At 70.2% G+C, this 115343-nt stretch carries 95 protein-coding genes and 8 pseudogenes (1 of these 103 running past the window's edge); 50 read left to right on the top strand and 53 right to left on the bottom strand.

Features of this window, described 5'->3' with window-relative positions; all coding sequences use genetic code 11:
* Positions 1-216, top strand: partial view of a helix-turn-helix transcriptional regulator gene (locus IEZ19_RS06415; protein WP_189310023.1) — the 3' end only. The gene continues 1026 nt to the left of window position 1, outside the view; 216 of the gene's 1242 nt are visible here — the last part of the coding sequence; its start codon lies beyond the left edge, outside the window; the stop codon is at positions 214-216.
* Between the two features lie 63 nt (positions 217-279).
* On the opposite strand, the gene cutA is transcribed toward IEZ19_RS06415, so the two are convergent.
* Positions 280-606, bottom strand: coding sequence for a divalent-cation tolerance protein CutA (cutA, locus tag IEZ19_RS06410; RefSeq protein ID WP_189310022.1), 327 nt, complete (start codon positions 604-606; stop codon positions 280-282).
* 1317 nt (positions 607-1923) lie between these two features.
* On the opposite strand from cutA, the gene IEZ19_RS06405 reads away from it, so the two are divergent.
* Positions 1924-2130: a helix-turn-helix domain-containing protein gene (locus tag IEZ19_RS06405; protein ID WP_189310021.1), complete on the top strand. Its 207-nt coding sequence runs from the start codon at positions 1924-1926 to the stop codon at positions 2128-2130.
* A gap of 61 nt (positions 2131-2191) precedes the next feature.
* Positions 2192-3280, top strand: a complete 1089-nt coding sequence (locus tag IEZ19_RS06400) for a tyrosine-type recombinase/integrase (RefSeq protein ID WP_189310020.1) — start codon at positions 2192-2194, stop codon at positions 3278-3280.
* Positions 3281-3865: 585 nt separating this feature from the next.
* On the opposite strand, the gene IEZ19_RS06395 is transcribed toward IEZ19_RS06400, so the two are convergent.
* The 4 genes from IEZ19_RS06395 to IEZ19_RS54370 form a co-directional block, all read right to left on the bottom strand.
* Positions 3866-6850 (bottom strand): RNaseH domain-containing protein, encoded by a 2985-nt coding sequence (locus IEZ19_RS06395; RefSeq protein ID WP_189310019.1) that lies wholly within the window; start codon positions 6848-6850, stop codon positions 3866-3868.
* Positions 6851-6941: 91 nt separating this feature from the next.
* Positions 6942-10241 (bottom strand): hypothetical protein, encoded by a 3300-nt coding sequence (locus IEZ19_RS06390; RefSeq protein ID WP_189310018.1) that lies wholly within the window; start codon positions 10239-10241, stop codon positions 6942-6944.
* Positions 10238-11488: a restriction endonuclease-related protein gene (locus IEZ19_RS06385; protein ID WP_189310312.1), complete on the bottom strand. Its 1251-nt coding sequence runs from the start codon at positions 11486-11488 to the stop codon at positions 10238-10240. Before IEZ19_RS06385 ends, IEZ19_RS06390 begins: the two co-directional genes overlap by 4 nt.
* 59 nt (positions 11489-11547) lie before the next feature.
* Entirely contained in the window at positions 11548-12774 is a 1227-nt protein-coding gene (locus IEZ19_RS54370) for a helix-turn-helix domain-containing protein (RefSeq protein WP_189310017.1), read from the bottom strand.
* A 545-nt stretch (positions 12775-13319) separates the two neighbouring features.
* Between IEZ19_RS54370 and IEZ19_RS06375 the strand changes: the two genes are divergently transcribed.
* Positions 13320-13499, top strand: a complete 180-nt coding sequence (locus IEZ19_RS06375; RefSeq protein ID WP_189310016.1) for a hypothetical protein — start codon at positions 13320-13322, stop codon at positions 13497-13499.
* Between the two features lie 48 nt (positions 13500-13547).
* Here the strand turns inward: IEZ19_RS06375 and IEZ19_RS06370 are convergent, their stop codons facing one another.
* Positions 13548-18980 carry a sacsin N-terminal ATP-binding-like domain-containing protein gene (locus tag IEZ19_RS06370; RefSeq protein ID WP_189310015.1) on the bottom strand — a complete coding sequence of 1811 codons (5433 nt, stop codon included), beginning with the start codon at positions 18978-18980 and terminating at the stop codon, positions 13548-13550.
* 409 nt (positions 18981-19389) lie between these two features.
* The gene (locus IEZ19_RS06365) at positions 19390-22644 is read right to left on the bottom strand and encodes a type I restriction-modification system subunit M (RefSeq protein WP_189310014.1); all 3255 of its coding nucleotides are present in this window, start codon (positions 22642-22644) and stop codon (positions 19390-19392) included.
* 957 nt (positions 22645-23601) lie between these two features.
* On the opposite strand from IEZ19_RS06365, the gene IEZ19_RS06360 reads away from it, so the two are divergent.
* The 3 genes and pseudogenes from IEZ19_RS06360 to IEZ19_RS06350 all read left to right on the top strand — a co-directional run.
* Complete coding sequence (locus tag IEZ19_RS06360; RefSeq protein WP_189310013.1) at positions 23602-23967, top strand: TraB/GumN family protein; 366 nt, start codon at positions 23602-23604, stop codon at positions 23965-23967.
* A complete protein-coding gene (locus tag IEZ19_RS06355) occupies positions 23964-24245 on the top strand; it encodes a hypothetical protein (protein ID WP_189310012.1) in 282 nt (93 codons plus the stop codon). Before IEZ19_RS06360 ends, IEZ19_RS06355 begins: the two co-directional genes overlap by 4 nt.
* Before the next feature lie 258 nt (positions 24246-24503).
* Positions 24504-25301: pseudogene (locus IEZ19_RS06350) on the top strand (ATP-binding protein); the annotation flags it as partial.
* Positions 25302-25567: 266 nt separating this feature from the next.
* Here IEZ19_RS06350 and IEZ19_RS06345 read toward each other — a convergent pair.
* Positions 25568-26263, bottom strand: coding sequence for a TetR/AcrR family transcriptional regulator (locus IEZ19_RS06345; protein ID WP_373296922.1), 696 nt, complete (start codon positions 26261-26263; stop codon positions 25568-25570).
* Between IEZ19_RS06345 and IEZ19_RS06340 the strand changes: the two genes are divergently transcribed.
* The gene (locus IEZ19_RS06340; protein ID WP_229840004.1) at positions 26256-26459 is read left to right on the top strand and encodes an NAD(P)H-binding protein; all 204 of its coding nucleotides are present in this window, start codon (positions 26256-26258) and stop codon (positions 26457-26459) included. The two genes, IEZ19_RS06345 and IEZ19_RS06340, sit on opposite strands and share 8 nt — an antisense overlap.
* A 31-nt stretch (positions 26460-26490) precedes the next feature.
* Positions 26491-27345, top strand: coding sequence for an SDR family oxidoreductase (locus IEZ19_RS06335; protein WP_189310009.1), 855 nt, complete (start codon positions 26491-26493; stop codon positions 27343-27345).
* 451 nt (positions 27346-27796) lie between these two features.
* Here the strand turns inward: IEZ19_RS06335 and IEZ19_RS06330 are convergent.
* The 5 genes and pseudogenes from IEZ19_RS06330 to IEZ19_RS06300 all read right to left on the bottom strand — a co-directional run.
* A pseudogene (locus IEZ19_RS06330) lies at positions 27797-28054 on the bottom strand (aldo/keto reductase); the annotation flags it as partial.
* Between the two features lie 548 nt (positions 28055-28602).
* Positions 28603-29019, bottom strand: coding sequence for a nuclear transport factor 2 family protein (locus tag IEZ19_RS06325; RefSeq protein ID WP_189310008.1), 417 nt, complete (start codon positions 29017-29019; stop codon positions 28603-28605).
* A 335-nt stretch (positions 29020-29354) separates the two neighbouring features.
* Positions 29355-29498, bottom strand: a pseudogene (locus IEZ19_RS06310) (SDR family NAD(P)-dependent oxidoreductase); the annotation flags it as partial.
* 92 nt (positions 29499-29590) lie between these two features.
* Positions 29591-30022, bottom strand: a complete 432-nt coding sequence (locus IEZ19_RS06305) for an Rrf2 family transcriptional regulator (protein WP_189310007.1) — start codon at positions 30020-30022, stop codon at positions 29591-29593.
* 297 nt (positions 30023-30319) lie between these two features.
* The gene (locus tag IEZ19_RS06300; protein WP_189310006.1) at positions 30320-30538 is read right to left on the bottom strand and encodes a hypothetical protein; all 219 of its coding nucleotides are present in this window, start codon (positions 30536-30538) and stop codon (positions 30320-30322) included.
* Between IEZ19_RS06300 and IEZ19_RS06295 the strand changes: the two genes are divergently transcribed.
* Positions 30528-31106, top strand: coding sequence for a hypothetical protein (locus tag IEZ19_RS06295; protein ID WP_189310005.1), 579 nt, complete (start codon positions 30528-30530; stop codon positions 31104-31106). The two genes, IEZ19_RS06300 and IEZ19_RS06295, sit on opposite strands and share 11 nt — an antisense overlap.
* 25 nt (positions 31107-31131) lie before the next feature.
* On the opposite strand, the pseudogene IEZ19_RS06290 reads toward IEZ19_RS06295, so the two are convergent.
* Positions 31132-31386, bottom strand: a pseudogene (locus IEZ19_RS06290) (transposase family protein); the annotation flags it as partial.
* On the opposite strand from IEZ19_RS06290, the pseudogene IEZ19_RS06285 reads away from it, so the two are divergent.
* The 14 genes and pseudogenes from IEZ19_RS06285 to IEZ19_RS06215 all read left to right on the top strand — a co-directional run.
* Positions 31381-31617: pseudogene (locus IEZ19_RS06285) on the top strand (transposase); the annotation flags it as partial. The pseudogenes IEZ19_RS06290 and IEZ19_RS06285 overlap by 6 nt on opposite strands.
* Before the next feature lie 158 nt (positions 31618-31775).
* Positions 31776-33233 carry an aldehyde dehydrogenase family protein gene (locus IEZ19_RS06280; protein WP_189310004.1) on the top strand — a complete coding sequence of 486 codons (1458 nt, stop codon included), beginning with the start codon at positions 31776-31778 and terminating at the stop codon, positions 33231-33233.
* Between the two features lie 149 nt (positions 33234-33382).
* Positions 33383-34051 carry a putative antibiotic biosynthesis monooxygenase gene (locus tag IEZ19_RS50460; protein ID WP_229840002.1) on the top strand — a complete coding sequence of 223 codons (669 nt, stop codon included), beginning with the start codon at positions 33383-33385 and terminating at the stop codon, positions 34049-34051.
* Positions 34048-35286 carry a low temperature requirement protein A gene (locus tag IEZ19_RS06265; RefSeq protein ID WP_189310002.1) on the top strand — a complete coding sequence of 413 codons (1239 nt, stop codon included), beginning with the start codon at positions 34048-34050 and terminating at the stop codon, positions 35284-35286. Before IEZ19_RS50460 ends, IEZ19_RS06265 begins: the two co-directional genes overlap by 4 nt.
* Before the next feature lie 998 nt (positions 35287-36284).
* Entirely contained in the window at positions 36285-39044 is a 2760-nt protein-coding gene (locus IEZ19_RS06260; protein WP_229840000.1) for an ATP-binding protein, read from the top strand.
* A gap of 160 nt (positions 39045-39204) precedes the next feature.
* Positions 39205-40029 carry an alpha/beta fold hydrolase gene (locus IEZ19_RS06255; protein ID WP_189310000.1) on the top strand — a complete coding sequence of 275 codons (825 nt, stop codon included), beginning with the start codon at positions 39205-39207 and terminating at the stop codon, positions 40027-40029.
* A gap of 68 nt (positions 40030-40097) precedes the next feature.
* Entirely contained in the window at positions 40098-40421 is a 324-nt protein-coding gene (locus IEZ19_RS06250) for a putative quinol monooxygenase (RefSeq protein ID WP_189309999.1), read from the top strand.
* A gap of 124 nt (positions 40422-40545) precedes the next feature.
* Entirely contained in the window at positions 40546-41238 is a 693-nt protein-coding gene (locus tag IEZ19_RS06245) for an SDR family NAD(P)-dependent oxidoreductase (RefSeq protein WP_189309998.1), read from the top strand.
* Positions 41239-41450: 212 nt separating this feature from the next.
* A complete protein-coding gene (locus IEZ19_RS06240) occupies positions 41451-42479 on the top strand; it encodes an SAM-dependent methyltransferase (protein WP_189309997.1) in 1029 nt (342 codons plus the stop codon).
* Positions 42480-42574: 95 nt separating this feature from the next.
* Entirely contained in the window at positions 42575-42697 is a 123-nt protein-coding gene (locus tag IEZ19_RS54125; protein ID WP_444545185.1) for a hypothetical protein, read from the top strand.
* 109 nt (positions 42698-42806) lie between these two features.
* Positions 42807-43100, top strand: a pseudogene (locus IEZ19_RS06230) (Dps family protein); the annotation flags it as partial.
* Positions 43101-43464: 364 nt separating this feature from the next.
* Entirely contained in the window at positions 43465-44070 is a 606-nt protein-coding gene (locus tag IEZ19_RS06225) for a TetR/AcrR family transcriptional regulator (RefSeq protein WP_189309995.1), read from the top strand.
* Positions 44067-45092, top strand: coding sequence for a DMT family transporter (locus tag IEZ19_RS06220; RefSeq protein WP_229839998.1), 1026 nt, complete (start codon positions 44067-44069; stop codon positions 45090-45092). The genes IEZ19_RS06225 and IEZ19_RS06220 overlap by 4 nt, the downstream gene beginning before the upstream one ends.
* 159 nt (positions 45093-45251) lie before the next feature.
* Positions 45252-45506 carry a hypothetical protein gene (locus IEZ19_RS06215; RefSeq protein ID WP_189310335.1) on the top strand — a complete coding sequence of 85 codons (255 nt, stop codon included), beginning with the start codon at positions 45252-45254 and terminating at the stop codon, positions 45504-45506.
* On the opposite strand, the pseudogene IEZ19_RS06210 reads toward IEZ19_RS06215, so the two are convergent.
* From IEZ19_RS06210 to IEZ19_RS06200, 3 genes and pseudogenes are all read right to left on the bottom strand, one after another.
* A pseudogene (locus IEZ19_RS06210) lies at positions 45473-45755 on the bottom strand (transposase); the annotation flags it as partial. The gene IEZ19_RS06215 and the pseudogene IEZ19_RS06210 sit on opposite strands and share 34 nt — an antisense overlap.
* A gap of 162 nt (positions 45756-45917) precedes the next feature.
* Positions 45918-46682 (bottom strand): SDR family oxidoreductase, encoded by a 765-nt coding sequence (locus IEZ19_RS06205; protein WP_229839996.1) that lies wholly within the window; start codon positions 46680-46682, stop codon positions 45918-45920.
* On the bottom strand, positions 46679-47557 hold the full coding sequence (locus IEZ19_RS06200; RefSeq protein WP_189309994.1) for an alpha/beta hydrolase: 879 nt from the start codon (positions 47555-47557) through the stop codon (positions 46679-46681). The genes IEZ19_RS06205 and IEZ19_RS06200 overlap by 4 nt, the downstream gene beginning before the upstream one ends.
* A gap of 103 nt (positions 47558-47660) precedes the next feature.
* Between IEZ19_RS06200 and IEZ19_RS06195 the strand changes: the two genes are divergently transcribed.
* Positions 47661-48605 carry a helix-turn-helix transcriptional regulator gene (locus IEZ19_RS06195; protein WP_189309993.1) on the top strand — a complete coding sequence of 315 codons (945 nt, stop codon included), beginning with the start codon at positions 47661-47663 and terminating at the stop codon, positions 48603-48605.
* 735 nt (positions 48606-49340) lie between these two features.
* Here the strand turns inward: IEZ19_RS06195 and IEZ19_RS06190 are convergent.
* A complete protein-coding gene (locus tag IEZ19_RS06190; RefSeq protein ID WP_189309992.1) occupies positions 49341-50417 on the bottom strand; it encodes an alpha/beta hydrolase in 1077 nt (358 codons plus the stop codon).
* Positions 50418-50543: 126 nt separating this feature from the next.
* Positions 50544-51509 (bottom strand): alpha/beta hydrolase, encoded by a 966-nt coding sequence (locus tag IEZ19_RS06185; protein ID WP_189309991.1) that lies wholly within the window; start codon positions 51507-51509, stop codon positions 50544-50546.
* Between the two features lie 204 nt (positions 51510-51713).
* Between IEZ19_RS06185 and IEZ19_RS06180 the strand changes: the two genes are divergently transcribed.
* On the top strand, positions 51714-52172 hold the full coding sequence (locus IEZ19_RS06180; protein WP_189309990.1) for a MarR family winged helix-turn-helix transcriptional regulator: 459 nt from the start codon (positions 51714-51716) through the stop codon (positions 52170-52172).
* Between the two features lie 676 nt (positions 52173-52848).
* Here IEZ19_RS06180 and IEZ19_RS06175 read toward each other — a convergent pair.
* Complete coding sequence (locus tag IEZ19_RS06175; RefSeq protein ID WP_189309989.1) at positions 52849-53631, bottom strand: transposase; 783 nt, start codon at positions 53629-53631, stop codon at positions 52849-52851.
* 15 nt (positions 53632-53646) lie between these two features.
* Between IEZ19_RS06175 and IEZ19_RS06170 the strand changes: the two genes are divergently transcribed.
* Entirely contained in the window at positions 53647-53784 is a 138-nt protein-coding gene (locus tag IEZ19_RS06170) for a hypothetical protein (RefSeq protein WP_189309988.1), read from the top strand.
* Positions 53781-54461: a phosphatase PAP2 family protein gene (locus IEZ19_RS06165; protein ID WP_189309987.1), complete on the top strand. Its 681-nt coding sequence runs from the start codon at positions 53781-53783 to the stop codon at positions 54459-54461. Before IEZ19_RS06170 ends, IEZ19_RS06165 begins: the two co-directional genes overlap by 4 nt.
* Before the next feature lie 7 nt (positions 54462-54468).
* On the opposite strand, the gene IEZ19_RS06160 is transcribed toward IEZ19_RS06165, so the two are convergent.
* From IEZ19_RS06160 to IEZ19_RS06060, 21 genes and pseudogenes are all read right to left on the bottom strand, one after another.
* Positions 54469-55803 carry a glutamate-1-semialdehyde 2,1-aminomutase gene (locus IEZ19_RS06160; protein WP_189309986.1) on the bottom strand — a complete coding sequence of 445 codons (1335 nt, stop codon included), beginning with the start codon at positions 55801-55803 and terminating at the stop codon, positions 54469-54471.
* Between the two features lie 19 nt (positions 55804-55822).
* Positions 55823-56362 (bottom strand): dTDP-4-dehydrorhamnose 3,5-epimerase family protein, encoded by a 540-nt coding sequence (locus IEZ19_RS06155; RefSeq protein WP_189309985.1) that lies wholly within the window; start codon positions 56360-56362, stop codon positions 55823-55825.
* Positions 56359-57591, bottom strand: a complete 1233-nt coding sequence (locus IEZ19_RS06150) for a polysaccharide pyruvyl transferase family protein (RefSeq protein ID WP_189309984.1) — start codon at positions 57589-57591, stop codon at positions 56359-56361. The genes IEZ19_RS06155 and IEZ19_RS06150 overlap by 4 nt, the downstream gene beginning before the upstream one ends.
* On the bottom strand, positions 57588-58535 hold the full coding sequence (locus tag IEZ19_RS06145) for a glycosyltransferase family 2 protein (protein ID WP_189309983.1): 948 nt from the start codon (positions 58533-58535) through the stop codon (positions 57588-57590). Before IEZ19_RS06145 ends, IEZ19_RS06150 begins: the two co-directional genes overlap by 4 nt.
* A complete protein-coding gene (locus tag IEZ19_RS06140) occupies positions 58532-59842 on the bottom strand; it encodes an MATE family efflux transporter (protein WP_189309982.1) in 1311 nt (436 codons plus the stop codon). The genes IEZ19_RS06145 and IEZ19_RS06140 overlap by 4 nt, the downstream gene beginning before the upstream one ends.
* 5 nt (positions 59843-59847) lie before the next feature.
* Positions 59848-61131 carry a DUF4910 domain-containing protein gene (locus tag IEZ19_RS06135; RefSeq protein WP_189309981.1) on the bottom strand — a complete coding sequence of 428 codons (1284 nt, stop codon included), beginning with the start codon at positions 61129-61131 and terminating at the stop codon, positions 59848-59850.
* Positions 61119-62144, bottom strand: a complete 1026-nt coding sequence (locus tag IEZ19_RS06130) for an NAD-dependent epimerase/dehydratase family protein (RefSeq protein ID WP_189309980.1) — start codon at positions 62142-62144, stop codon at positions 61119-61121. The genes IEZ19_RS06135 and IEZ19_RS06130 overlap by 13 nt, the downstream gene beginning before the upstream one ends.
* A 3-nt stretch (positions 62145-62147) precedes the next feature.
* Positions 62148-62795: a PIG-L deacetylase family protein gene (locus tag IEZ19_RS06125; protein WP_189309979.1), complete on the bottom strand. Its 648-nt coding sequence runs from the start codon at positions 62793-62795 to the stop codon at positions 62148-62150.
* Positions 62792-63622 carry a glycosyltransferase family protein gene (locus IEZ19_RS06120; protein ID WP_189309978.1) on the bottom strand — a complete coding sequence of 277 codons (831 nt, stop codon included), beginning with the start codon at positions 63620-63622 and terminating at the stop codon, positions 62792-62794. The genes IEZ19_RS06125 and IEZ19_RS06120 overlap by 4 nt, the downstream gene beginning before the upstream one ends.
* Positions 63619-64854 carry a class I SAM-dependent methyltransferase gene (locus tag IEZ19_RS06115; protein WP_189309977.1) on the bottom strand — a complete coding sequence of 412 codons (1236 nt, stop codon included), beginning with the start codon at positions 64852-64854 and terminating at the stop codon, positions 63619-63621. The genes IEZ19_RS06120 and IEZ19_RS06115 overlap by 4 nt, the downstream gene beginning before the upstream one ends.
* Positions 64851-66092, bottom strand: a complete 1242-nt coding sequence (locus tag IEZ19_RS06110; protein WP_189309976.1) for a glycosyltransferase — start codon at positions 66090-66092, stop codon at positions 64851-64853. The genes IEZ19_RS06115 and IEZ19_RS06110 overlap by 4 nt, the downstream gene beginning before the upstream one ends.
* A 2-nt stretch (positions 66093-66094) precedes the next feature.
* Complete coding sequence (locus IEZ19_RS06105) at positions 66095-67327, bottom strand: O-antigen ligase domain-containing protein (RefSeq protein ID WP_189309975.1); 1233 nt, start codon at positions 67325-67327, stop codon at positions 66095-66097.
* Between the two features lies 1 nt (position 67328).
* Positions 67329-68849: a right-handed parallel beta-helix repeat-containing protein gene (locus IEZ19_RS06100; RefSeq protein WP_189309974.1), complete on the bottom strand. Its 1521-nt coding sequence runs from the start codon at positions 68847-68849 to the stop codon at positions 67329-67331.
* A 13-nt stretch (positions 68850-68862) separates the two neighbouring features.
* Positions 68863-70806, bottom strand: coding sequence for a heparinase II/III family protein (locus IEZ19_RS06095; RefSeq protein WP_189309973.1), 1944 nt, complete (start codon positions 70804-70806; stop codon positions 68863-68865).
* On the bottom strand, positions 70803-72986 hold the full coding sequence (locus tag IEZ19_RS06090; RefSeq protein ID WP_189309972.1) for a bi-domain-containing oxidoreductase: 2184 nt from the start codon (positions 72984-72986) through the stop codon (positions 70803-70805). Before IEZ19_RS06090 ends, IEZ19_RS06095 begins: the two co-directional genes overlap by 4 nt.
* Positions 72987-73002: 16 nt before the next feature.
* Positions 73003-74937, bottom strand: a complete 1935-nt coding sequence (gene asnB / locus IEZ19_RS06085; RefSeq protein WP_189309971.1) for an asparagine synthase (glutamine-hydrolyzing) — start codon at positions 74935-74937, stop codon at positions 73003-73005.
* Positions 74938-74940: 3 nt separating this feature from the next.
* Complete coding sequence (locus tag IEZ19_RS06080) at positions 74941-76461, bottom strand: Wzz/FepE/Etk N-terminal domain-containing protein (RefSeq protein ID WP_189309970.1); 1521 nt, start codon at positions 76459-76461, stop codon at positions 74941-74943.
* Entirely contained in the window at positions 76458-77825 is a 1368-nt protein-coding gene (locus tag IEZ19_RS06075; protein WP_189309969.1) for a Wzz/FepE/Etk N-terminal domain-containing protein, read from the bottom strand. The genes IEZ19_RS06080 and IEZ19_RS06075 overlap by 4 nt, the downstream gene beginning before the upstream one ends.
* Positions 77822-79089 (bottom strand): annotated as a pseudogene (locus IEZ19_RS06070) (glycosyltransferase family 4 protein). Before IEZ19_RS06070 ends, IEZ19_RS06075 begins: the two are co-directional and overlap by 4 nt.
* Positions 79079-80398 (bottom strand): nucleotide sugar dehydrogenase, encoded by a 1320-nt coding sequence (locus tag IEZ19_RS06065; protein ID WP_189309967.1) that lies wholly within the window; start codon positions 80396-80398, stop codon positions 79079-79081. The pseudogene IEZ19_RS06070 and the gene IEZ19_RS06065 overlap by 11 nt, the downstream one beginning before the upstream one ends.
* Before the next feature lie 73 nt (positions 80399-80471).
* The gene (locus tag IEZ19_RS06060) at positions 80472-81950 is read right to left on the bottom strand and encodes a sugar transferase (protein WP_189309966.1); all 1479 of its coding nucleotides are present in this window, start codon (positions 81948-81950) and stop codon (positions 80472-80474) included.
* Positions 81951-82595: 645 nt separating this feature from the next.
* Here IEZ19_RS06060 and IEZ19_RS06055 point away from each other — a divergent pair.
* On the top strand, positions 82596-82820 hold the full coding sequence (locus tag IEZ19_RS06055) for a hypothetical protein (protein ID WP_189309965.1): 225 nt from the start codon (positions 82596-82598) through the stop codon (positions 82818-82820).
* A gap of 67 nt (positions 82821-82887) precedes the next feature.
* Here the strand turns inward: IEZ19_RS06055 and IEZ19_RS06050 are convergent, their stop codons facing one another.
* Genes IEZ19_RS06050 through paaI form a run of 3 tightly spaced genes read right to left on the bottom strand, consistent with a single transcriptional unit; the run spans position 82888 to position 85347 of the window.
* Positions 82888-83547 (bottom strand): TetR/AcrR family transcriptional regulator, encoded by a 660-nt coding sequence (locus IEZ19_RS06050; protein ID WP_189309964.1) that lies wholly within the window; start codon positions 83545-83547, stop codon positions 82888-82890.
* Between the two features lie 25 nt (positions 83548-83572).
* Complete coding sequence (gene paaK / locus IEZ19_RS06045; protein ID WP_189309963.1) at positions 83573-84919, bottom strand: phenylacetate--CoA ligase PaaK; 1347 nt, start codon at positions 84917-84919, stop codon at positions 83573-83575.
* On the bottom strand, positions 84916-85347 hold the full coding sequence (paaI, locus tag IEZ19_RS06040; protein WP_189309962.1) for a hydroxyphenylacetyl-CoA thioesterase PaaI: 432 nt from the start codon (positions 85345-85347) through the stop codon (positions 84916-84918). Before paaI ends, paaK begins: the two co-directional genes overlap by 4 nt.
* A 96-nt stretch (positions 85348-85443) precedes the next feature.
* Between paaI and paaN the strand changes: the two genes are divergently transcribed.
* From paaN to IEZ19_RS05985, 11 genes are all read left to right on the top strand, one after another.
* The gene (gene paaN, locus IEZ19_RS06035) at positions 85444-87153 is read left to right on the top strand and encodes a phenylacetic acid degradation protein PaaN (RefSeq protein ID WP_189309961.1); all 1710 of its coding nucleotides are present in this window, start codon (positions 85444-85446) and stop codon (positions 87151-87153) included.
* Positions 87153-88376 carry a thiolase family protein gene (locus tag IEZ19_RS06030; RefSeq protein WP_189309960.1) on the top strand — a complete coding sequence of 408 codons (1224 nt, stop codon included), beginning with the start codon at positions 87153-87155 and terminating at the stop codon, positions 88374-88376. Before paaN ends, IEZ19_RS06030 begins: the two co-directional genes overlap by 1 nt.
* Before the next feature lie 5 nt (positions 88377-88381).
* Positions 88382-89125: an enoyl-CoA hydratase/isomerase family protein gene (locus IEZ19_RS06025; RefSeq protein ID WP_189309959.1), complete on the top strand. Its 744-nt coding sequence runs from the start codon at positions 88382-88384 to the stop codon at positions 89123-89125.
* A complete protein-coding gene (locus tag IEZ19_RS06020; protein ID WP_373296921.1) occupies positions 89122-89985 on the top strand; it encodes a 3-hydroxyacyl-CoA dehydrogenase family protein in 864 nt (287 codons plus the stop codon). The genes IEZ19_RS06025 and IEZ19_RS06020 overlap by 4 nt, the downstream gene beginning before the upstream one ends.
* Positions 89976-90809, top strand: coding sequence for an enoyl-CoA hydratase/isomerase family protein (locus IEZ19_RS06015; RefSeq protein WP_189309958.1), 834 nt, complete (start codon positions 89976-89978; stop codon positions 90807-90809). Before IEZ19_RS06020 ends, IEZ19_RS06015 begins: the two co-directional genes overlap by 10 nt.
* 82 nt (positions 90810-90891) lie before the next feature.
* Entirely contained in the window at positions 90892-91881 is a 990-nt protein-coding gene (paaA, locus tag IEZ19_RS06010) for a 1,2-phenylacetyl-CoA epoxidase subunit PaaA (RefSeq protein ID WP_189309957.1), read from the top strand.
* Positions 91878-92171 carry a 1,2-phenylacetyl-CoA epoxidase subunit PaaB gene (gene paaB, locus IEZ19_RS06005; RefSeq protein ID WP_086725481.1) on the top strand — a complete coding sequence of 98 codons (294 nt, stop codon included), beginning with the start codon at positions 91878-91880 and terminating at the stop codon, positions 92169-92171. The genes paaA and paaB overlap by 4 nt, the downstream gene beginning before the upstream one ends.
* Positions 92172-92180: 9 nt before the next feature.
* Entirely contained in the window at positions 92181-93011 is an 831-nt protein-coding gene (gene paaC / locus IEZ19_RS06000) for a 1,2-phenylacetyl-CoA epoxidase subunit PaaC (protein ID WP_189309956.1), read from the top strand.
* Complete coding sequence (paaD, locus tag IEZ19_RS05995) at positions 93005-93520, top strand: 1,2-phenylacetyl-CoA epoxidase subunit PaaD (RefSeq protein ID WP_189309955.1); 516 nt, start codon at positions 93005-93007, stop codon at positions 93518-93520. The genes paaC and paaD overlap by 7 nt, the downstream gene beginning before the upstream one ends.
* Positions 93520-94638, top strand: coding sequence for a 1,2-phenylacetyl-CoA epoxidase subunit PaaE (paaE, locus tag IEZ19_RS05990; protein WP_189309954.1), 1119 nt, complete (start codon positions 93520-93522; stop codon positions 94636-94638). The genes paaD and paaE overlap by 1 nt, the downstream gene beginning before the upstream one ends.
* A 101-nt stretch (positions 94639-94739) precedes the next feature.
* Complete coding sequence (locus IEZ19_RS05985; protein WP_229839994.1) at positions 94740-95378, top strand: DsbA family protein; 639 nt, start codon at positions 94740-94742, stop codon at positions 95376-95378.
* A 13-nt stretch (positions 95379-95391) separates the two neighbouring features.
* Here the strand turns inward: IEZ19_RS05985 and IEZ19_RS52565 are convergent, their stop codons facing one another.
* On the bottom strand, positions 95392-95523 hold the full coding sequence (locus tag IEZ19_RS52565; protein ID WP_268248618.1) for a hypothetical protein: 132 nt from the start codon (positions 95521-95523) through the stop codon (positions 95392-95394).
* Positions 95486-96265: an FUSC family protein gene (locus IEZ19_RS05980; RefSeq protein WP_229839992.1), complete on the bottom strand. Its 780-nt coding sequence runs from the start codon at positions 96263-96265 to the stop codon at positions 95486-95488. The genes IEZ19_RS52565 and IEZ19_RS05980 overlap by 38 nt, the downstream gene beginning before the upstream one ends.
* A gap of 14 nt (positions 96266-96279) precedes the next feature.
* Here IEZ19_RS05980 and IEZ19_RS05975 point away from each other — a divergent pair, with 14 nt between their 5' ends.
* Entirely contained in the window at positions 96280-96912 is a 633-nt protein-coding gene (locus IEZ19_RS05975; protein ID WP_189309953.1) for a DUF1345 domain-containing protein, read from the top strand.
* Positions 96913-96930: 18 nt separating this feature from the next.
* Here IEZ19_RS05975 and IEZ19_RS05970 read toward each other — a convergent pair whose 3' ends face one another.
* On the bottom strand, positions 96931-98040 hold the full coding sequence (locus tag IEZ19_RS05970) for a molybdopterin-binding protein (protein ID WP_373296920.1): 1110 nt from the start codon (positions 98038-98040) through the stop codon (positions 96931-96933).
* Positions 98041-98405: 365 nt separating this feature from the next.
* Between IEZ19_RS05970 and IEZ19_RS05965 the strand changes: the two genes are divergently transcribed.
* Together IEZ19_RS05965 and fdhD are read left to right on the top strand one after the other, a co-directional pair.
* A complete protein-coding gene (locus IEZ19_RS05965) occupies positions 98406-100697 on the top strand; it encodes an FdhF/YdeP family oxidoreductase (RefSeq protein ID WP_189309951.1) in 2292 nt (763 codons plus the stop codon).
* 33 nt (positions 100698-100730) lie between these two features.
* The gene (gene fdhD, locus IEZ19_RS05960; protein ID WP_189309950.1) at positions 100731-101576 is read left to right on the top strand and encodes a formate dehydrogenase accessory sulfurtransferase FdhD; all 846 of its coding nucleotides are present in this window, start codon (positions 100731-100733) and stop codon (positions 101574-101576) included.
* On the opposite strand, the gene IEZ19_RS05955 is transcribed toward fdhD, so the two are convergent.
* The gene (locus IEZ19_RS05955) at positions 101528-102502 is read right to left on the bottom strand and encodes a LysR family transcriptional regulator (protein ID WP_189309949.1); all 975 of its coding nucleotides are present in this window, start codon (positions 102500-102502) and stop codon (positions 101528-101530) included. The two genes, fdhD and IEZ19_RS05955, sit on opposite strands and share 49 nt — an antisense overlap.
* Before the next feature lie 121 nt (positions 102503-102623).
* On the opposite strand from IEZ19_RS05955, the gene IEZ19_RS05950 reads away from it, so the two are divergent.
* The 4 genes from IEZ19_RS05950 to IEZ19_RS05935 all read left to right on the top strand — a co-directional run bounded on the left by IEZ19_RS05950 (position 102624) and on the right by IEZ19_RS05935 (position 107347).
* A complete protein-coding gene (locus IEZ19_RS05950; protein WP_189309948.1) occupies positions 102624-103613 on the top strand; it encodes a Dyp-type peroxidase in 990 nt (329 codons plus the stop codon).
* 14 nt (positions 103614-103627) lie between these two features.
* On the top strand, positions 103628-104440 hold the full coding sequence (locus IEZ19_RS05945; RefSeq protein WP_229840025.1) for a family 1 encapsulin nanocompartment shell protein: 813 nt from the start codon (positions 103628-103630) through the stop codon (positions 104438-104440).
* A gap of 103 nt (positions 104441-104543) precedes the next feature.
* Positions 104544-107072: an ATP-dependent Clp protease ATP-binding subunit gene (locus IEZ19_RS05940; RefSeq protein ID WP_189309946.1), complete on the top strand. Its 2529-nt coding sequence runs from the start codon at positions 104544-104546 to the stop codon at positions 107070-107072.
* Entirely contained in the window at positions 107069-107347 is a 279-nt protein-coding gene (locus tag IEZ19_RS05935) for a hypothetical protein (protein ID WP_189309945.1), read from the top strand. Before IEZ19_RS05940 ends, IEZ19_RS05935 begins: the two co-directional genes overlap by 4 nt.
* A 7-nt stretch (positions 107348-107354) precedes the next feature.
* Here IEZ19_RS05935 and IEZ19_RS05930 read toward each other — a convergent pair whose 3' ends face one another.
* Positions 107355-107813, bottom strand: a complete 459-nt coding sequence (locus IEZ19_RS05930; RefSeq protein ID WP_189309944.1) for a GreA/GreB family elongation factor — start codon at positions 107811-107813, stop codon at positions 107355-107357.
* A 158-nt stretch (positions 107814-107971) separates the two neighbouring features.
* On the opposite strand from IEZ19_RS05930, the gene IEZ19_RS53390 reads away from it, so the two are divergent.
* On the top strand, positions 107972-108049 hold the full coding sequence (locus IEZ19_RS53390; protein WP_373296929.1) for a 50S ribosomal protein bL37: 78 nt from the start codon (positions 107972-107974) through the stop codon (positions 108047-108049).
* A 323-nt stretch (positions 108050-108372) separates the two neighbouring features.
* On the opposite strand, the gene IEZ19_RS05925 is transcribed toward IEZ19_RS53390, so the two are convergent.
* The 4 genes from IEZ19_RS05925 to IEZ19_RS05910 form a co-directional block, all read right to left on the bottom strand.
* Positions 108373-110220: a phospholipase C gene (locus IEZ19_RS05925; protein ID WP_189309943.1), complete on the bottom strand. Its 1848-nt coding sequence runs from the start codon at positions 110218-110220 to the stop codon at positions 108373-108375.
* Between the two features lie 190 nt (positions 110221-110410).
* The gene (gene efeB / locus IEZ19_RS05920) at positions 110411-111736 is read right to left on the bottom strand and encodes an iron uptake transporter deferrochelatase/peroxidase subunit (protein ID WP_189309942.1); all 1326 of its coding nucleotides are present in this window, start codon (positions 111734-111736) and stop codon (positions 110411-110413) included.
* Positions 111733-112929, bottom strand: a complete 1197-nt coding sequence (locus tag IEZ19_RS05915) for an EfeM/EfeO family lipoprotein (protein WP_189309941.1) — start codon at positions 112927-112929, stop codon at positions 111733-111735. The genes efeB and IEZ19_RS05915 overlap by 4 nt, the downstream gene beginning before the upstream one ends.
* 106 nt (positions 112930-113035) lie before the next feature.
* The gene (locus IEZ19_RS05910; RefSeq protein WP_189309940.1) at positions 113036-113269 is read right to left on the bottom strand and encodes a hypothetical protein; all 234 of its coding nucleotides are present in this window, start codon (positions 113267-113269) and stop codon (positions 113036-113038) included.
* A gap of 583 nt (positions 113270-113852) precedes the next feature.
* Here IEZ19_RS05910 and IEZ19_RS05905 point away from each other — a divergent pair.
* Together IEZ19_RS05905 and IEZ19_RS05900 are read left to right on the top strand one after the other, a co-directional pair.
* Entirely contained in the window at positions 113853-114125 is a 273-nt protein-coding gene (locus IEZ19_RS05905; RefSeq protein WP_189309939.1) for a DUF3040 domain-containing protein, read from the top strand.
* Between the two features lie 495 nt (positions 114126-114620).
* Positions 114621-115343: cation:proton antiporter (locus IEZ19_RS05900; RefSeq protein ID WP_189309938.1), on the top strand; the 723-nt coding region annotated here is incomplete at its 3' end.

The raw sequence follows: 115343 nt of genomic DNA, 5'->3' as shown, positions 1-115343 counted from the left end.
CTCCCGGACGGAGGCGTCGTGGTTCTCGGTGATCTCGCTTCGGCCCTGCTGCGTGGAGGTGACGTCGACCAAGGGGTCTACGTGTCAAGCCAGTTCGCCGCCGCAGCACAGGCCAAGCCCAACACGATGGGCAAGGAGCGCGCATCGACTATCGCAGCGTCGCTCCCCGAGAGAGAAAAGGACCTTGCTGTTTACCTGCGGCAGTTCGCCTCCTGAACCCCCTTGCGTCGGTACAGGGCCAAACTCAGGACGCGAACGCCGTTGTAGTCCCGTCGTTCTTCAGTCCCGGGCCGTTTCCGCAACAACCCAGGACAAATACGCCTCCGACCCTCCGGTCACGGGCAGTGTGATCCACTGGGGGACGTCGTACGGGTGCTTCTCGTGCAGCCACGCCTCCAGTGCAGGGAGACGGTCCGTCGTAGTCATATACGAGATCCGCCACTCGTGCGCCGTCTCGACCTTCCCCTTCCACCAGTAGAAGGCTGTGATCGGCGCATCAATGTGAACGCCCGCTGCCAACTTGCTTTCGACCGCGCCACGGGCCAGAGCCTTCGCCTGATCCTCGTTGTCGCTGGTCGTCTGCGCGATCACAATCTCGTTGGTCATGCAACTACCTCTTCAGCTCGGGTACCGCGACCCTACCCAGCCGTCAAGGGCACGCCGAAAGCCGGTCGCTACCGGTGAGGGGGGAACTACCCACCAGCCCGGATCAGTCAGACGGCTGCGGGTCATTCTGGGTGGCGCGTCGCTCCGAAACCACGGTGAAGGTCTCCTCGTCAACGAGGTTGTGTGCCGGCTTCATGATGCGGGTGCCGACGCATGCCCGCCTCAACGGGTCTGTGGCAGGAGGGCTCCAACAGTTGTCCGCTGGCATTCGCCCACGGCAGACAGGAAAGAACTCCAAAGGACTGGAAACTTCTGCCGGGAGCATGCCAACGTATAACGTCCCGGAAAACACCAAATCAGACGCATGCAGTTACTCCAGTGCGCCGGATTGCGAATGATTCGGAACCCTGCACCGCGCCGGACTATTTTGCTGGCACGGCACTACTTAGGAGGCCCGCCTGCCGGTTCCGCTATTCGTTGCATGCTCATCATCCCCCCTTCCTCTTTGCGTTCGGTGCACTGAACGGCTGGCCTGTTCGGCGAGGATCTGCTGCCACACGGCTACCGCCGCGATAGGGCCGTCCTCGCACATGTTGCGGCGCACCCCGGAGCTGCAACTCGGCTCGTGGCCCATGCCGTCGCGGTTCCTGAGCGTGCTAGGGGGATCGTGACCGCCAACCCGATGACGGTCTGCTGGTGTTTGTCGCGAACGGTGCGGCCTCATCCCCGCGCTCACCGGCTGGCGTCCTGACTGCGGCCAGCCCGAGGTGCTGTCGGATCCCTTTGATGCGGTGCGCAACATAGACCACGATCGCCGGTTAGCCAAACCGGCGATCGTGATGACCATTGAGGGTGTTCGTAGCGGCTGTGCTTGGCGGTGGAGCCGTTACGGGATGCAGGCGGTAGTGCCGCAAGTCGCAAGGAGGTAATGAGCGGCCCCGCCTGCGGCTTCCCTGATTTTGCAGCCCTGGTTTCCTCAAAGCAACGATTCCCAAGTCGAGTTTGCGTGAGGGCACTCTGGCGTTGCTGATTCCGTTCTGTCGCCAGTGTGCTCCCTCTCGAGGAACTTCACCTGATGTGCCGATCCGCGATACCCCCTGCCCTTTCACCCCGGCCTGGCGGGCCTGTCCGTCTCGCTTGCTGACTCCGCGTCTATCCGCAATCGCGGGACGGCGTCATGTCAGTAGCGGTTCCGGTTCGGCCTGGGCAAAAGCTGACGGTCGATGAGGGTCTTTGCCGAGCTGCAGGTCTCCCGGTCGACCCGCCGATTGCTGACACGCCGACCCCAAGTCCATCCCTACCTCAAGGTTCTCCTCCATGCCTGCACGCCTGCTGTCCATCCCGGCCGTCGCCGCCGCCCTGGACGTCGACCGCCGCACCGTCTACCGCTTTATCGCTGCCGGCGATTTGCCAGTCGTCGACCTCCGTACCGGATCAGGCCGGTCCCGTGTTCGGGTCCCCGCGGCCAGCCTCGACGAGTTCATCAGCCGCCGTGCCGTCGTACCGCCGGCAGCCCGCCGCTGACCTTGGCCCATCCCGGCCCCGTCACCGTTGAACAAGGAGTAGAGCCTCGTACCTCCGTAAGTTGAAGTCCGGCAAGTGGCAGGCGACCGTACGCAACCGGACAGGAGACCGGTTCAGCGAGTCGTTCCCCCTCAAGGCGCAGGCGCGCGCCTGGGGCATCGAGATGGAGACCCAGTTCGCCCGCGGAGGCATGCGCGACCCGCGGGCCGGTGAGATGTCATTCCGCGAGTGGCACGACCGATGGTGGAACGCCCGAATCGTTGAGCCCCACACGCTTCGCGGCGATGCGTCCAACATCAAGAACCACGTCATGCCCTACTGGGCGGACTGGGAGATGCGGGCCATCACTCGTATGGACGTCCAGAGCTGGATCCGGACCCTGGTCGAGAAAGGGGCGGGGGCCGCTGCGATCAAACGGGCTTACAACCTGACATCCTCCATGATGCGCGCTGCCGTCGACGACGATGTCCTGGCGGTGACCCCGTGCCGCAACATCGACTTGCCTCAGATCGCGGTCAAGCCGCCGCAGTGGTTCACGCTTGACCAGGCACAGAGCATCCTGGACGAACTCCCCGCCGCGTGGCGGACGATGTGCTTGCTTGGCTTCTACACCGGACTCCGTTGGGGAGAACTGTCTGGCCTGCATCGCCACCGCATCGACCAGCGCCGCTCGCGATTGTTTGTGGTGGAGGTCAACAGCAAGAGCGGCATCAAGGAGTACCCCAAGAGCTCCAAGAGTCGTAGAGAGGTCCCGCTCCCGCCTCACGTCCTAGAGGCCCTCGAACGCCACATCCACCGGCTCGACCGCGACGCCGTGGTGTTCACCACCATCACCAAGGGCCGTGCCGGACGGCTCCTCGCCGACAGCAACTGGCGCCGGCAGACCTGGTGGCCCACCGTCGACGCCGCCCACTACTTCGACACCGACGGCGAGCAACAACTCGTCCCGCACTACCCGCCGCACTCCATGCGTCATACCTGTGCCTCATGGCTGGTCCAGAAGGGAGTCTCGCTCTACGAGGTCCAGCACCTCCTCGGCCACGAGAGCTTTCAGACCACCCAGCGCTACGCTCACCTTCAACCGGACGCGCACAAGGCCGTTCTTGGTGCCTGGGAGCGCTTGGACGTTCCGCTCACCGTCGCCGTATGAACGATCCTGCTGTTCCCTCACCGACAGGCGGAGGCGCTTGCCTGATCAGAGGGGCCGTGCGACAGCGACACCCTCTTCCAGGTGGCACCCAGCGCTTCGTGCTGTCGAACGGCCAAGGATGGCTGCAGAGATCGTCCCGAAGCGGTTCGTCCAGAGCCTAATGACCGTTGACACAACTGAGCTCTGGGCGCGACGCAAGCACACTCGAACGCGCCTTGGCACGTGATGTCCTGGCCGTATCAGACCAACTGCATAACCGTATGCCACGTGGACCAGCGACCTGCAGGGGTCCTGATCTTGGTCCGGTGCCGCGATGGCGTCGGTGAAGGACAACATCTACTCCAGAACGCGTAAGGGGGGCAGGGCGGACCTTCGGCCCACGGAGTAGCTGAAAGCGTCGATCAGATCGTTGTCGTCTCGTCAAATCATCGCCTGTGCATCCGTTTGGGGCCACAGGGTGGGCGTTTCGTGCCAGACGAGGCCGTCACTCCACCTGAGATGAGTGCGGCCAGCGTTGCTGCCGTTCGGCGTGGCGGCCTCATCTTCGAGGCCACCACGCCGAACGGCTCGGAGCCGTCCCTATACCTACAGGTCGGTGCCGCTGGCTTCCCTCAGGATTTCGATGCTCTCAAAGTCCTTCGGCTCGGAGCGTCGGTACTGGGGGTGGCCAAGGTCCATCTGAAGCGCGGCGTGGAGCGGGGCTGGGTATCGCGTCCGGTCTGACCAGGAGAGCGCCTGGTGACAAAGCCGTGCCGCGGCAACCGCGAGAATCTCTCGGTCGTAGCCGTCCCGCGTGTGCATGGGGGTGATCTCCCTGGTGGTCATGCTGTACCACGGTGCGCTCAGTTCGTTCTCCTTGCGCTCGTCGGCATTCTTCGATGCCTTCCCCGGGTCGGCGCGCCAGCGGGTCTTCCACTGCCCGTGGCGCTTCTTGCCGTAGTTGCGGGGTTCGGTGAACAGGAACCAGGGGTGGCCTTCGGGCCGGGCTTCCGGGTAGTAGAGGTCGCTGGAGGTCTTGAGCGGGACGGTCTTGCCGTTCTTCTGCTTCTCGGTGACGGCGACCAGGCGGGGCATTTCCGCCTGCGCGCAGTTCATGCGGATGATGCTGACCGGATTCCAGGACGGGGGCAGTCCGCTTGCGGGGAGCCAAAGGCGCGGGTCGCCGGGATCTTTTCCGAGGCCCTGCTTGTTGTTGTGGAGGCCGGGCCATACACGGCGGCTGGCGTGACCGTCGATCATCAAGGCGTAGGGCAGGCCGTCGAGCTCGTCGTGGAGCTCTTGGAGGGCGGTGCGGACGTCTTCACCGGCCTGTGCCCAGCGCTGGATTTCGCCGTCGCCGTTTTCAGTGTGAAGAGGGTAGTTGGCGGCGTGGAAGTTGCTCTGTGCGAGGGCGTAGTGCTCCCACTGCGGGTGGATGTTGCTCCAGCCGATCATGCGCCACGGGCCGCCGGGTTCAGGGGAGGGGATGATCACGCTGGCGGTGATGATCCTTTTGGGCTGGCCCTTGTACTTGCGGTCCGTGGCCTGCTTGCGGATGTGGATGCCGCAGAAGGCCATGCGGGGCAGCGGGTAGGTGTCGTCGCCGGGGTAGAGGGCACGCTCGAAGCGGTCGTCCACGACCCCGCACGAACGGTAGAGGTCCAGCAGACCCATGTAGACGCGGTGATCCTCGAAGGCTTTCGCGGGCCTCTTGATGATGGTGAAGGTCTTGGTGAACGGGTCGTACTCGCGGCCGACGAGGAATTGGGACGGCACTGCGGCCTTGGCGAGCTCCCGGACGACTTGGTGCTTGGCGTCGTTCTCCGCCAGGGCGGTCTTCACTTCGGCGGGCTTCATGCCCTCGTGTTCCTCGCCGCGCACCGGGATCTCTGTTTCACACCAGGCGGCGAGGAGGACGCCGGGTTCTGCGAAGGTGCCGGCGATCCTTTGGGCGTCAGTGGCGCGCTGAGTGCCGGGGCCGTGCTCCAGCAGGGCTTCGGCGTTGCAGAAGACAGCTTCGATGCCGTCCGCGAGCGGGAAGGACTTCTTTCCGCCAGGGTCCGGATCGATGCCCTCCGGGTCCAGCCCGTAGGGGTGGGCGAGACCGTGGATCATCCGCGTGAGGGTCGCGTCGCGGTACCACAGGCACAGGATGCGGAGTTTCTTGTAGCCGGCCGCTTCGATGGAACGGCGAATACCCTCCGGGGAGGGCTTGCCGATGAGATCGACGTATTCGCCATCCTGCTTCTTCTGTTTCTTCTCTTTCTCCTGGGCGGCGGTGGCGGGCTCGTGGGAACGCTTACCGAAGACATTTCCCTTCGACTTCAGGTCGAGCAGGGAGACGGCGTCACCGAAGACTCGCTGGATGTGTTCCCGCAGCAGGGAGAGATGGTAGATGCCGGCGCCGGTACCGACAGCGAAGGAGTCCGCCTTCGGCATGGTCGGCCTGATCGCTCCAGGAGGAGGAGTCAGGATGTCGATCCTCTTGCCATTTTCGTCCCTGGCGTTCAGGCGGCTGCGCTCACCGGCGGCGCGTTCCTCGATGGCGTTGAGCGAAGACCGGTCGGCGTCCATCTTCGCCAGGATTTCCAGCGCGTGCTTGTTCGTCTGCCGCAGACCGCGCCCATCCAGGGACACAGACATGATCGGCCGGTCTGTTCCCTGGTCCACGAGAACGGTGCTGGCGTGGATCACCGTGTTGTTGATGCGCCGGATGTGAGCGTCAAGATTCAGGACGGGGTTCGGCTCGGCCGTGTAGGTAGCCATCTTCACCGACAGGCGGGACAGCGCATACTGGACTTGACTGCGGGTGGGGTTCTCGGGACGGGCCTTGAGCGCTTCGGCGAGGTCGACCGGGTGGGCGAGGGTGGCGAAGACCGGGCCGATGGGCTGTTCCCAGGCGATCAGGTCACCGTTGCTGATGGGCCGGTACTGCACGGCCGCGACGTTGTCGGAGGGCTGCCAGCCGACGGTCCTGTGTTTCACCTGGCCGTTCGCCGCCTCGTACGCCTCACGGACCGGCTCGACTTCCCGGTCGAGGAAGGGCTTTGCCGCCAGCTTCTTGGCGATGTGCCACTTCACCGCCTCGTAGGCCCAGCTGTCCGGACTGGCGGGCTTGCCGTCTTCCTCCTGGAGGATGTTTATAGCCAGGCTTCGGCGCTCAGGAGCGACGTCCGCGACCAGTCGGGCCAAGGTGGGTGGATCCATGAAGGGGATCTCATCCAGAGGAATCCGGCGGACGATGCCTTCCAGGTAAGTGAAGACCGTCCTGAGGGCGTCGGGCTCCACGGGGTTGAGCGTCACCATGAAGGCCAGGTACTTGTCCAGGTAGACGTAGCCATCGGTGATCTGCTGGAGCACGGTGACAGCGATGGAATAGGGGACCAGGAAGGGGTCGGATTCCTGGACACCCTTGATCCATTTCGCGTTCTTTGAGGCCGTGCTCCCCAAATCCCTCCAGGCCGTGCGGATGGGCGAGTGGTAGTCGCCGAAGTCCCAGACCAGGGCGGTCATGCCGTCCAGGAGCTCGGGGGTGCACCGGATCGATGTGGTGTGCGCGGTGAGATCCCGCTGAGTGTTGCTTCGCCCCATGAGCGGGGGTACCTCGTCTCTCGGTCTCTCCGTTGGGGAGAGGATGCGGGTCCGTCTCCGCCGCGGCAAGGCGGCGACGGGCGTGATCAGTTCAGAGCGTCTCGCGGTCGAGCCCTGCATAGGTCAGGAATGCCTGAAGCGCTTGACCGTAGAGCTCATTCATGATGTCGCGCTGTTTCGGAGTCCAGTCGCGGTAGATCTGTTCGATGATCGTGGCCAGGTCGGAGCTGAACTTTTTGTCGTGGATGGAGTGGTCCACGATGTGGAGGGTCATGTCGGTCTCGCCCCGCCGGGCACGGCCGGCGAGCTGGATGAGCAGGACGAGCATTCCTGCGACGAGTTCCTTGCGCAGGTCGTGGTCCATGTTGGAGAACCGGGCCGGGGAGCGAAGGATCTTGGTGAGTTGCTTCCAGGAGGCTTCGCCTGCTGCGCGCAGGACGGCCAAGGGCTCGTCGCTGCCGCCGGCGGGAAGGGTGTTGTAACCGGCGGCGTTGACGCTTGCGTGCAGCCAGTCGGTGTCCTCGATGCTCAGGACAGGCCGGACGCACAGATAGATGTCGCGGACTGCCGAGCGCGTTCCGACGACGATGTTCAGGCCCCGGCCGATGACGGCGAGGGGGGCGATAAGGATCTCTCCGCGGTCGGGGAACTCCTTGAGCTCTTCGCGGACCATCCGGTCCACGTGGGCAGGCAGGTGCTCCTCGTAGTTCTGTTTCTCCGGCTTCTTCACCAGCAGGCAGATCCGGTGGTTCAGCCCGTCGGCCTGTGCCACCCCGGAGGCGAGGTAGGCGGCCTGCTCATAGGAGTTGACGGCGAGGATGACGCGGGCCCGTTCCGGTTCGTGCTTCTCCAGGCGGGCCAGGCGCTTGGCGAGCTGCTGCTCGTACAGGCCCCGGCCGAGATCGCGCAGTGCGTTGGGCTTCAGCTCTGGCGGGAGACCCCCGATCCTCATGGCATCCCCGCTGCTGCCCCGTACAGGCGTGGCGAGGGTGACGATGGACTCCGGACGGGTGTCGGGGAGCCACCAGCGGACCGGGGCATGGATGTGTTCCTGTACGGCCTGTGGTAGGTAGGCGGTGGCGGACAGGCCCATGACGGGACGCTGCACGCCGGCCGCCAGCAGGGCGGTGAGGCCGCCGAGTTCGCTGACGAAGGTGTGCGGATCGCCGCCGAAAGAACGTGACAGGAGTTCCGCTTCCTGCTCCTTTTTGTCCATGCCCTTGACCTGGTAGCCGTGGATGGAGCGGCCCAGCATGGCCAGGGGGTAGAGGGTGGCGACCGTGCTGCTGCGCATGCTTTCAAGGATCTTGCGGACCGATCCCAGGTCGAGATAGCGCAGGGTCTGGGCCTGCATGCGCAGCTCGTCCAGCGCGCTGTCGAGTTCCCGTAGCACGGTGCGGGTGATCAACAGGTTCACCACGGCGGCCTGCTGATGCGCATCGGGCACGAGCTCACGCAGGAGCGTGCGCATCGCGTCGCGAGTGTCGGTGAGGTGGTCCTGGCCGCGCTGCGCGGTGAGGATCGTCAGGGCTGTTTGGATGGCGTCCCAGTCGGCTCCGTCGGGAAGCTTGGCCTCCTCATCCGGTCCGGCCGCGTACCAGCGGGCGGGCATGATCTCGTCGAGGAAGGCGAACAGCTCGGGCGGAACGTCGTCGGCCGCGGTCTGGTGGGGGAACAGGAGCTGAAGGATTTCACGGTCCCTCGAGCGGGCCAGGCGCCAGCCGGTGTTGTCGCGGCTGGCCCCGTCAGGGCTGTCCGCCTCGTTGCCCGGGTTCAGCCTGAGCCCGCTGCCTGAGCAGAGCCACAGCAGCAGCATCTCGGCCATGAGCCGCGCGTGGCTGACCGGCGCTGCAAGGGCCATCTCATGGACGACGGGCAGGTTCCTGGCGTCCGAGTCGATCTCCCGCAACGCGGTCGTCCGTTTCCGGGAAGCCAGAGTGAGCTCCGAGGTACAGCGGCTGATGGCGGCCGTCTGGAAGGCATCGATCTCATCGATCACCAGCGCATCGCAGGCGCGCAGCGTCATCTCCAGGACGCTCATGCCCCTGGTGCCACGTGCCTTGCCGCGGAACTCCTGCCCGTCCAGGACGACACCGATGCGTGTGCGGCCTTCCAGGAGGTTGGCGTGGTTGGTGACGATCACGGCCGCGTCGGTGGCCCGGTAGAACTGCTGGAACTTGCCGCACACCGGGGCGAAGGAGCAGGTGAGCCGGGTGGAGCCGGTGGCCGGAGAGGTCAGCGAGGTGCAGTTCTCCTCCCCGTACGGATACAGGGTGGGCGGGTCCATCAACGCCCGCTGCGCGCAGCCGGCCGACAGCAGCGCGATGTCGGTCCTGGCGCGCCGGTCCCATTCGTCGATCTGGGTGGAGGTACCCAGGGCGGCGTAGTCCATGGCCCGCCGGTGCATGCTCGACGGGGACATCAGCGGAGCGCAGTGAGCGGGCTCGGCTAGGTGCTTGTTCTTGTGCAGATAGGCCAGGTCGTTGTTGATGTCCCAGGCCATGTCCAGGGTGGCGCGGACATCGGTGACGGCGAGGGCGATTCGCCGGTCGTTGAGCGCTGCCCAGGACGCCATGACCCGTACGAGTACCGTTTTGCCGCTTCCCGTGGGGGCGTTGAGGACCTGCAGGTCTCCGGACGTCAGGTCCAGTTCGGTCAGCTCGCCGTCGGTCGTCTTCATTGCCTTGAAGAAGCGCTTGAGCACCTTGTGCAGGTAGGCGACGCTCTTGTCCTGGCCGCTAAGGATCTTGGCGACATCCAGGAGTTGGTTCACTGTCGGCGCGACCCGGTCGCGCTGCGGGCGGGTGTGCACCTGCGGGAGCACCTCGTGGCCGGGCGCTTCAAGGAAGCCGGGAGTCGCCTGGATATGGATCTCTCTACTGGTCGTGCCGTGCTCTTGGCCCAGGTAGGCCGTCCTCGTCTTGAGGGTTCCTGGGCCCGCGAACGCCTGTGCCTTGGGGCGCTTGCCGAAGGTGAAGAACGGCCCGGTGACGCGTTGTGCGTATCCGAGGAAATCCCCTCCCACCCTGGGAATCACCGCCTCGGCCAGCTGTGGGTCTCCGGCCGGCAGCCGCAGCGAACCTCCCGACCTGTCCGCGAGGTCGGGATCGGGGGCCAGGGTGCCTAGGAGCGCGAGGACGGCGGCCCTGAGTTTCTTCGCATCCGTCCATTCGGGAGCCATCAAGGCCATCACCTGACGGATCAGGTTCCGCTCGGCCACTGGCAAGCTCGCCCAATCCGACCATGCCTGCGGCTTGCGGTGGGCGAAGAACGTGGCTTCTTCGAAGCCGGCCAGGATGCGCCCCTCGTCGTCCTTGCGGGGAAAGTAGTGCGCGGCCAGAGCGAGTGCTCCAGCCAGGCCGGCTTCCTTACCCGTCATCTCCCCGCTCACGCCTTGCCCTCCTTGATCTGCGTGATGACCATCTCGAGGTAGTCCGTCGCGGTCATCGCCGCCTTCATCCTGTATGTGCGGCACACCGCGTGGAGCTGGGCCACCTGGTCCTGGCGATGGTCGGGCACTACCAGGTACTCGGCGCCGCCCTTATCGCCGCCGTCCATATGAAGTTTGCTGACCAGGTGATTCGGCCAGGTGTAGTCCTTGAAGTCAGCAGGAAAGTGCGGCTGTTCGCTTCCTTCGCGGGTGATCCACAGGTCACACTGGTCCCCGTTGGGCCACAGATGTGATGTCCAGGCGGTTCCCTCCAGGGCCGCCGCGGCGGCTCGGTGCAGGGCCAGTTCGGGTAGGCCAGGGATGACGGTGTAGCGCCACACCGGCCGTACCAGCGCCATGTACTCTGCGGCCGGCTTGGCCTGCGGCACGTGCGGTACGGCCCCGGTCCATAGGCGTGCGAACCGGCCGGACGGGACCCGGCATTCGAACGTCGGACTCAGTTCGGGGGCCGACTTCTTCCGGGCGGTCACGACGAACTCGTACGACGCGCCCGTCTCCTCGTGCCAGGGGTACAGACACCGCACCCTGCCCCTTGTGCGCGCGCCGGTGCGGGCAGCTGTCACCTTCATCGGCCACTTGCAGGCGGGGCAGGGCCACCACCAGCCGTTGAACTGCGCGTACTGGGCGATCGGCTTGTAGAAGTCGTTCGCCCGGGAGGGCAGCTTGAGCTCCGTGAGACTGCCCGTCGGCACCGTCGGGTTCTCAACCAGAGTGGTGCGGTGCCTCTGGTAGAAGGAGCCCTTGATCGCGCTGAAGACGGCTTCCTGGCTGTACTCGTCATCCAGCTTCGGTTTCGTTACCTGCCCGGTGAACTTCCCGACCTTCTGCGCGGCCCGCAGGACGCGCTGGGCTTCGTGCCGGAAGTCGAACCCGTCCTCCGTGGCAACGCCCTCGCTGTCCATGAGCCGCACGCCAGCGAGAGCCTCGCTGTCGATCCAGTCGGGCAGCAGCCCTTCCAGGGAGCCAGCCCGGTCGCCAGTGAGCCTGCCCATCAGTTCGTCGAACAGGATCAGGTGCCCCGGGCCGCATGCCGCCATCAGGATGCCGTGGGCCTCCATGAGGCGGTCCAGGCGTCTCGGCCCGTCCAGTCCCTCGCCGACCATCGCGTGCTCGCACACGGCGAACGCCTTGACGATTTCCAGCAGTGCGTGAGTCTGCTGAATGTCCGTTGTGTCGTCAGCTTGCATCACGTGCCGGACCATACGGCAGGCCACTGACAATGGGCCCTGGGAATCCCGAGGGGAGTTCAGCCAGAGCTCTCGTCGAGGCCCTCGGTGTCGATGCCGGGATACAGGCCGCGGTAGGCGTCGAGGTGGTCGGCGATGTGGCTTCGCCCGGAGTCGGTAAGGAACCACCGGTACGGTCCGTGAGTCACTCCGTCGGGGTGCCGCAACACGATGAAGCCCCGGCTCGGGGTCCGTCCATCAGGGCTTTGCCCCACCGCCAGGTAATGCGGCCCACGCCCGGCGAGGCTGCCGTCCACCCCCTGCGCTCCGGCGCGCGCGACCCGGACCATGATCTTCCAGAGCCACAACGACAGCAGCGGCGCAGGTGGTCCTGCTTCCCGGGGAGCCCCGAGGGCCGCACGGGCCACCGCTCGCCCGTGCCGGGTCATCTCCACCCGGGTACGGGGGATATCCCCCAGACCGTCGACATACAGCCGGTCCCGGTACACGACGATCAGGCCACGCCGCTCCAAAGCGGCCACCGACGATCCAGCTCCTGGGTCATGTACCCCCGCTGCGCGCAGCCCCTCCTGAATGCGGGTGTACCCGACTACATCAGACGAGGCGGAGATCGCCAACGTCATGCGCCGCCATTCGGCTGCCGGTCGCTGTTCCGCTCCCACCAAGCGGGCCTGCCGCTGTTCTTCCTCTACCTCCTGGTCGTGACGGAAGATGCACGTCAGATAGGTACGTTGCCGCTCGTTGAGGGCCCTCCATACAGCCATCGACTCCTTGGAAGGCTGACGGGGACGTCGGACGGGAAGCACTGGGAGAGGGTCCTCCGGGCGGCTGCGGCGCCAGGCATCCATCACCACCCGGTCGGGGACTCTATAGACCTGGGCGATCATGTGCACCACTCTCCCCAGGGTCTCGGGAGATCCCCACATCCAGCCGCGCACACGTCTGCCGCGTTCAAGATCGCGGATCTTCTCGGCGCTGATATGCAGACCGTGTGCACCACGCTTGCGTCGTAGAGCTGAGGCGGCCTCTTCCGTGCTCAAGCCAGCATCACGACGCAAGTCGGCCAGGCTCTCGGTACCCGGTTCGCGCCCTGTCAGATCCTGCGCACCACACCGCAGAACCTCTAGCAATCGGCCGAAAGCTCGGTCACCAACAGTCCGTGTTCCCGCTTCCCAGTGGCGTACAGCACGTGGCGTAACCCCTACAGCCTCGGCGAGCTGTTCCACGCTCATGTCTCTGAACAATCGTTGGCGTTGCAGGGCCTGGGGACGGAGGGACTGTGCCATACCGGAAGCAAAACGTAGTGAACAGTTCACTGCAACTGTTCACGGCGCGGATCTCGATCCCCGCCGAGGTGGTTGCGGGCATCTACTGTCCAGGGCATGGGGCCATCGCTGGTCGCCCCTCAGGAGGCACGCGGTCCGTGCCTCTCGGTGGCAGGGTGCGAAGGAGCCGAGCATCGGTTTGGCCGCAAGCCGCGTAGGAGTGTCAGAGTGCCCTGAGCGCTCCAGCGGGGGGTGCCGCTCCGTGCTGGAGTCGCTCCAGGCTCCAACAGCCGTCTGGATCGGCCGCATACCCGCTTTGAACTGCGATTATGACGGCTCCCGCTTCATGCGATATCTGTCTGGCGCTCGGTCCCTGACCGCGACCGCCGAGTGGATCGCGGACGCACCCCGGACTGATCCGCTCAGCAAGACGGTCTCAGTGCCCCACCCGACCACGGTGATGCGGCTGCTCAGCCGTCTCGAACGGCGACGCCCTCGATGCCGCGGTCTGCGCGTTCCTCTGGTCTAGGGACGACTCCCGCCGGGCCGGGACACGGTCGAGGGGCGTGGCGGTGGACGGGAAGGTCCTGCACGGATCCCGCGTTCCCGGCCGCAAGTCCGTGTGGCTCCTGGCCGCCATGAGCCACGCGGGCACCGTCCTTGGGCACCGGCAGATCGCGGACAAGAGCAACGAGACCCCCTTCCTTCATTTCGCCCCGGTCCAGCCACTCGACTCCGGAACTTGATCAGGCCCTGTGGCCTCGGCTCATTTTGGCCGGGGTTGAAAGTCAAGATCAGAGCACGTACGAGAAGCGCAGTGCCCCGCCCTCCTCGCGGTAGCGTCCCCGACCGCGCTTCCCGTAGGGGTTGGGGAGCATCTGGACGGCCACCTTGTGAGGAGTGAGGGCGTGGGTGACCACCAGAAGGCGCCAACGGTCGTTGCCCGCGTGCTGGCGGGCCGCGCGGACCTCGCTCTCTCCCAACTCGAAGCGGCCTCCTTCGCCCACAGTGGCCTTCACCTCGTAGAGGTAGGGCCGGCTGCCGGAGCCTACCCGGAAGTCGAAACCGAGACTGTCGTCACCAGACGGACCGGGGAAGGCTTTACGGCGGTTACCCGAGACCCAGCTGGTCTCGTCCACGTGGTCCGGGTAGTGCACGCACAGCCATTGGTACGCGTACCACTCGCCCACGTACCCGATGGCCTCCCGCTGGACCGTGGTCAGCCCGCTGTCCGTGCCCCCTCCGTACCGCCACCCGCGTGTGCGACTGCCGGCCTGGGTGTGTCCGGGCCGAGGGCGAGGGTCCGTGAAGCGGAGCGGTCCCACGGCGGCGATCCCCGGCGCCGAGCCGCTCTGTAGGACTCGGGCGAGTTCGCGGGTGAGGGCGGTGAAGTCACCGGAGTGGACGTCGAAGTCGCGGCCGCCGACGGAGATCGACCGCCGCTTGCGCTCACGTTCCCGGCGTTCGTGTTCCGCCGCATTGCGCACCCGGTCCAGGGCGGCCCCGGACAATCCGTGCTGTGCGGGATCTGTCGCCACGGCCATTCCGTCGGGCCACTGGCCGATGGTCACCAGCCAGCTGGCGACGTCGGTGGGGGAGAGGGGGCGGAAGTCCAGCGCTCCCACAGAGTCCAGCCGCGCGGTGACCTCCTCGGCGGGCTCGGCTGCGGTGAAGGCGGCGGGCAAGGAGTGATCGGCTGCTCTGATCAGGATCGCGAGGTCGGCAGCCAGGCCGGTGATTGTGCGGAGGTTCGCGCTGCGCACCTGGTCGAGGGCGGGCAGACGTTCGCCCGACCGGGGCAACGGTACCGGGCGGCCCAGGCGCAGTGACAGCCGCTCCTCCACGTATGCCTCCAGGATCCCTGCGTCGGCCGTATCCACGGTGTGCGCCCATGCCTCCGGCGCGGTGATCCAGTCCAGGGTCCGGGTTGAAGGCCAGTCCGGGATCGGACGGTGCGCGTCGAAGTCCTCCAGCACCGCCCAGCGCAGCCGGTTGACGAACTCCTTCTTACGCAGGTCCAGGTAGGTACGGAGTGCCTCCTCGTGCTCAGCGGCGTGGCTGATCGGACCCAGGGGCGGGCTCATCGTGCGCAGGGTGTCGTTCAGCTCGGCGAATCCGATGCCCAGGTCGCGCCGCAGTTCGTCCGTACCGCGGGTCGCGCGTGCCCTGACGATGAACTCGGATACGAGGCACGGGAGTTCGTCGGCGTATTCTTCAAGGCGAGCCTGGAACTCCCGGGTGTCGCCTGGCGGCGGCAGGAACAACGACTCCGCCGCCTCCGAACCAAGCAGGTGGACGAGAAAGGGCCGGCATCGTTCGAGGACCACGCCGATGGCCCCGTCGATTCGGCGACGCGTCTCCTCGACCTGGTGGACCGTGACTTCCAGGGCATCGGCGAGCTCCTCCTGGCTCGGGTCGCGTAGATCGGCGTGAAGGGAGGCGAGCTGGTGGGCCGCGAGGCGCAGCCGGTCGCCGAACTCCCGTCGTCCCAACAGCTCGGCGAGTGCCACCACGACGCGGGTGATCTCGGGCCAGCCCGCTTCGCCCGCCGGGGCGAGGACGAGCGGATGCTTCGGATCGGGCAGCGGCAGCACTCCGCCGAGGCGGCCCGGCAACGTCACGGGGCGGCCGTCGAGTTCGATGTCCCAGGAGTGGTAACGGTGCAGTCGTACGCTCCTGACCAGGGACACCAACTCGCTCAGCTCGGCCTCGCTCGCCCGGGGGCCGCGCGCCAAGTGGTCGGAGAGGACGCCCACGGCCAGCGTGAGCCAGGGCAACTGCTGGACCAGTGGCTCTCCCATGGCCGCAGGGTCCACCCGTGCTCCGTCCACGGTTACCGTGAACATCAGGTCGTCTGTATGCCGGACGCTGGCGGGGTGTTCGGTCGCCAGCAGCTCGACGGCCTTCGCCGAGACACCGGGAAGGGTGAGCAGGGGCCGCCCCATCTCCCGCACCAGAAGGGCTGTCAGGCCGTCGCGTTCGCCGCTGACGTAGAGCACAGTCCCGGCATCACCAGTGCCATCGCTTTCCCCGCCGTCCAGGGCGGACAGCGATACGCTGATCAGTCGGTCCTCGGACTCGGCGAGCATACTGGCACCCTTGGGTAGTGCAGGAAGGGGCCGCCGTACGAGGTCCCTCCAGGCACGTTCGTTGGCGCGCTGCGCGGCGGGCCGGTCCTCGGCCCCCAACGCGCCCTCCGCGGCAAGCTGCCCCAACGCGGCGATGAGGCGGGCGCTGTCTCGCGGGTCGTCCCAGGTCGGCAGCCGCATCTCCCTCAGGCGGTCGCCCGCCTTCCCGCGTTCAAGAAGGTGGCGCAGCCGATGATCGACAGTCGGCGCGTACGATGGCTCTTCCTCCAGCCCGGGCGGGCAGCGCCAGGCGTCGGCCGGCCGGACGAACCGGACGGCCCGGTCGCGGCCCCGGACCGGGAGCCACGGCTGCTCCCGGACGAAGGCGCCGAGCGGGGTCGGGACCCGTTCCGTATCCGGGGAACTCTGGCTGCCGGCACTGGTCCAGACGCTGGTGAACCTAGCGTCGTCCCAGCTGGCCAGGCCGTGCAAAACGAGCCGTGCGTACGCCAGCCGGGCCTCCCGGCCGAGGCGTCCGACGACGTCCTGGCCGGGGAGCCGCCAGGCCGGGGTTCCCCGGTACGGCGTCCGAGGGTAGTAGGCACTGGACCAGTTGCGGACGTACGGCTCCCACTGCTCCTGCACCTCGGCAGACACCTTCGCCATGCGGATCAGTTGCCGAGCGGTGAGCTCCCGGCCTTGATCTACCCGGCTCAAGGCGTCGCGAGACCTGACCGGGAGCAGACCGTCGGCCACCCCCGCCTCCAACAGGAACGCCCACCACTCCGCAGGGGTAGTCTCGCCCCGCTTGGCGAACTCCTCGGGCACGGCCAGGAGGCGTCCGGCGATTGCCTTGAGGCTCTTCGACACGTCCTGCCCGGCGGCGACCACCGCCGCCAGGTCCTCACCGACGGACGCGCGGCCCCAGCCCCGGCCGAAGACGGCGTCGCTCGCTCTGATCAGTCGGCCGTCCGCCGACGGTACGTACAGTCCGAGCGAGGAGATCTCCGTCCCGCCCAACGAGCGCCTGGGCTGCCACAACCGGAAGACGAACCGCAGGGTTTGGAGCCGCAGTCTGCGATCGGTGCTCGCGCTGAGAGCCTGCCGTACGTGGTCCAGCAGCCCCCTCGTGTCGTACGGCCGGACGAGCCCCTCCTGTTCGAGGAAGGCGCGGGCGGCCCGCCCGCGCGTACGCTCGCCGCGGTCCTTCCAGACCAGCCCCGGGTGCAGGGAGAACAACCGCTTGCTGAGCAGGGCGGGGACGGACGGGGCGCCGGTCTCGTTCGCCTCCGTACGCACCGGCTGGAAGAACGCCTCGCGGCGGGCACCCTGACCGCTCGGCTTGCCCTGTACACGTGTACTTATGCCTGCACCCGCCCTTTCGAGGGGGCGGTTGGTGGGCCGCAGGGTGCAGTCCTCCGCGAGCAGCAACTGCTTGCCGTGCAGAACGTGCCCATCGTCCTCAAAGAGGGCAGCCAAGTCCTCGTACAGCGCGCTCCACTGCTCGAGGGACTCACCGGACAGGGGGAGGGGAAGGCCCCCGACGATCCGTTCCACGTACTCGGCAAGGATCTCCGGGCTCGGCTCCCACGGGCACGCGAGGGCCTTGCACAGGGTGGCCAGCCGCTTCAGCCGGTCGCCGCCGATCTCGGGGTCCGCCACCACGATCTCAGACTCGTGCGCGCGGTGCGCCGTGAGGACGGTCAGGTTGAGGTCCGGCCACAAGACCGCGTCCTGGGGTGGGGCCCAGCCCGCCTCCGGCGGGGCGCCGTCCGCGGAGAGGACGGGCACGAGCGGCACGTCGGTGAGCTCGCTCCCGTACACGCGCAGAGCCGCCGCGCGGAGGCGCCTCGCCGAACCCCTCTCACTCTCCCAGCTCACCAGGTCCACGGCCAGCTGCCGCATGGACGGCTCGGGCACGGTACGCGGTACCGCAGCGGCCGCCAGACAAGTCTCGGCGACCGCGTCAAGCAGCAACACATTGAGGGGGTTGTCGGCGGGAAACCCGGTGCGGTCGAACGTGGTGAAGAACGGGGCGTTCACGTGCCCCGGGAACGGCGCGGCCTGGTCCTCAGCCATCGGCAGGAAGGTGTAGATCTGCCCGCGTCGCGGTCGGCGGGCGGCGGGCAGCGGGAGCGCGACCTCTACGACGGCCGACCGCTTCCACTCCTGCCACGTGTCGTCGAGGAGCCCGCAACCCACGGCCTCGGCTAGCGCGCTGTTCAGCCGTTCCTTCTCCACGGTGCCCCGGAATACGAGAAAGGTGCCGGCCGACCCCAGGTCCACAGTCGCACAGGAGACGGGGAGTTCGGGCCCGGTGCCGTTCTGCGCCACCGCGAAGCCGTCCTCGGAGCGGGTCAGCTCATACCGCTCGTGTGCCTCTCGGCGGTCGTCCAACTCGCCCGCCTCGCCACCAGCAGCCCGTCGTTCCAGCGTCAGGCCAGCGAGCCGGTCGAGGAACAGCATGACGGGTACTTTCGACCCCGCGAGCTCGCGCATCCGCAGCCGTACCTCGGCCCGGGCGGCCTCGCTCAGCAAGGGCAGCCGGACGACGGTTACGTACCCCTGGGCGGCCAGATGCCGACAGGTCGCGGGTACATCGTCAAGCGGCAGGGGCGCCTGGAGTGGCGGATACTTGGAGGCCGCCTCGTGAGCATTCTCCTCACCGGCGAGGAATTCCTCCACGTCGACCTTCTGCGCGAAGCGGAAACAGTATCCGTCCAATTCCGGGCCGAGCGGGCTGTCCGGGTCTGCGCTGTAGATCTCGGGCGCGTCGCTGATCAGCAGGATGCTGCGGAATCCGACCCCCTTGTTCCCGATGCCCTCGCCCACCTCCTTCGAGCTCTGCGCGAGCTCGCAGACCCGCTCGACGTCCCGCCAGGTGAAAGGCATGCCGCCGTTGGCGACGTACAAGGTCCCCCACTCGCCCTCCGTCTCATCCAGTAGGACGTGGACCCGTCCGCCGCGGCGGTCCCTCGGATGCGCGTCGTAGCCGTTCTGCAGCAACTCGAAGAGCGAGCGGCCGGCGTACTCCCGCGCGCTCGTGTACGACGCTGCGTTGACTTGCCGTGCCATGCGCAGCACTTGCTCCGACCGGGCCCCCTCCAGCACCGACAGGCCGTACTCCCGCAACTGCTTGGCCCGGGCGTTCCTCGCCATGGTTCTCCCCTCACCTCAGCGTGGCGAGGACGGTATCCCACCTCACTGACATCGGACGGGCGCGGAGAGCTACCGAGTGGAGCATGGCGCGGGCGCCGCTTTGAGAGGGCCATGACTCCGGTACAGGAGTCTCCGGCGACGGGTGCCCGGTAGGTGGAGACGAGGTGCCGATCGGTGCGGTGTTGGGTTCGCCTTCCGCGGTGGGTAAGTCGGAGTTCTAGTCGTTGGTGGTCATGGTCTGGAACATCGGAGTTCCTTGATGACGACAACTTCGACGCCCTGTTCCTGGAGTAGCGTCGCCGTGGAACGACGGAGATCGTGAAACCGGATCGGCCGGAGGTGGGCGTCGCCGAATCCCGGTCCCGATCCCGGCGCAGTCGCGCCAGGTCGCTGAGCCTCGCCCCCGCCGTTACTCGGGCGGGCCGTACGTCATCTCCAGCGAATGCTCCTCCAGGCTGCGGAGCGTCAGCTGGTCGTCCCGGACCTCATTGAGCAGGAAGAGCTCCCGGGTCCGACACTCCTCGCACAGGCTGACGACAGCGAACGGCCAGAGATCGACCGGAGCCCCGTACGGGGCACTGTCCACGTAGATGCGGTCGGGCCGAAGCGGCTGGGTGCTCGGCCGCTCGAACGGCTCCCAGCTCGGATGGCTGCCCCTCAGCCGGAGCCCGACTATCCGGTACGAGCCCTCGTCGAGGTACTCGCACCGCTCCACCCAGTCCCAGTGCGTCCCAGAGAGCCAGCTGACCGCGCTGATCGCCCGCACGATGTGCGGTTCCAGCCGCTCGACGTCCTCCGCCAGCTGATGGCTGGCGCGGACGCCGTGCGCGTGGTGCGAGGTGTTCCTGAAATCCTTGATGTGGCCCAGTAGCGCGCGTGCGTTTCCCCGGTCGCGCACGGTGGCGAGCTGTTGGATGCGGGGCTCGATTCCCTCGGCCTCCAGCCGATCGAGGATCCAGAGCCAGGTGCCGAAGGTGGCGCCGGTCCGGAACTGCTTGCGCAGGTTCCGGGAGAAGCCGTTCGATGCGGCGAGCTCGGTGAGCGCCAGCACACCTAGCACCCGGGCCAGGCCCTCGCCCAGCTTGAGCAGTCCGTCCTTCCGCTCCGCCGGGTGCGTGCTGACCCGGTACCGACGGGACAGCGCGGCGGCGTGGTACGGAAAGCTCCACTCGGCGCGCGAGATTGGGTCGTCCAGCGGGCGCACGAGTTCGCCGATCAGGCCGGCCTCGTGGGCGGCGGCCCTGATCTCGTTCCGAACCCCCTGGACGTCCCGTTCGCCGCTGCCGAAGACGTTGGGCAAGATTCCCGACATCGTGGTCCGCAGTGCGCGCCGCCCCTCCTGCACGGTCTCCAGGAGGCTCTCCACCTCGCTGTCGGTCACCAGGTCGACGGGGACGTGCGTGTCCAGCAGATCGCGAGCGCTGGGGTACTGACCGTTGTCCTTGCGGGAGTTCAACCACTCGCAGAGCGCCTGCCCGCTGCCTCGGAGCGGCTGCAGCACGAAGAGCGAGGTCGCCGCCTCGCCGAAGCCCTGCGGCAGCAGGCGCCAGTTCCCCGGCCGTCCGACGAGCATGCCGCCCGAGCACAGGGTCAGCGCCACCCCATCCTCCGGCGCGTCCGGGAGCTCAACGGCCGAGTCCGCCTCGTGGAGGTCCTGGGCGCGCAGGTGCTTGGGCCGGTCGGCGCCGTCCTCCTGCTCCTCGCCGCGCTGCGGCGGGTGGACCCGCGTGGTCTCCAACCTGGCCAGGTTACGCAGCAGTTCGAACTCGCCGTCCAGTTCCGGCCGGTAGAAGAGCGCGGATGGGATCTCGCAACCCACCCGCGTCCTGCTGTCGTCGATCCAGGCATCCGGAGCGGTCGGGTGCACTTCGCGTCGGAGGTGGTCCATCGGATCCACCTGCAGCGGCAGGTGGACGAACTCGCGCAGCTCGGGATCCGGCTCGTACGCCTCGCCGATCCGCTGCGGCTCTCCGTCGCCATCGCGTACGCCGACGGCCTTGCGGACCGCCGCCTCGAAGACCTTCCCGCGCGGCCAGCTCACGCCGGCCGAGGCGACCGCCCGGCGTAGCGCTGTGACGGCCTCCTGGCCCCTCGTCCACGTCGAGCCGACCAGCGGACGCAGGGCGGCCACCAGGGCAGCGGGATCATGGGTCTTCTGGATCACGCGCGATTCGGCGAGCCGAGTCAGGACCTCCTCGGACAGCTCGTACTTGAGCCGCAGCGGTTGATCGATCGTGACGCGCTGGTACATCAGTTCGTGGGTGGAGACGACGCGGACCCGGTCGTCCGGCTGCTGGGCGGGGTCGGCGGATATGGTTTCCAGGTAGAGCCCGGTGATCTCGGCGATCTGATCCGACGTGATGTATTTGCGCTTAGAGCCGATGGAGCGGCGCATCCGCTGCCACTGGTCCTGAGCGTTCAGCAGCAGCACCTGGCCCCTGCGCTGTGCCGGCTTGCGGTTGCTGAGGACCCACAGGTAGGTGCTGATGCCGGTGTTGTAGAAGAGGTGGTCGGGCAGCGCGACCACGGCCTCGAGCCAGTCGTTCTCCACGATCCACCGCCGGATGTCCGATTCGCCGGACCCCGCACCTCCGACGTACATCGGGGAGCCGTTGAAGATGACCGCGATTCGGCTGCCGCCCTCGCCCGAGGCGCTCACCGGCTTCATCTTCGCCAGCATGTGCTGGAGGAAGAGCAGTGAGCCGTCGTTGATCCGGGGAAGACCGGCTCCGAAGCGGCCCGCGAAACCGAGCTGCTCGTGCTCCGACCGGACCGCGTACTCGCTCTTCTTCCAGTCGACGCCGAACGGCGGATTGGCGACGAGGTAGTCGAAGGCGGTTCCCTGGTGCCCGTCCTCGGCGAAGACGTTCCCGAAGGCGATCGTCGAGGCCCGGCGACCACTGGTCATCATGGTGGCACGGGAGATCGCCCATGACTCCCGGTTGATCTCCTGGCCGTACAGCGTGACGTCCGCCTGGGGGTTCATCAACGCGATGTACGAGGCAGCCTCGGTCAGCAGACCGGCCGTCCCGCAGGCCGGATCCAGGATGGTGCGGACGGCATGCGGCGATGTCAGGAGGTCCGAGTCGGCGGAGACGAGGAAGCCGGCCATCAGGTGGGCGACGTCTCGGGGGGTGTAGTGCTCCCCGCTCGCCTCGTTGCCGCTCTCCGCGAACCGCCTGACGAGCTCCTCGAAGAGGCTCTCCATGTGGTCGTCGGTGATCATCTGCCCCAGGTCGATCGAGACGAACTGCGCGACGACGCGGTAGAGGAGTCGGGCCTGGTGCAGGCGGTTGACGGTCCGCTCGAACTCGAAGCCGTCCAGCAGTTCCCTGACGTTCCGGGAGTACCCGTTGACATGGGCCAGGAGTAACCGGTCGGCGTGATCCGGCTCGCTGAGCACGCTCTCCATGGAGAATCGGCTGGAGTTGTAGAAGGGCCACCCCGAGGCGGCCGTCAGGCGCTGCTCACGCTCCTGCTCACCGTCGGTGCGCTCGGCCTCGTCGAGCACCGCCTGCCGGCTCGGGGCTAGCAGGCAGTCCAGCCGGCGCAGCACCGTGAACGGCAGGATCACCCGCCCGTACTCGGAAGACTTGAAGTCGCCGCGCAGCAGGTCGGCCACCGACCAGACGAGCTTGGACAGATGCCCGGTGCCGTCACTCATGCTGTCCTCCGCAGACCGGCGCCTTCCACGGGACTGATCATCCCATGGCGGGCGGCCGGCCGGGCCCCCACGAGGAGTACGGGACTCCGACATGCCGGTGGCGGTACCTGGGGGACCTGGGCGTCGCCACCGTCGTCGGTCGTCCCTCATCAAGCGTCGATCAGCCGACCGGACGTCAGCCGTCGTGCTCTTTCAGCGAAGCCGCTACACCTGCCCAGACTTCATATCAGCAATGTGCTCCGCACCAGACGTGAACGCCAGACCTGACGAAGCACTGCTCGGTTCACTCCAGCCAATCCCTCTAGTCCGTCGCAGCTGGCGCGTCGTCGGTTCGGGCGCGGGCGGCCTGTCGCGAAGCGCGAGGATGGATTGTGTGGCGTGACGCTCGTTTGACGCTCCGAGTTCCCGTACGCGGGACAACGGGCGGACAGACTGCCTCTGACCTGGGCTTTTTCGTGACCCGTCCAGGTCGACATCTTTCCGATGACGCATCACGTGGAGTGCGTGGCGATCCTTGAGCCGGTGGGGAAGGGTCGCTGACCTGCGGTTTTGCGAGCGAGTCGGAGATCTTGACCTGTTTCGGGGGATGAAACAGGTCGAGGCTCGGGCATCCGTCTGACCTGGGGTTTTGTGCTGGGGTGGCGGGTGGGACGGGTGGTTTTCGGGACTCTTGACGCTCGTTTGACGCTGGAGCTCGGCGGCACACAAGAGGCCGGAGACCCCGCACGACATGGTGGCTCGCCAAGAACGGTGCTCTGTGCGAAGGGCTGCGAGGCCCTGCTGCGGATGACCGCATCTGGTTGCACAGAGTGATGTTCAAGCGGCCGCATCGAGCGGCGACGGCGGCTTTCGGTAGTGCGGGGGCTTTCGATCGGGTGTTGTTCCACGGGTGCGCTTGATATCTGCAGAGATCCAGGTGCACGCTCGTCGGGACAAGCCAAGGAGAGGAGCGCGACGATGAGTGAGCCTGCGCACGAGGCGGCCGATGTTCCGCAGCCGCCCATGCAGGTGGAGGCGATCCGCTCGGCCCTCGCGCAGGTCGCACCAGAGTTGCTTCCCCGGTTCGACGAGGCGCGGGTGGCGGCCACGGCCAAGGCCCGGCTGAGTGTCTCCGCGACACCGCTGCGGAACTTCGTGCAGGGCTGGGCCGTGGAAGTGGCCATAGCCCGTAGGCCGGAGACATCTGCCCGCCTCCGTGACTTGGAGGCGCGCGCGGCGAGGGCCGCCAGCTTGGACGAGGCACGCGCCATTGCCGCGGAGATCAGCAGCATCCGCCGTAGTGCCGCAGTCGAGGTGGGCCTTCACGAGGCGGGCGCTCGGTGAGCTTCGACCACCTCTGGGTATGGGAGTACGCCTTCCATGCCGAGGACGAGATCAGCTATCCGCAGATTGTCCGGGGCGAAGTGAAAATCATCGCCGATCAGCTCGTCGAGATGGCGAACCTCGGTATTGATCCCGCCGAGCTCGGCGAGCCCACCTCGGGGACGGCCCGTCGGCATGACCTGCCGTGCGGAGGCTGGTTCACGACCCAGTCTCTGCCGTACAGCCGACCGCCCCTTCTTGCCGTGGTCGAAGTGGTTCCGCCGTTTCACCTTCTTTGACACTGCGAAGCGGCACCAGCGCCCGACAGGAAGCTGTGACGGCCTGCTGCAACCAACGTCCGGGGAGCAGTTTCCTAACGAAGCAGTACACACCTACTCGCACGGGCCCGGTCGACCAACTGCCTGAATTGCTCGTCGGCACCATGATCGGGAGTTACACCGAAGACCGGGGTCCTCCAAGGTTTTCGTAGTCGGTGCCGGTGGCGGTCAGTCGAGCAGGATGAGCTGGCGTAGGAGCGTGCGGCCGACGCGGCCGTACGTACTCTCCTGGACCCGGGCAGGGCGGTCCACTCGCGCACGGAGACGGAGTACCTGCTGCGTGAGGACCCGCGCATCACCCAGCACACCCTCTACTACGACATCCTCACCGCGATTGCCCAGGGCGCCTCCACCCCCACGAAGATCGGTGCAGCCCTGGAACGTCAACGCAACGCCGTCACACACCCGTTGGACGTCCTGGAGTCCACCGGCTACATCCAGCGCGAGCAGGACATCCTGCGCCCCCGCCACCCGGTCACCACGCTTGCCGACCCGGTCATTCGCTTCAACCAGCTCATCACCCTGCCGCAGGCCGCCATCGTGGAGCAGGGCTTCGCGGAACAGGCATGGCATGCGGCCGCGCCGACCTTCAACTCCAAGATCCTCGGCCCCCACTTCGAGGACCTCGCCCGCACCTTCACCCGCCGCTACGCCCACACCCTCCTTCCCGGCGGCCTGCCCGGCCCGGTCGGCACCACCGAGGTCGCCGACCCGGCTGCCCGCACCAAGCACGAGGTCGACGTCATCGCCCTGGCCTTGGGCGAGCGCCCGCAGGCTCCCCGGGCCAGGACCGCCCTCATCGGGGAGGCCAAGGCAACTGCCGCCCGGCGCGGCACTGGCGATCTGAAGCGTCTCGAACACATCCGCGGTCTGCTCACCGACCAGGGCTATGACACCACGGGCACGACGCTGGCGTTGTTCTCCCTGCACGGCTTCTACCCGGACGTGACCGAGTCTGCGGCCGACCGTGATGGCCTCCTCCTGGTCGACCTGCCGGGGCTGTACGGGATCGGGTAGACCCCGCGGCAGGCGCGGTGCCCACCAACAGCGTCACAGCCAGGGCGGTGTTCTCGGTCCGCCGACGCGTACGTATGCGGGCTCGTCCCATCTCTCCTCCAGCATTGAAGAGCGGGCGCCGCGTCCAGTCACTGGTTACACCACTCCGGGGAACCGTTCCGGCACGAACGGCGCCGAGGGGACCGATCCGACCATGCACCGCCGCGTCCCGCTCGTGCTGAGCGCCTGCCCAGGTTGCGCGGCGACCGCGTGGCATTGTGCCGGGTTCAGTCCGCGTGGCGGGCCAGGCGGACCATCGCCCGGTACAGGGCGCTGGGTGTGGGGGCGTCGGGGATCGGTGGGACCGGGGCGTCCGGGGTGGCGTACGAGCGGATCATGTGGGCGACCAGGCGGCGCCAGGCGTCGGGGGCCGCGTCGCCGGCGGCGTTGAGGACGCCGGCGTTGGCCATCAGCAGGATCGGCATGTCCCGGTCGGTGAAGTCCTCGCGCAGGTGGCCGGTGGCCTTGGCGCGGTCGATGAGTTCGAGGAGGCCGTTGTACGCCTCGGCGCGGCGGGCCTCCAGGGCCTTGGCGGCGGGGAAGGTCAGGGTGAGGACGTCGGCGAAGCCGCGGTCGGCGGCCTGCATGGCGCAGACGGCGTGGATGCAGCCGATGAAACCGTGCCACGGGTCGGGGTCGGCGAGGGCCTCACGGGTGGCGGCGGCGTAGGCGTCCATGCGGTCGGCGAAGACGGCGCTGATCAGCTCGTCGCGGGTGGCGAAGCGGCGCGAGAGCGTCGCCTTGCCGACGCCGGCCTCCCGGGCGACGGAGGCCATGGAGACGCCGAGCCCTTCCTCGGCGAACAGGTGGCGGGCGGCGGCCAGGATGCGGCAGCGGTTGCGTTCGGCGTCCGCGCGCAGCCCTGCTCCGGGCTGCTGGTTCGAGTCGTCGCCGGGGACTGCTGCTGAGGCTGTCATGATCATGAACTCGGGCCTGGACTGGACGATCGTCCGCTTCATCGCCCCGAACAACAAGCCGAAGCAGCCCCGCGCGCGAGTCGGCTTCTTCGGCACGGACAAGCTCGGCTTCCCCGTCAGCCGCGCCGACATCGCCGCGTTCACCGCCCAGCAGGTCGAGGACACGACGTACACCGGCCGCGCGCCCGCCATCAGCAACTGAAGCCGTTTCACAGGAAAGAAGAGAAGTCCTCATGACCATCGCGATCATCGGCGCCACCGGCAAGCTCGGCACCCTCACCGTCGACGCTCTCCTCGAGCGTGGTTTCCCGGCAGGCGACATCCTCGCCCTCGGCCGCGACGCCGAACGCCTGGCAGCCTTCGGCGAGCGCGGTTTGCGCACCGCCGTCATCGACCTGGACGACGTCGACGGCACCGCCAAGACCCTCGACGGCGTCGAGAAGCTGCTGCTGGTGTCCTTCGGCGATCTCGGCAAGCGGGTCGCGCAGCACGGCAACGCCATCGAGGCCGCCCGCAAGGCCGGCGTCGGCCACCTCATCTACACCTCGGGCCTCAACGCGCCCGACACGATCCTGCGGTTGGCCGCCGACCACAAGGCGACCGAGGAACTGGTGACCGCCTCCGGCATCCCGGCGACGTTCCTGCGCAACGGCTGGTACACCGAGAACCACCTGCAGGACTTCAAGTCCGCCCGCGAGCACCGTGTCATCACCAACAGCCTCGGTGACGGACGCCTCGCGACCGCCCCGCGCAAGGACTTCGCCGAGGCCGCCGCCGTCGTGCTCTCCACCCCCGGCCACGAGGGCAAGGCGTACGAGCTGTCCGGCGACACCGCCTGGAACTTCGAGGAGTTCGCCGCCACCGCCGCCGAGATCCTCGGCAAGCCGGTCAGCTACCAGCCGCTCACCTCCGACCAGGAGCGCGAGCGGCTCCTGTCCTTCGGCCTCGACGAAGGCACCGCCGGCTTCATGGTCACCCTCAACGCCAACCTCCGCGACGGCGCCATGGCCCCCACCCCGGGCGACCTGGCCCGCCTCATCGGTCACCCGACCGAGCCGCTGGCCGACACCCTGCGCACCTGGGCCTGATCTTCAGACGAAGGGGCGGGTGGCCGTGCCGCCACCCGCCCCTTCGTCACTCCGCGCGCGCGGTGCCGCCACGACCCGCATCACAGCGGCTCCATCGCTTGTCGCAACGTATCCCTGGGCCGATCGGCGGCCCCTCCCTTTCCCGCCCTGGAGTTGCCCGGTGTTCATCGCCTACGTCATCCTCGCGATTCTGCTGTCCCTGATGATGCTCGCCTCCGCCCGCGGCGACATCACCCGCGACCCGAAGATCACCGAGCAGCTCAAGGCGGTGGGGGTGCCCGACAGCGCACCGGTCCGCCTACTCGGGCGGATCCGCGCCGACCGTGTCATGCACTGTCCGCCAGGACGTCGCAAGGGGTCCGCCAAAGGCCGGCAACCGCGTCACGGCGAGGCGTTCCGCCTTGCCGACCCGGCCACCCACCCACAGCCCGTCCAGGAATCGGCTACCGTCCACGACCGGTACGGCCGCGTGACGGCCCGCTGCTGGGGCCGCCTGCACCCGAAACTGCCGGATCAGGCCCTGCCGCTGGAGTTCGACGAGTGTTTCGAGCGCCTCGGCGAGCGAGCCGGGCTGGGGTCCCTGGGCGTCGCCGAGCCTGAGGTTCACCACATCCAGCATCTCGAGACCGAGGTTTTCCACGTTCTCCTGGACGGCCCGGCGCAGGTCTTCCGGCTTGCGCGCCGGGGGCCAGCCTCCCTTCTCGTCCCGGGGGCCTCGATCCCGGCCTCGGCGAGGACGAGGTTCTGCCGGGCCGGTCGGTCGACACCCGCTTGTAGACCAGGTTGGCCATGCCGCTCCCCGTGTCGGTGGTCGGATGCGACCCTATCTGTCAGCAAACGCTGTCATCATCCGCCATCGGATCTCATTGGATCGAGACCGCGGAAAGTCCGGGTTCATTGGACGCCTGGCGCCTCTGTCTTCATTCGAACGTTTGCGAACACCAATCAACCGGGCGAGGAGGCCGGAGACCGGTGGAACACGGTGGGGGCGCGAAAGTTCGGGGCGCCGGTCAAGTCCCCAGTGTGGCAGACCCGACAGGCGGCACGCTGGTGGACAAGGCGACACCGGCCGACGGACTGGCGACGCTGGGGGACTGATCGGCAGCCAGCGCCGAAGGTCGATCACCCCACCGTGCTGACCGGCAGCGATCGGCCGGGGCGAGTTCTGCTATCCGTTTCTGCCGTATCTCGGCTGCCCCTCTACGTACATGCCTGGCCGAGCCGCCCCGGGCCGCGGGGCGCCTGAGTCCCCTGCGCTCAGCCGACGTCGAACGCCTCGGCGACGGTCAGCGTGTCCTCGTACAGGTGCATGCGTACGATCCGGTTGTCCTCGACCGCCAGGTGCATGGCCACCGGTGTGGTGAACTCCTTGCCACTGGCCGCGACGGTGTGCGTGAAGACCGCCAGCAGCACCACGTCACCACCGTCGACGATGAATCGCTCCAGCACGACCTTGCTCCTGCCGTGCGCGAAGTGCGGCCACATAGTGGTGAAGTACGGCGCGACCTCCTCCCGGCGGGTACGGCGCCCGGTCCAGGGCAGCGCGTCACTGCCGGGGACGTGCCAGTCGATCTCCTCGGCGAACAGTTCCTGGATGCCGTCGGGGTCCTGCCTGCCGAGGCGCTCCACGAACTTCTCGGCCACGGTCCCCGAGGTCTGAGCGTCTGTTGCCATCGTTCTCGTCCTTTGTCTCTTCGTCTGCTTGAGGTGTCGGTCGGGCCTCAGCCCTGGAACAGGAAGTGCTTGCCGCTCAACGGCCCGCCGAGCTGCATGAGCGCCCCGCCTTCACACAGCGCGCCAAGGCTGACCGGCGCGAACCCGAATTCGGCTCTTTTCATGACTCACTACTTGCCGTGCCGTTGTGTCGCGACCGTTGCCCTGGCGACGGTCGCAAGTACGCGGCTCAGACGCCCCGGGGCGTCGAATGCGTCCCCTGTGGCGCCGCCGTCGACGAACAGTTCCGCGCCGGTGGTGAAACTGCTTTGATCGCCGGCCAGGTAGAGGGCGGCGGCGACGGCGGCGTCCAGTTCGGCCTTGCGGCGCCCGGTCAGGTAAGACGGTCGCACCCTCGGCGGCGAAACGGCGGGCGATCGCCAGGCCGATGCCGCTGGAGGCCCCGGTGACGAGGGCGGTCTGTCGTCCAGCTGCCCCATGAGATTCTCCATTCCTTGATGTAATCATTCTTGTTACATTTATGGGCGTGGAAAGCAACCTCCCCCGGTCAGGGGAAGTTGACGACCCGGGCTCAGGCGGCTTGCAAGATGTCCCGCAGCACGTCCTTCAGCGTGGTCTTGGCCAGCTCTCCACGCAGGGCGACCTCCACCCCGTCGTACACGGCGGTCATCGCCGGCCCGATACCGTGGCCCACGACGCACTCAGGGTTCGGTGTCGCGCGGTGCAGGGCGAAGACCGGTCCCGGTTCGATCGCCTGGTAGATGTCGAGCAGGGTGATCGCCGCCAGGTCCCGCGCGAGTATCCAGCCCGCCCCCGCCCCCCGCCGTGAATCGGCCAGGCCGGCCTTGCGCAGCTCGCCCAGCAGACGGCGGATCACCACCGGGTTGGTGTTGACGCTCGTCGCGATCTGCTCGGAGGTGGCGACCTCGTGGCCGCGCCGCTGGTACAGCCCGATCCATGTCAGGGCGTGCGCCGCAATGGTCAGTCTGCTGTTCGCGCTCACGTCGGACTCCACCTCCCTCGTTCCTCCGGTCCAGTCGTAACAGTAGTCGTTACAATGACATGCGGCAAGTTCTACGGTGCTGGCCGGACCGGCCTCGTCAAGGAGCACGTCACCCGCGAGCACACCATCGCCGAGCTCTTCTCCGTCAGCCAGGTCACCGTCTATCGAGTCCTGCGACGCACCCAGGGCCAGCACCCAAGCAGAAGCCGAACGGCGATAGGGCCCCGCCAACCTACCGGCGGGTCAGGTGTCCCCTGGCGTCTGAGCCAGCAGGACTCCAGGGCCGACTTCTCCTGATCATGCCGCCTGGCCGTAGCCGTCCGGGGCGGGCGGGTCGTTGCCTCGGAGCGGGCTGAAGTCGACGTCCAGGTGCGGGTCGTACGCCTCGGGCTGCATGCCGAGTTCGTGGGTGGAGTACTCGCCGAAGCGGCGGATGTGCTCGGTCAGGCTCCGGGCCCGGGTGGTGTCCCACGCACTCACCACCCAGGCCGAAGACTTGCGCGCCGTGCTGGGCACCGACGCCGCCCCGGGCCGCCAGGCATACGCCCGCACCGTGGCCCGTCTGGACGCCGCCGAGGACCTGCTGACCCGCGCCCACCACGCCGACCAGCGGGCCGACGGCGTCGACGCCCAGATCCGCGGCATGTACGACACGAACCACCAGGAGCTGCAGGTCGAGCGGCGTATCCGGGAGCGGGCCGCCCTCAAGCGGATGCTGCCGTGGCGCAAGGGCATGCTGGCCGACGCCGACGCCCTACGCGACCGCACCACCCAGCGCGCCGAGCAAATCGGGGCACTGCGCTCCCAGGCGCTCGACCTGCGCAACCAGGCCGACCAGATGCACCGCCAGGCCCAGGAACAGGTCAACGCCGCCGGAGGCAGCGGGTCCTACCGGCTGCTCGGTAAGCAGATCGCCGAACAGCGGGCCCTGCTCCCCCAGCGCATCGAGCGCCTGGACCAGGTCGACCACGAAACTCCGGAGCCCCGACAACCGAGCCGTCCCACCTCCCCATCGCGGCCACCCGTCGGAGGGACCCGTCGTCGTTTGTCGCCGGGGCGCGGGCGGGTACGGTGCGGTGTCTGATTCCCGTTCACGTGGCGGACGAAGTGCCTCGGTAGCCTTTGTCGGCCCAGCACTTGATGCCTGCCTCGGCGAGGGTATCGGCGATGCCGATTTCTCGGGCCGCGCGGACATCGTGGACGGCACCAGGCAGCGCCGGTGAGGCCCACAGCAGCCCACCGAAGGGGTCTGCGATGACCTGCACGTTCATCCCGTGCTTCTTATGCTTCCCGGAATAATACGGCCGGTCCGCGGCGATCCGGTCGATCGGCAGCAGGGTCCCGTCCAGCAGGACGAACGCCTGGGCATCGACGTCCAGCCCGTCCACCGCCCGCCCGGTGCCCGGGGTTTCACGATCAGGCCGCGGCGGTGGACCATCGAACGCAGCATCGGCCGGCTTATGCACCACCGCCGTCTCGCCCGCGACTACGAGCGACACCCGCACCGCTCCGAAGCCATGATCCACCTCGCGATGATCGACCTCATGGCCCGCCGCCTCACCGGCGAAGCCAGCCCCAACTGGCGCGGCACCTGACCCGCGACCAAACACGAATCACCGGACCAAACACTCAGTAAGCGAGCCGTCGGCCGGATGTCAGTCAGCTGACGGAGGCTGTCGGCACGGTGGCCGAGCCATTCTCGTGGAGACATCGAATCCGCCCGGTACCCGGGCGGGACCACGAGGAGCGGACCATGAATACCATCGCGCAGCACTGGATCAATGGACGGTGGACCGGCTCCGGCTCGGTTCTGGAATCGATCAACCCGGCCGACGGCACCGTCGTCGGCTCGTTCTACGACGGTGGCGAGGCGGAGGCCTCGGCCGCCGTGGACGCCGCCGCCGCCGCGTTCGAGACCACCGCATGGGCGCGCACTCCCTCGCTTCGGGCGACCGCGCTCAGCCGACTGGCCGACGCCCTTGAGGCCCGGGTCCCCGAGGTTGCGGCCATGTTGTCCCGGGAGAACGGCAAGCTGCTGGGTGAGACCATGTGGGAGGTCAGCGGTGCGGTCGGGTGGCTGCGGTACGCGGCGGCCTCTGCGCGCACCCAGACCGCCGGGCGCGCCGCCGAGACGGCACCTGGCCAGTACACCCACTCGGTGCCCGAGCCGCTCGGTGTCGCCGGGATCATCTCTCCCTGGAATTCCCCCATCATGCTGACCGTGCGGGCACTGGGCCCGGCGCTGGCGGCCGGCTGCACCGTCGTGGTCAAGCTTCCGGCTCAGACGGCGCTGACCAACGAGCTCTTCGCGCAGGTCCTGGCCTCGGTCCCGGAGATCCCGGCGGGCGTGGTCAGCGTGTTCACCGAGTCCGGCAACACCGGGGCCCCGTTCCTTGTCTCCTCGGACAAGGTCGACGTGATCAACTACACCGGCAGCACGCCGGTCGGGCGCCGTATCGCGGCCGCGGCCTCCACCACGCTCAAGCGGCTCGGTCTGGAACTGGGCGGCAAGGCGCCGATGGTGATCCTTCCCGACGCCGATCTGGACATGGTGATCCCGACCGTGGTGCAGTCGCTGGTGCTGATGAACGGGCAGTTCTGCTGCACCGGCTCCCGCGTACTGGTTCACCGGGACATCGCCGACCAGGTGCGCACCCGGCTCACCAGCGCGCTCGCGCAGGTGCGGCTCGGCTCGGGCGACGACGAGAAGGCCCAGCTGGGCCCGGTGATCGACCGGGCGTCCGCCCAGCGGGTGGACGCGATCGTCGAGGAAGCCACCTCGTACGGCACGGTACTGCTGCGCGGCGGCGTGGTCACCGACGGCCCCCTGGCCGCCGGCGCGTTCTACCGGCCGAGCCTGGTCGAGGTGGACCGCACCGACGTCCGGATCGTGCAGGAAGAGGTCTTCGGCCCGGTCCAGACGTTCGAGATCTTCGACGACGAGGACGACGCCGTGACCAAGGCGAACGCCACCATCTACGGCCTGGCCGCCTCGGTGTTCAGCTCGGACTCGATGAAGGCCCGCCGGATCGCCCGGCGCATCCGCACCGGCACCGTATGGATCAACACCTGGGGAGCCATCAGTGAGGACTTCGAGGAGGGCGGCGTCAAGGGAAGTGGTTACGGCTATCTGTGCGGCCCGCGAGCGATCGAGGAGTTCCAGGCGCTCAAGGTGTATGTGGAGCAGGACCACACCCAGTCCGCTCACTGATCAGATCATGACCTGGCCCGGCGCCTACCTGGGCGCCGGGCCGTCCCCCTGCGCGAGAAGGTTGCACCGGGCGTCGATTCTGAATCACCGGAGCGGCGAACGGTCTTGGTCTCGCTCTGGCTGAGGAGCCCCCGGAAGCCGGGCACCAGTTGCTTCCGCACGATCGTAACCCGCAGCAACCGGTGCCGATCGCGCGGCATTTCAGGGCCGAGCACTACATCGCCGACCTGTCCGCTCCGGCCAAGACCCAGCGACTCGCGGCCGAAGTGGCGGCACGGCGCCGGCAGAGGCTGGCGGTGAACCATCCGAGCCCGGTGCTGCTCCCCCGGCAACTGCTGCCGCTGGTACGCGCGGGCAGCCCATCACGCAGCGCCGACATCGCCTCGGCCGCGCAGGAACCGATGGAATCAAAACGATACGCAGCATTTCGATTTGGAGTGGTCCAGTTCATGAACGAGAGAATTGTTTCCCATGCCCACGATGCCCACGATGCCGACGATCCTGGACTGCCCAACCCGCCGGCAGTGACAGACATCCGGCACACGCTCCGGGAGCAGAGCCGGAACGCGTTCGCGAACGCCGAACCCCGGCTCGGCCCCACCGTTCCGGCCGCCGTCCGGCGTTGGAAGCTGTGGCTCCTCACCGTGTGCGGTATCTACCCCACCATCGTCCTGCTGGGCCTGGCCACGAATCCTGTTCTGGAGGATCTGTACCTGCCGGTGCGACTCGCTGTACTCGTCCCGGCGGCGGCAGCGGCGATGGTCTGGCAGATCAATCCCCGACTGCAGCGGCGTTTCGGAGCTTGGCTCACCAGATGACAAGCAGCCCGGCTCCGCCGCCGGTGTACTCCGCGGCGCCCGCACACCACAGACCACTGCGCAGGCTGACGGCGCGAGGCCGCGACGAGACCCACCGCGGCGTCTCCTCACTGGAGCTCTTCTTCGACCTGTGCTTCATCGTGGCCATAGACCAGGCAGGCGCCCAGTTGGTGCACGCCATGGTCGAGGGACACGCGGGCGAGGGGATCCTCAACTATTTGATGATCTTCTTCGCCATCTGGTGGGCGTGGATGAACTTCACGTGGTTCGCCTCGGCTTACGACAACGACGACGTGCTGTACCGGATCGTCACGCTGATCCAGACAGCCGGCGTGCTCGTCCTGACGGCAGGCGTCTCCCAGGCGTTCGAGGAACACGCGTACCTGGTCGTCATCCTGGGCTATGTGATCATGCGGCTCGCCATGACGGCGCAGTGGCTGCGTGTGGCGCGGTCGAGCCAGGGCCCCGAGCGGACGATGGCGCTGCGGTACGCCATCGGCTTGTGCCAGATCGGCTGGCTGGGGCTACTGGCCCTGCCGGAGGCCGGCCGCCCGTGGGTCTTCCTGGTGATGGCGCTGCTGGAGATGGCCGTACCGCTGTATGCGGAGCGGGCCCACCCCACGCCGTGGCACCCCCACCACATCGCCGAACGGTACGGGCTGCTCACGCTCATCGTGCTCGGCGAGACCGTCGCGGCGGCAACCGTCGCCGTGAAGTCGGGGATCGACGAGCACCAGGCCCTGGGTGAGTTGCTGCCCATCGCCGCCGGCGGACTGTTGATCATCTTCGCCGCCTGGTGGGTGTACTTCGCGGTCCCCATCCACGGGCACCTCCGGTCCAACCGGCAGTCCTTCCTCTGGGGCTACGGCCATTACCTGATCTTCGTCTCGGGTGCCGCGATCGGGGCCGGCCTGAAGGTGGCGGTGGAGCAGGCGGTGGGCAAGGCGCACCTTTCGGCGCTGTCCGCGGCGGCGGTGACGCTGCCGACAGCGCTGTTCCTGCTCACGGTGTGGGCGCTGCACTCGCGCTTCTACAAGGTGGGGATCGCCCAGCAGTCGGTGCTGCCGGCCACGGCGCTGCTGGTGGTCGTCTGTACGTTCCTGGGTCGCTGGGCGGTGCTCGCGGCGGGGCTGGTGGCGGCGCTGGCGGTGGCAACCGGGGTGACGCTGACGGCGCTCGGGGCGAGCCCGGAGCGCGGGAGGGGCAAGGAAAGCGTCGCGGTGCAAGTTCTCTGAGGGCACCCTCACCGCCGCGGAAACCCGGCCGGCACGGCGTACGACGGCGCCCGTGCCGTGCGCCCGGTGCACCTGGTCAACGGCGGCGACACGTTGTTCACGCCGACGACGGGGACGCACCCGCTCGGCACCGCGAACCCGCCGGCCCTGGACGACGTCCTCACGGCGGGGCGCGGGCGCGGTGACCCACGCGACCGTACGCGCTGTGGGCACCGCCGAGTGGGTCGCGTCCTCATCGACGGAGCTGAGACCACCAAGGTCCTCAACGCCGCTCAGGCCACCAACGTCGACGCCACCACATCACCGTCATCAGCCGACTCGGAGGGCTCCCCGGGAAGGCTGACATCGAGGACCTGTTCTCCACCAAGGACTACCTCTGGCTCCACTACAGGGCCACGTCACCATCAACGAGGCAGACCTGATCGCTACCGACAAGCCCTTCCCGATTCTCAAGAGCATCGGGATCGCCTCGCGCGGGGTGGAGAAGTGGAGCGGGGCGGACTCGACAGCGGCGTCGGCGTCGGCGTGTTCCTGGTCTTCGCCGTCGTCCTCGCCGCCGCCGCCGCCGGCGCCGGCGCCGACGATCCGTCCGTCTTCGTCGCGTCGGACGTGGATCGTGCGCTGTCGGCTGCTGTGGGCGCGGGAGGCGAGCTGCCCCACGAGTCGTTCATCATGGCTGCGCCGGCCTCGGAGGACGGCGACGAAGGTGCGGTAGCTGACGGAAGCGACCATGCCGGCCGGGTCTTTGCCAGGCGGGGGAGAGACCGGCACGATGACCCGCGTGACCTTCGTGCTGTCGTTGCGGTGGGGCTGCAGCGCCCGGCTGGTGTTCTGCATGATCTTCGTCTGGGAGCTGCGGGTGTCGGCGAAGCCGATGGTTTCACACTCCGTTTGCCGGTGGGTGCGATAATTGCTGGTCAAGTGCGTGGCTGGTGGTTCGACTGCCTCGCGAGGCATGGCGAGGGACACGGCGGATGCGGGCGAAGTCAAGGACAGACATGGGTGTCGGCCCGACCGGGCTGGTCGGCCGGGAGGGCGAGCTCGCCGAGCTTGCGGCATTCCTGGACATGGCCGGGATGGACGGAGCCGTCCTGCTGCTCACCGGTGATCCGGGCGTGGGGAAGACGGCGCTCCTGGACGCGACCGCCGAGCTGGCGGTGGCGAAGGGAGTGCGGGTCGTCCGCGGGAGCGGCGTCGAGTATGAGACGGACATCAGCTTCGCGGGGCTCCATCAGCTCGTCGGCTCGCTGCCGGACGAGGTCGGTCGTCTGCCGCGTTCCATGCGGGAGGCCCTCGAAGTCGCCCTCGGTCTCGGCGCCGGTCCCGCGCCGAGCCGGATCGCCGTCCTGAACGCGGCACTGTCCCTGTTCGACGAGGCCGCGAAGGAGCGGCCGTTGCTCCTCGTGGTCGATGACTTTCATGCCGTCGACCAGGCGAGCCGGGCTGCGGTGGGTTTCGTCGCCAGAAGACTGGGCGGTCGCCGCATCGGGCTGCTCGGAGCACAGCGAGCGGATTCCGGCGAATCCTTCCGGTCCACCGGTCTGCCGGAGCTCGAGATCGCGCCGCTGGGTGAGGCGGACGCCCTGCGGCTGCTGTCCCGGCGCTTCGCCCACCTTCCCCGCCGGGTTCTTTCGACCGTGGCGCACGAGGCGCAGGGAAACCCCCTGGCTCTGCTCGAGTTCGCCGGGTCCACCGGGGTGTCCAGTGACCGGCACGGCCAAGGGGCGAGGTGGGCGAGCGGTCCGGGGCGGGACGTGCGCGCTCTGTACGGCGCCCGCGTCGGACGACTGCCGCAGAGAACGCGCGAGGTACTGCTGCTCGCGGCTCTCGAGGGCTCCGGCGACATCGGCGTCCTCGAGGCGGCCGGCGGGCCGGGCAGTCTTGAGGAACTCGCTCCCGCGGAGCGCGACCATCTGGTCATGGTCGCGGAGAACGGCCGCGCGGTGCGCTTCAGGCACCCGCTGGTCAGGACCGCGGTGGTCGACGGTTCCACCGGCGAGCAGCGGCGCGGCGCCCACCGCCGGCTGGCCGACGCGCTGGGCGACCAGCCCGAGCGGCGCGGTGATCACCTCGCGAGAGCCACGACGGCGCCCGACGAGGCGGTCGCCGCCGTCGTGGAGTCGGCGGCCCGCAGCAGCCTGCGACGCGGTGACGCCGACGGCGCGATCGCGAGGCTGCGGCGCGCGGCCGAGCTGAGTCCCGACCGGGCGGCCCGCAGACGCCGCCTGTCGCAGGCCGCCTACGTCGCCGCCTGGGTCGCGGGTCATCTGGAGGTCAGCCACGAGATCATGCGTGAGGTCGAGGGCGATCCGGTGGCCCGGTCGCTCTCGGCGGCCGCGACGGCCGGCTTCCTCGTGCTCGTCACGGAAGGCGACGCCGACACCGCCCACGCGCTGCTGATGGAGGCGATCGAGCAGGTGCCGATGTCGCCCGGTCCGCCGTCCGGCGAGCTGGAGACCGCGCTGTTCACCCTCACCCTCGCCAGCCAGTACTCGGGCCGGCCCGAGCACTGGCAGCCTCTGGTCGACATGCTCGCCCGGATCCCCGAGGCGGCACCCGCCGCCGCGGCGTCCCTGGGGCGCGTCCACCACGACCTCGGCTCCGTCACCGACGGCATGCTGCGCCGCCTGGACGAGGAGATCTCGCGGCTGAGGGACCAGAGTGACGCCGACGTGGTCGTCCGCACCGCCCTGACCGCCTCCTACCTCGACCGGCTTCCGGGCTGCCGCGAGGCCGTGTCCCGGGTCATACGCGACGGCGGCGCGGTGGGGTCGAGCATGCCGGCCCTGATGTTCGTCGCCCTGGACGACCTTTACACCGGCCGGTGGCAGCCGTCGGCCGACGCCGCGGACGAGCTCATCGCACTGTCCGAGGAGACGGGATACCACTTGTTCGCCCAGGTGGGGCACTACGTCGCCGCGATGGCCGCGGCCCAGCGCGGCGACCTCGACGCGTGCCGCCGCCACTGCGAGGCCGTCTGGGAGTGGTCGGGGCCCAGGGGACTGCGGCGGCTGGAGAACTGCGCCCACCAGGCGGCGGCCCGGGCGGCCCTCGGCGCCGCCGACTTCGAGACGGCCTTCCGGCACGCCACAGCGATCTGCGCCCCGGGTGTGCTGCCGCCGTTCAACCCCGAGGCCGTGTGGTCCGCGCCGGACCTCGTCGAGGCCGCCGTGCGCACCGGGCGGCACGCGGAGGCGCGACGGCACGCGGACGCGCTGCGCGACGCCGGTGTCGGCCACCTCTCGTCGCGGCTCGCGCTGAGCTCGGCCACGGTCACGGCGATGACATCGCCTGCCGAGGACACGGTCCGGTGCTTCGAGGAGGCCCTCGCACTGCCGGGCGTCGAGCAGTGGCCCTTCGAGGTCGGCCGTGCTCGTCTGGCGTACGGCGAAGCGCTTCGCCGGCAAGGACTCAACCGTGACGCCCGGGTGCAGCTGGCCGCCGCCCGCGGCTGCTTCGAGGAGCTCGGGGCCCGTTCGTGGGAGGCCCGGGCCGCGGCGGAGCTCCGCGCCACCGGCATGACGCGGACCGGCCGGGGCAAGGCCGGTGAGGCCCTCACCCCGCAGGAGCTGGAGGTCGCCAGGCTGGCGGCGACGGGGCTGTCGAACCCGCAGATCGCGTCGCGTCTGTTCCTTTCGCCGCGGACCGTGTCGTCGCATCTCTACCATGTGTTCCCGAAGCTGGGGATCACATCGCGGGCCGAGCTCCGCGACGCACTGGAGGCGCTGCCTCCCGAGCCTTCGGCCACCCGGCTGTGAGAGCTACCGGTCGGGTCTCAGCACTGCCCCGGTACTGAAGTAAGCGTGCCGTCGGCCGGATGTCAGTCAGCTGACGGAGGCTGTCGGTACGGTGGCCGAGCCATTCTCGTGGAGACATCGAAACCGCCCGGTACCCGGGCGAGACCACGAGGAGCAGACCATGCCGTTCGTCACCGCCGGCGACGGAACCGAAATCTTCTACAAGGACTGGGGCTCGGGGCGGCCGGTCATGTTCCACCACGGCTGGCCGCTGAGCTCGGACGACTGGGACGCCCAGCTGCTGTTCCTCGTCCAGCACGGCTACCGTGTCATCGCCCACGACCGCCGCGGGCACGGGCGCTCCGCCCAGGTCGGCCACGGGCACGACATGGACCACTACGCGGCGGACGCCGCCGCCGTGGTGGCGCACCTCGGCCTGCGTGACATCGTCCACGTCGGCCACTCCACGGGTGGTGGAGAGGTCGCCCGGTACGTCGCCAGGCACGGTGCCGGGCGGGTCGCCAAGGCCGTCCTCATCGGAGCGGTCCCGCCGCTCATGGTCCAGACCGAATCGAACCCGGGAGGGCTGCCGGTCGAGGTCTTCGACGGCTTCCGCGAGGCCGTGGCCACCAACCGCTCCCAGTTCTACCTCGACCTCGCCTCCGGGCCGTTCTACGGGTTCAACCGCCCGGGCGCGGACATCTCCCAGGGCGTCATCCAGAACTGGTGGCGCCAGGGAATGACCGGCAGCGCACAGGCGCACTACGAGGGGATCAAGGCGTTCTCGGAGACCGACTTCACCGACGACCTCCGGGCGATCGACGTGCCCACGCTCATCATGCACGGCGACGACGACCAGATCGTCGCGATCGCCGACTCCGCCGAGATGGCGGTCACGTTGGTCAAGAACGCGCGCCTGAAGGTCTACCCGGGGCTGTCGCACGGCATGTGCACCGTCAACGCCGACATCATCAACGCCGACCTCCTCGACTTCATCGAGAGCTGACACCGGCCCGGTACCGACACACAGCCCGTCAGCACGGAACACAACACGGAACAGAAAAGGAAACCACCATGACCGCAACACCCAACGGATACGTGACCGTCGTCTGGGACGCGAAGGCGAAGGCGGGCAGGGAGGCCGACCTCAAGGCGTTCGTCACCGCCGCCGTCACCCCCTCGCGCAACGACCCCGGCAACATCGACTACGAGGCCCACGAAGTCGAGGGCAGGCCCGGCGAATTCGTCATCTACGAACGCTGGGAGACCCGCGCCCACCTCGACGCCCACCTCGCCGCGCCCCGGATGCAGGAACTCGTCCCGCAGATGCTCGAACTGATCGACGGGTCCATCGAGGACGGCATCCGCCTCCTGCGCCCGTTCCGCCCCGCCCACTAACGCCGGACGCCCGCCGGCATCGACGCCGGCGGGCCGCACCACCACGAACCGATCCCGCGGGTGCTCCCGGTGACCGCTTGTGCGGGAGCACCCGCTGCGACGACACGCACAAGAGAGACACGACATGACCACCACATTGATCACCGGCGGCAACAGAGGCCTCGGCCACGAGATCGCGCGCAGACTCGTCCAGGCGGGCCAGACGGTCTGGATCGGAGCCCGGGACGCCGAGAACGGACGCAAGGCCGCCGACCGGCTCGGCGCCGACTTCGTCCAGCTGGACGTGACCGACGACGCGTCGGTCGACGCGGCGGTCGAGACGCTGGGGGCGCGGGCCGGCCACCTGGACATTCTCGTCAACAACGCCGGGATCCTCGGTGAAGTGACGGCCCCCGAGGACATGACGGCCGACCAGATCCGCCACGTCTACGAAACCAACGTCTTCGGCCTGGTGCGCGTCACGCACGCGTTCCTGCCCCTGTTGCGGAAGGCGGCCGCCCCGTCCGTCGTCAACGTCACCAGCGGTATGGGGTCGTTCACGCTGACCCACGACCCGGAGCGGGTCGAGTCGCAGTATCCGCTCGCCGCCTACGGCTCGTCGAAGAGCGCGGTCACCATGCTGACCACGCAGTACGCCAGGACGATCCCCGACGTCCGCTTCAACGCGGTGGACCCCGGCCAGACCGCGACCGAGTTCACCGGCCACATCGGGCAGAGCGTCGAGGAGGGCGCGGAGGCGGCGGTGCGTATCGCCACCCTGGGGCCCGACACGCCCACCGGCACGGTTACCGACCGCGCCGGCGTGCTCCCCTGGTGACGGCGGCAGGCCCGACCCCGCGACAGTCCTGACAACCACACACCCGGCGCACCGGTGAGGGCCGACGGGCCCTCACCGAGGGAATCAGGACTCAGTCGCCAAGCCCCTGAGACCACCTAGGCCGGCGCGGGGAGCTCCCCCGGATCGGACCACCGGCCCCGCGTCGATCTCGCGGTCGCAGCGATCGGTACCCCACGAGAAGGAAGATCACGATGGACGAACGGCTCGCAGAACTCGGCGCCCTGCAGGCGGCCTTCGCCGGGCGTGCACAGATACAGCAGTGGGCGCGGGGTGCCGAGCTGCTCGCTCTGCTGCAGGCGGCATCGGACACGAAGACGCTCGACCTTCTGACCCGGCCCATCACCGTGGAGGCCCTCGCCACCGTCAGTGACATCACCACCGACCGGGCCCGCCGGATCATCGAGGTACTCCAGGCTGCCGGGGTGGTCCGAAAGGCGGACGACTCCTCGCCCGCCTTCGTGCTGAGCCCGGAGTTCGGCGCTCTGCACGCCGGCGCCTCCGGCGTGGAACTGGCGACCGTGCTGGAGGCATCGAACGCGGCACTCGACCGGGTGCACTCTGCCTTCTCCCCGCCCACCGCGTACGACTGGGAGTCGGACGCGCTGGTCATCGCCCGCGACTGGGGCGTCCGGCCCACCGAGGCCGCGCGCAGCATGTTCGCGATGGCCTACGACGCGCTACCGGCGTACCGTGACCGGCTGGCCGCCGGCGGTCCCCTGCTGGACGTCGGCAGCGGGGTCGGCGGAGCCGTGCTGAGTACGCTGGTGGAGTACCCCGCCCTGCGAGCTGTCACCGTCGAGCGTGCCTCCGACGTCGTCGAGGAACTGCGGCAACGTGCCCAGGCCGCCGGTGTGGCCGCACGCCTGGACATCCGGCACTCCAATGCCCAGGAGCTCGACGACGACGCGGTCTACGGTGTTTGCTACTGGGCCCAGGCATTCTTCCCGAGCCACACCCGCGAGTCCACCCTGGCCGCCATCCGGCGCGCACTCGCCCCGGGCGGTCTACTTCTCGCACAGGAAATCGCCGCGCCGGCGGACGGCTCGACGTCCGCCGGCCTGGGCGCATCCCTCGACGCGCTCGTCGCCGACTGCCGCGGGGTCCCGTCTGTTGTGAGCGCGGAGGACCTGGCCGCGGAGCTGCGGGCCGGCGGCTTCACCGGCGTGGAGGTTGCACCCACCCCGGTCGGTCGGCTCGTCCTCGGCCGCCGCGGACAGTGAGAACAACCGGGCGGCGAAATCCTCTTCGTTGAGCAGGTCGGTATCTGTTCCAACCAGGTCACCGGCCGCACCTGGGGTGAGAAGGGACAGACCCCGTGGTGCGGCGGCGCGGGGCCCGGTTCTCGGTGAACGCGATGGCGGCGATCGACTTCGTCATGCTCAACGCCCTGGGCGACACCGACGCCGCCCATGCCGCCGTCACCCTCCACACCGCCTGAACCCACACCACGACGACGCCCAGTGAGCGGGCCCACCGCTCACCCCGCCACCGGAACGTATCGCGCTGCTCCGTATCGCCGGAGACGATTACGCAAGGAGAACCGCCGTATGACTGTCATGAAGAGCACGATTCCCGACGCGGCCCGTCAGGTCGCCGGGAGCGTGCTGCAGAGCACCCTCGTGGATCTCCTCGGGATCTCGCTGATCGGGAAGCAGGCGCACTGGAACATCGTGGGGCCTCGCTTCCGCTCCATCCACCTGCAGCTCGACGAACTGGTGACGGTGATCCGCGAGGCCGCCGACACGGTCGCCGAACGGGCCGCGACGCTCGGTCTCCCGCCGGACGGCCGGCCGGAGGCGATCGCCTCGGCGTTCGCGCTGCCGGGCCCGACGGACGGCTGGCGCTCCGCCATGGGCGACTGCCCGGCGGGCTCCTCGCCGACGCCGCTGTAGTCATCGACGAACGCGAGGCGATTCTCGAGTCCGGCGAGTTCCTGCACGCCCTCGCGTCCGGCACGATCGAGGAATCGGACCTCACCGAGTTCGGCCCCGCACTGAGCGCCCCCGAGGCGCCGCGCGGTAGGCGCGCCGTCCTCAGGATGGTCGGCTTCGTCGTGCAGGACCGGGGCATCACCCGCCTGCCGGCCGACAAGTTCCTCGCCCGGGACGAATACCCACCCGGCCGGTCGCATCACGCGCACGTTGCGCGGATCACGGACCAGCACGCTAAAGTAGGTAGCCCTATCTACCTACTTTGGAGTGTGTGATGGACGAGGCCGTCGAAAAGACGGGCGGGGCCGTGCGACGGCGCCCCGCCCGGGAGCGATTGCTGCGAGCTGCGGCACACCGCTTCTACGCCGATGGCGTGTCGGCGACCGGGATCGACACGATCACTGACCAGGCGGGCGTGGCGAAGAAGAGCCTGTACAACAACTTCGCGTCCAAGGCCGAGCTGGTGCAGGCCTACCTTGAGGGGCGCCACGAGGAGTGGCTGGGTCTGTACCGCGCGCGGCTGGAGCGGGCCCAGGACGCGCGCGGCCGTGTGCTGGCCGTGTTCGATGCCTACGTCGACCACGCGGAATTCGAGTACGAGCAGGGATTTCGCGGTTGCGGACTGCTGAACGTCGCCGCCGAGCTGCCTGCCGGTGACGAGGGGCGGGCGGTCGTACGCCGCTACAAGGAGGACGTCGAAGCCCTGCTCGTGAAACACCTCGAAGAGCTGCTGCCCGGCCGTCCCGAACAGGTACACGTGACCGCGGAGCATCTGTCGTTCCTGCTGGAGGGTGCGACGGTGCGCGCCGGACTGGAAGGCGGGAGCTCCCGGATCCGACAGGCGCGTGTGCTTGCGGCAGAGCTGCTGGAGCAGCTGTGAGTCGAACCACGGGAAGCGGTGCCCGCTCGACGAGCGTCGGGGCACTGTGCGTGCTCACAGCATCGGTGCTGTGGGGCACGACGGGCACGGTGGCGACGTTCGCTCCGGCCGTGGGACCGCTGGCAATTGGGGCTGCGGCCATGGGGCTCGGCGGAATCCTCCAGGCGGTGGTGGCCGCACCCCGGATAAAGGGGCAGGCCCGCGAACTGTGCGCCCGGACGGGCACCGTGCTCCTGGGGGCCGCCGCGGTGGGCGTGTACCCGCTGGGGTTCTACAGCTCGATGCATCTGGCCGGAGTGGCCGCGGGAACGGTGATCTCGATCGGGACGGCGCCGCTGGCATCGGCCCTCATCGAGCGCGTCGTGGACCGCAGGCGCCTCACCCGCCGCTGGATGTTCGGAGCGGCCATCGGCCTGCTCGGCACCGTGCTGTTGTGCGTGGCGGAAGCGACGCGCAGCCGCGACGGTGCCGACCCGACCTCCACAGCGGCCACGATGCTCGGGGTGGTGCTCGGCCTGTTGGCCGCCGTGACATACGCGGTGTATTCGTGGGCGGCCCACCGGCTCATCAGCAACGGGATCGCCTCGCGTGCGGCGATGGGCTCGATCTTCGGGCTCGGCGGGCTGCTGCTCCTGCCCGTCCTGCTGGTCACGGGCGCGCCCCTGGTCGACTCCTGGTCCAATGCCGGTGTCGGCGCATACATGGCGATCGTGCCGATGTTCGCCGGGTACCTCCTGTTCGGCCGGGGACTTGCGCACGTTCCCGCCAGCACGGCGACCACCCTGTCGCTCCTGGAGCCGGCTGTCGCGGCCGTGCTGGCGGTGCTCGTCGTCGGGGAACGGCTCCCGGCCTTCGGCTGGATCGGGATCGCCCTCGTCGGCGGCTGCCTGGCCGTCCTCATCACGCCCGCACGCTCCGGCCGCCGGATCGGCGTCCGGGCCCGCCGGGCCGGGCCGCCGCACACCGCCGCACCCTCTGCGCCGGTGGCCGTCGACCCGGCAAACGAGGTGACGCCCACGTGAAATACGGAACCGCCGAGTCGCACGAGCTGCAGGAGATCATCAACCGGATCGCGGCCGACACCGGCACGCCGACGTCGCTGACGGACACGCGGCTGAACTCGGTGGTGTTCGGCCCGTACTTCGACGAGGAGATCGACGCCGTCCGCCGGGAGGCCCTGCTTGCTGCGTTCCACGCCCGGCTGGGTGCGGAAATGGTTCGGACGCTACGGCATCGACACGGCGACCGGCCCCGTGCGCATCCCCGCGGATCCACAGCGCGGACTGGCGAGCCGAGTGGTGGTGCCGGCCCGCTGGGCATCGACCACCTGCGGCTTCATCTGCCTCCTCGACATCCATCTCACCTTGGACGAGGGGCCCACACGCCGGCTAAGCCCAGATCCGCCGGCTCTCGACCAGATCAGGAGCCAGCGGTGAGCGGTCGACTTCGATCTCCCGAAGCACGGCGGCAGGGCTCGCCAGGCGCAGCCGCTGACCAGCACGTCGATGACGGCTGCGAACAGCGTCTCATCAAACGTGTCCTGCGGTTCCGCCGCCCTGCGGCCGCGCTTTCCACGGCGGGATCAGCGGCTTCGCGATCTGCCACAAGCCGTCCGGCACGATCCGACTCCACGTACCCGCCCATACTGACGTCGACGACGCCTCACCACGTAGGACACGGTTCAAAGTGAAGCGACGAACTTTCTACCCCCCGTAGGGCAACTGCGGAATCCTCCTCTCTTGCAGGCCGTCACGAGCGGCTTCGTGGCCCGGGTGACACCCCGGGTCTCTTCCATAGAGGGAAGGGCGGTAACGGCGCTCGGCTTCGTTCGTCCTCGCTGAAGCCTCTCACCAGGGAATATCGCCGTCATCGTCGAAGAATCCACCGCGGGGCCCGTCGTCCGGGAGGGTGGCGAGACGGACAGCGATCGCCGCGCCCTCTTCGGGCGTGCGGTCGGGGAAGTGCCCGGTGAAGTCGGTGGCGACGTACCCGGGGCAGCAAGCGTTGACCATGATCTTTGTTTCGGCGAAACGTCGTGCGTACTGCACGGTGAGGCCATTGAGCATGGTCTTGGAGGACGAGTAGGCCGCCATGATCGGCCCGGTGTGCAGCGCAAGCGAGCCCATGTTGCTCGACACGTTCACGATGCGGGGCGACGGCGCGCGCGTGAGCAGCGGGAGCAAGGCGTTGGTGACCCTGACCGCGCCGAGCACGTTCGTCTCCACGACAGTGCGAAACACGTCGAGGTCGAGCGTGGTGGGGTCCTGTGCGCCGTTGTCGCTGCGGCCGGCGATCCCAGCGTTGTTCACAAGGACATCCAGGCGGCCCGCTCGTCCGGCGATGTGCTCAGCGGCCGCCAACGCGCTGGCATCTGACGTGACGTCGAGAGCGACGGCGAACGCGTTGATGCCAGTCGCTTCGAGCCGTTCAACGGCTGCCGCGCCTCGTGTCGCGTCGCGTGCGCCCACGGCGATGACGAAACCGAGCGTTCCCAGGCTCGCCGCGATGGCGAACCCGATGCCCTTGTTCGCCCCCGTCACCAGCGCAACCTTGTGTTCAGATCTTGTTGTCATGAAGGTCCTTCTCGACAGGTCGAGGGTGGTCGCGCTCATGCCCGGTGCGCGGATGCCTCAAGAGCACGGCCGATGAAGAGCGCGATCCGGTCGAGCGCGGACGCTGCCGTCTGCGACGTCTCGTAACCGATCTGGAAGACGTGTGGGGCACCGGCCTCGACTTCCAAGGTGACGTTCACGTCGTGAGCGGCTGCTCGGGCGGCGAGCCGAGTGGCATCGTCAAGGAGCAGCTCATGAGTGCCGACCTGGATGAGCAGGTCCGGAAACCCGCTGAAGTCGGCATGGACGGGACTGGCGAGCTCGGCGCGCGGATCAGTCCCCGCAAGGTATTCGGCGAAGGGCCCTGCAAGGGCTTCAGGGACGAAGAGGGGGTCGATGCCATTCTTCGATGCCATCGACTCACTGGCCATGGAGAGATCGGTGACAGGCGACATCAGGACTGCTCCGGCCGGCATCGCAAGGCCCGCCTGACGAGCCGAAAGGAGGGCGGCCAACACCAGGTTACCCCCAGCGGAGTCCCCTGCCAGGACGATGCTGTCAGCAGGCGTGCCTTGGTCCAGCAGTTCGCGGTACGCGCCGAGTGCGTCGTCGACTGCCGCGGGGAAGGGATGTTCGGGTGCGAGTCGGTAGTCGACACTGACCGTATGTATGGACGCCCGGTTCGTGAGTTGAGCGACGAACCCGGCGTAACCGGTCGGGGAGCCCATGACGAAGGCACCCCCGTGGATGTAGAGCAGCCGCGCAGACTTGTTTTCCATATGCTCCGGGATGAGCTCGAGCGCCGCGCGCCCTCCCACGACGGTGGACTCCGTTCGTACACCACGGGGCATCGGTCGCATCATGAAGGCGTCATAACCGGTGCGCCGTTCCTGCGTCGCCGTTTCGGCTGCGGACAGATCTGGAGAAGTGGTCATGCGATGAGTTTCATCGGGGGGACGCAAACCAGGAAGGGGCCAGACCTTCCTAGGACGCAGCGACCTACCCAGGTCACCGGGACCACTGCGTACGATTGCACCTATGGCCATGAATCGGGAACTGCGGGAATTCCTGCGCAGCCGTCGAGCGCGCGTGCAGCCGGAAGACGTCGGCGTTCCCCATGCCGGTCACCGCCGAGTTCCCGGGCTGCGACGGGAAGAGGTCGCGATGTTGGCGGGCGTCAGCGCCGACTACTACACGCGCCTCGAGCAGGGCCGACATCTCCAGCCCTCCGACCAGGTGCTCGATGCGATTGCCCGGGCGCTCCGTCTCAGCGGGGTCGAGCAGCGACACCTTCATAACCTCGTGAGGTCCACGGTCACTGCGCGTGAGCAAGGGCAGGCGCTGGTGTCACCGCTCGATGCCGGCACACGGATGCTCCTTGACAGCCTTCAGATCCCGGCGATCGTTGTCGATGTGCGCGGCGACGTGCAGGCGATGAACCTCCTGGGTCGCGCCCTGCTGCCGGGCCTTGAACCACTGCCGTCGGTGTCGGCGAGCCATCCGCGCTGGCTCTTCCTGGACTCGACGGCGCGCGACTTGCTGGTCGAGTGGGAGATGGTCGCCCGCTTGAGCGTCGGAGTGCTGCGGCAGGCGGCGGGCCGCTATCCGCGTGACAGCCAGTTGCACGCGCTCGTTGGTGAGTTGTCCGTGGTCAGTCCGGAGTTCCGCACCTGGTGGGCCGAGCACGACGTGGACGCGCATTGCCGCGGGCCCAAACGGTTCCATCATCCCGTCGTCGGCGAAATTGTTGCGTATACCGAAGCGATGCAGATTGCCAGCAGCGAGAGCTGGCTTTACGCCTATGCTGCTGAGCCGGGATCGCCCTCGGCCGAGGCGCTCAGCCTACTCGGCGCGTTGGCCGCGACAAGCGAGATCGAGACCATGCCACAAGAGAATCCGGGTGGTCCACACGGAATTCCTGATGGAAACTCGCAGCCCTCGACTGGGAAACCGCTCCGCGCCAACGGGCCGCGCGTTCAGTGAACAGTCCGGCTAAGAGTTTTCCCCGTTAGAAACCGCCGGGTCGTCGAGTACGGGCCGGCATCGATCGCGACCCTGGGGGTCAGCGGATGTCATGTGCCGCGCGGCGGATGAGGTCCGTCACCCCCTCCGGCTCGGAAACGCCACCGCGTGCACGACGGTCGGCGCGGCCTTGCCCGCCTCGGACTTGTGCGAGGCGGCAGTGCTGCTCACCGTGTCGACGACCGTACGGTCGGTTGAACCGGCTTAGAGGAACGGGACATGGGAAATCCCTACCTTTCTTGTTGGGTTGATCGAGCGATTCGTAGGGTTGGATCACCCGGGGTTCCGGGTGTGGCCGGCACGGGGGTAGCCGCTGGATGGCTCACGGAGGTTGGCCGTTCCGAGCCCAGGTCGCCAAGGGGGATGTGCGGCGCGAGATCGCTGTGCAGGGACACGGCGGCGGGGTTGTCTGCGGGACCGTGAACGATGAACTGACGGGGGTGCCGGTGCCCCAGATCTCGGTCGGCATGGACGCGGGCAAGGACCATCATTGCGGGGCGATCGACGGCGACCGAGGACTTGACCTGCGGAGCCAAGGGCAGGTTCGACTCCTGACCAGTTATGAGACACCGCTGCGGCGATACGCCGCAGCGGTGTCTGCCACATCGAGACCTGGCCGAGAAACCACACGGTCCGCGGAGCCGCAGCGCGGCCTCGGCCGAGGTGAAAGCCGCGCAGGCCCAGCAAGCCTTACGGTCAGGAGCCGTTGTGCAGGTCGTCGTAGAGGAAGTGGCTGGCCTGGTCGACGGCCGCCTTGGCGGCGTTGGTGTCGGCGAGGGCGTTGAGCATGGCGAAGTCGTGGATGGTGCCCTGGTAGCGGACGGCGGTGACGTCGTTGCCGGCGGCGCGGAGTTTGGCCGCGTATGCCTCACCCTCGTCGCGAAGCACATCGGCCTCGTCGGTGATGACCAGAGCCTTGGGCAGGTTCGCGAGCTGGTTGAGGCTGGCGCGCAGCGGGGAGGCGAGGATCTGCTTGCGGTCCTTGGCGTTGGGGGCGTAGGTGTCCCAGAACCACTTCATGGCGTTGCGGGTCAGCCAGGGGCCATCGGCGAACTGCTGGTAGGACGTGGTGGTGAAGTCGGCGTCGGTGACGGGGTAGAAGAGCATCTGCCCGCTCAGCTTCGGACCGCTGCGCTGCTTGGCCATGAGGGTGACGGCGGCGGCCATGTTGCCGCCGGCGCTGTCACCGGCGACTGCGATCTTGGAGCCGTCGACGTTGATCTCGCTGCCGTGCTCGGCGACCCACTTCGTGGCGGCGTAGGCCTGCTCGATGGCAATGGGGTATCGGGCCTCAGGCGCGGGCGTGTAGTCGACGAAGATGACCGCGGCGCGAGCTCCGTTGGCGATCTGCCTGACCAGCCGGTCGTGGGTGTTCTCGTTGCCCAGGACCCAGCCGCCGCCGTGGAAGTACATGACGGCGGGCAGCGTTCCGCTCACGCCCGCCGGTCTGACGATGCGGATGGTCACCTCACCGGTGGGGCCGACCTTGAGGGTGCGGTGGGTGACGTCGGCCGGGAGCTTGTCGACGTCACCGGACTGGGCGCTGTCCAGAGCCGCGCGGGCGTCCGCGTAGGACTGGGTGTAGATCGGGGGGTTCTTCGCGGCCGCGTCGGCGAAAGTCTGGGCGTCCTTCTCGAGGACCACGCCCTGCTGCTTGGCAGACGACGGGGTGGCGGAGGCGGTGGCAGAGATGCTGATCGCGGCCCCGGTGACGAGGGCGACGGCTGCGGTGACGGCCGTCTTGCGGCTGATGCGTATACGGGTGCTGGGCATGGGAAACTCCGGGTGAGATGGTGCTGGATGGCGCCCCCACCCACCCCGTCGGCGGGACCGCGGGTGAGGGCGCCGGACTGTGCGGGGCGGCGGTCAGGACGTGGCGCCGTGCCCGGGCGGCAGGGATCAGGCGGTGCGGAAGGCGGTGCGCAGGGTCGCGACGGCCTGGTTGATGGCGGCCTCGGCGGCGTGCGTTTCGCGCAGGGCGTTGAGCATGACGAAGTCGTGGATGATGCCCTGGTGGCGGACCGCGGTGACCGGGACACCGGCCTCACGGAGCTTGTTCGCGTACGCCTCGCCCTCGTCGCGCAGGACGTCGGCCTCGCCCGTGATGACGAGGGCCGGGGGCAGGCCGGTGAGCTGCTCGGTGGTGGCGCGCAGCGGGGAAGCGGTGATCTGGGCGCGCTCCGCCTCGCTGGTGGTGTACTGGTCCCAGAACCACTGCATGCCGTCGCGGCGCAGGAAGTAACCCTCGGCGAACTGGTGGTACGACGGCGTGTCGAAGGCGGCGTCGGTGACCGGGTAGAACAGCACCTGCTGCACCAGCGGGACATCACCCCGTTCCTTGGCCATCAGGGTCAGCGCGGCGCTCATGTTGCCGCCGACCGAGTCGCCGGCCACCGCGATCCGGGTCGCGTCCAGGCCCTTGGCCGCGCCGTCGGTGACGATCCGGCGGGCCACGGCGTAGTTCTGCTCGATGGCGACGGGGTAGCGGGCCTCGGGGGAGAGGTCGTACTCCGGGAAGACGACCGCCGCACCGGCACCGACGGCGAGTTCCCGCACCAACCGGTCGTGGGTGTGGGCGTTGCCGAAGACCCAGCCGGCGCCGTGGATGTAGACGATCACCGGCAGGGTGCCCTCGGCGCCGGCGGGGCGAACGATGCGGGCCCTGACCGATCCGGTGGGCCCGCCCTGGACGGTCACCCACTCCTCGTCGACCTCCGGCTTGCCGATCTCGCCGGACTGCACCTCGTCGACCGCCTTACGGCCCTCCACCGGGCCGAGGTCGAAGAGGTACGGCGGGTTCGCGGTGGCCTCGACGAAAGCGGCGGCGGCCGGCTCAAGCACGGGGCGGGCGGTCTGCTCGGACATGACGGTCTCCTGGAGACGAAGGAACTACTGGGGCGGTGCGTGCGCCGGTCGGTCGTCCGGGCGGCGAGCACAAGGGAGAAGATAGCGACCAATTAAGTCGCGCGCAACTCAATCGAGCCAGCTTTGAACGAGCGCGATGTGATCGTGTGTGTCGGGAAAGCTAGTCTGGAGTCCTGCCGTTCAGCCCGCATGAGGAGTGAAGCGATGGACCAGGCCCCAGACCACCCCGCAGAACAGGGCTCGCTCCTGCTGCAGGACCAGCTGTGCTTCGCCCTCTACGCAGCCTCGCGAGCGGTGACCACCCGCTATCGGCCGCTCCTGGACGAGCTCGGACTGACATACCCGCAGTACCTGGTCATGCTGGTGCTCTGGCAGCAGAACGGCGTGAGCGTCCGGGAGCTCGGCACCGCCCTCCACCTGGAGTCCAGCACCCTCTCACCGCTGCTGAAGCGACTCGAAGCCGCCGGCCTGATCCGCCGCGAGCGCCGCACCGACGACGAACGCTCCGTCGTCATCCACCTCACCGACGCCGGCGCGGAGCTGCGGACCAAGGCCCACAGCGTCCCTCTGGCCATCGGCGAGGCCATGGCCCTGAACCCGGAACAGGACGCCACCGCCAAACACCTGCTCCGCCTGCTCACTGCCAACGTCACCAACAGTTGAGACGCGGCCCCTGTCTGTTTCGTCAAGGCTGGCGCGCCAGCCACAGGACTTTGATCTTGGTGACTGGCCTGTCTGCCGGAGTCCGCGCGGCAATCAAGGCACCCCGGTCCGTGTCGCAGATGAAGTTGCCGGGGAGGCGGCGGTGGAGGGAAGCGGGCGGTGAGTTCGCGTGGGTGCCGGTGTCGACTTCTGGTTCGATCTCCGGGAAGGGTGCGAGGACGCGTCCTCCTGCGCGTAGGGGAATCAGCGTCCGCCGCGGTGTGTACTTCGGGCAGACGACCGGAGCGGCTTACGCCCGGTGAGCGGGTGCCGTAGAGAGACCTTGGCCGCGCGGAGGAGCTTCCGCAGTGCGCGGAAGTGATCTCAATTGAGTGTGCTCCCAAGGCCGCGTCGAGTGGCTCCAGAGCGGGGAACGCGGGGGTTGAGCCGTGACGCTCGTTTGACGCTCCGAGCCCTCCAGGCCGGGAAGAACATCTGAAAAGTTCCGTCTGACCTGCGGTTTTGTATTTCTGTTCGAAGTCGACCTGTTCCCGATGACGCATCACGTGGAGTGTGTCGCCATTCTCGAGCCGGTCCGACAGGCCGTCTGACCTGCGGCCTCGGTAGGGCCGAGCGGTGCCGACAACGTGCCCCGGGCCCAAGTCGGGGCCCGCAGGAGGGCGTCATCCACGACGCATCACGATCGCGGTTTCGGTGACACTCCGTGGCTCCGGTACGGAAAAGCGATCCAGAACCAAATTCGCGGAGTGTTGACGCATGGACTTTCCGGCGGCGGTTTGCCGCGACCGCAATGTTGGTTAGGGTGACGGACAGGCTGGCGAGTTCGGGACTGCACAGGCTGATGTCCCGCGCGGGCCGAGTCAGACACGACGGGGGGCTCGCTGGTGGGGAGTTGGCGCCGGCAGAAGCCGAAGGCCACGTCGACCAGCGGCAGCGGGCAGTTCTCGGGGGGCGCGGCATCGCGGTAGCGGCGGGTGACATGGCGTCGGCCCCGACGGGAGGGGGAGTGCATCGCATCTGCCGGATGGTCTGCGACGGTGGGCGGGCTTTTCCCCGTCTCGGTCATGAGCGGGGTGTTCGGCTCGACCGCCACCGAGTAGGGGGTCGCGACGCGGGCCCGGAGCACCAGGTGGGCGGCCAGTTGGCCCTTGGTGCGAAACGCCGGATCGGCGGGCCCCTGAGGCAGGGCGGGAGCCGGCTGGCAGGGCACGGTGTGCGGCAGGTGGTGCACGCGCTCATCGGCCCGGGCGGTGGCGGCCGCGACGATGCCGTTTCCGACCCGCCCGCGGGAGGCGAGGCACTGACGGGACACATAGGCCGTGGCGTGTCCGGACTTACGGTCACCGGAGTCGTCCGGCAACAACGCCCCGCCGTCGTGGGGCGCGGTCGTCGGCGCAGGCATCAGCAGGTCGATCCGCCGGTCGTCGACCGGCTCGTGGTCCCACGGGGACCGGGACATGGACCACTGCTGCGCATGGCAGACAAGAAGGTCACCGCAAACAGGCCGGGCAAGGGCCGCACCCTCACCCTGCCTCGAGAAGTCAAGATCCGGAACACCATCTACCGATCACGGCAGAGCACCACAGGCCGACCGGACGCGGTGGGCGTGTGACCGGCGGGCCGGCGCCCACGGTGCTGCCCCTGTCGCTGCGCGCGTGGCTCGGGGTGGTCGCGGCCCTCGCCACGCTGATGGTCGTCGTGCTCGGAGTCCTGTACGCCGGCCACAGCCGGCCCGGCACGGTGGACGCGTGGATCCAGCCGGCGATGGACGGTGTGCGGCCGCCGTGGCGGCACGTCGCTCTGGCCGCGGACTTCCTGGGGGAGCCCATCGGAGCGGCGACGCTGGTCGTGGCCATCGTGACGGGCTGCCTGCTGCTTCGGTGTCCTCGCGCAGCGGTGTTCGTCGTTGCCGGGGCCGGTATCACCGTGGGGACGGCGACTCTGCTCAAGTCCCTGGTGGGACGCACCATCCACGGCGACAACTTGTCCTATCCGAGCGGGCACACCGCCTTCGCCACCGCGCTCGCCTCCATGGTGGCGCTGCTCGTGACCGGCCGGCTCGGCCTCGCCAGGACGGCCGGTACGTCACTCGTGCTCGCCGCGGCGCTGGTTGCCGGAGCCGCGATGGGATGGGCGCAGGTCGCCCTGGGCGCGCACTACCCGACCGACGTCCTCGGCGGCTGGTGCACCGCGCTCGCGGTGGTACCGGCGACCGCGTGGCTGGTCGACCGGATGGCTGACTGGCTGGTCGATCGGATGGCCGACGCCGGTCGGCGGGAGCGTCGCTGACGTCACGTCACGCCAAGCGGCGGAATACGGGCTTCACCGGTCGCCCGGCCAGCCAGGGGGTGGGGTCGGCGGCGTCCAGTGCCTTCCGGTACACCGCACATGCCTGGGCCACCACATCGACGGTGTGATCGATGTCGGCGTCGCTGAGCGCGCTGCTCACCACGAACGACGGGGCCAGCACCCCGCCCGCGAGGAGCCTGCGCAGGAACAGGGTGCGGTACTGCTGCGACGGCTGCCCGTTCTCGTCGAGGGTGGCGAAGACCAGGTTGCTGGCCCGGCCCCGGACGACGATGTGGTCGCCGACGCCCATGCCGGCCGCCGCGTCGCGGACACCGGCGGCCAGCCGCTCGCCGAGGGCGTGCAGCCGCGCGGTGATGCCCTCCTCGACGTAGGTGGTCTGCACGGCCATCGCGGCGGCCAGTGAGTGCGTTTCCGCACCGTGCGTGGTGGACAGCAGGAACACCCGGTCGCCGGAGTGGCGCAGTCCGCCCCGCTCCATCAGATCGCGGCGCCCGGCCAGCGCGGAGACGGCGAACCCGTTGCCCAGCGCCTTGCCGAACGTGGAGAGGTCGGGGACGACGCCGTACAGGCCCTGGGCGCCGGCCTCGGACCAGCGGAGGCCCGTGATCATCTCATCGAAGATCAGTACGCATCCGTGCCGGTCCGCCAGCTCGCGGAGGCCGGCGAGGTACCCGGGCGGCGGCTCGGTGTGGGTGGCGGGTTCGAGGATCAGGCAGGCGACCTCGTCCTGGTACCGGGTGAGCAACTCCTCCGTGGCGGCCAGGTCCCCGTAGGGGAACGCCACGGTGAGCTCGGTGGACGCCGCCGGAACACCGGCGGACATCGGTGTGGTGCCGATGAACCAGTCGTCGACGGAGAAGAACGGGTGGTCGACGCAGATCGCCACGCGCGGGCGCCCGGTGACGGCGCGGGCGAGGCGCACCGCCGCGGTGGTGACGTCGGAGCCGTTCTTCGCGAACTTCACCATCTCGGCGGTCGGCACCGTGGCCAGGAAGCGTTCCGCGGCCTCGACCTCCACGATGGACGGCCGGACGAAGTTGCTGCCGCGGTCGAGTTCCCGCCGCACCGCCTCGAGCACGCGCGGGTGGGCGTGGCCGAGGCTGACCGACCGCAGGCCGGAGCCGTACTCGACGTAGCGGTTGCCGTCGACGTCCCACACGTGGGCGCCGTGGCCGTGGCTGATGACCGGGGCCAGGTTCTCGGGGTACTGGTCGTCGCCCTTGGCGTAGGTGTGCGCGCCCCCGGGGATCATGGCGTGCAGCCGCTCGTTCGCCAGCCGCGACCGGGGGAGGAGGAACTCTTCAGTGTCCGTGCGATCCACGCGAACCTCACCTGTCTTTTTACTGCAGGACCTCGGCGAGACCCGGCGCCTCCCGGTCCCGCTGGGACATCGATGTGACCGGCAGCGGCCAGGGAATGGCGAGCTCCGGGTCGTCGAAGGCGATCGTCACGTCCTCGGAAGGATCGTGCGGGCGGTCGATCCGGTACGAGACGTCGGCGGTCTCGGTCAGCGCCTGGAAGCCGTGCGCGCACCCCGCCGGGATGTACAGGGTCACCTGTGTCTCGCCGGACAGCTCGAAGAAGGCCCGGCCCAGGTAGGTCGGCGAGTCCGTCCGCAGATCCACGACCACGTCGAAGACCCTCCCGTACGAGCACCGCACCAGCTTGGCCTCGCCGGCGCCGGAGCGCAGGTGCAGGCCGCGCAGCACGCCCCGGGCCGAGCGGGACACGCTGTCCTGGACGAAGGCGTCCGGGTCGAGCCCCACCGAGCGGACCACGTCGGCGTCGAAGGTGCGGCAGAAGAAGCCGCGTTCGTCGGCGTACGGCGTCGACTCGAACAGGTACGCGCCGGCGATCGCCGGGACTTCGGTCGCCTTCATGGAGCCTCCCGCAGGGCGTGGGTGTGGTCGGTCGTTGGGAACAGGGCCGCGGTCAAGGCGGTGAACTGGTCCTCGAGGCGGCGGGCGACGACCTGGTTCCGCTCGGTGAGGGTCCGCCGTAGCTCCGCCGATCGCTGCTCCAGCGCCCGGAACTGCTCGAGCAGCCGGTCGGCGTCGACCTCGCGAGCCGGATGGCAGTACGCGCCCAGCCCCATCTGAGCCATGAGCGCGTCGCTCTTCGCCGAGTAGCTGACTGCGAGCGCCGGCGTTCCGACCTTCAGCGCGCAGATCAGGTTGTGGTACCGGGCCGCCACCACGGCGTCGGCAGCCGCCGTCTCCTTCATCAGGTCGGCCAGCGAGGACGCCTCGGAGGCGGTGACCAGCGGCGAGTCCACCGCGTCGAGGACCGCGTCGACCGCCGGCATGTCGAGTTCGTCGCCGATGAGCAACCGGACCGGCCTGCCGTCCTCGACCAGCGCGCGGACGAAGCGGCTCATCCCGTCGAGGTAGCGCCGGTTGATCTCCTCGGCCCGGGCCCGGTCGTCGTTGCTTCCGTAGTAGGCCATGACGCCGACGCAGACTGGGCCCTGCGGGCCCTCGGGTACGCCCGCCTGCGGCGTCGGCAGGGAGAACACGAGGTCCGAGTAGACCTCGTCGCGCGCGGTGTCCACGCCCATCGCCCGTACCGCGTCGCGGGACACGGCGTCCCGGTAGGACCGGTAGGCGGCCAGCCGCGCCGACCAGCGGACCAGGGCGCGGGTCGGCCGGTGGCCGATCGCGTCACCGCCGACGCCGACCAGCGCGACCTTGGTGCCGAACAGCCGCCCAGCCACGCAGAGCAGGAACATCGAGTACGGGAAGCCCCACGCCCGCAGCGGCAGCGTGGTCTCCAGGACGCCCGTGCCCGGCACGATCACGACATCGTGCCGGCGCACCCAGGCGGCGACGCGGAAGGCGTCGACGAGTTTGCCCAGGCCCTTCGCCGCGATCGCGCCCGCGCGCGACGCGGTTCGGTACTCCCCACGGTTCCAGTGCAGCCGCGTCGCGGGGATCCCGTACCGGGCCGTGACGACCTCGGGTCCGCTGCACAGCGCGTCCACGGCCGCCTCCGGGTGCTCGGCGCGGAGGTACCCGAGCAGGGCCTCCAGCGACCCGTCGTTGCCGAGGTTGCCGGCGCCGAGCACGCCGCACACCCCGACGCGCACCGCGGTCCTGTTCGCAGAAGTCATGACTGCCTCTCTTCACGGCCGGCGACGAGGGCGTCGACGGAGACGGTGAGCCGGCCCGGGTCGCCCGGGGCGCGGTCCTCGACCCGCTCGCCGGCGCCCGGCCGGACCCGGCTGGTCATCCAGGCGCCCAGGTGGCGGTAGCACGCGCGCCGGTCGGCCGGGGACAACGGCGCCCGCCGGATCGCCGAGACAAAGCCCCAGAGGTACTCGGCGAGCAGCCGGGGCGTCGGGTGCAGCGGGCCTGCCCGACGCGGGTCCAGGTTGACGCACCGGGAGCGCTTGCTCGGGTTCGCCCGCTCGGCGCGGGTGGGGTGGTCACGGCGGAAATACAGCACCTCGGGTACCTGGTGGAAGGGCCCGTGCAGGGTGAGCTCGGCGACAAACGTGCGGTCCGCGTGGTGGTAGCTGTCGAGCGGCTTCACCCGGCGCAGCACGTCGGCCCGCAGCACCCCGTAGAAGTCGTCTCCACCGGGCTCGAACAGCAGACTGCGGAAGCGCTCCGGCGGGTGCGGCGAGTCAGTGGCGAGCCCGTAGTCGTACGGGACCTTCACCTGGCCGTCGCCGTCGATGACCGCCTGGCCGGTGTGCGCGAGGATCATGTCCGGCCGCTCGTCCAGCGCCTCCACGCAGCGCCGCAGCAGGTCCCGGCCGTACAGGTCGTCGTGCGAGGCCCACTTGAACAGCTCGCCGCGGGACTCGTCGAACACATGGTTGTGATTCGGGGTGGCGCCGATGTTGCGGGGCAGCCGGAGGTACCGGATGCGCGAGTCCCGCGCGGCGTACAGGCGGCAGATGTCCTGGGTCCCGTCGGTCGAGGCGTTGTCGGAGATGACCAGCTCGAAGTCCTCGTAGGTCTGGCCGAGCAGGGCGTCGAGCGACTCGGCCAGGTACTCCTCGCCGTTGTACACGGGCAGGCCGATGCTCAACCGGGGAAGGGCGGTCATGACGTCCTCACTTCGCGAATGGTGTTCTGGTGGTGCTCGCGCAGGGCGGACCGCAGCTGCAGCCACCACACGGCCGAGCCGCTGAGGGTCGCGGCGGCGACACCCCAGGCCGAGCCGACCGTGCCGGCCACGGCCGCCCCGCCGATCCCGCCGCCGGCATAGAAGAGGGAGGCGAGCAGCTGGGAGCGCAGGCTGCGCCGGGCCACGCCGAGCGCGCGCAGCCCGGCCGTCGCGCCGATGCCGAGGCTGGCGCCCGCGACGCTGAGCGTGGCCGGCACGATGAGCTGCGCGGAGGAGTGCCAGACGTCGCCGAGCAAGAGTTCGCCGACCCGGTCCGGCATCAGCAGCAGCACCGCGCCCCAGAGCAGCGCGGCGGCGGCCTGCCCGCCGCTGAGCAGGAGGCAGAACCTGCCCAGCCGGTGCGGGGCCCGCCGCAGCACCCGGGCCGCCTCCGCGACGGTGACCAGCGACAGCCCCGTCAGCACCGCGTAGAACGGGCCGAGCAGCAGCTCGACGCCCCGGACCACACCCACCGCGCTGACCCCGACGATCGCGGTGAGCCCGGACGCCCGCAGCTGGTACGCGCCGCTGAGGCTGACGTTCTCGACCAGGTACCGGTAGCCGAGGTCGCGCTGCTCACGAAGCCACTCGCGCGCTCCGGTCAGCCGGGGCCGGATGCCGGACTGGAGGCAGCCGTAGCCCGCGGCCACCGCGGCGGACACGCCCCAGGCGAGCAGGAAGGCGGCCACGGTGCCCACGCGGGCCGCCACCACCATGGCCGGGATGAGTGCGACGCCCCACACGATGTCGTTGACGAACGCCTTCTGCCCGGTGCCGGCGGCGAAGAACGAGAACCGCCAGGCGTCCTGCAGCAACAGCCCCGGCAGGATGACGCCGAGGCCGGCGTACGCGGATCCGACGTGGCCGCCGAGACCCAGCCCGACCACCAGACACCCCGCGCCGATGGCGGCCCCGACGCCGAGCGCAGTGCCCGACGACTTGGCCACCGCCGCGCGCCAGGACGCGGTCGGCACGCCGCTGAAGCGCACCATCAGCGGGTCGGTGGCCAGCCCGCGGGAGACGTTGAGCACCACGCCGTAGGTCGCCCAGGCCAGGCTGAACACGCCGAACGCGGACAGCCCCAGCGAGCGTGCCACGTAGATCCCCACCGCGAAGTTGCTCAGGCTGCAGGCCGCCTGGTCGGCCAGTCCCCAGGACAACCGGCCGGCGATGGCCCGCGTGGCGGCCCGCCGGGCGGGTCTGGCCGGGGCCGCCGGTGTCGTCATCGTCTCCCTCTCGGTGGTCATCGGTGTCAGGCCTTGATCAGTCCGGCACCGTGCAGGGCGTCCGCTGCGACGGCGATGGTGCCGAACGGCAGCCCGGACCGCTCGGCGACGTCCAGCAGACTGTGCTCGCCGTCGGAGAGGCTGAGCACCCAGAGCATGGCCATCTGGGCCTGCTTCGCGTCGCTGCGGCCGCCGAGCGAGTCGTACAACCCACGCCGGCCCAGCTGTGGTTCGCCGTAGGGGCTGAGGTTGACGTACCGCCGGTTGCGGTCCAGCACGGCGAATGCCTCGCGGCAGACGGCGAGCGTGTCCGCCATCGCCTCCGGGGAGACGAAGTCCAGGTCGTCCGCCGAGGTGTGGTACTCGGGGTAGCCGGCGTACGGGGTCCGGCTGAGCGAGCCCACGCCGAGATCGAACCCGGGCGAGCAGAACTGCCGCTCGTCGTAGCCGTACGGAGTGAACTCGGCGACGTGGTGCGGGCGTTCGGAGGCGGCCAGCACATGCCGCAGCACCCGGTCGATTTCCGCGTCGCCGCGCCTGCTCTGCTTGTACGTCAGTCGGCCCGAGTCGCCGGCGCAGGCGAGCACCAGTCCGTGCTTGACCCGCTCGACGCGCTCGGCGTTGCGGGCCAGCCAGGTGATCGCGCCGATGGTGCCGGGCGCGAACAGGAACCGGTAGGTGTAGTAGGGCGTTTCCTGCGCCAGCGCGCGCGCCAGGAACGTCGCCACCGCGATGCCGGCCAGGTTGTCGTTGGCCAGCGACGGGTGGCAGACGTGGCAGGAGACGATCACCTCGTCGGCGACCTGCCCGGGGATCACATGCTCGGCGTAGGTGAGGTGGCCGTCGGCGAGTGTGGAGTCGATGTGCACCTCGTACTCGCCGTCCGGCAGCGCGTCCAAGGTCTCCTGGGCCAGGCAGAACCCCCAGGTCGGCGTGTAATAGCTGGTGCGGTACGGCACCCAGGCCGGGTGGTCCGGCAGGGTGTGCAGGTGTCCGCGCAGCTCGGTCAGCGGCATGGTCGCCGACACCGGCACGCTGTAGCCGAGCACGTGCAGGCTGGACGCGGCGAAGTCGACGACCCGGTTTCCGGCGGTGTCGGCGATGTACGCGTCCCGGATGTTCCACTCCTGCGGCACCGCCCAGTCGAGTACCTGAGTCCCCGTCGGCACCTCGTGCACCTGCAGCGGGAGGTACTCACCGACGATCTCCAGGGTGGCGCGCACCCCGTCGCCGGTGATGCTCCGGCAGAGCGGGTACAGCCGCTCCACCAGCGCGTACATCTCTTCGCCGGCCGCGGTCATCGGCGCCACCGCAGGGTGTCGTCGACGGTGCCGGCGTCGGACGCGGCGCGCAGCACGGCGAGCCGGGTGAAGCGCTGCTCGAAGTCCTCCCGGGTCAGCCCGTGCTTCCGGTAGGCGTCGGCGAGTTCGAGCGCGCCCTGCTTCACCGTCCACTCGCAGTCGAAGCCGGGGATCGCCGCGCGGAACCGGGAGAAGTCCACCCGGTAGGAGCGCGGATCGGCACCGTTCTCGCCGGTGATCACCACCTTCGCGCCGGACACCGCCTCGGCGACCTGCTCGGCGATCTCGGCGACCGTGACGTTGTTGAACTCGCTGCCGATGTTGAACGCCCGGTCGTGGACCGCCTCGCGCGGCGCGGTCAGCGTGGCCGCGAAGGCCCGTGCGATGTCGGCCGCGTGCACCAGCGGGCGCCAGGGGGTGCCGTCGGACAGGACGAGGACCTCACCGGACAGCAGGGCGTGCCCCACCAGGTTGTTGAGCACGATGTCAGCGCGCAGCCGGGGCGAGAAGCCGAAGGCGGTGGCGTTGCGCATGTACACCGGGCTGAAGTCGCCGTCGGCCAGCTCGTGCAGGTCGTCCTCCACCCGCACCTTGGACTCCGCGTACGGCGTCACCGGCCGCAGCGGGGCGTCCTCGGCCACCAGGTCGTCGCCGCCCGCGGCGCCGTAGACGGAGCATGTCGACGCATAGAGGAAGCGCCGCACCCCGGCCTCGCGGGCCAGCCGGGCAAGGCGTACGGACGCGTGGTGGTTGATGTCGTAGGTGAGCTCCGGCGCCAGCGAGCCCAGCGGGTCGTTGGACAGCGCGGCCAGATGGATCACGGCGTCCACCCCCGCGACATGCTCGGCCGTGACGTCGCGCAGGTCGACCCGCGGTCCGTGCGGGTCGGCGGGCGCCGGGCCCAGCACGCAGTCGGCGAACAGGCCGGCGTCCAGTCCGACGACCTCGTGCCCGGCGGCCGTGAGGACCGGGGCCATCACGGTGCCCAGATAGCCCTGGTGGCCGGTCAGCAGTACGCGCAAGGTTCAATCCCCCAGGTCGAGAGTGAGTTTGGTGACGGCGAACGCCTCGGCGTAGCGCGCGTTGCATTCGATGCCGCGGATCCGGGCCAGCCCGAGGAAGGCCTCCCGGTCGTACCAGGGCCGGTGCCGCTGCGAGGGGTAGTGCTCCTCCAGCAGCCGTACCTTCGCTTCGGCGACCTCCGCCGGCAGCGGCTGGTAGGCCGCCGGCCGGCCGAGGTCGCCGTCGTACTTGACGATCTCGTAGCCGAGTACGAGATGGTCGCGGAACGCGGTGGTCATCAGCTTCGCCAGACCACGGTGATCCTGGTGCGCGTCGTCGGTGCGCGGGGCGAGGACGAGGTCGGGATCGGTCTGCCCGCGCAGTTCCTCGACCGCCGCCTTGGCCTCGTCCCAGTGCGCGGGCAGCCGCCCGTCCGGCAGCTTGTGCACGGTCAGCCGCAGGTCGGCACCCGGACAGAAGGCGGCGAGCGCGGCCCGCTCCTCGTCCTCCCGCTCGCTGCCGCCGCCGGTGAGCACCAGTACGTCGACGCGGATGCCCGGCCGCGCCCGGCACAGCGCGAGCAGGGTGCCGCCGGCGCCGATGGCGATGTCGTCGCAGTGCGCGCCCACCGCGACGATCCGGTCCAGGCGCCCGGCCCCGAGCCGGATCACGCGGTACCCGACCCGGCGGCGGACCGGCTCGCGGGCACGCCCGTCCCCGTGCCGCCGTGTTCCCACACGGCCCATGGGCGGTCGCCACGGGTGTAGGCGTCGTCGAGCGCGGCCCGCTCCTTCACGGTGTCGGTCGGCTTCCAGAAACCACGGTGCTGGTGCGCCACCAGCCTTCCCTGCTTGGCCAGTTGGGCGCAACCGTCGGCGACCAGGTCCCCGTTCTCCGGGATGTGGTCGAAGACCTCCTGGCGGAGCACGAAGTAGCCGCCGTTCTCCCACAGCGGCATGTCGCTCACCGCCGTGATGCCCCCCACCAGTCCGTCCTCGCCCAGTTCCACGCAGTGGAACGACGACTGCGGCGGCACCACCATCATCGACGCACCGGCGTCGCGCCGGGCGAAGTTGTCGATCATCTCCGGCAGCGGGGCGTCGGTCAGCACGTCGGCGTAGTTGGCGAGGAACATCTCGTCGCCGTCCAGGTGGTGGCGCACCCGGCGCAGCCGCTCCCCGATCGGCGACTCGATGCCGGTCTGCACGAAGGTGATCGTCCAGGAGGCGATGTCGGTGGACAGCAGCTCGGTCCGCCCGCCCCGCAGCACGAAGTCGTTGGACGTCGTCTCCTCGTAGTTGAGGAAGAAGTCCTTGATGTGATGGGCCCCGTACCCGAGGCACAGGATGAACTCCGTGTGCCCGAAGTGCGCGTAGTAGCGCATGACATGCCAGATCAGCGGCCGCGGGCCGACCATCGCCATCGGCTTGGGCACGTCGTCGGAGGTCCCGTTGCGCATGCGCATCCCGTAGCCGCCGCAGAACAGTACGACCTTCATGCCTTGACCTCGACAATGCTCAGTTCCGGTATGGGAAAGACCAGTCGGCCGCCCCAGTCGTGCACGAAGGACAACTGCTCGACCAGCTCGGCCCGCAGGTTCCACGGGAGGACCAGGACGTAGTCCGGCCTGTCGGCGGCTATCCGCTCGGGCGGCAGGATCGGGACGCGGGTGCCCGGGGTGAACCTGCCGTGCTTGTAGGGGTTGCGGTCGACGGTGTACGGCAGCAGGTCCGGCCGGATGCCGCAGTGGTTGAGCAGGGTGTTGCCCTTGCCCGGGGCGCCGTAGCCGACGACCGTCTCGCCGCGCTCGGCCGCCTCGATGAGGAACCGCAGCAGGTCCCGGCGCACCTTGGCCACCCGGGCCGAGAACTCGGTGTACCCGGACAGGTCCTGGAGCCCGGCCGCCTTCTCCCGGTCCAGCACCTCGGCCACCTGCCCGGACGGCTCGCCCGCCACCTCGGCCGGCCGGGCCCACAGCCGGATGGAGCCGCCGTGCGTGGGCAGCAACTCGACGTCCACCAGCGAGAGTCCGCCGCTCGCCAGCGCCTGGATGGCCGACGCGACCGTGTAGTACTGGAAGTGCTCGTGGTAGATCGTGTCGTACTGGTTTTCCTCGATCAGGGTCAGCAGGTGCTGAACCTCGATGGAGACCCAGCCGTCGTCGGCGACGAGGGACCGCAGTCCCCGGGTGAAGCCGACCACGTCGGGGATGTGCGCGTACACGTTGTTGGCCACGACCAGGTCCGCCGGGCCGTTCTCGGCACGGACGGCGGCGCCGGTCTCCGGGTCCAGGAACGCGGTGAGCGTGGGCACGCCCGCGTCCCGCGCCGTGGCGCCGACGTTCTTCGAGGGCTCGATGCCGAGGCAGCGGATCCCGCGGTCCACCACATGCCTCAGCAGATACCCGTCGTTGCTCGCGACCTCGACCACGAAGGCGTCGGTGCCCAGACCCAGCCGCTGCACGGCGCCGTCGACGAACGTGCGCGCGTGCTCCACCCAGGAGGTCGAGAAGGAGGAGAAGTACGCGTACTCGCTGAACGTCTCCTCCGGCGTGATGAGCGGCGGGATCTGCGCGAGCCAGCAGTCGGTGCAGACCCGTAGGTGCAGCGGGTACGCCGGCTCCGGCCGATCCAGTTGGTCCGCGGCGAGAAAGCTCTCACACGGTGGCGTCGCCCCGAGGTCGACGACGCTCGCCATCGCTTCCGAGCCGCAGAGTCGGCATCGTGTCATCTGCTGTCCCCATCCCCCCTGCCCGCGCGGGTGTCCCCGCCGCGAGCCAGTGCTGACCGTCCCGCGATCGCGGTGCGGTACCCCTCCACCAGGCGCTCCAGCCCCACGGCCGGACCGAAGTCCCGCTCGTAGCGGCCCCGGGCCGCCCGGCCCATCTCCCTGTTGCGGGCCGGCTCCGCCGCGACCCGCCGGATGCAGGACGCCAGCGAGGCGGCCTCGCCCGGCCGGTGCAGCAGCCCGGTCACCCCGTCGTCGACGAGTTCGACGAAGGCGCCGTGCCCGGCGGCGACCGTCGGCACCCCCGCCGCCATCGCCTCCACGACCACCAGACCGAACGCCTCCAGCCAGGTCGACGGAGCCACCACGGCGACCGACCGTGCGACCGCCTTGCGGCACTCCGCCGTGTCGAGCAGACCGGCGTAGCGCACGTCGTCCCGGCCCGCCGCCCAGGCGGCCACCTCCCGCTCCAGCGGCCCCGTGCCGGCCATCACCAGCGGCACGCCCACACCGCCGCCGGCGGCGATCTCGTCCCACGCCGCCATGAGCAGCCGTACGCCCTTGGCCTCCGCGAGCCGGCCGAGATAGAGCAGATGCTCGCCGTCGCCCTCCCGGACCACGCCCGGTTCGGGCACGAAGTTGTGCTTCACCGCCAGGCGTTCGGCCGGCATACCGGCCCGCACCAGCACCTCGCGCTGCGCCGCGGAGATGCAGAAGAACCGCTCCACGCCGGTCCACCACCGCCGCCGGTTGACCGACAGACTGACCGCGAGCGGCACCGTCGCCAGCCGGGAGTTGCGGTAGCAGCCGTGCCGGACGGCGGGCAGCGGCGTGGACCCGACGCACTCGGTGCACGGCCGCCCGTCCCGCTGCAGGGTGCCGGGCGGGCAGATCTGCGTGTAGTTGTGCAGCGTGGCGACCGCGGGCACACCGGCGTCGGCGCAGGCGGCCAGCACCGCCGGCGACAGGAGCGGGAAGACGTTGTGGACGTGCACCACGTCCGGCCGCTCGGTGCGCAGCCGGGCGGCGAGCTCCGAACGGACCGCCGGGTTCCATGGCACCAGCAGAGGCAGCGCGGCCTTGCCGGCCAGGGACCGCGCGGCGATGTCGTCGCTGCGCCGCTCGAACACCTCGACCCGGTGGCCTGCCTCGCGCAGCAGCGCCACCTCCTGGTCGACGACCTTGTTCTCGCCGCTCGGCTGCGCCGAGGCGTAGCGGTTGTGCACCACGAGGACGTGCATGCTCAGCTCACCTCCGATCTCTGGGCCCATCGCGGGACGCGCCGTCGAGGGAATTGCGGTGCCGAAAGGGGAGTGGCCGCCGCGGGCGCCGCCAGCAGCGAGGCCGCCACGGTCAGGTGCAGCAGATACGGCGAGGCGTCGCCCAGCCCGGCCTCGGTGTACGAGGCGATCGCGCAGTAGCTGATCAGGAAGATCGCGCAGGCCCTCGGCAGCGACGGCGGCCGCAGCAGCGCGACGGCGCCCAGCACCACGATGAACGCCGCCACCAGGCCGACGCCGATCACACCCTGCTCGTTGTAGACGGCCAGCCAGCTGTTGTCGATCGGCAGCCCGTTGAACGACTTGTCGCCCAGACCCGCGCCGAACAGGTACTCGGCGGTCGTCCGCGGCGCTGTCAGCAGGGCGTGCCAGACCTTGGCCCGGCCGGTGAGACTGGAGAAGTTCTCCTGGCTCTGGCCGCGCAGGAACCAGGTCTGCAGGGCGGAGGCGAAGCCCACCGCGGCCACCGCGCCGATCGCCACCGCCCAGGTGAAGAACCGGCGGGCGGCGGCGCTGGTCAGCATGAGCGAACCGATCGCCAGTGCCAGCCCGATGAGCAGGCCGAGGGTGGCGGTGCGGGTGTGGGTCAGGGCGAGCAGGACGAGTGACGGCACGATGACCACCGCCGCGCTGGTCCCGTCGGTCCGGCGGCCCAGCAGGAGCAGCACGGTGAGCCCGATGATCACTGCGGCGTACTGGCCGATCTGCGGCGGGGTCAGCGGCCACAACGCACCGACCAGCCGCCCGCCGTAGAGGTCGGGCAGGGCTGCGCCCGGTGAGGCGACCAGGCCGGCGGCCACCGTGCCGAGCACCGCCAGATACATCCGGATGTGGTGCCTGACGAACGTCTCGCCACCGTCCCACCAGCGGCTGAGCAGCCACAGCGTGCCGATGAACAGAGCCAGCCGGAAGCAGCGGAACAGCGCGCCGAACCCGGACTCCAGGTGCACGCTGGAGATCACGCTCAGCACCAGCAGCAGGGTGAGCAGGAACAGATAGGCGCTGGCCCGGATACGCAGCCGGTGATTGACCGCGAGGGCCAGCGCGAACGCGGTGACCAGCGCGCCCATGGTGACCATCTGGATGAGGGAGCGGGGCAGCGGGACGATGGTCTTCGCCCCGGCGGAGCCGAGGGTGTTGAGGACCAGCAGTCCCCAGACGGTCCCGACGATCTTCGGCGTACGGTCGGTGCTCATCTCAACCACCGTCCTGGGCACGGAAGGTGCTGCCCGCGTCCTGCCGGTACGGCGTGCCCTGCCACTGCACGGAGTCGAGGATCCGGCTCGGGTCGTGGACGACGAACCGCCACGGTCCGACATAGACGTTGTCGTGCCAGCGGTTGTGCTGCTGGAGGGTGATCGCCTCGGCCACCCGGTCGCCCTGGTACGGCGACCAGTCCGGATAGGTGCCGTAGTTGGCCAGCACCGCCATGCGGTCGCACTTCACCGTGCAGTCGACGACGGACTTGTCCAGCACGAAGCGGTTGTCGTGGATGTCCACCCGCTGGGTCTTCCAGCGGCAGTCGGCGTACAGCGGTGCCTTGGCGATCGCCGGCTGTGCGCAGCGCTTCCGCTTCTTCACCAGCAACGTGCAGTCGCCGGACGAGGTGTTGGCGGGGCTGTTGCAGAACCGGTCGGCGTTCTCCCACAGGGTGATCCCGGACCAGTTGTTCTTCAGCACGTTCTCATAGATCTCGATCTTGTCGGTGCGGGCCCGGACCCGTGGCTCGCCGCCGGACTCGGACAGATAGACGGTCGCGAACGGGAAGCTGTCGCCGCGGTCGGCGTACTTGCGGCCCTCGACCCAGTTGTTCCGCCGGATCGTGTTCTTCCGGATGATCGCGTTGTAGCTGGTCTCGTAGATCAGCGCGGCGCCGTCGTTGGCCTCCAGCACGTTGTCCTCGATGAGGAAGTCGTTGTTGTCGGTGTCCGCCCACAGCCCGGTACCGCGGTTGTCGTGCACCCAGTTGCCGCGTACGTCGGCGCCGTCGACGGCCCAGAACTTGATGCCTCCGGTGCAGCCGCAGCCCGGCTGCCGCCGTTCCCAGTCGTCCGTGTTGTTGCCCACGATCTCGTTGTCCTCGACCACCAGGCCGCTGATCCGGCCGCTGCCCTTGTACGCGTTCATGCCGTACTGGCCGTTGTTGCGCAGGCAGTCGGCGCGGACCTGCTGGCGGGCACCGGCCATCAGCCCGGCGCCGGAGTTGTTCTGGATCGTCGAGTGCTCGATCACCCATCCGTCGGCGGAGTCGTGGTTGACCACGCCCTCGTCGCGCGGGGCGACGAACCCCTGCACGGTCAGATAGCGGATGGTGACGTCGGGGGCGGTGCCGGCGAACGCGTACTGGTTGGTCTTGCGGCCGTCGAGCACCGCTCCCGGCGCGCCGAGATAGACGTCCCCCTTCTTCGGGATGACCTGGGCGTAGCGGTCCGCTTCGAGCCGGTGCTTGCCCGGCCTGAGCCAGAACGTGGTGTGCGCGGGGCTGCTCTTGGTCTTCGCCGCCAGGTCACCGGCCACCGCGGGATCGACCGTCACCGCGCCCGCCGGCGCCTTCGCCGGCCCGGACGCGGGCGCGGCGCACACCCGGGCCACGGGCGTGGACGGCGCGGCGGTCGGCTTTGAGCGCGCGCCCGGCGTGCTCTCGCAGCCGGTGGCCGCGGGCAGGGCGAGCGCCAGCAGTGCCGCCGGCAGCACCCAGTGCCGCCACTTGATCCCCAAGCGTCCTTCCCCCCTAGCCCTGGAACCTGAGTACGGTGGTGAACCCCTGCGTGCCGTCGGCGACGCCGGTGCCGATCAGCGTGGTGGCGGGTTCCTTGCGCCCGAAGCCGGCGGAGTACCAGCCCAGGGGCGGGTCGCTCTCGCCGCGATGCGCCCGCCAGGTCAGCTGTCCGGGCAGGTCGAGCTGCGCGGAGCGGTCCTCGCCGTCCCGGGTCCAGGTGAGCTCGGCCCGGTTCCCCGCCAGCTCCGCGCTGATCGCCGGGCCGAGGTGGAACGCGAGGCGCACCGCCCGGGGCGGGCCGAGTACCTCATCGACCACGGTCAACTCCCGGCGTGCGGCGGCCAGTTCCACCCGCCGACGGTGCACGGAGGGCCGGTAGCCGTCGTGCTCGGCGCACCAGCGCGCGACGCCCTCGTCGGACGTGTCCGCGGCCAGGACGCGGCTGCGGGCATGCCGGGTCCACAGGAACGGGCCGCCGGAGACGGACTGGTCAACGCCATCCAACTGCAGGGTGTTGTGGCCGAGGGTCGACCGGAAGTACTGCCGCCATTCGGGCTGTCCGTGGTAGCAGAACGTCCCCGGGTCGGCGAGCACGTCGACCCCGTCGTGCCGGACCTCCACGGACAGCGCGTCAGCGTGAGCATGCGCGGCGATGGACAGGAATCCGTGCGGACCACCGTCGCAGCGGCACCAGATCTCCGCCGGACCACGCAGGATGGTCATGCCCGCGTCGGCGAAATATGCCGGCCGGCTTGCCGGGCGGGACACGGCCGGTGCAGTGGTCCGGATGAGCGCGGCCAGCAGCGGGGTGCGCACATCGGCGCCGGTCACCGCCGGCCACCAGGCGAGCCGACCGAACACGGCGTCCCCGGTGGCCAGCAGCGAGGCCCAGCGGTCGGTGCCCGCGCCGTCCACGACCAGACCGTGCCCGTCGTCCGCGTCCCCCTGGCGCGGCGGCCGTAGCCGGCTGTCCACGACGGCCGCGAGCGCGTCGGTCATCCGCAGCAGCACCAGCCGGATCGACGCGGGGACCGGCACGCCGGCGGCATCCGCCTCGGCCACCGCGGCCAGGCCGAGCTCCAGCACCAGTCCGTGATATTCGGTGGCCAGCTCGCGGTTGAGGCCGGAGCCGAAGGTGTTGCTTCGCAGATGCCGCTCCAGCGACTGCAGCGCGTCGGCTCGCCAACGCGCCGAGGAGGGGAACCACCCGAACGCGCAGGCTGCGGCGAACTGCCCGGAGGCCTCGGCGATGACGTGGTTGTTCGCCGAGGACCCCCGGCTGGGGAAGGCGGCCAGCCAGCGCTGGTGGTGCCAGATCTGGTGGAGCGCCACCGGGTTGTCCTCGAACAGCCCGGTCACGCCCGGCCAGCCGTCGAGCAGCCGGCGGATCCACACCCAGGACAGCAGCCGGATCCCCAGCTCGATGCCGCTGATCCAGTGCACTCCGCGCAGCGGCGCGTTGGCCGCCCACCACGACCGCAGGTGCTCGGCCACTCGCTCGGCGTACCGCTCGTCCCCGGTGATCGCGTAGGCGGCGGCGAGCACGGTCAGGTACTGATGCCGGGACGGCTCCCAGATCTGCTTGATGTCCCCGACCGCGTCCTCGTTCCGGTACGGCACGTCGAAGGCGTAGCCCCCCGGAGCCCGGCGCCCGGTCTTCGGGTCGTAGCACCAGTCCGGGTCGGCCAGGTCGTCGCGGGCCACCCCGAAATACTCGGCGTGCCCGTCCATCAGCCGGTCCGCCTCGGCGAGGAGGCGTTTGGCGGCGTCCGGCGGCACGGCGGCGATCGTTCCGGCCGGGAGTGCCGCGGTGAACCGGGCGCCGCTCACGCTCGGGGCGTCCGGCCGCGCCGACCGCCACCGCCGCCTGCGCACCGCGTCGCCCGCCCGGCCGCCGATCTCCCGCGGCCCCATCCGGGACAGCCGCCGCAGGTACCAGCCCGCGCTCATGGTCATCGAGCCCTCGCCAACGTCACCGGCGCCCCGCCGGCCAGGCCGGCCTGCACGGCGAGGGTGGCCGCCGTGGTGGCGACCAGCGACTCCAGCGGCACCGGCATCGGGCCGCCGGTCCGCACGGCCTTGACGAACGCGGCCAGTTCGGCGGACTGGCCCTTGTCCCGGGCCTTGGGCAGCCGCGAACTGACCCACCGCTTGCGGCCGTACACCGACGCACGGACGAAGTCGTCGAGCCGCAGCACCTTGCCGTCCGCGACCAGGTCCAGCGTCTCCTTGGGGAAACCGGGCGCGCCCGTGGTGACGTAGCTGATGGTGGCGGTGGACCCGTCCGGGTAGCGCAGCACGACCTGCAGATCCTCGTTGCCGGACGGGGCGACCGCGTAGACCGAGACCGGATCGGCGTCGAGCAGCCAGCTCGCCGTGTCGATGAAGTGCCCGCCCTCGCCGGCGAACCGCGAGCCCTCGCTGCCCTGCTGGAGGTACCAGCTGCCCTGTGCCAGCCGGCCCGCGTTGACCAGGTAGCGCAGACTTGCCGGCCCTGTCCTGGCGCCGAACCGCTTCCTGGCCTCCCGCAGCAGCGGCGCGAACCGCCGGTTGAAGCCCACCTGGAGCCGGTCGTTGCCGGACTCCTCCACCGCCGCGAGCACTGAGGCCAGTTCGTCCTCGGTGAGCGCCAGCGGCTTCTCCACGAACACCGTCTTGCCGGCCAGCAGCGCCCTTCGGGTCAGTTCGGCGTGCGAGCTGTGCCGGGTGACCACGAACACCGCGTCGATGGACTTGTCGCCGAGCACGGCGTCGAGATCGGTGGTCGCCTCGGCGAAGCCGAACTTCCGCTGCGCGTTGGCCGCGGACAGCGCCGTCGTGGTGACGACCGTCGACAGCTCGACGCCCTCGCGCTGCGCCAGGTGCGGCAGCAGCATCGACGTCGCGTAGTTCCCCGCGCCGACGAACGCCAGCCGTACCGGCGCCCCGGCGGTCCGGGCCGAGACGGACACCGCGGCGCCGCCCCGCTTCACCGCGGGCACGGCCACCTCGGGGGCCGCCGCCTCGACCGCGTGCCCGGGATAGCGGAACAGCACGGCCACGGCCTTCAGTTCGCCGTTCTTCAGGCTCTGGTACGTCTCGACGGCGTCGTCGAAGTCGGCGATACGGGAGACCAGCGGCTCCACGTCGACCCGGCCGCGGGCGACGAGGTCGAGGAAGCACGCCAGGTTCCGGCGCTCGGTCCAGCGCACATAGCCGATCGGGTAGTCCCGCCCCTCCAGCTCGTACTCGGGGTCGTAGCGCCCGGGGCCGTAGCTGCGGGAGAACCGGACGTCGAGTTCTTTCTCGTAGTACGCGTTCCACGGCAGGTCCAGACGGCACTTGCCGATGTCGACGACCCGGCCCCGGTCCCGGGCCAGCCGCGCGGCCAGTTCGACGGGCTGGTTGCTGCCGCCGCCGGCCGCCAGATACACCTGGTCCACGCCGTGACCGCCGGTCAGTTCGGCGACCGCGGTCTCCACGGCCGCGGAGGCGGGATCGCCGCAGGCCGCGGCGCCCAGCCGCTCGGCCAGCTCGCAGCGCGCCGGGTCGGGGTCGACGCCGACGACCCGGACTCCCGCGGCGGTGAGGAGCTGCACCACCAGCTGCCCGATCAGTCCGAGGCCGATGACCAGCGCCACCTCGCCGAGCTGCGGCTCGCCCTGGCGGACGCCCTGCAGCGCGATCGACCCCACGGTGCCGAAGGCCGCGTGCTGCGGCGCGAGGCCGTCCGGCACCGGGGCGTAGAGGTTCTTCGGCACCCAGTTCAGCTCGGCGTGCAACGCGTGCTCGTTGCCCGCGCAGGCCACGAGGTCGCCGACCGCCACGTCGTCGATCCCGGCGCCGACCTGCTCGACCACCCCGCACAGCGAGTAGCCCAGCGGCGTGTAGGAGTCCAGCTTGCCCATCACCTTGCGGTAGGTGGCGGGCACCCCGTTGACGGCCACGCTCTGCACGACCTTGGCCACCTGGTCCGGCCGGGAGCGGGCCTTGCCCAGCATCGACATGCCGGCCTCGGAGACCTTCATGAGCTCGGTCCCGGTGGATATCAGCGAGTAGGCGCTGCGGACCAGCACACCGCCCGGCTTGCACCCCGGCACCGGCACGTCGAGCAGCGCCAGTTCGCCGCTCTTGTAGTTCTGCACAACCTGTTTCACCGAAGTCCTCTTGTCTCTACGCCGTCAAGGGAGCGGTCCGGCCGGCCCCGGAGGTCGCGCCGCGGTACCAGTGTTCGAGGGTCAGCACATGCCACAGATGCTTGGAGAAGTCCCGCTGCCCGGCGGCGTCCTCGGCGACCATGCGCGCCAGGGCGTCACGCCGCAGGAGCCCGGAACGGACCAGCTCGCCGTCGTTCACCACCTCACGCACCAGCGGTGCCAGATCCCGGCTCATCCAGGCCCGCAGCGGGGCGCTGAACAGGCCCTTGGGCCGGTACACGATCTCCCGGGGCAGGATCGAGGTGGCCGCCTCCTTGAGGACGGCCTTGCCCTGCCGTCCGACGATCTTGCGATCCCCGGGCACCGCGAACGCCGCCCTGACCACCTCGACGTCCACGTACGGCACCCGCACCTCGGTCGACGCGGCCATGCTCGACCGGTCCGTGTACGCGAGGTTCAGACCCGGCAGGAACATCCGGGAGTCGCCCAGGCACATGCGGTTGACGAAGTCGTCGAGGTCGTTGTCCTCGTAGACGTCCGCGTGCTCGGTCAGCACGTCCTCGACCGTCCCCGCCAGGTCCGGATCGACCAGGCCGAGCAGCTCGTCCCGGTCGTACATGGTGTAGCTGCGCCGGAATGCGGTCTCCTCCGGCAGATCGGCGAAGGAGAGGAACCGCTTCGCGAAGCGCACCGACCGGTACCCCCGCCGGGCGGTGGCGACCGGCAGCCGGTCCACGGCCCTGGACAGGCCGCGCCGCAGGGGCCGCGGGACGTGCTGGTAGCGCAGCGCGATCAGATTGGCCAGGTGCTTGCGGTAACCGGCGAACAGTTCGTCGGCGCCCATCCCCGAGAGCATCACCTTCACCCCGGCCTCCCGGGCGGCCGAGCAGATCAGGAACGTGTTGATCGCGGCCGGGTCGCCGATCGGCTCGTCCAGGTGGTACGTCATCTGCGGCAGCAGATCGAGCACGTTCGGGGCGATCTCGATCTCGTGCAGGTCGACGCCGAACCGCTCGGCCACCTGCCGGGCGTAGCGCAGGTCGTCGGGCATCGCCTCGAATCTGGCGTCCGCGGCGCGGAACCCGATCGTGTAGGCGGAGATGCCGGGCCGGTCCTTGGCCGCCAGCGCGGTCAGATAGCTGGAGTCGAGACCGCCGGAGAGGAACGTCGCCACGGGCACGTCGGAGAGCAGATGGCGCCGCGTCGACTCCTCGACGACCGCGGCGACATCCGGCAGCTCACCGCTGCGGGCCCGCTCCCGGCCCTCGGCGGCGACATCCCGGAGATTCCAGTAACGGCCGCGCTCCACCCGGCCGTCGGGCCGGAGGCGGAGCCAGCTCCCCGGCGGCAGCTTCTCCGCCTCGCGGAACGCGCACCGTGAGTCCGGCACCCAGTAGTACAGCAGCGAGGCCACCAGCGCCGCATGGTCCACCTCCAGCGACCCTCCGGTCACGGCGGCCAGCGCCTTCAGCTCCGAGGCGAACACCAGACCCTCGCCGCGCCGGAGCAGGAACAGCGGCTTGATGCCCAACTGGTCGCGGGCGAGAACCAGTTCACCGGTCCGCTCGTCGAAGATCCCGAACGCGAACATGCCGCGCAGCCGGGGCAGGCAGTCCGTGCCCCAGCGCCGCCAGGCCTCCAGCAGCACCTCGGTGTCGGAGGTACCGCGAAAGCGCACCCCGGCGGCCACCAGCTCGGCGCGCAGCTCGGGCGCGTTGTACAGCTCGCCGTTGTACGTCAGGACGAGGCCGCCCGAGACCATCGGCTGGGCGCCGGTCTCGGACAGGTCGATGATGGCCAGCCGGCGGTGCCCGAGGTGCACCTCACCGTCGCCGGCGGGGTGGCTGTACCGGCCCGCGCCGTCGGGACCGCGGTGGGCGAGGGTCTCGGTGAGCCGGTCGGCCACGGCCTTCCCGTCCGGCCATCGATACGTGCCTGCGATGCCGCACATGTCCTACCGTGCCTCCTGGTCGCTGTCCGGTACCCGCGCCGCCCGCATCGGCAGTTGCTCGGCCCGCCGTCGGCCCGTCCCGTTCTGCCGGGCCGGCCGCTCGTCCCGGTCGCGCAGCGCGATGTTCAGCCCGTCCCACAGCGTGCCGTCGGTGCGGTCACGCGGATCGGGGTCGATCAGCACCACACCGATGACCTGGATGCGCTGGTCGGCGAGCTGCCGTGCCACGGTGTGCAGCCAGGCCGCGCTGCCGTGCCCGGCACGCACGACGAGTACGGTGCGGGTGCCGAGGTACTGCAGGTCGGTCCATGCCGTGCCGGGCGCCACCGAGCCGACGCCGAGCCGGCGCTCCTGATGCGGCACGGCCGCGGCACGCTTGCCGCTGACCACGGCCGGGTCACCCGGCTTCGGACGGTGCCTGGCGAGCTGCGGGCCCGGCAGCGCGTCGACGACGACCACCGGCCCGTCGTCCGCCAGCGCCCTGGCGAGGTCCAGGGCGATCACGCTCGTGCTGCGCGCACAGCCCAGTTCGAGAAGCGACACCGGTTCCGCGGAGCCGCGCGCGGTGCGGGCCAGGGACGCGGTGAGCCGTTCGTGCGCCGCCCGGACCCGTCGGCGCCGCCACAACCGCCGCTTTCGGCGAGGCAGTTCGGCGATGACCGAGGCACCGAGGTTCGACGCGATCTCCCGGCGCAGCACAGGGCGGTCCGCCACCACCGAGCCGACCGCGGCCACCGCGAGTCCGAGGACGAGCCCGAGGACGAGCCCGACCGCGGCGTTGGTGGCAGCGGTCCTGGGCAGGGAGTGCCGCACCGCGCGCGGTGCGTCCACGATCTGTGTGCCGGCGACCAGTTGGGGCGTGCCGATGCGCGCGTCCTCGGCGCGCTGACTGAAGTCGGTGATCCGCGAGGTGAGTTCGGCCCGGCGGGCGAAGAGGGACTCCAGGTCCGCCGACGCCTTCGGCCCGCTCTCCGCCGATCCGTCCCCGATCGCCTTGTTGACCTTGGCGAGTTCGCCCTGCATGCGGTCACGCTGGTCGAGCAGGGCCTTGGCCTCGGCGCTCGCCGCGTCCTGGATCCGCTTCACATGGTCGGCGACGAACGCGTCGGCCAGCGCCTTGGCGCGGGCCTCCGCGTCGGCGTCGCTGTCACCCGTCACCGTGATCTGCAGCAGGTTGTTGGTCAGGCCGATGCCCGAGTAGTCCCGCATGAAGTCCTCCGGCTTCTCCGGAGAATGGAGGGACTTGAGGGCCTTCTCTGCGATCCGTGTGGTCTGCAGCAGCCCCACATCGGTGCGGATCAGGGTTCCGGGGTCGTTCGGCTGGTCCTCCTGATGCGCGACCAGCACCTTGGCCACCGCGGTCGGCGGCGCCGGCAGCAGCACCGCCACCGCCGCGCCCACGAGCAGCCCCAGCAGCCCGACGGAGGACCAGAAGCGGCGCCGTCTGCGCACCGCCACCACCAGCGCCTGCAGGTCCAGCAGCGGAGTGGCGGCCGACGACTCCGCAGTCGTACTCGTCGTCACCGTGAACTTCCCTTCGCGTCGTGACCGCCCGCGAGCACCGGCGCGGCGGCTCCCCGGGGGCGGTCGGCGGACCGCGCCGGAAGGACTCGCACCCTGCCGGCGACGACGATGCCGACGACCTCGTGCCCGGCGTCCGCGCACGCCTCGGCGATGCCCTCGAGTTCCCCCGCGGTCCAGCAGCCCGCGCTGAGCACGACCAGGGCACCGGACTCCTCGCCGCGGTCCGGCACCATCGGCTGGGACACCGAGACCTCCACGACCCGCAGCAGGGGATCGCTCTCGGCCTCGACGACGAGCTGCCGGGCGGCCCGGCGGGCGATCTCGTCACCGTCCGGGACGACGACCACCAGCCGCCGGGGCGACGGCAGCCGGTCCCGAAGGCGGGTGCACACGCGCCGATAGCGCAGCTGCCGGCCCGCCTCGTCGCCGGACACCTGCGGGGCCGGGACGTCCCACCGGACATCGACCCCCAGCAGCCGACGGAGCAGGGCCCGCGGGCCCCGCCCTCCCGGCCGCTGCGTGTGCCGGTCGGCGGGTACGTCGACGGTGCCCAGCAGCGCCGAGCCCAGCGCCGCCGCGATCTCCGGCTGGGTGCGCAGCCGGCGGCTCATCCGGGCCGCGGTGAGATGGCCGATGACCCCGAGCAGGAAGAACAGCAGTGCCCCCGCGACGACGAGCTGGATCCTCGTCGGCGGTGCCTCGCTGGTCGGCCGGGCCGACGGCCCCATCACGACCATGTTGGCCTTGCTGGCAGCCGGGTCGGCCTGGCCCAGCTTGTTGATGGCCTCCTGCAGCGAGGTGCGCAGCTTCTCGAGCTCGGTGCGGGACTGCACGCTCTCCACCGTCTGCCCCGGATCGGCCGCATCGGCCAGCTCGGTGATGCGGCGGTTGGTCTTCACCACCATCTGCCGCAGTGCCTCGAGCTCCGCCGCCGCTTCGGGATCGGAGTTTTCGTCCACGATCCGCGCGGCGAACGTGACGAACTGCTGTGCCACCTGGTCGGAGAGCTGCTGCGCGCGCTCCGGGGTGTCGGCCGTGCCGGAAATCTTGATGATGTTCCCGTCGGCGGCCTTGGCGCTCACCTGGTCCCGCAGCTCGCTCTTGCTGACCCCGGCCCAGTGGAGCGTGTCGGCCGCCTGGTCGACCACCACCGAACTGGTCGCGATCTCCTCCTGGGTCAGCAGCTCGCGGTCCTCCCACGCCCCCGGCAGCAGCACCGAAGCCGACGTCGTGTAGCGCGGCGGAAACAGCAGCGAGGTGCCGTACCCGGCGAGCGCGCCCAGGAGGGCGAGGACGGCGAGCAGCCGGCAGCGCCGACGGATGATCCGCCCGATGGTGACCAGGCGTATCGTGTCATCGTTCAACGGTGCGGCCTCCGCCCTGTGCACGGTCCGGGTCGCCCGCCACTGCCGAAGCGCGGTCACCGCAGGCGGCGGCGTAGGCGGCGAGCAGCGATCGCTGGGAGTTGCGCCAGGAGAGCGGCCCGCTGATCCGCTCCTGGCCGATCTTGCCCATCAGGGCCCGCTTCTCCGGATCGTCCAGCAGCAGCGCGATGAGCTTGGCGAACTCGGCCTCGTCGTTGGCGGGCGCGTAGACGGCGGCGTCACCGGCGGAGACGCGCGCCTCCCGGAGGTCGAAGGAGACGAGCGGCCGGCCCATCACCATGTACTCCAGGACCTTGTTCATGGTCGACACGTCGTTGAGCGGATTGTGCGGGTCGGGGGAGAGGCACACGTCCGCGGTGGACAGATAGCGCACCAGGTCGGCGTCCGGGATGCGCCCGGTGAACTGCACCTGCTCCGAGAGCCCCAGCTCCCGCGACAGCTCCACCATCGCCTCGAAGGTGTCGCCGCCGCCGACGAACACCGCGTGCCAGTCGGTCCGCCCGACCTCGTCGCGCAGCTTCGCAAGAGCCCGCAACGCGTAGTCGACGCCGTCCTGCGGGCCCATGACGCCGAGATAGCACAGCAGATGGGGCTTGCCGCGCTTCAGCTCGGGCTCGGGCGGTACGGGGTGGAAGCGGTCGATGTCCGGTGCGCTGCGCACCACGAAGACGTCCTCCGGCCGCCGGCCGCCACGGCGCACCGCGGTGTCCCGGTAGCTCTCGTTCGTGGCGAGCACGACGTCGGCGGCCCGGTAGGTCATCCGTTCCAGTGCGCGCACGCCGCGGTAGAGCAGATCCTCGCCGCGGCCGAACCGGGACAGGTACAGCTCGGGAACCAGGTCGTGCTGGTCGAAGACGAACCGCGCGCCGCGCCGCTTCAGCCACAGCGCCGGCAGGAACAGCAGATCGGGCGGGTTGCAGGCGTGCACCACGTCGACCGGCCCGACCTTCCGGGCCAGCCGCAGGGTGTGCCACAGCGCCGATCCGTACTCCCGCAGATAGCCGGCCGGACCTCCGGTGGCCGCGCGCAACGGGTAGCGGTGGATGCGCACCCCGTCGATCTCGGCCTCCGGCTCGGTGTCCCGTTTGCTGCCCTGGGGGCAGATGACGTGCACCGTCCACCCGGCGTCGCGCAGGGTCGTGCACTCCTGCCACACCCGCCGGTCGAATGGCACCGACAGGTTCTCCACCAGGATCAGCGCACGCCGGTCCGGCCGTCCGCCACTGGTCGTGTCACCAAGCAAGGCCCATGTACCCCGGTTCGGCCCGGCGCGCCTCGGCGTCGGGAAGGCGGATGAGATCGACTATCAGCGGGCCGTCGCCGCCCCGGGGGAGCGCCGACAGCACGGTCGGCTCCTTGGTCCCGACCAGGCACACCTCGGCGTGGTCGAGGACCTCCTCGACGGAGTCCGCGAGCAGTTGCGCGAGGTGTGGCAGCCGGTTCTCGATGTACTCGCGGTTCGCGCCGAGCAGCCGCGAGAGGCTCACATTGGCGTCGTAGATCCGCAGGTCGTACCCCTTGCCGAAGAGCCTCTCGGCCAGTTCGACGAGCGGGCTCTCCCGGAGGTCGTCGGTGCCCGGCTTGAAGGACAGTCCGAACAGGCCCACCCGGCGCTTGCCGGTGCGCTCCACCATCTCCACCGCCCGTTGCAGATGGTCGGCGTTGGAGGGCAGCACATGGGCGAGGATGGGCACCGAGATGTCGGCCCGCTGCGCCGCGTGGACCAGGCTGCGCAGGTCCTTGGGGAGGCAGGAGCCACCGAAGGCGAAGCCGGGCCGCAGATAGGCGGGGCTGACGTTCAGCTTGCGGTCGGCCAGGAACACGTCCATGACCTGGTGGGAGTCCACCCCGAGCGCCTGGCACACGGCGCCCAGCTCGTTCGCGAAGCCGATCTTGAGTCCGTGGAACGCGTTGTCGGCGTATTTGATCGCCTCGGCCGTCGGCACCGGCACCCGGAACACCTCGCCGGGCAGGCCGTCGTACAGGGCCGCGACCGCGTCGCCGCTCGCCGTGTCCAGCTCGCCGATGACGGTCTTGGGCGGGTCGAAGAAGTCCTTGACACTGGTGCCCTCACGCAGGAACTCCGGGTTGACCGCGACCCCGATGTCCACCCCGGCCGTGCCGCCGACGTACTTCTCCAGGATCGGTACCAGCAGGTTCAGGCAGGTGCCTGGCAGCATGGTGCTGCGGAACACGACGGTGTGCCGCCCACCCCGCTCGGCCAGCGCGGCGCCGATCTGCTCGGTGACCCGCTCCAAGTACGTGGTGCACAGGCTGCCGTTGGGCTCCGACGGCGTGCCCACGCAGACCAGCGACACCTCGCTGCCCATGATCGCCTCGCGGACGTCGCCGGTAGCGCGTAACGCTCCGGTCCGCACGACCTCGGCGATGAGCTCGCCGATACGCTCCTCGACCACCGGGGCCTTGCCGTCGTTGACCAGGTCGACCTTCACCTGGTTCACGTCCACCCCGATGACCTCGTGACCCATGCTGGCCAGGCACGCGGCTGACACGCAGCCCACGTAGCCGAGCCCGAAAACGCTGACCCTCATGACCCGTTCCTCCCCCCAGGCAGGCCCTCCCGGCCTGCGGTCCGCGCGGCGGCCGGACGACGACCCCCGCGCATCAGTAGGCCCCCTGCCCGTAGAGCACCGCACGCAGCGTCTTCCACAAGATCACTGCGTCCAGGGCGAGCGACCAGTCCTCCACGTACCGCAGGTCCAGCCGGACCGCCTCCTCCCACGAGAGGTCGCTGCGTCCGCTGATCTGCCACAGGCCGGTGAGTCCGGGCTTGACCAGCAGCCGCCGCCGGATGTCCGGGCCGTACGCAGCGGACTCCTCCGGTAACGGAGGCCGCGGACCGACGAGCGACATCGATCCGGTGAGCACGTTGAAAAGCTGCGGGAGCTCGTCGATCGAGTACCGGCGCAGCACTGCTCCCACCCGGGTCACCCGCGGATCCCGACGGAGCTTGAACAGCAGGCCGGCGCCCTCGTTGCGGTCGGCCAGCTCGGCACGTGCCCTGTCAGCCCCGGCGACCATGGTGCGGAACTTGAGAATGGTGAACTCGCGGCCGTCCTTGCCGACCCTGCGCTGGCGGTAGAACGCCGCACCCCGACTGTCCACCAGTACGAGCAGCCCGACGAACACCATCAGCGGCGCGAACAGCATCAGCAGGATCGCTGCGCCCATCCGGTCGACGACCACTTTGACCGCCCGGCGGCCCCCGGTGAAGGTCGGCATGCTGACCCGCAGCAGCGGGATCCCTAGCACCGCGTCGATGTGCAGCCGCGGTCCGGCCACCTCCATCAGCACGGGGGCAACGACCATCTCGGCCTCGCTGCCTTCGAGGTTCCAAGCCAGCCGCTGCAGCCGGTGCGGTGACCAGTGCGGGTCCGGTGTGACCGCGACGACACGGTAGCCGTCGCGGCGGACGTGGTTGGCGACGTCCGCCAGTCGGCCGACGACCGGCACTCCGTCGAGTTGGTCACCGTCGACCCCGAGACCGTCCGTCGTGCACACCGCATCCACCCGCCAGCCGAGGTGCGGGAACTTGCGGGTTCGGGTGATCAGGTCGCGCACGGTGGCCAGGCTCCCGGCAGCGAGTACCGGTCGCAGGCACCGTCCTTCCTTCCGCTGTTTGTGCAGCCAGAGGCGCAGCAGATACCGCTCGGTCATGGTGATGAGCGCGGTCGCGGGGATCGCGACGAAGATCCAGAGCTTGATGTTGCGCGAGGTGAGGGCGATCCCGCCGAGCGCCAGTACGACGGTCGCCGTGAACAGTGAACGTCCGAGCCGACGGAATTCCTCGGCGCCCTGGCCGAGCACGGCCGGAGCCCACGACCGGCTCACCGCAAGCGCCCCCAGCACCAGCAGCTCGGTGCCGAATGCGAGAATTCCCCACTTCTCGTGCCAGTTGGCCGCGTCCCGAGCCCCGAAGAAGTTGCCGATCGCCGCCACCACGAAGGCGGTGGCCACGGTATCGCTGGTGATCACGGTACGGCGGTACCGCTGCTCCCAGTCGATCGCGGGCCGGCTGATTGCCCCGTTCGCCAGACGCTCGCCCGCCGACGGAAACGGGCTGACTATTCCCCCTTGCCGCACAGAACCCCCCAGGTCCCCAGTGGTTCGACGTGTTCGCCCAACACTGTTCCTCCCCCCGGGAGGCCCCCGCCCCCCGCACTGTTCCGCCCCCGGGAGGCCCCCGCCTCCCGCGCCGCGCTGTTCTTCCCCCCGGGAGGCCCCCGCCTCCCGCGCCGCGCTGTTCTTCCCCCCGGGAGGCCCCCGCCTCCCGCGCCGCGCTGTTCTTCCCCCCGGGAGGCCCCCGCCCCCCGCGCATGACAACCCGGCTATTTCAGAGCTACTTGAACAACCCGCCCTGCGGCAGCAGACCCGCATGGCCTGCCAGACTCTCGAGACGCGCGGGAACCCGTCGAAACCCCGGATGCTCCCCGCACCCAAGGCCCCTCTCGGGCTCCAAGAATTGATCACCCCCACGTCCGGCGCCGGGGACGCGACTGCTGGTCTTCCGTAGCGCCGGACCTATAGATCATTATTGGTCGCCTCGTGCCCGAACAGCTGAAGCACGGTCAATCTAGACCATCGGGGCCGGGATGAAGAGAGGATGTGTGTAATTTGTGTTCAAGCTTTGAGGCCGGATCCACCGGTCGGTGACCGCCTACGGGTGCCTTGACGCCGGCGTGCGCCCCACGGGCTCGCCCGGCCCCCGGGCGCGGCTTCCACGCGGTAGTGATCGACGAGCTGCCGCGGGCCTTCTACGACGCCCAACTAGGCAACGACTTCCCGCTGTTCGTGTACTACGGCGTGCCGCTGTGGGTGCCCGAGGAGGGCGGGGTGATCGACCCGGACGACGAGGCGCACGACTTGATCGTGTCGGTGTTCGGCGGCAGGTCCCAGGGTGAGCGCAATCGCCTCAAGGTCCGGTGCATGCCGCGATGTCGGACCAGGCGCTGATCGGGGTCGTGACGCCCGTGAACGGTCCTGTCCCGAAGACGACTGACGCCGCTCGGATCCTGAGTCCTCAGTCCTGCACTCGCCCGGAGGGACGTCCTGGGTCGGCGCCGGCGGCTCCTTGACGGCTCAGACCCTCGAACAGCACGGCCGTGAGGGAGTCGGCCAGGGTCGGCACGGGGAGGTTTCCGTCGGGTCTGTACCACTCGATGAGGGAATTCACGGTACCGAACAGCAGGCGGCTGGCGAGGTGGGGATCAATGTCGTCGCGTATGCCGCCCTCGGCCGCGGCGCGTATGGCCAGGTCGGCGACTCGGTGGTCGAACTCGCGCCGCCGCGCGAGGGCCTGCCTCTCGGTTTCGCTGTTGCCGTGCAGCCGCAGCAGCAGGGTGACGTACGGCAGCTCGGCCGCCAGCACCTCGACGCTGCGCCGTACGACGTGCCGCAGCCGAACCGTTGCCGACGTGTCCGGTGCCGGGCCCTCGTCCAGTACGGCGAACAGCGCGTCCAGAGCACGGGTGACGGCGAGGTGGAGCAACTCCTCCTTGCCGGCGACATGGTGGTAGATGCTGGACTTGCTCAGGCCGAGGCGCCGGGCCAGATCCTCCATGCCGGTGCCGTCGTAGCCGCGCTCGTTGAAGACCGCCACCGCGACTTCCAGGAGGGAGTCACGGTCGTAGGCGGGCCGCTCCGCGCGCCGTGCGGGGCGGCCGATGGGCGTGTTGCTCATCCGTTCATTGTCGCAAGGAAACGGGTCAGGCCCCACGCTGGTCCTTGATCCGGCGGAGCTTGCCGAGGGAACGCTCCAGGGTCTCGGGCTCCACGATCACCACCTCCACGGTCACGCCGACGCCGTCCTTCACGCCCTTGGCGATCATGCGGGCGGCAGCCTCCCGCTGCTCCGGTCCCGTGCCCGGCCTGGCCTCCACGTTGATGGTCATGTGGTCCATTCGTCCCCGTGTGGTCAGCTGGATCTGGAAGTGCGGGGCGACACCGGGGACGCGCAGGACCACCTCCTCGATCTGGGACGGGAAGACGTTCACCCCGCGCAGGATGATCATGTCGTCGCAGCGGCCGGTGATCTTCTCGATGCGGCGGAAGCCGGGACGGGCGGTGCCGGGCAGCAGTCGGGTCAGGTCCCGGGTGCGGTAGCGGATGATCGGGAGCGCCTCCTTGGTGAGCGAGGTGAAGACGAGTTCACCGCTCTCGCCGTCGGCGAGGACGTCGTCCGTGATCGGGTCGACGATCTCCGGGAGGAAGTGGTCCTCCCACACGTGCAGGCCATCCTTGGTCTCCACGCACTCCTGCGCTACGCCGGGGCCCATCACCTCGGACAGCCCGTAGATGTCGACGGCGTGGATGCCCATGCGCTCCTCGACCTCACGGCGCATCGCCTCCGTCCACGGCTCGGCGCCGAAGATGCCCACCTTCAAGGACGTGGTGCGCGGGTCCACGCCCTGTCGCTCGAACTCGTCGAGCAGGGTCAGCATGTAGGAGGGAGTGACCATGATGATCTCGGGCTGGAAGTCCTGGATGATCTGGACCTGCCGGGCGGTCATGCCGCCGGACGCGGGGATCACGGTGCATCCGGCCCGTTCGGCGCCGTAGTGGGCGCCGAGGCCTCCGGTGAACAGACCGTAACCGTAGGAGATGTGGACCTTGTGGCCGGGGCGGCCGCCGGCGGCACGGATCGAGCGGGCGACCACGTCCGCCCAGGTCGACAGGTCCTTCTCGGTATAACCGACCACCGTCGGGCGACCGGTCGTGCCGCTGGAGGCGTGGATGCGCCGTACGTCGGACATGGGGACGGCGAACATGCCGAAGGGGTACGTCTCTCGCAGGTCGGCCTTGGTCGTGAAGGGGAACCGGGCCAGGTCCTGCAGGGTCCGGCAGTCGTCGGGCGTCACGCCGGCCTGGTCGAACTTCTTGCGGTACAGCTCGACGTTGTCGTAGGCGTGCCGCAGTGTCCGGCGGAGGCGGCGCAGCTGGAGGGCTTCCACCTCCTCGCGCGGCATCCGCTCGGCATCGTCCAGCAGCTCCGCCGGAAGGGGTTCGCCGTGGCGGAGCGTGGTGCCCACCGGTGCGGTCGGTTCGCTGGTCATTGCGGCTCCTCGAATTCCTTGCTCCGAACACTGCGGCTGCGGCCGCGGAACTCCGCGATCACCGTCTCGCCGCGTACAACGCTCACGTCGTAGATGCCGCTGCGACCGAAACGGGTGATCTCCCGAGCGGTGGCCGTCAGCACGTCTCCCTCACGGGCGGGCGCCACGAACGTGACATCCGCTCCGGAGGCGACCGTGACCGGGCCGTGGCTGTTGCAGGCACAGGCGAAGGCGGTGTCGGCGAAGAGGAACAGATATCCGCCGTGAGCGGTCCCGTGACCGTTGACCATCGACTCCGTCACGGTCATGCGGAGCACCGCGGTCCCTTCACCGTGCTCCAGCAGTTCGATGCCGAGAAGACGGGAAGCCTGGTCGGCGGCGAACATGCGCGCCGTCGGATCCGCGAGGGCGGGCGTTGCATCTGTCATGACTTATACCACCTTGTGTACCGACCGAACATTCGGTTAGCGTGCGGCGTGGCCAAGTAATTCAAGCCGTGCCAGGGCCTGTCAAGAGGGAGTCATATGCATCACGCAGCCACTGAGGTGCCCGATCTCTTCGCCCGCCATCGCGCCCTGCTGGAACAGGCGGAGGCCGCGACGGAGAGCCGGAAGCACTGGACGCCCTATCCCGAGTCGCCCAGCAAGTCGGTGTACGGCGAGGACGCCGCCAAGCTCGGCGAGGCGGCCTTCCGGGAGCAGATCGGCAGGCCCTTCGACCTTCCCGGACACCCGGCGGAGGGGCGCGTGGCGCCCGAGGAGCACTCTCCGTACGGCTTCCCGCTGGGCATCAGCTATCCCCGTCTCTCGCCGGCCGCGGCCGTGGCAGCCGCCAAGGACGCCACGGCGGCCTGGCGCAAGGCCGGCCCGGACACGCGCGCCGGGGTCGCTGCGGAGATCCTCGCCCGGCTGAACGCGGCGAGCTTCGAGATCGCCCACGCCGTGCAGCACACCACGGGCCAGGCGTTCGTCATGGCCTTCCAGGCGGGTGGCCCGCACGCCCAGGACCGCGGCCTCGAGGCCGTCGCTTACGCGTGGGCGGCGCAGAAGAAGCACCCGGCCGCCGCCCGCTGGAGCAAGCCGCAGCGCAAGGGCGGTGCCCTGGTGCTGGACAAGACGTTCACCCCCGTCGGCCGAGGCGTCTCACTGCTCGTCGCTTGCAACACCTTCCCCACCTGGAACGGCTATCCGGGCCTGTTCGCCTCGCTCGTCACCGGCAACCCGGTCCTGGTCAAGCCGCACCCGGGCGCCGTGCTGCCCCTGGCGATCACCGCGCGCATCGCCCGCGAGGTGCTGGCGGAGGCGGGCTTCAGCCCTGATCTCGTCCTTCTGGTCACCGAGGCGCCCGGTGGCCGGGACGCCGCCACGCTCGCCCTGGACCCGGATGTGCGGATCGTCGACTTCACCGGTTCCACCGAGTTCGGCGACTGGCTGGAGACCAACGCGCGCCAGGCCGCCGTCTACACCGAGAAGGCCGGCCTCAACACTGTCGTGCTGGACTCCACCGACGACTACCGCGGTCTGCTCGGCAACCTCGCCTTCTCGCTCTCGCTGTTCAGCGGGCAGATGTGCACCACCCCGCAGAACCTGCTGATCCCGCGCGAGGGAATCGCCACCGACCAGGGCCCGCGGACGGCCGACGAGTTCGCCGCCGACCTCGCCGCTGCCCTGGACAAGCTGCTCGGCGACCCCGCCCGTGCCGCCGGCACGCTGGGCGCGATCGTCAACGACGGTGTGCGCCACCGGCTTGACGAAGCCGCCGAGGTCGGCCGTACGGTGCGCGCGTCGACGCCCGTCGCGCACCCCGAGTACGCCGAAGCGGACGTGCGGACGCCGCTCGTGGCGCGGCTGGACGCGGAAGCCGACCGGGAGGTCTACACCCGGGAGTGGTTCGGGCCGGTGTCCTTCGTGATCGGCACCGACTCCACCCGGCACAGCCTGGACCTGTTCCGCGAGACGGTGCGCGCGCACGGTGCGCTGACCGCCGCCGTCCACTCCACCGAGGAGGAGGTGCTGGCCGCCGCCGAGGAAGCCGCCCTGGACGCCGGTGTCCACCTCTCCGAGAACCTCACCGGCCAGGTCTTCGTCAACCAGTCTTCCGCCTTCAGCGACTTCCACGGCAGCGCCGCCAACCCCGCGGCCAGCGCCACCCTGTCCGACGCGGCCTTCGTCACCGGCCGCTTCGCCGTCCTGCAGTCCCGCCGACCCGTTGCCACCGTCGAGGAGTCCGCCTGATGCCCGAAGACGTCTACCTGATAGACGGAGCGCGCACCCCGCAGGGCCGCTACGGTGGCGCCCTGGCCTCCGTACGCCCCGACGACCTGGCCGCCCTCGTGGTCGGGGAGGCCGTGCGCCGCTCCGGCATCCCGGCCGAGGCCGTGGACGAAGTGATCCTCGGCGCGGCTAACCAGGCCGGCGAGGACAACCGGGACGTAGCCCGCATGGCGGTCCTGCTGGCCGGGCTGCCGCACACCGTGCCCGGCTACACCGTCAACCGGCTCTGCGCCTCGGGCCTGACCGCAGTCGCCTCGGCCGCCCAGGCGATCCGCGCCGGCGAGGCCGACCTGGTCGTGGCCGGCGGCGCGGAGTCCATGACGCGCGCCCCGTGGGTGATGCAGAAGCCCGGGACTCCCTGGGCCAAGCCGGGGGAGGTGCAGGACACGTCACTGGGCTGGCGGTTCACCAACCCCCGCTTCACGGCCGCCGACCGTGCCGTTCCCGCAGGTGCCGGACCCGACACGGCGAAGCACACCCTGTCGATGGGTGAGACGGCCGAAGAGGTGGCCGCGCTCGACGGCATCACCCGTGCCGAGTCCGATGCCTTCGCGCTGCGCAGTCACCAGCGGGCCGTCGCCGCCCAGGAGGCCGGCCGCTTCGACCGCGAGATCGTGCCCGTCCCCGTGAAGGACGGCGAGGTCACGCGAGACGAGGGCCCCCGCCCTTCGACCACGCTGGAGAAGCTCGGCACGCTTCGCACCATCTTCCGCAAGGACGGCATCGTCACCGCCGGTTCCTCCTCGCCGCTGTCCGACGGGGCCGCCGCCCTCGTCGTGGCGAGCGCGACGGCCGTGGACCGGTACGGGCTCACCCCTCGGGCTCGGATCGTCACCTCCGCCTCGGCCGGTGTCCAGCCGCACATCATGGGGCTCGGACCGGTCCCCGCCACCGAAAAGGCCCTCTCCCGGGCCGGCTGGCAGGCCGCGGACCTCGACGCCGTCGAGCTGAACGAGGCGTTCGCCGCCCAGGCCCTGGCCGTGATGCGGCGCCTGAAGCTGGACGAGGACAAGGTCAACGCCGAAGGCGGAGCCATCGCACTGGGGCATCCCCTGGGCTGCTCCGGCGCCCGCATCCTGCTGACCCTGCTGGGGCGTCTGGAGCGGGAGGACGCCCGCAGGGGTCTGGCGACCCTGTGCGTCGGCGTCGGCCAGGGCGTCGCGATGCTGGTGGAGCGGGTGTGAGCGTCATGGCCTACGAAACCCTCCTGGTCGAGGAGCGCGACGACCGGGTCGTCGTCACCCTGCACCGGCCCGACGCCCGCAACGCCATCAGCGGGCAGATGATCGCCGAACTGCACGACGTCTGCACCGAGCTGGAGCGTCGGCCGAGGCTGCTGCTGCTCACCGGCCACGGCCGGGTGTTCGCGGGCGGTGCCGACATCGCCGAACTGCTGGGGCGCGGCCGGGACGAGGCACTGCAAGGCATCAACAGCCGCCTGTTCGAGCGGGTTCGCCGACTGCCCATGCCGACCGTCGCCGCGGTCGACGGCTGGGCCCTGGGCGGCGGCGCCGAACTGGCCTATGCCTGCGACCTGCGCATCGCCGGGCCCGATGCCGTGTTCGGCAACCCCGAGCCGGGGCTCGGCATCCTCGCCGCGGCCGGGGCCTGCTGGCGGCTGCCCGAGCTGGTCGGCGAGTCGGTCGCCAAGCAGGTGCTGCTCGCTGGCCGGAACCTCGACGCGCAGGCGGCCCTGGCCGCCGGGCTCGTCCTCGACGTCGTACCGGCCGAGAAGCTCCTGGACGAGGCGCATGCGCTGCTCGACCGCATGGCCCGGTCCTCCGCCACGGCCCTGCGCCTGACCAAGCTCGTCGTCGACTCGCCCGGTGCCCACCCGGTCGCCGACGACCTGGCACAGGCCGTGCTCTTCGAGGGCGAGGACAAGAAGGACCGCATGACCCGCTTCCTGGAGAAGAAGAGGAGCCGAGCGTGATCACCACCGCACCCGCACCGGCCGTCGTCGGGGTGATCGGCGGCGGCCGCATGGGCGCCGGCATCGCCCAGTCCTACGCGACCGCCGGGTCGACCGTCACCGTGGTCGAGAACGGCGCCGCGGCCGCGGCCGCCGCCCTGGACCGGGTGGCCACGGGACTCAAGCGAGCTGCCGAACGCGACCTGCTCACCGAACCGGCCGAGGCGGTTCTCGCCCGCGTGTCCACCGTGGAATCGGTGGACGCGCTGCCCGCCGAGGCCGACCTGGTCGTGGAGGCCGTCCCCGAGGACTCCGCGCTCAAGGCCCGCGTCCTGGCCGCCGCCGAACGGGCGGTGAGCACGACGACGGTGCTGGCCAGCAACACCAGCTCGCTGTCCGTCACCGAGCTGGCCGCCGCCCTCACCCGTCCCGGCCGCTTCCTGGGCATGCACTTCTTCAACCCGGTGCCCGCCTCGGACCTGGTCGAGATCGTGGTTGCGCCGGGCACGGACGCCGCCACGGTCGAGGCGGCCCTGCAGTGGACGCGCTGCCTCGGCAAGAAGGACGTCGTCGTCAAGGACTCGCCCGGCTTCGCCAGCAGCCGTCTCGGGGTCGCTCTGGGGCTGGAGGCCATCCGCATGGTCGAGGAAGGCGTGGCCGAGCCCGAGGCCATCGACAACGCCATGAGCCTCGGCTACAAGCACCCCATGGGGCCTCTGCGCCTGACCGACCTGGTCGGTCTGGACGTGCGCCTGGCCATCGCGGAACACCTGCACGCCACCCTCGGTGAGCGGTTCGCGCCACCGCGCCTGCTGCGCGAGAAGGTCGCCCGGGGCGAACTCGGCCGCAAGAGCGGACAGGGGTTCTACTCATGGCAGTGACCGCCGGAACGACACCGGAGCCGGCCGCGGCCGACGGACCCACTGTCGAGTACACCCTGCGAGACGGTGTCGCCGTGATCGAACTGCGCAGGCCGTCGGCGGGCAATGCCCTTGACGCCGCTCTGCGCCACGGGCTGCTGGCGGCCGTGCGGAGAGTCCGCGCCGACGGTGAACGGGTGCGCTCGGTTCTGCTGGCCGCACAGGGCAGACACTTCTGTGTGGGGCAGGACCTCAAGGAACACGCCGCGGCCCTGGAGACCCGTCCCGAGGCGGCCTTCGCCATCGTGCGCGGAGAGTACAACCCGCTGGTGGCGGGGCTCCGCGCGCTGCCCCAGCCGGTGGTCGCGGCCATCGAGGGCGCCTGTGTCGGCGCCGGGCTGGGCCTCGCGCTCTGCGCCGACCTCCGGGTGGCCGCCGAGGGCGTCCGCTTCGCCACCGCCTTCACCGGGATAGGGCTGGCCGCCGACAGCGGGCTGAGCGGAGCGCTCACGCAGGCGGTGGGACAGTCCCGGGCCGCCGCCCTGATGCTGCTCGGCGACCGGTTCGGCGCCGAGGAAGCCGAGCGGTGGGGACTCGTCCACCGTGTCGTGCCGGACGGCACGGCGACCGACCAGGGCTTCGATCTCGCCCGGCGTCTGGCCACGGGCCCCACCGCCGCCTACGCAGAGGTCAAGTCGCTGCTGCAGGTCGGGGCGCGCCGTGAGCTGCCGGCACTGCTGGAGGCGGAGGCCGAGGCTCAGGAACGGCTGGGGCGGACGAAGGACCACCGTGCGGCGGTGCAAGCCTTCCTGGACGGACAAATCCCCTCCTTCGCGGGGAACTGACAGGCCTCCGGCACTTGCCGAACCACAGGGGGCTCGTCATATCATCGACCGAACGAACGGTCGGTAGGGAGAGTTGATACGGATGACGGCAGAACAGGCCGCCTCGTCGGCCGTGATCGGTGCTTCTGGCGAGGAGCTCCAGGAGCATTTCGACGCGACGATCGCGCGGGACCAGCGGATCGAACCGCGTGACTGGATGCCCGAGGGCTACCGCAGGACGCTGATCCGACAGGTGGCGCAGCATGCCCACTCGGAGATCATCGGCATGCAGCCGGAGGGGGAGTGGATCACACGGGCGCCGTCCTTGCGGCGCAAGGCGATCCTCTTCGCCAAGGTGCAGGACGAGGCGGGTCATGGCCTGTACCTGTACTCGGCGGCGGAGACTCTGGGCGCGGACCGGGCCGATCTGACCGAGCGGCTGATCGAAGGCCGTCAGAAGTACTCGTCGATCTTCAACTACCCGACCCCGTCGTTCGCCGACGTGGGGGTGATCGGCTGGTTCGTGGACGGCGCGGCGATCTGCAACCAGGTCCCGCTGTGCCGCAGCTCCTACGGGCCGTACGCGCGGGCGATGGTGCGGATCTGCAAGGAGGAGTCCTTCCACCAGCGGCAGGGCTACGAGCTGCTGATGACGATGATGCGCGGCACCGAAGCACAGCGGGAGATGGTGCAGGACGCCGTGAACCGCTGGTGGTGGCCGTCCCTGATGATGTTCGGCCCGCCGGACGACAACTCGCCCAACTCCGCGCAGTCGATGGCGTGGAAGATCAAGCGGCACAGCAACGACGAACTGCGCCAGCGGTTCGTCGACATGACCGTCCCGCAGGCGGAGAAGCTCGGCGTCACCCTGCCCGACCCGGAGCTGCGCTGGAATGCCGAGCGCGGCCACCACGACTTCGGCACCCCCGACTGGGACGAGCTGATGCGGGTCATCAAGGGCGACGGGCCGTGCAACGCCGAGCGGATCCAGCGGCGGCGCGCCGCGCATGAGGAAGGTACCTGGGTGCGGGAAGCGGCTGCCGTGTACGCGGCCAAGCAGGCGGCCCGCGCGGAGAAAGGAGTGACGGCATGACCGGCGAGAAGCGGGACTGGCCGCTGTACGAGGTGTTCGTGCGTGGCAAGCGCGGGCTGAATCACGTCCACGTCGGCTCGCTGCACGCGGCCGACGACCGGATGGCGCTCACCCACGCCCGGGACCTGTACACCCGGCGCAACGAGGGCGTGTCGATCTGGGTGGTGCGCAGCGAGCACATAGCGGCCTCCACCCGCGACGAGAAGGACCCGTTCTTCGCGCCCAGCGCGGACAAGGTCTACCGCCACCCGACCTTCTACGACATCCCCGACGACGTCCCCCACATCTAGGAGCAGGGCATGAGTGACGACAACGTCTACATGGCCCTCGCCGAGGGCCATGAGGACGACACCCGGTGGGCGTACGGCACCGGTTTCGAGGACCCCCTGCACGGTGTGGACACCACCGTCCCGGACGGCGTCGACGCGGCAGAGCTCGCCGCGCTGTGCGTGGCCCTCGGTGACGACGCGCTGGTGAGCGCCCAGCGGCTGGCGGAGTGGACCACCCGGGCCCCCGAGCTGGAGGAGGAGATGGCCCTCGCCAACATAGGCCTGGACCTGCTCGGGCAGGCCCGCCTGCTCTACTCGCGTGCCGGCCAGGCCGACGGCACGGAACGCGGTGAGGACGCCTACGCCTACTTCCGCGACCCTGACGACTTCCGCAACGTGACCCTGGCCGAGCTGCCGGGCGGCGACTTCGCGTTCAGCATGGCGCGGCTGCTGGTGCTGTCCAGTTGGCGGCTCGCCCACTTCGAAGGGCTCACCGCCTCGCCCGACCCGGTGCTCGCGGCGATCGCGGCCAAGGGCGTGAGGGAGCTGACGTACCACCGCCAGTACGCGGCCGAGTGGGTGATCCGGCTCGGTGACGGCACCGAGGAGTCGCACCGCCGTATGCGGGCCGGGCTCCAGCAGGTGACCGCGTACCTGGGCGAGCTGTTCGACGCCTACGACGCCCGGGACGAGGTCCTCGCCGTTCTCCGGCAGATCGCCGACGCGGCGGGTCTCGCCCTGCCGGAGATGACCCGGGACGACGAGGGACCGGGACGCCAGGGCCGGCATACGGACCACCTCGCCCCGCTGCTGACAGAGCTGCAGTCCGTGGCGCGCGCCCACCCGGAGGCGACATGGTGAGCGTCCTCAGGCACGCGCGGCGCGCCCGGCACATCGCCGAGCAGGTGCCGGACCCCGAACTGCCCATGCTCACCCTGGCGGACCTCGGTGTACTGCGCGAGGTCGAGGTCGGCGACGACGGTACGGTCGTCGCGAGCCTCACCCCGACCTACTCCGGCTGCCCCGCGATGGCCGAGATGCGGGCCGGGGTGGCCACCAGGCTGAGGAACGCCGGCTTCGCGCGTGTGGAGGTCCGCACGGTGCTCGACCCACCGTGGACCACCGACTGGATCACCCCCGAGGGGCGGCGCAAACTTGCCGAGCACGGCATCGCCCCGCCCGGCCCGGCACCGCGCCGCGTGTCCGGTCCGGTGCCGCTCACGCTGACGCCGACACGGCGCCAGGTGGTGTGCCCGCGCTGCGGCTCGGCGGACACCGAGGAGAGTTCCCGGTTCGGTGCCACTTCCTGCAAGGCGCTGTGGCGCTGCCGCGCCTGCCGCGAGCCGTTCGAGTACGTCAAGGAGATCTGATGGCAGACCTGTTGGCCCCTGCCGGCGAGGCCCCCGCTCCCGGGCGGCGCCCGCGTCGCCGCCCGGCCTTCCACCCGCTGCGGGTGGCGGCCGTGCAGCGGTTGTGCGCTGACGCGGTCGCGGTGAGCTTCGACATCCCCGACCAGCTGGCGGAAGAATTCGCCTTCGCGCCGGGCCAGTCGCTCACCCTTCGCCGCCGGATGGACGGACGTGACGAGCGGCGCTCGTACTCCATCTGCTCCCCGGTCGGCGCCCGGCCTCGGATCGGGGTGCGTGTCGTGCCCGGCGGGCTCTTCTCCTCCTGGCTGGTGAACGAGGTCCGTCCCGGCGACGTCATCGAGGTGATGGCCCCGACCGGCGTCTTCACCCCGGACCTGTCCGCCCCCGGCCACCATGTCCTGGTCGCGGCCGGTTCCGGCATCACCCCGATGCTGTCCATCGCGGAGTCGGTCCTCGCCGCCGACGACCGCTCCCGCGTCACCCTGTTCTACGGCAACCGCCGCACCGACTCGGTGATGTTCGCCGACGAGCTGGCCGACCTGAAGGACCTCTACCCGGGCCGTTTTCAGCTCGCGCACGTGCTGTCCCGCGAGCCCCGTGAGGCGGAGCTGCTGACCGGACGGCTGGACGCCGGCCGGCTGGCCGCCCTCGTCGACGGGCTGGTCGACGTGTCCGAGGCCGACCACTGGTGGCTGTGCGGCCCGCACGGCATGGTCCGCGACGCCCAGAAGGTCCTGGCCGGACTGGGTGTGCCCGACGACCGGGTCCACCAGGAACTCTTCTTCGCGGGTGAGGTGCCGGTGGCACCGGCACGCCGGGAGGAGCAGGGGCCCGACGGGCCGGTCAGCGAGGTCACCGTCGTCCTGGACGGCCGCTCCACCACCTCTCCGCTCTCGCGTGAGGAAACCCTCCTCGACTCGGCCTCGCGGGTCCGGCCCGACCTGCCGTTCGCCTGCAAGGGAGGCGTCTGCGGCACCTGCCGGGCCCTGGTCACCCGCGGCGAGGCGGACATGCGCCGCAACTACGCGCTCGAACAGGCGGAGGTGGACGCGGGCTATGTGCTGACCTGTCAGACGTTCCCGGTCTCCGACGCCCTGACCGTCGACTTCGACAGCTGAGGAACGGATGGTGAACCCTCGCCTCGAGGTCGCGGACGGTGTGGGCACGCTCCGCCTGGACCGGCCGCCGATGAACGCGCGCAGACCAAGGTGACGTTCGTGTGACCGGTCCGGCTCCGGTCGTCACCGTCGGTTCGCTGTGGCAGCTTGGTGGTATGAAGCCGGCGAACACGACAGGCGCCGGCGGCGCCACCGTGTACTACGGGAACCTCGACAGCATCCACGCGCTGCGGGTGTTCCTGGAACTGCGCGACCGGGCCAGTCACCGGATGGCCGAGAGCCTTCTCGGGACGATCCGCCGGGCCGCCGACGACAACCGGTTCGTCGTCAGGTTCCACTTCGCGGCGATCCTGGACGACACGGTCGGCGGGAGCGGTTCCCAGCGCGGCCTGAGCGCCCTCGGAGCGGCGAGCGACGTGGGGCAGCGGCAGTTCATCGACTATCTGGGCGTGCTGCTGGCGGCGCAGCCGTCGTCGCCCGGACTCGACCGGTTCGCCGACACCTCGGTGCTGCTGTCCCTGGCGAGCGAGGTCGAGGGGCTCAGATCCACCGGCTTCGACCGCAAGGTCACCGAGGACACCTATCTGACCTGGGCCGGTGAGACGGTCGGCGCCTTCGCCTCCTACGGCGTGGTGGGCACGCCGGTCGTCTGGTACGACGACGAGGTCATCCCCGTCCTACGGGGTGAGGACGAGCCCGCTCTCACCCCGCAGGAGTTCCTGGCCCAGTTCCCCGAGTGAGCCCGCCGACCGGTCAGTGCCGCGGGCTGTGGAAGCGGGCCAGCAGCAGATGGGCCCTCTCCTCGGTGGCCGCGTGCAGGGTCCGGTCGATGCCGGCCGGCCACAGCTCACCGGCCGCGGCGTCGTCGGCCTCGCGCAGTTCCACGACCGCCAGGGCCGGCCGCATCTGGACGAACGCGGGCGGCGGCCCGCCGAGGTGCGAGGGCCCGTTCGGCGCGGCCGGCGGCCTTCGCGCACGCGGACAGCGCGCGCTCCATCCGGACCGCGGCCCGCCCGTGCACCACGAGCAGCGCGCGCAGCAGCGCCACGGTGATCCCGGCGACGCTGACCGGCACCCGGTCGAGGACCAGCTCGCCGGGCGGCGCGGGCGCCGCCAGGTCGCGCGGCAGCAGCACCGGCGGCGTGAGGAAGACGACGCCCAGGGTGTAGTCGCGGGCCACGACGTACTCCAGCAGGAACTCCGGGACCACGATCAGGACCGCGAGCGTCACGGGGCGCAGATGCGCGGCCAGGGCCCCGAACGCGAGCAGCAGCCCGACGACCGTCCCCGGGATCCGCTGGGCGGCACACTGGGCCGTGGTGGGCAGGTTGACCGGGTGCAGCACCGCGGCCGCGGTGATCGCCGCCCAGTGGCCGCGCTCCAGAGCGAGCAGGGCCGTGACCTTTCCGGCCACACCGGTGTCCAGAGCCATCCGCAGGGCGGGCACGGCCAGGGCGACGGCGGGTAGCACCGGCTCGGACACCGACAGTTCGCTCAGCAGGAGCGGAGGCCTGCGGCGCCGGTCGGTCAGCAAGCCGGCCCGGCGGCGCAGGAGCCGCGCCGCGGCGGCCGGGTCGGCGCCGGCACCGGGGTGCGGATCCGCCGGGCTGATCCGGCGTGACCGCACTACCGTGGTGGTGCATGTGGATGTGGTTACCTCTCGCTGCCGGGCCCCGGCTGGCCGGCGCGGTGGTCCTCGGAGCCGTCGTCGGCGTGACCGCGTGGCTGGTGTCCGACGTGACGCTCGGCGTGCTGGCCGGGATCGCCGCGACGGGACTGTTCTCCGTCGTGTCGGGCTGGCTGGTGCTGTGGCCGATGGACGCCGCGACCACCCGGCGCAACGCCCGGCGGGAGGACTTCCGGCCGGTCGCCGAAGAACTCGTCGTCGTCGCGGTGGCGTTGTGCGGCCTGGTCGCCATCGTGCTGCTGCTCGTGCGCGGCCGCTCCGACCCGGGTCATGTCCGCGCCGCCATCGCGCTGTGCGGCGTCTTCATGGCATGGGCCGCCCTGCACCTGATGTACGCCGCCCGCTACGCCTACGTGTACTACGAGACCGTGGACGGGATCGACTTCAACTCGGACCAGCCGCCGGCGTACCGGGACTTCTTCTACTTCAGCTACAACCTCGGTATGACCTACCAGGTCTCCGACACCAACGTCTCGAGCCCGACGATCCTCGCGATCGTGCTGCGGCACACGCTGCTGTCGTACGTCTTCGGTACCGGCATCCTCGCCACCGCCATCAACCTCGTCGTGGGGTTCGTCAGCGCTTGACGACGTCTTCAGGCGCCTTCACACGGGAAGTTCGAGGAGCTCCACCAGGGAACCGGCCGGGACTCCGCCCGGCGGGACGACGGCGAGACGGCCGGCGAGCGCCAGCATCGCCGGACCGTCGTACGGCAGCGGTGTCACCTCGTGACCGGTGTGCAGCACCGGCAGCAGTCGTGTGTCGCGCGGATGCCCCGGCAGGCCGGCCGCAGTGGGCAGGAGGCGCGGCTCCGGATCGGTGTGGCCGCCCAGGCGGCGCAGCAGGGGGACTGCCAGGGTCGCCGTCCCGGCCGCCGCGGCGAGGGGGTTGCCGGGCAGTCCGACGACCCGGCGGGCCTGGCCGTCGCGGGCCGGCGGCAGTTCGGCGAGCAGCATGGGGTGGCCGGGCCGTACGGCCACGGAGTCGACCGGCAGCGTGGCGCCCAGGTCGTTCAGGACGCCGTGGAGGAAGTCCACCGGGCCGGCGGCCGTGCTCCCGGTGGTGATGACGACGTCGGCGGCGGAGCGGTCGACGGCCTCCCGCAGCGGACCGGGGTCGTCCCCGACCATGCGGACGCCGGCCGGTTCCGCGCCGCACAGGTCCAGCCAGGGGGTCAGCAGCGGACCGAGCGCGTCCCGGACCCGCCCGCCCCGCGGTATCCCGTGCTGCAGCAACTCGTCGCCCAGGAGCAGGAGTTCGACGCGCGGGCGGCGGTGCACCGACAGCCGGTCGTACCCGGCCGCCGCGGCGAGCCCCAGCACGGCCGGGGTCACGGTGGTGCCGGCCGGGAGCAGCGGCTCACCGGACCGGCACTCCTGGCCGCGCGGCCGGACGTCGTGGCCCGCGGGCAGGGCGCCGGGCTCGGGGGACCGGTGGCGCAGCACGCCGTCCCGCGCCTCTCCGTGCTCCCGGCACAGTACGGCGGTGGCGCCCGGCGGCGTCCGGGCGCCGGTGGCGATCGGCACGGCGGTGCCCGGCCGCAGCGGCTCCGGGTCCGCCCCGGCCGGCACGACGCCGCCGTACAACCGCCACGGCCCGGGGCCGGACACGACCCAGCCGTCCATCGCGGAGGTGTCGGACGGGGGGAGATCGCAGAGCGCGGCGAGCGGTTCGGCGAGGGCGTGCCCGGGCGCGTCGCCGGGTGCGAGGACCACGGGCGGCAGCGGTTGCCCCGCACTGCGGCGCGCCACTGAACGGGCCTGCTGCCCAGTCGGGACCGGAGCGCGGTGGCGGAGCGGTCACGAGGGTCGTGTGCGTACTTGTCGCGGTCATGCGCCCTCCGTGCCGAAACACCGCTTCATTTCTGCCCGGTTATCGTCCGCCGCAATTCCGAGAAGTGTCGAACAATCAATTCCAATGACCTGATAGGCGGCGGTTATTTGAGCGTTTGTGCAGGTGGTGGGTGATGTGAATGAGACGATAAGCGCGGCCTATCCGGTCATCGGAGCCGCCTCTTTGACACATTTCCGGGAATCACCGCAAGCTGCGTCTGCCAGGAGAGGCAGAGAAGGGGCACACGATGAGCGGCACAGAGGACCCGAGCGACGATCTGTCGGTCACCTCGCCCAAGCAGTGGGCGACGGGCGTACCCGCGGTGACGCACGCACTGGAGTACTCCCTGGAGCAGACGTCCGTACGACGCACTGCCCTGACCCTGCTGAACATCAACCAGGCCAAGGGTTTCGACTGTCCGGGCTGCGCGTGGCCCGAACCGGCGCCGGGCAAGCGGCACTTGAACGAGTACTGCGAGAACGGCGCCAAGCACGTCGCCGACGAGGCGACCTCACGCCGCGTCACCGCCGACTTCTTCCGGCAGTACTCCGTCGCCGAGTTGGACACCAAGTCCGACTACTGGCTCAACCAGCAGGGCCGGCTGACCGAGCCCATGGTCAAGCGCCCCGGCGCCGAGCACTACGAACCCATCGGCTGGGACGAGGCGCTGGACCTGCTCGCCGGTGAACTGCGCGCGCTGGCCTCGCCCGACGAGGCCCTCTTCTACACCTCCGGCCGGCTCAACAACGAGGCCGCCTTCCTGCTGCAGCTCTTCGCGCGGGCCTACGGCACCAACAACCTGCCGGACTGCTCCAACATGTGCCACGAGTCGAGCGGGTTCGCGCTGAACGAGACCCTGGGCATCGGCAAGGGCAGCGTGTCGCTCGACGACATCCACCACGCCGACCTGATCTTCGTGGTGGGCCAGAACCCGGGCACCAACCACCCCCGCATGCTGTCGGCGCTGGAGGAGGCCAAGCGCAACGGCGGCCGTGTCGTGGCCGTGAACCCGCTGCCCGAGGCCGGGCTGATCCGCTTCAAGCATCCGCAGAAGGCGCGCGGGGTCGTCGGCCGCGGTACGCGGATCGCCGACGAGTTCCTGCAGATCCGGCCCGGCGGCGACCTCGCCCTCTTCCAGGCCCTCAACCGGCTGCTGCTGGAGGCGGAGGATGCCGCCCCGGGCACGGTGCTCGACCACGCCTTCATCGACGCCTCCACCACCGGCTTCGACGAGTTCGCGCGGCTCGCCCGCAAGACCGACTGGGACGACGTCCTGGAGGCGACCGGACTCGGCCGTGAGCAGATCGAACGCGTCCACGGGATGGTGCTGGAGAGCAAGAGCGTCATCGTGTGCTGGGCGATGGGCCTGACCCAGCACAAGCACGGCGTGCCCACGATCCGCGAGATCGTCGACTTCCTGCTGCTGCGCGGCAACATCGGCAGGCCGGGCGCCGGCGTGTGCCCCGTGCGCGGGCACAGCAACGTCCAGGGCGACCGCACGATGGGCGTGTGGGAGCAGATGCCGCAGTCGTTCCTCGACGCGCTGGGCCGCGAGTTCGGCTTCACCGCGCCCACCCGGCACGGGCTCGACTCGGTCGACGCCATCCGGGCCATGCGCGACGGCACCGCCAAGGTGTTCGTCGGGGTGGCAGGCAACTTCGTCCGCGCCACCCCCGACAGCGCCGTCACCGAGGAGGCGATGCGGCGCTGCCGGCTCACCGCGCACATCTCCACCAAGCTCAACCGCTCCCACACGGTCTGCGGCGACACCGCCCTGATCCTGCCCACGCTCGGTCGCAGCGACCGGGACGTCCAGGCCACGGGCCTGCAGTTCTACACGGTCGAGGACTCCATGAGCGAGGTCCACGGCTCGCGCGGCAAGCTGCCGCCCGCCTCCCCGCACCTGCTCAGCGAGGTGGCCATCATCGGCCGGCTGGCCCGCAGGACCCTGGGGCGGACGCCGGACATCCCGTGGGAGGAGTTCGAGGCCGACTACGGCGCGATCCGCGACCGGATCTCCCGCGTCGTCCCCGGCTTCGAGGACTTCAACGAGCGGGTCGCGCGGCCCGGCGGCTTCCGGCTGCCCAACCCGGTCAACGAAGGTGTGTTCCGCACGCCGAGCGGCAAGGCCGTCTTCACCTGCAACGAGTTCACCGCGCCGCACGTCCCCGAGGGGCATCTGCTGCTGCAGACGCTGCGCTCGCACGACCAGTGGAACACCGTCCCGTACGCCATGAACGACCGTTACCGGGGTATCCACAACGCCCGCCGTGTGGTCCTCGTCAGCCCGGAGGACCTGGTCGCGCTCGGGCTCGCCGACCGCGACCGGGTCGACCTCGTGACCGTCTGGCACGACGGGATCGAGCGCCGCGCGGAGGACTTCCGGGTGGTCGCCTACCCCACCACGCCCGGCTCGGCGGCCTCCTACTATCCCGAGACCAACGTCCTGGTCCCGCTGGACAGCGTCGCCGACATCAGCAACACCCCGACGTCCAAGGGCGTCCTGGTCCGCCTGGAGCCGACCGGCTCCGCCGCCTGACCGGCGTACGCCGCGGAAGCGAGGAGAGACACCATGGGACGAGTGACCGTACGGCGACGGGTCCTGCGCATCCGGGAGGGCGCCGCCTCGCACCGCCCGGACACCCTGGCTGCCGAGGAGCCGATGGAGATCCGGGTCGGCGGGCGCCCGCTGACGATCACCATGCGCACCCCGGGCGACGACTTCGACCTCGCGGCCGGATTCCTGGTCGGCGAGGGCGTCCTGCACGCGGCGGACCACATCGCCGGGATCCGCTACTGTCTGGGCGCCACCGGTGGGGGAGGCGGCAACACCTACAACGTGGTCGACGTCGCCCTGGCCCCGGGCGTCGCCGCTCCCGACGTGTCCCTGGAGCGGAACTTCTACACCACCTCCTCGTGCGGGCTGTGCGGCAGGGCCGGCCTGGACGCGGTGCGCACCGCGGCGACGTGGTCCGTGGCCGAGGACCCGCTGCACCTCGCGCCCGAGCGGCTGGCGGAACTCCCCGACCGGCTGCGCTCGGCGCAGAAGGTGTTCGACAGCACCGGCGGTCTGCACGCTGCCGGACTCTTCACGGCCGACGGCGACCTGCTGTGCCTGCGCGAGGACGTGGGCCGGCACAACGCCGTGGACAAGGTCGTCGGCCACGCCCTGCGGTCGGGGATGCTGCCGCTGCGCGAGACGGTGCTGATGGTGAGCGGGCGGGCCTCCTTCGAGCTGGTGCAGAAGGCGGTGACGGCCGGGATCCCGATGCTGGCCGCCGTCTCGGCGCCGTCCTCGCTGGCCGTGGACCTGGCGGTCGAGAGCGGTCTGACCCTGGTCGGTTTCCTGCGCGGGAACTCGATGAACGTCTACGCGGGCGCGGAACGTCTCCGGCCGGAGCCCGTGGGAGCCCGCTGAGGGCCCTCAGCGTGCCCCGGCAAGCGCTCCAGCTCCCCGGCGACGTCGATCCGCCCGGCGAGGTCCGTCAGCGCGCGGGCCATCACGGAACCGGGCTCCCGCGCCGTGATCACGAGCCCGACCGGTACCGTGCGCGACGGTTCCACCAGCGGTACGGCCCGCATGCCGTGCGGTACGCCGAAGACGTGCAGCCACGCGTGCGGCACGACGCTCGCCCAGTGGCCGGTCCTGACGTGGGCGAACAGCGTGCCGACCGAATCGGTCTCGACCCGCGGTGACGGCTGCACCCCCGCCTCCGTGAACAGCTCGTCCACCGTCCTGCGGCCCTGCATCGTCCTGGTCAGCAGGCACAGGGGCAGCCGTGCGGCCTCCGCCCAGGTCGTCGCCGGCCGCTGGCCGAGTCCGTCGCCGGCCGCGGTCAGCAGCACATAGCGTTCGTCGTACAGCGGGAGCCCCTGGAAGTCCTCGGGCAGATCCTCGCGCAGATACGTGAGACCGGCGTCGATCTCGAAGTTCCGCAGCTGCCGGAGTATGTCCCGGGACTGCAGATCCGCCATGACCTCGACGGTGACGAGCGGATGCGCCGCGAGGAAGGGGCCCGTCAGCAGGGATACGGCGCCCGACGCGGTGGGCACCGAGCCGATCCGCAGCCGGCCGCTCAGCCCGGTGCGCAGGGCGCCGACCTCGTCCTTGAGCGCATCGCGGTCGGCCAGGATGCGCTGCGCCCAGACCACGATCCGCTCGCCCTCCGGCGTGAGCCCCTCGTACTTGCGGCCGCGCCGGACCAGCGGCACGTCCAGCTCTTCCTCCAGCTTCCTGATCGCCTCGGACAGGGCGGGCTGGGAGACATGACAGGACGCGGCCGCACGGGCGAAGTGACGCTCGCGGGACAGGGCCACCAGGTACTCGAGTTGGCGAAACAGCACGCCACGGGTGTACCCGACGGCCTCGCGGAATGCCAGTCGGGCCCGGCTGCCGCAGGATGGGGTGAATGCGGCATTCCGCCCCATGGCCGTGATCTCTCGCGAGCAGTGAGGAGGCCGGCTCTTGCCCGAGTCGCAGCCCGTGATCGTGCCGCCGGCCCGAGCCGCCCTGTTCCTGGTGGTCACCGTCCTGCCGGGGCGCGAGGACACCGTCCGGGATCTGCTGGAGGACGTCTCCGGCCTGCGCCGCTCGGTCGGCTTCCGTGCCCCCCACGACGCGTTGAGCTGCGTCGTCGGCATCGGATCGGCGGCCTGGGACCGGCTGTTCAGCGGCCCGCGACCGCGGGGGCTGCATCCGTTCGTCGCGTTGGCCGGTGAGCACCACCGGGCCCCGGCCACGCCGGGGGACCTGCTGTTCCATGTGCGGGCCCGCCGCATGGACCTGTGTTTCGAACTGTCCCGGCTGATCATGGAGCGGCTCGGCGGCGCCGTCACCGTGGTCGACGAGGTGCACGCCTTCAAGTACTTCGACGAGCGCGACCTGCTCGGCTTCGTCGACGGCAGCGAGAACCCCGAGGGCCGGCTCGCGCAGGAGTCCGTGTTCGTCGGCGACGAGGACCCCGACTTCGCGGGCGGCAGCTATGTGATCGTGCAGAAGTACCTGCACGACATGGCGGCCTGGAACGCCCTGCCGACCGAGGAGCAGGACCGGGTCATCGGCCGGACCAAGCAGGCCAACGTCGAACTCGCGGACGACGTCAAGCCCGCCGACTCCCACGTGGCCCTCAACATCATCACCGACGAGGACGGCAACGAGCGCAAGATCGTACGCGAGAACATGCCGTTCGGCTCCTTCGCGGACGGCGCGTTCGGCACGTACTTCATCGGCTACGCCCGCACCCCCGATGTGACCGAGGAGATGCTGCGGCACATGTTCCTCGGCGACGGCCCGGCGACGCACGACCGCATCCTCGACTTCTCGACCGCGATCACCGGATGCCTGTTCCACGTGCCCACCGCCGACTTCCTCGACGACCTCCCCGAGCCGCCCGCCGGGAAGGCGGCGGTGGACGGCTCGCTGGGCATCGGCAGCCTCAAAGGAGTCCGCTCATGACGACGCCCGACGGCATCACCAACCTGCACCGGGAACTCGCCCCGATCACACCCGCGGCCTGGGCCGAGATCGAGGACGAGGCCCGCCGCACCTTCCGCCGCAACCTCGCCGGCCGGCGGGCCGTGGACGTCTCCGGTCCGCACGGCCCCGAACTGGCCGCCGTGGGCACGGGGCATCTGTCCGGCATCGACGGGCCGGCACCGGATGTGAAAGCGCGGCTGCGTCAGGCCCGGCCCCTGGTCGAACTGACCGTGCCGTTCACCGTGAGCCGTGCCGCCGTCGACGACGTCGACCGCGGCGCCCGGAACTCCGACTGGCAGCCGGTCAAGGACGCCGCGCGCACCATGGCCTTCGCCGAGGACCAGGCCGTCTTCCACGGGTATCCGGCCGCGCAGATCGACGGGCTGCGCGGGCGCACCTCGAACCCCGTGCTGCGTCTGCCGGTCGAACCGCGCGACTACCCGGACGCGGTGGCCGGCGCCCTGACCACCCTCCGGCTGGCGGGCGTCCAGGGCCCGTACTCCCTGCTGCTCGGTGCCGACGCGTACACGGCGGTCAGCGAGACGTCGGACCACGGCTACCCCATCGCCGCGCATCTGTCCCGGATCCTCGACGGCCCGCCGATCTGGGCGCCCGCCGTCGAGGGGGGCTTCCTGCTCACCACCCGGGGCGGGGACTACGAGCTGCGGCTCGGCGAGGATCTCGCCATCGGCTACACCGCCCACGACGCCACCGAGATCCAGCTGTACTTCCGCCAGACCCTCACGTTCCTGGTCTTCACGGACGAGGCCGTGGTGGCGCTCGACCCGCCGTCGGGCACGGCCTGAACCCCGGGAAAGAGAGCACCGGAACCGTGCCGTCCGCTCCACTTGCGGAGCACTCGGCAGAGGGTTTTGGTGGAAAGACCCGTCGCCGCACGCAGGAGCTGCCATGTCGATGTCGTCGTTCGGTTTCGGCTCGCACGACCCCTTCAGCGACCTGCTGAATCGGTTCTTCGGTATGTCTCCCGCGTCGTCGCCGCCGGCCGTCCAACGGGTGCCGATCGGACGGCTGCTGACCGAGTCCTCGCAGGAACTCATCAACCTCGCCGCGCAGCGGGCCCTGGACGACGGTACGACCGACCTCGACACCCAGCACCTCCTGTGGGCGGCCACCAAGGTCGACCCGGCCCGCTCCCTGCTCGCTCAGGCCGGCGTGGATCCCGAAGCGCTGGGCGAGCAGATCGCCGACGTCCTGCCCCGCGAGTCGAGCGAGCCGTCCTCCGAGCCCGGCCTCACCCCGGCGGCCAAGCGCACGCTCGCCGCCGCCTACGCCCGCTCCCAGGCGGCCGGGGTGTCGTACATCGGACCCGAGCACATCCTCCTCGCGCTCCTGGAGGACACCGACGCCGGTGCCGCCCGGCTGCTGGGCGCGGAGGGCCAGGACGTGCGGAAGCTCGCGGGCCTCACGGAGCAGGCGACCCGCGCGGAGGGAGCGCCCGCCGAGCGCAAGCAGCCGGCCACGACCCTGGACGAGTACGGCCGCGACCTCACCGAGGAGGCCAGGGCCGGCAAGCTGGACCCGGTGGTCGGCCGGGCCGACGAGATCGAGCAGACCGTCGAGATCCTGTCCCGGCGCTCCAAGAACAACCCGGTGCTCATCGGCGAACCCGGCGTCGGCAAGACCGCCATCGTGGAGGGGCTCGCGCAGCGCATCGTGGCCGATGAGGTCCCCGACGTGCTGAAGGGCAAGCGGGTGGTCGCGCTCGACCTGTCCGGCATGGTGGCGGGCGCGCAGTACCGGGGCCAGTTCGAGGAACGGCTCAAGAAGGTCATCGGGGAGGTCCAGGCGGCGAGCGGCAGCATCATCCTGTTCATCGACGAGCTGCACACGGTCGTCGGCGCGGGCGCCACCGGCGAGGGCTCGATGGACGCGGGCAACATGCTCAAGCCCGCCCTCGCGCGCGGCGAGCTCCATGTGGTGGGCGCGACGACCATCGACGAGTACCGCAAGTACGTCGAGAAGGACGCCGCGCTCGAACGCCGCTTCCAGCCCGTCATGGTCCCGGAGCCGACGGTCGAGGAGACGGTCCAGATCCTCGAGGGCCTGCGCGACGCGTACGAGGCCCACCACCAGGTCCGCTTCGCCGACGGCGCCCTGGCCGCCGCGGCCGAGTTGTCCGACCGATACATCAGCGACCGCTTCCTGCCGGACAAGGCCATCGACGTGATGGACCAGGCGGGCGCGCGCGTGCGGCTGCGCAGCGCCGGGCGTTCCACCGAGGTCGTCAGCCGCGAGGACCGTATCGCCCGGCTGCGGCGCGAACTGGACCAGGCCGTCGCCTCCGAGGACTTCGAGAAGGCCGCCGAGATGAAGCGCGAGATCGCCGAGGTGGAGGGCGAACTCGCGGGCATCGAGGAGCGGCGCGAGGGCGTCGTCTCCGTCACCGCCGCCGACATCGCGGACGTCGTCTCGCGGCGTACGGGCATCCCGGTCTCCCAGCTCACCGCCAGCGAGAAGGAGAAGCTGCTCAAGCTGGAGGAGGAGATGCACGCCCGCATCGTCGGGCAGGACGAGGCGGTCACCGCCGTCTCGCAGGCGGTGCGCCGCAACCGGGCCGGCATGGGCGACCCGAACCGTCCCGTGGGGTCCTTCCTCTTCCTCGGCCCCACCGGTGTGGGCAAGACCGAGCTGGCCAAGACCCTCGCCGAGCTGCTGTTCGGCGAGGAGGACCGGATGATCCGCTTCGACATGAGCGAGTTCCAGGAGAAACACACGGTCGCCCGGCTCGTCGGTGCCCCGCCCGGATACGTCGGCTACGAGGAGGCGGGCCAGCTCACCGAGAAGGTGCGCAGGCAGCCGTACAGCGTCGTGCTGTTCGACGAGGTGGAGAAGGCGCACCCGGACGTCTTCAACACACTGCTGCAGATCCTCGACGACGGGCGCCTGACCGACGCCCAGGGACGCACCGTCAACTTCCGGCACTGCGTGGTCATCATGACGTCCAACATCGGGGCCCGCCGCATCCTCGACCACAAGGGCGACGTGTCCGAGCTCAAGGACGAGCTCATGGAGGAGCTGCGGACCCGGTTCCTGCCGGAGTTCCTCAACCGCATCGACGACATCATCATCTTCCACGGCCTCACCGAGGACGACCTGAGCCGGATCGTCGACCATCTGCTGGACCAGAGCAAGCGCCGGGTCCACGCCCAGGGCATGCGGCTCGAGGTGACGGAGTCCGCCAAGAAGCTGCTGATCGCCCACGGTCACCAACCGGAGTTCGGCGCCCGCCCGCTCAGACGCACCATCCAGGCCGAACTCGACAATCGCATCGCGGAACTCCTGCTCGGCGGGGAGGCCGAGGCCGGCGACGCGATCGTCGCCGACGTGCGGGACGACTCGCTCCACTGCACCGTGCGCCACAGCGGCTCCGGCGACGACGGCGCGGCTGGGGAGGAGAACCAGAAGGAGGCGTCATGACGCACCACAAGTCCAACCACGCGGTCGAGGGCGATTCGGACCGCGGCCGCAGCAGGGGCATGCCCCGGCGGCCCGACCAGGACGGGCTCGCGGAGCGCACGGAACAGGACCGGCGCGAGGCGGGTCTGCCGGGTACCCCTCCCGAGGACGTCGACGCCGCGTACGAGGAGGAATGGCGGGAGCTCGACCGGGAGACGAGGGCCGGCGAGCTCCAGACGGGTACGGTCCGCAAGCGGGACCGCGCCCCCTACCCGCCTTCGCGCTACGGCGACTGAGCCCCCGTCAGCCCAGGGACACCACGATCGCCGTCTCCGGCCCCTCGGGTGCCTCGTAGTGCACCGTGTCGCCGGGACGGTGGCCGAGGAGGGCGCGCCCGAGCGGGCTGTCGGCGGTGACCAGCATCTCGTCGAGCTCCTCGGCCGTCTCGCCGATCTGGAGGGTCTGCACCGCGCCGTCGCCGAACCGCACGGTGACCGTGCTGCCCACCCCTACCCGGTCGGCGGGCGGCGGCCCGGCCACCGACGCCCGCTTCAGGCGGGTGGTGATCGCGGCGATACGGTGGTCCAGGCGCTGGAGTTCGTCGGAGCGCTGCAACGCGTCGGCCTCGTCGGCGCGGTCGCCCACCTCGTCGGGGTCGCGCTGCGCCGCCGCGACCGCCCTGCGTTCCTCGTGGAGGTCGGCGAGTTCCTGTTCGAGGGCGTGCCGGGCGGTTTCGCTGATCGGCGCGGGTTCGCTGGACATGTCTGGTCCTCGGGGTGATCCGACATTGAATTTTGTGTCATATTAATCCGTTTTGTGGTGCCGTGTTTCGTCGAATCGCGCCTCTCATGGCCCTGTGGAATCGTGGGATGCACGGATTCGGGAACCTTCCTGACTACTTGTGACCATGGGAGGCAGCGATGTCGTCCAAGCGACGCCGGAAGAAGAAGGGCCGCCGCAAGCACGCCGCGAACCACGGGAAGCGGCCGCAGTCGTAGCCGCGTCGGAAAGGCAGACACTGGTGCACGGCTCGCAGGCCCGTACCACCACCCCGCCGCCGGCTGGGGTGCGTCGCCCGCGGCGCTGATGGTGCCGTAGCGGGCGGCAGGCCGGAGTGACGCGCAGGGCGTTCTCGGCCGGCCCGTCGACGAGCTGCCGGATCCGGGACCGGTCGTGCCGGCCGACCGCCACGGCGCTCGACGTCACCGACACCGGCCTGACCGTCACCCTCGACGGTGGCCCGGCACGCCAGTTGACGGACACGACGACGCCCCTCGCGCCGGAGCGCGAGGGGCGTCGCCTGAGTGGAGACCGTGCGCGATCAGACCGCCGAGTGACGGCGACGATGCTGCGTCAGGTACGTGCCGGTAGCACCGGCCGCCAGCAGCGCGCCCGCGGCGATGCCCACCGTGAGGGTCGGGAACGCGGAGGTGCTCGTCTCCGCGGCGGTGTTCTGCATCGCCGGGCCCGGGGTCACATGGGTGGTGACGGGCGAGACGTGACGGATCGGGCCGACGTGCTTGACGGAGCCTTCCGTGTTCAGCAGGACCTGCTTGCCGTTCGAGTGCCGGAAGTCGAACATCCCGTTCAGCGAGCCCGCGGTGGCGTCGAAGGAGTGGTCGCCGACGCGGCCGGTGCGCCAGTTGTCCTCGATGAAGCGCAGGACGGACGCCTGGTCGGTCTGCGTGTGGTCGACCTTGTTCACCTTGCTGTACGGCGAGACGACCAGCAGCGGCTGACGGGTACCGGGACCGCAGCGGTCGGCGTAACCGCCCGCGGCGACGGGGCCGGCCTGGCAGGCGGGGCTGTCGGTGGTCTTCCCGTTGGAGCCGACCGTGGTGTCGGCGGAGCCGTTGCGCGGCTTGGCGTACGCGTGGTCGTACCAGCCGTCGGAGTCGTCGTAGGCGATGACGACGGCCGTCGACTTCCACTGCGGCGAGCTCTGGATCGCGTTGATCTCGTTCACCAGGAAGTGCTGCTCGTCGATCGGGTCGGAGTAGCCCGCGTGACCGTCCTGGTACTCGCCGGCCTTCAGGAAGCTGACCGCGGGCAGCTTGCCCGACTTCAGGGCCGCGTCGAAGTCGGTCAGGTCGTAGTTGTGGTTGGCCTGCCCGGCGTGACCGATCTCGTCGACGTTCTTCGGCGCCAGGTGGTGCGGGTTGGCCGTCGACCTGTAGTACGAGAACGGGTTGTGGTGCGGGCTGTAGTCGACCGCGGCAGCGCCGCCCACGTTGGTGTGCGTGGTGTCGCACTTGGCGTAGTTGCCCTGCGTGCCGTCCCACGCGGTGGAGGGCCGGAAGCCGCCCTGGAACCAGCCCCAGCTGACCTTCTTCTGGCTGAGCAGGTCACCGATGTTCTTGCCCTGCATGGACGCGAGGGCGTTGGTGCTGGTGTGGTCCTTGTCGGAGCAGTCGTCGTAGGCCGGGTCCGGGTCGTTGATGACCGTGCCGACGCCCTTCGCGTCCGGCGAGAGCACCGTGTAAGCGTCGGGGGTCGACGTCTGCTTGGGGTTCTCGGAGCCGGAGGCGGGGTCCGTGGAGATCACGCCGTGCGTCTGACCGGAGACCAGGTTCAGGGCGCCGGGCGTGGACGGGCCGTAGACCGAACTGAACGAACGGTCGTTGAGGGAGTACTGCTGGGCGTAGTTCCACAGCGCGGTGACCGTGTTGCCGTCGTAGTAGTCCATGACCAGGCCGGGCTCGCCGAACAGGCCGCCGCTGCACTTGTCGACCTCGGTGTTCTGCACGTACTGGTCGGCCTTGCCGCCGTTCGCGGCGTACTGCTCCGCACCGTAGCCGTGGTTCTGGTCGCAGGTCACCGCCTGGGACGGGGTGAGCCGCTTGGGCGTGTACTGGTTCGGGTTCTTCTTCAGCAGACCGGCGCGCGCCAGCGTGTCGATGTCCTTCGGGGTCTGCTTCGCCGCCGTGAACTTCGTGCCGTCGGTGTTCGCGGCCTGCGGGTACGTGCCGAAGTAGTGGTCGAAGGAGACGTTCTCGTCGAACAGGACGACCACGTGCTTGATCGGCGTCGCCGTCGAGGCGTCGCCGGAGTGGTGGCCGGCGGGCACGGCGGCCCAGGTGGGCGCCGCCCCGCCGAGGACCGTGAGGACGGCGGCACCGGCGAGTGCCCCCAGACCCTTGATCGTCGTTCGTCTTCCCGTGCTGGCCATGCGTGTTCACCCTTCGAACAGGATCGTCTGTTACGTGGTACGGCCACGGATGTTTCGCCGCACGAACGGCACTGCGGAGGAGACGCGATGGCGCGCGCATGAACACCGGGTCAGGGAAGCTGGGGTAAACCTTGACTGGGAGTTGACCCGTCCGGCGGCCGAGCTGTCCGGACAAGTTCGCCGGACGAGGTCAGCCGAGGAGGGTACGGCCGTACCAGTCGTTCGCGTCGCGGACGCCGGGCAGGGCGAAGAAGTAACCCCCGCCGAACGGCTTGATGTAGTCGGTGAGCGGCTCACCCGCGAGCCGCTTCTGCACCGTTTCGAACTGCCGGGCCAGGTCCTGCTGGTAGGAGCAGAACAGCAGGCCCATGTCGAGGTTGCCGTTGGTGTCCATGCCCCGGTCGTAGTTGTACGCCCGACGCAGCAGCCGCTGGTCGGCGGTGCCGGCGGTGCGCGGGTTGGCGAGCCGTATGTGGGCGTCCAGGGGGATGACGTCGCCCTTGGGATCGTCCGCGTAGTCCGGGGTGTCGTACTCGGCGTTTCCGGTCAGGGGCGCGCCGGACACGCGGGCGCGGCCGAACATCCGCTCCTGCTCGCCGAGCGAGACCCGGTCCCAGAACTCGACGAGCATGCGGATGAGCCGTACGACCTGATAGCTGCCGCCGACCGCCCAGTCCGGTTCGCCCAGGCCGGGGCCCACCCACACCAGGCGGTTCATCTCGCGCGCGTCGGTGACGTCCGGGTTGGCCGTGCCGTCCTTGAAGCCCATCAGATTGCGCGGAGTGCCGGACGGCCGGGGCGGGTTGGTGAAGCCGTCCAGGCGCCACCGTATCTGCAGGCCGCCGCGGGTGTGCCGGGTGATGTCGCGCAGGGCGTGCAGCACGGTGTCGGTGTCGTCGGCGTGCAGTTGGAGGCTGAGGTCGCCGTGGCACCAGTCGGGTTGCAGGTCGTCGTCGGGGAAGGCGGGCATGGCCGTCAGCCGGTGGGGGCGGCGCGCGGCGAGGCCGAAGCGGTCGTCGAAGAGCGAGGCGCCGACGCCGACGGTCACCGCGAGCCGGCCCGACGGCAACCGGTCGCCGAGGAGGCCGGAGTCGGCGGGCGGACCGGTGACACCGACCGGATCCGGCGTGCCGCCGGCGGTCAGGAAGCGCGCGCGGTCGGTCAGTGTGCGCAGCAGCCCGGTCAGCCCGGCGCGGTCCCCGGCGGTGACGTCGAGGGCGACGAACGCGGTCACCCGGCGCGGTGCGGCGATCGCGGCCGCCTGGTGCACGCCGTGGAACGGGGCGACGGAGCGATCGGCGGCGGCGGGGGTACCCCCGGACGCGGCGGCCTCGCCGACGGCGGCTACGCCCACCCCACCGGCGGCGATCCCGGCCCCGGCCACCGCGGCCCCGCGCAGAAACCCACGACGCCCGACGCGGCCTGCCTCGGCGGGCGGGGCCTCGGTGCCCGGCTGGGCTGTTGCGTCCACTCGCCCGACTCGGCTCGTCCCCTCGGTCTTCTCCGGCTCGGTCATACCGCCCTCCGGGGGCCGCACAGGGTGGCCACCGAGGCGAGGCGTTCCACCAGGTCGTCGAGGGACGCGTCGATCGTTTCGCGTTGGGCTCGGTCGAGTCGGGTCAGCGGGGTCCAGCCGGACGCCGTGTGGAAGCCGTCGAGGGTGTGACCCGCTCGGTCCACGTCCCGTTCCAGGCCCGGCAGATCGGCGTAACGCGTGGCGAGCAGGGGCCGTAGCCGGGACAGCACCTCGTGGGTGCCGTCGACGTTGGCGCGTGCCGTGCCGAGGTTGGTGCCGCTGCCGTAGTCGGTGCGTCCGGTCAGCTCGAACTGCACGGTGTTCTCCAGGATCTCGTGCGCCCGCAGCCCCAGTTGGGCCGGGTCCATGCGGGCCTGCGCCCAGCTGTCGCGCAGGGCGGTGACGGACGTGACCAGACCGGCCGCCGGAGCGCGCAGCGCGTCCGCGGACTGGCCGTGCCACAGCCCGTACTCGATACGGTGGAAGCCGGTGAAGTGCTTGTCCCGCACTCCGTCCGGCAGCCCCGCGTCCGTGCCGTTGATCGCGCCGTCCGCGTCGCCGAACGCGTCGTACGCCGCTCCCAGCCGCTCGTACTCCAGATGCGCCGGCAGCCAGGCCTTCCGGGCGCCGGCCAGATCGCCGCGGTCGATCGCGTCCCGCAGGTCCTTCGTCAGCCGCACCACGTCGTCCAGGCCGCCGCCGACCCACTTCTGGTAGGCGAGCGCGGGCGGGATCAGGTCGTGCTCGGTGACCGGGGCCGCGCCGGGACCGCCGTGTCCGCGCGTGAGACGGACCGTGGGGCCGGTGGCCGCGTCGGCGTCGTCCGGCACGCACTTGAAGGCGTAGGTGCCCTTGCCGAGGCGGACGGTCAGCAGGCGGGTCGTGCCGGGGCCGACGTCCTCGACCTCGCCGTACAGCGCCTGGCTCGTCGGGTCCTCGAGGTACACCTCGGCGGGTTCGTCGGAGGTGTTGTGCAGGTCGAAGACCTGGACACCGGGCACCGGTGCGCTCCAGCCGCGGCCGCAGTGGCTCGACGACACCTCGACGGTGGTGTGCGGGAGCGCGGGTGTGGCCGCGTGCGCCCGGCTCTGCCCGTGGCGGGCGACGAGCACCGCGGCCAGGACGAGCAGGACGGCGAGACCCAGTGCGCCGTACATGCGCAGCGATGCGTTCTTGAGGCCGGACAACGGCATCCCGACCTCCCGGAGTCGTGACGTGCGTGATCGCCCTCATGCTAGGAAGCGGAATGAGCCCGAACAGGCGTCCAGAAGAACCCATGACCAAGAGTTCCCCACAGGTTCACCGCAGGGCTTCCGAGGGTGCTCCGTCGGCGGTCGCTTCCCGGTCCGGCGCGCGGCCGTGCCACTCCTCGGAGGAGACATGGCCCGTGGTCCCGGCGATCCGTGTCGGCCGTCCGTCGTCACCGTCCAGCGCGTTGTCCCGGCTGAACTGCAGCTCCACACCCGCGTTGTCGCCCTTGTCCGACCACTCGCACTTCCGGTTCCCGAAGCCGGTGTCGGCCCGGGTCGCCACGACACCAGGACCCGGGCGAGCGCGGTCGCGTTCAGCGACGCAGCGCGCGGCGGCTCCCTCCCCGTGCCCGCAACGGACGTATGCGTGCGGGGATTTGACGACCACCGGCGGAACCGGCGGCGGCCGGATGGGGGCCGGACCCACGGCGAACCGGGTGGCGGCCCCCACGGCGGCCCCGGCGTGCGGCAGGTCAGCGTGGCGGTGACGCCGTGGACCCCGCCCCCGGTCCCGGCGCTGCCGACCTCATGTGTCCGGGAAGGCGGTGACCCATGGGACATGCGGACGCCCTGCTCGCCGTGGGCGGCGCCTTCATGTCCACCGCCACGTACCGCCTCCTCGACCCGGGTGCACAGGAACCAGCCTGGTCCGTGCCCGGTGGCGCCGCCATCGGTGACAGCACCCATCGTCGGGTGCCCTCGCGCGGGACGCGTGACGTCGCCGCTACGGGGCAACCACCAAGAAAGACGAGGGCTGGACCTGATGGCGGCAGTCGCAGGAGGGGGAAAGCCTGGAGGCCGGGGGACACAGCCGCGGTGAGCAGACCGGCTCGGCGGCGGTGCGCCAGGTTCGGGAGGGATGAGCCGTGACCCAGTCCGACGACGAGCGTCTGGTCGACCTCGCAGCACGAATCGAGCGGGAGGATCCCCGCTTCGCCCGCGCGCTCGGCGAGGGCCGTCCGGCCCGGCCCCGCGAATACCGGCGCACCGGTGCCTGGTGGGGGCTGGCCGTGGGGCTGGCCGTGCTGGTCGTGGGCGTGTTGCTGCCTCATGGGCTGATGATCGCCACGGGGCTGGTCGTGATGGGGATCGCCGTGGAACTGTTCGATCCGCACCGGGCGCGGAGTGGGCGGCGGTAGGGGCGGTGCCCGGGCCGAGAAGCGGGGTGTGCCGGCCTGCTCCCGGCCGGCGCGGGGGACGGTGCGCTAGACTCCTTTACCAAGCCCTTACGCTCTCTTGAGCGTTGGCTTGCCCGGTCGTTGGGTGGGGTGTGCCGGTTTCCGGTTGTCGTGAGGGGGGCGTGACATGGACCGAGTCGTCCATGGCGGTGCCGCCGTCCGCGCCCGTGTGGGTGGTGCCGCCCGCGACAGCGTTCCCGATACCGACAGCGCCGCCACCGGCGTGCGCAGCTCGCGCTGACGCCGTGCCGGATCCCGTACGCGATCCGGTCCTTACTCCGCCTCACCTCGTCCCGGCTGTCGCACCCGGCGCGCACCCGTCCGCCGGCGGACGCCACGCCCGCCCGCCCGGACCTCGTGCTCGCGCCCGTGTCCGCGACCGCACCCACGACCCGTCCGACGCCGGCACCCGCGAAGGCACAGCCGCCCCGACCGACCAACGGAGGTCAGACGCCCGTGCACGACACCACCACCATGCTCATCGAACTCGGGGCGATCATCCTCGTCCTGGGCCTGCTGGGACGGTTCGCCGGACGGGTGGGTTTCTCACCCATACCTCTCTATCTGCTCGCCGGTCTCGCCTTCGGCCACGGCGGGATCCTGCCCCTGTCGGCCAGCGAGGACTTCGTCGCCACCGGTGCCGAGATCGGCGTGGTCCTGCTGCTGCTCATGCTCGGCCTCGAGTACAGCGCCTCCGAACTCGTGACGACTCTGCAGACCCAGTTCCCCTCCGGCGCGGTCGACTTCGTCCTCAACGCCGTGCCCGGCGCGGCGATGGCGCTGCTGCTCGGCTGGGGCCCGGTCGCCGCCGTCGCACTGGCCGGGGTCACCTGGATCTCGTCCTCCGGAGTGATCGCCAAGGTGCTGGGCGACCTGCGCAGGCTCGGCAACCGGGAGACCCCGGTCGTGCTCGGGGTGCTGGTGCTCGAGGACCTGGCCATGGCGGTCTACCTGCCGATCCTCACCGCCCTGCTGGCCGGGGTGGGCCTGGCGGGTGGCGCGGTCACGCTGTTGATCTCGCTCGGCACGGTGGGCGCGGTGCTGTACGTGGCGCTGCGGCACGGCCGGCTGGTCAGCCGTGCCGTCTCCTCGGACAACGCCGAGACCCTCCTGCTGGCCGTCCTCGGTCTGACGTTGCTGGTGGCGGGGCTCGCCCAGCAACTCCAAGTCTCCGCCGCG

Origin of the sequence: Streptomyces brasiliensis (assembly GCF_014647875.1) — a bacterium.
Taxonomy (GTDB): Bacteria; Actinomycetota; Actinomycetes; order Streptomycetales; family Streptomycetaceae; genus Streptomyces; species Streptomyces brasiliensis.
Note: the sequence above shows the minus strand (reverse complement) of the source record. Positions and strands in the feature narration are given on the sequence as shown.

What these genes read in the sequence shown, in the direction of transcription:
- cutA (WP_189310022.1), bottom strand. Translation starts at nt 606, where the DNA reads ATGACCAACGAGATTGTGATCGCGCAGACGACCAGCGACAACGAGGAT.
- IEZ19_RS06405 (WP_189310021.1), top strand. Translation starts at nt 1,924, where the DNA reads ATGCCTGCACGCCTGCTGTCCATCCCGGCCGTCGCCGCCGCCCTGGAC.
- IEZ19_RS06395 (WP_189310019.1), bottom strand. Translation starts at nt 6,850, where the DNA reads ATGGGGCGAAGCAACACTCAGCGGGATCTCACCGCGCACACCACATCG.
- IEZ19_RS06385 (WP_189310312.1), bottom strand. Translation starts at nt 11,488, where the DNA reads ATGCAAGCTGACGACACAACGGACATTCAGCAGACTCACGCACTGCTG.
- IEZ19_RS54370 (WP_189310017.1), bottom strand. Translation starts at nt 12,774, where the DNA reads ATGGCACAGTCCCTCCGTCCCCAGGCCCTGCAACGCCAACGATTGTTC.
- IEZ19_RS06370 (WP_189310015.1), bottom strand. Translation starts at nt 18,980, where the DNA reads ATGGCGAGGAACGCCCGGGCCAAGCAGTTGCGGGAGTACGGCCTGTCG.
- IEZ19_RS06365 (WP_189310014.1), bottom strand. Translation starts at nt 22,644, where the DNA reads ATGAGTGACGGCACCGGGCATCTGTCCAAGCTCGTCTGGTCGGTGGCC.
- IEZ19_RS06360 (WP_189310013.1), top strand. Translation starts at nt 23,602, where the DNA reads ATGAGTGAGCCTGCGCACGAGGCGGCCGATGTTCCGCAGCCGCCCATG.
- IEZ19_RS06340 (WP_229840004.1), top strand. Translation starts at nt 26,256, where the DNA reads ATGATCATGAACTCGGGCCTGGACTGGACGATCGTCCGCTTCATCGCC.
- IEZ19_RS06345 (WP_373296922.1), bottom strand. Translation starts at nt 26,263, where the DNA reads ATGATCATGACAGCCTCAGCAGCAGTCCCCGGCGACGACTCGAACCAG.
- IEZ19_RS06335 (WP_189310009.1), top strand. Translation starts at nt 26,491, where the DNA reads ATGACCATCGCGATCATCGGCGCCACCGGCAAGCTCGGCACCCTCACC.
- IEZ19_RS06325 (WP_189310008.1), bottom strand. Translation starts at nt 29,019, where the DNA reads ATGGCAACAGACGCTCAGACCTCGGGGACCGTGGCCGAGAAGTTCGTG.
- IEZ19_RS06280 (WP_189310004.1), top strand. Translation starts at nt 31,776, where the DNA reads ATGAATACCATCGCGCAGCACTGGATCAATGGACGGTGGACCGGCTCC.
- IEZ19_RS06265 (WP_189310002.1), top strand. Translation starts at nt 34,048, where the DNA reads ATGACAAGCAGCCCGGCTCCGCCGCCGGTGTACTCCGCGGCGCCCGCA.
- IEZ19_RS06260 (WP_229840000.1), top strand. Translation starts at nt 36,285, where the DNA reads ATGGGTGTCGGCCCGACCGGGCTGGTCGGCCGGGAGGGCGAGCTCGCC.
- IEZ19_RS06255 (WP_189310000.1), top strand. Translation starts at nt 39,205, where the DNA reads ATGCCGTTCGTCACCGCCGGCGACGGAACCGAAATCTTCTACAAGGAC.
- IEZ19_RS06250 (WP_189309999.1), top strand. Translation starts at nt 40,098, where the DNA reads ATGACCGCAACACCCAACGGATACGTGACCGTCGTCTGGGACGCGAAG.
- IEZ19_RS06245 (WP_189309998.1), top strand. Translation starts at nt 40,546, where the DNA reads ATGACCACCACATTGATCACCGGCGGCAACAGAGGCCTCGGCCACGAG.
- IEZ19_RS06240 (WP_189309997.1), top strand. Translation starts at nt 41,451, where the DNA reads ATGGACGAACGGCTCGCAGAACTCGGCGCCCTGCAGGCGGCCTTCGCC.
- IEZ19_RS06225 (WP_189309995.1), top strand. Translation starts at nt 43,465, where the DNA reads ATGGACGAGGCCGTCGAAAAGACGGGCGGGGCCGTGCGACGGCGCCCC.
- IEZ19_RS06205 (WP_229839996.1), bottom strand. Translation starts at nt 46,682, where the DNA reads ATGAGCGCGACCACCCTCGACCTGTCGAGAAGGACCTTCATGACAACA.
- IEZ19_RS06200 (WP_189309994.1), bottom strand. Translation starts at nt 47,557, where the DNA reads ATGACCACTTCTCCAGATCTGTCCGCAGCCGAAACGGCGACGCAGGAA.
- IEZ19_RS06195 (WP_189309993.1), top strand. Translation starts at nt 47,661, where the DNA reads ATGGCCATGAATCGGGAACTGCGGGAATTCCTGCGCAGCCGTCGAGCG.
- IEZ19_RS06190 (WP_189309992.1), bottom strand. Translation starts at nt 50,417, where the DNA reads ATGCCCAGCACCCGTATACGCATCAGCCGCAAGACGGCCGTCACCGCA.
- IEZ19_RS06185 (WP_189309991.1), bottom strand. Translation starts at nt 51,509, where the DNA reads ATGTCCGAGCAGACCGCCCGCCCCGTGCTTGAGCCGGCCGCCGCCGCT.
- IEZ19_RS06180 (WP_189309990.1), top strand. Translation starts at nt 51,714, where the DNA reads ATGGACCAGGCCCCAGACCACCCCGCAGAACAGGGCTCGCTCCTGCTG.
- IEZ19_RS06175 (WP_189309989.1), bottom strand. Translation starts at nt 53,631, where the DNA reads ATGTCCCGGTCCCCGTGGGACCACGAGCCGGTCGACGACCGGCGGATC.
- IEZ19_RS06170 (WP_189309988.1), top strand. Translation starts at nt 53,647, where the DNA reads ATGGCAGACAAGAAGGTCACCGCAAACAGGCCGGGCAAGGGCCGCACC.
- IEZ19_RS06155 (WP_189309985.1), bottom strand. Translation starts at nt 56,362, where the DNA reads ATGAAGGCGACCGAAGTCCCGGCGATCGCCGGCGCGTACCTGTTCGAG.
- IEZ19_RS06150 (WP_189309984.1), bottom strand. Translation starts at nt 57,591, where the DNA reads ATGACTTCTGCGAACAGGACCGCGGTGCGCGTCGGGGTGTGCGGCGTG.
- IEZ19_RS06145 (WP_189309983.1), bottom strand. Translation starts at nt 58,535, where the DNA reads ATGACCGCCCTTCCCCGGTTGAGCATCGGCCTGCCCGTGTACAACGGC.
- IEZ19_RS06140 (WP_189309982.1), bottom strand. Translation starts at nt 59,842, where the DNA reads ATGACCACCGAGAGGGAGACGATGACGACACCGGCGGCCCCGGCCAGA.
- IEZ19_RS06120 (WP_189309978.1), bottom strand. Translation starts at nt 63,622, where the DNA reads ATGAAGGTCGTACTGTTCTGCGGCGGCTACGGGATGCGCATGCGCAAC.
- IEZ19_RS06115 (WP_189309977.1), bottom strand. Translation starts at nt 64,854, where the DNA reads ATGACACGATGCCGACTCTGCGGCTCGGAAGCGATGGCGAGCGTCGTC.
- IEZ19_RS06110 (WP_189309976.1), bottom strand. Translation starts at nt 66,092, where the DNA reads ATGCACGTCCTCGTGGTGCACAACCGCTACGCCTCGGCGCAGCCGAGC.
- IEZ19_RS06105 (WP_189309975.1), bottom strand. Translation starts at nt 67,327, where the DNA reads ATGAGCACCGACCGTACGCCGAAGATCGTCGGGACCGTCTGGGGACTG.
- IEZ19_RS06095 (WP_189309973.1), bottom strand. Translation starts at nt 70,806, where the DNA reads ATGACCATGAGCGCGGGCTGGTACCTGCGGCGGCTGTCCCGGATGGGG.
- asnB (WP_189309971.1), bottom strand. Translation starts at nt 74,937, where the DNA reads ATGTGCGGCATCGCAGGCACGTATCGATGGCCGGACGGGAAGGCCGTG.
- IEZ19_RS06065 (WP_189309967.1), bottom strand. Translation starts at nt 80,398, where the DNA reads ATGAGGGTCAGCGTTTTCGGGCTCGGCTACGTGGGCTGCGTGTCAGCC.
- IEZ19_RS06050 (WP_189309964.1), bottom strand. Translation starts at nt 83,547, where the DNA reads ATGAGCAACACGCCCATCGGCCGCCCCGCACGGCGCGCGGAGCGGCCC.
- paaK (WP_189309963.1), bottom strand. Translation starts at nt 84,919, where the DNA reads ATGACCAGCGAACCGACCGCACCGGTGGGCACCACGCTCCGCCACGGC.
- paaI (WP_189309962.1), bottom strand. Translation starts at nt 85,347, where the DNA reads ATGACAGATGCAACGCCCGCCCTCGCGGATCCGACGGCGCGCATGTTC.
- paaN (WP_189309961.1), top strand. Translation starts at nt 85,444, where the DNA reads ATGCATCACGCAGCCACTGAGGTGCCCGATCTCTTCGCCCGCCATCGC.
- IEZ19_RS06030 (WP_189309960.1), top strand. Translation starts at nt 87,153, where the DNA reads ATGCCCGAAGACGTCTACCTGATAGACGGAGCGCGCACCCCGCAGGGC.
- IEZ19_RS06025 (WP_189309959.1), top strand. Translation starts at nt 88,382, where the DNA reads ATGGCCTACGAAACCCTCCTGGTCGAGGAGCGCGACGACCGGGTCGTC.
- IEZ19_RS06015 (WP_189309958.1), top strand. Translation starts at nt 89,976, where the DNA reads ATGGCAGTGACCGCCGGAACGACACCGGAGCCGGCCGCGGCCGACGGA.
- paaA (WP_189309957.1), top strand. Translation starts at nt 90,892, where the DNA reads ATGACGGCAGAACAGGCCGCCTCGTCGGCCGTGATCGGTGCTTCTGGC.
- paaB (WP_086725481.1), top strand. Translation starts at nt 91,878, where the DNA reads ATGACCGGCGAGAAGCGGGACTGGCCGCTGTACGAGGTGTTCGTGCGT.
- paaC (WP_189309956.1), top strand. Translation starts at nt 92,181, where the DNA reads ATGAGTGACGACAACGTCTACATGGCCCTCGCCGAGGGCCATGAGGAC.
- paaD (WP_189309955.1), top strand. Translation starts at nt 93,005, where the DNA reads ATGGTGAGCGTCCTCAGGCACGCGCGGCGCGCCCGGCACATCGCCGAG.
- paaE (WP_189309954.1), top strand. Translation starts at nt 93,520, where the DNA reads ATGGCAGACCTGTTGGCCCCTGCCGGCGAGGCCCCCGCTCCCGGGCGG.
- IEZ19_RS05975 (WP_189309953.1), top strand. Translation starts at nt 96,280, where the DNA reads ATGTGGATGTGGTTACCTCTCGCTGCCGGGCCCCGGCTGGCCGGCGCG.
- IEZ19_RS05965 (WP_189309951.1), top strand. Translation starts at nt 98,406, where the DNA reads ATGAGCGGCACAGAGGACCCGAGCGACGATCTGTCGGTCACCTCGCCC.
- fdhD (WP_189309950.1), top strand. Translation starts at nt 100,731, where the DNA reads ATGGGACGAGTGACCGTACGGCGACGGGTCCTGCGCATCCGGGAGGGC.
- IEZ19_RS05940 (WP_189309946.1), top strand. Translation starts at nt 104,544, where the DNA reads ATGTCGATGTCGTCGTTCGGTTTCGGCTCGCACGACCCCTTCAGCGAC.
- IEZ19_RS05935 (WP_189309945.1), top strand. Translation starts at nt 107,069, where the DNA reads ATGACGCACCACAAGTCCAACCACGCGGTCGAGGGCGATTCGGACCGC.
- IEZ19_RS05930 (WP_189309944.1), bottom strand. Translation starts at nt 107,813, where the DNA reads ATGTCCAGCGAACCCGCGCCGATCAGCGAAACCGCCCGGCACGCCCTC.
- IEZ19_RS53390 (WP_373296929.1), top strand. Translation starts at nt 107,972, where the DNA reads ATGTCGTCCAAGCGACGCCGGAAGAAGAAGGGCCGCCGCAAGCACGCC.
- IEZ19_RS05925 (WP_189309943.1), bottom strand. Translation starts at nt 110,220, where the DNA reads ATGGCCAGCACGGGAAGACGAACGACGATCAAGGGTCTGGGGGCACTC.
- efeB (WP_189309942.1), bottom strand. Translation starts at nt 111,736, where the DNA reads ATGACCGAGCCGGAGAAGACCGAGGGGACGAGCCGAGTCGGGCGAGTG.
- IEZ19_RS05915 (WP_189309941.1), bottom strand. Translation starts at nt 112,929, where the DNA reads ATGCCGTTGTCCGGCCTCAAGAACGCATCGCTGCGCATGTACGGCGCA.